General features: G+C 40.7%; 100 protein-coding genes, 2 tRNA genes, 1 rRNA gene and 2 pseudogenes (1 of these 105 only partly in view). 64 read left to right on the forward strand and 41 right to left on the reverse strand.

Features of this window, described 5'->3' with window-relative positions; genetic code table 11:
* The first annotated feature begins 203 nt into the window (after positions 1–203).
* Genes QT327_RS08225 through QT327_RS08235 form a run of 3 tightly spaced genes read left to right on the forward strand, consistent with a single transcriptional unit; the run spans position 204 to position 1,913 of the window.
* Positions 204–800, forward strand: a complete 597-nt coding sequence (locus QT327_RS08225) for a short chain dehydrogenase (RefSeq protein ID WP_013663835.1) — start codon at positions 204–206, stop codon at positions 798–800.
* An 18-nt stretch (positions 801–818) separates the two neighbouring features.
* Entirely contained in the window at positions 819–1,352 is a 534-nt protein-coding gene (locus QT327_RS08230) for a YceI family protein (protein ID WP_013663836.1), read from the forward strand.
* 3 nt (positions 1,353–1,355) lie between these two features.
* Complete coding sequence (locus tag QT327_RS08235) at positions 1,356–1,913, forward strand: acyl-CoA thioesterase (RefSeq protein WP_013663837.1); 558 nt, start codon at positions 1,356–1,358, stop codon at positions 1,911–1,913.
* On the opposite strand, the gene QT327_RS08240 is transcribed toward QT327_RS08235, so the two are convergent.
* A complete protein-coding gene (locus QT327_RS08240; protein WP_130858212.1) occupies positions 1,910–2,953 on the reverse strand; it encodes an isoaspartyl peptidase/L-asparaginase family protein in 1,044 nt (347 codons plus the stop codon). The two genes, QT327_RS08235 and QT327_RS08240, sit on opposite strands and share 4 nt — an antisense overlap.
* A 199-nt stretch (positions 2,954–3,152) precedes the next feature.
* Between QT327_RS08240 and QT327_RS08245 the strand changes: the two genes are divergently transcribed.
* Both QT327_RS08245 and QT327_RS08250 read left to right on the forward strand, forming a co-directional pair.
* Complete coding sequence (locus QT327_RS08245) at positions 3,153–3,641, forward strand: Lrp/AsnC family transcriptional regulator (protein ID WP_013663839.1); 489 nt, start codon at positions 3,153–3,155, stop codon at positions 3,639–3,641.
* Entirely contained in the window at positions 3,628–4,584 is a 957-nt protein-coding gene (locus tag QT327_RS08250) for an EamA family transporter (RefSeq protein ID WP_149106282.1), read from the forward strand. The genes QT327_RS08245 and QT327_RS08250 overlap by 14 nt, the downstream gene beginning before the upstream one ends.
* Positions 4,585–4,592: 8 nt before the next feature.
* On the opposite strand, the gene QT327_RS08255 is transcribed toward QT327_RS08250, so the two are convergent.
* Positions 4,593–5,120 (reverse strand): DinB family protein, encoded by a 528-nt coding sequence (locus tag QT327_RS08255; protein WP_130858214.1) that lies wholly within the window; start codon positions 5,118–5,120, stop codon positions 4,593–4,595.
* Positions 5,121–5,445: 325 nt separating this feature from the next.
* Here QT327_RS08255 and QT327_RS08260 point away from each other — a divergent pair, with 325 nt between their 5' ends.
* The 5 genes from QT327_RS08260 to QT327_RS08280 all read left to right on the forward strand — a co-directional run bounded on the left by QT327_RS08260 (position 5,446) and on the right by QT327_RS08280 (position 15,617).
* Complete coding sequence (locus QT327_RS08260) at positions 5,446–6,627, forward strand: Pycsar system effector family protein (protein WP_130858215.1); 1,182 nt, start codon at positions 5,446–5,448, stop codon at positions 6,625–6,627.
* Positions 6,628–6,634: 7 nt separating this feature from the next.
* Entirely contained in the window at positions 6,635–8,680 is a 2,046-nt protein-coding gene (gene ppk1 / locus QT327_RS08265; protein ID WP_130858216.1) for a polyphosphate kinase 1, read from the forward strand.
* Between the two features lie 28 nt (positions 8,681–8,708).
* Positions 8,709–9,557, forward strand: coding sequence for an SdiA-regulated domain-containing protein (locus QT327_RS08270; RefSeq protein WP_130858217.1), 849 nt, complete (start codon positions 8,709–8,711; stop codon positions 9,555–9,557).
* A gap of 77 nt (positions 9,558–9,634) precedes the next feature.
* Positions 9,635–13,255 carry a metallophosphoesterase gene (locus QT327_RS08275; RefSeq protein ID WP_130858218.1) on the forward strand — a complete coding sequence of 1,207 codons (3,621 nt, stop codon included), beginning with the start codon at positions 9,635–9,637 and terminating at the stop codon, positions 13,253–13,255.
* 22 nt (positions 13,256–13,277) lie between these two features.
* The gene (locus QT327_RS08280) at positions 13,278–15,617 is read left to right on the forward strand and encodes a GAF domain-containing protein (protein ID WP_149106284.1); all 2,340 of its coding nucleotides are present in this window, start codon (positions 13,278–13,280) and stop codon (positions 15,615–15,617) included.
* Between the two features lie 3 nt (positions 15,618–15,620).
* Here QT327_RS08280 and QT327_RS08285 read toward each other — a convergent pair whose 3' ends face one another.
* Complete coding sequence (locus QT327_RS08285) at positions 15,621–16,466, reverse strand: phosphatase PAP2 family protein (RefSeq protein WP_013663847.1); 846 nt, start codon at positions 16,464–16,466, stop codon at positions 15,621–15,623.
* A gap of 223 nt (positions 16,467–16,689) precedes the next feature.
* Here QT327_RS08285 and QT327_RS08290 point away from each other — a divergent pair, with 223 nt between their 5' ends.
* Positions 16,690–18,471, forward strand: a complete 1,782-nt coding sequence (locus QT327_RS08290) for an ABC transporter ATP-binding protein (protein ID WP_130858221.1) — start codon at positions 16,690–16,692, stop codon at positions 18,469–18,471.
* Here QT327_RS08290 and QT327_RS08295 read toward each other — a convergent pair.
* Positions 18,468–19,901, reverse strand: coding sequence for an aminotransferase-like domain-containing protein (locus tag QT327_RS08295; protein WP_165447073.1), 1,434 nt, complete (start codon positions 19,899–19,901; stop codon positions 18,468–18,470). The genes QT327_RS08290 and QT327_RS08295 overlap by 4 nt on opposite strands.
* 148 nt (positions 19,902–20,049) lie before the next feature.
* Between QT327_RS08295 and QT327_RS08300 the strand changes: the two genes are divergently transcribed.
* The 6 genes from QT327_RS08300 (at position 20,050) to QT327_RS08325 (ending at position 24,259) form a co-directional block, all read left to right on the forward strand.
* Positions 20,050–20,490, forward strand: a complete 441-nt coding sequence (locus QT327_RS08300; protein ID WP_013663851.1) for a carboxymuconolactone decarboxylase family protein — start codon at positions 20,050–20,052, stop codon at positions 20,488–20,490.
* A 133-nt stretch (positions 20,491–20,623) separates the two neighbouring features.
* Complete coding sequence (locus QT327_RS08305; protein ID WP_130858223.1) at positions 20,624–21,757, forward strand: redoxin family protein; 1,134 nt, start codon at positions 20,624–20,626, stop codon at positions 21,755–21,757.
* Between the two features lie 69 nt (positions 21,758–21,826).
* A complete protein-coding gene (locus tag QT327_RS08310; RefSeq protein WP_130858224.1) occupies positions 21,827–22,336 on the forward strand; it encodes a GNAT family N-acetyltransferase in 510 nt (169 codons plus the stop codon).
* Positions 22,320–22,808, forward strand: coding sequence for a MarR family winged helix-turn-helix transcriptional regulator (locus QT327_RS08315; protein WP_130858225.1), 489 nt, complete (start codon positions 22,320–22,322; stop codon positions 22,806–22,808). The genes QT327_RS08310 and QT327_RS08315 overlap by 17 nt, the downstream gene beginning before the upstream one ends.
* A gap of 3 nt (positions 22,809–22,811) precedes the next feature.
* Positions 22,812–23,309 carry a GNAT family N-acetyltransferase gene (locus QT327_RS08320; RefSeq protein WP_013663855.1) on the forward strand — a complete coding sequence of 166 codons (498 nt, stop codon included), beginning with the start codon at positions 22,812–22,814 and terminating at the stop codon, positions 23,307–23,309.
* 47 nt (positions 23,310–23,356) lie between these two features.
* Positions 23,357–24,259, forward strand: coding sequence for a DUF1338 domain-containing protein (locus QT327_RS08325; RefSeq protein WP_013663856.1), 903 nt, complete (start codon positions 23,357–23,359; stop codon positions 24,257–24,259).
* Between the two features lie 74 nt (positions 24,260–24,333).
* On the opposite strand, the gene leuS is transcribed toward QT327_RS08325, so the two are convergent.
* Positions 24,334–27,117 (reverse strand): leucine--tRNA ligase, encoded by a 2,784-nt coding sequence (leuS, locus tag QT327_RS08330; protein ID WP_149106285.1) that lies wholly within the window; start codon positions 27,115–27,117, stop codon positions 24,334–24,336.
* A gap of 102 nt (positions 27,118–27,219) precedes the next feature.
* On the opposite strand from leuS, the gene QT327_RS08335 reads away from it, so the two are divergent.
* The 5 genes from QT327_RS08335 to QT327_RS08355 all read left to right on the forward strand — a co-directional run bounded on the left by QT327_RS08335 (position 27,220) and on the right by QT327_RS08355 (position 31,128).
* A complete protein-coding gene (locus QT327_RS08335) occupies positions 27,220–28,098 on the forward strand; it encodes a cell division protein FtsX (protein WP_013663858.1) in 879 nt (292 codons plus the stop codon).
* Positions 28,099–28,127: 29 nt separating this feature from the next.
* A complete protein-coding gene (locus QT327_RS08340) occupies positions 28,128–28,361 on the forward strand; it encodes a DUF3098 domain-containing protein (RefSeq protein WP_013663859.1) in 234 nt (77 codons plus the stop codon).
* Between the two features lie 9 nt (positions 28,362–28,370).
* A complete protein-coding gene (locus tag QT327_RS08345; protein ID WP_013663860.1) occupies positions 28,371–29,165 on the forward strand; it encodes an undecaprenyl-diphosphate phosphatase in 795 nt (264 codons plus the stop codon).
* Positions 29,165–29,914: a tRNA pseudouridine(55) synthase TruB gene (gene truB / locus QT327_RS08350; RefSeq protein ID WP_130858227.1), complete on the forward strand. Its 750-nt coding sequence runs from the start codon at positions 29,165–29,167 to the stop codon at positions 29,912–29,914. Before QT327_RS08345 ends, truB begins: the two co-directional genes overlap by 1 nt.
* Before the next feature lie 242 nt (positions 29,915–30,156).
* The gene (locus QT327_RS08355) at positions 30,157–31,128 is read left to right on the forward strand and encodes a bifunctional riboflavin kinase/FAD synthetase (protein ID WP_013663862.1); all 972 of its coding nucleotides are present in this window, start codon (positions 30,157–30,159) and stop codon (positions 31,126–31,128) included.
* A gap of 1,084 nt (positions 31,129–32,212) precedes the next feature.
* Here QT327_RS08355 and QT327_RS08360 read toward each other — a convergent pair.
* The 6 genes from QT327_RS08360 to uvrA all read right to left on the reverse strand — a co-directional run bounded on the left by QT327_RS08360 (position 32,213) and on the right by uvrA (position 39,105).
* On the reverse strand, positions 32,213–32,743 hold the full coding sequence (locus QT327_RS08360) for a YceI family protein (protein ID WP_130858229.1): 531 nt from the start codon (positions 32,741–32,743) through the stop codon (positions 32,213–32,215).
* 60 nt (positions 32,744–32,803) lie between these two features.
* A complete protein-coding gene (locus QT327_RS08365; RefSeq protein ID WP_130858230.1) occupies positions 32,804–33,226 on the reverse strand; it encodes an OsmC family protein in 423 nt (140 codons plus the stop codon).
* Positions 33,227–33,398: 172 nt separating this feature from the next.
* On the reverse strand, positions 33,399–34,568 hold the full coding sequence (locus QT327_RS08370; protein ID WP_013663866.1) for a trans-sulfuration enzyme family protein: 1,170 nt from the start codon (positions 34,566–34,568) through the stop codon (positions 33,399–33,401).
* Positions 34,569–34,736: 168 nt separating this feature from the next.
* Positions 34,737–35,546, reverse strand: coding sequence for a uroporphyrinogen-III C-methyltransferase (gene cobA / locus QT327_RS08375; RefSeq protein WP_130858231.1), 810 nt, complete (start codon positions 35,544–35,546; stop codon positions 34,737–34,739).
* A gap of 255 nt (positions 35,547–35,801) precedes the next feature.
* The gene (locus QT327_RS08380) at positions 35,802–36,239 is read right to left on the reverse strand and encodes an RrF2 family transcriptional regulator (protein WP_013663868.1); all 438 of its coding nucleotides are present in this window, start codon (positions 36,237–36,239) and stop codon (positions 35,802–35,804) included.
* Positions 36,240–36,309: 70 nt separating this feature from the next.
* Positions 36,310–39,105, reverse strand: a complete 2,796-nt coding sequence (gene uvrA, locus QT327_RS08385) for an excinuclease ABC subunit UvrA (RefSeq protein ID WP_130858232.1) — start codon at positions 39,103–39,105, stop codon at positions 36,310–36,312.
* Between the two features lie 269 nt (positions 39,106–39,374).
* Here uvrA and QT327_RS08390 point away from each other — a divergent pair, with 269 nt between their 5' ends.
* Entirely contained in the window at positions 39,375–39,962 is a 588-nt protein-coding gene (locus QT327_RS08390; protein ID WP_013663870.1) for an RNA polymerase sigma factor, read from the forward strand.
* Positions 39,963–39,985: 23 nt separating this feature from the next.
* Here QT327_RS08390 and QT327_RS08395 read toward each other — a convergent pair whose 3' ends face one another.
* Complete coding sequence (locus QT327_RS08395) at positions 39,986–40,951, reverse strand: App1 family protein phosphatidate phosphatase (protein ID WP_289552590.1); 966 nt, start codon at positions 40,949–40,951, stop codon at positions 39,986–39,988.
* 53 nt (positions 40,952–41,004) lie between these two features.
* Here QT327_RS08395 and QT327_RS08400 point away from each other — a divergent pair, with 53 nt between their 5' ends.
* The gene (locus tag QT327_RS08400; protein WP_130858233.1) at positions 41,005–41,907 is read left to right on the forward strand and encodes a diacylglycerol/lipid kinase family protein; all 903 of its coding nucleotides are present in this window, start codon (positions 41,005–41,007) and stop codon (positions 41,905–41,907) included.
* 168 nt (positions 41,908–42,075) lie between these two features.
* The gene (locus QT327_RS08405) at positions 42,076–43,434 is read left to right on the forward strand and encodes a Gfo/Idh/MocA family protein (RefSeq protein ID WP_013663873.1); all 1,359 of its coding nucleotides are present in this window, start codon (positions 42,076–42,078) and stop codon (positions 43,432–43,434) included.
* A 106-nt stretch (positions 43,435–43,540) separates the two neighbouring features.
* Here QT327_RS08405 and QT327_RS08410 read toward each other — a convergent pair.
* Positions 43,541–43,614 (reverse strand) — tRNA-Met (locus tag QT327_RS08410).
* Positions 43,615–43,720: 106 nt separating this feature from the next.
* Between QT327_RS08410 and QT327_RS08415 the strand changes: the two genes are divergently transcribed.
* From QT327_RS08415 to QT327_RS08425, 3 genes and pseudogenes are all read left to right on the forward strand, one after another.
* Positions 43,721–44,098, forward strand: a complete 378-nt coding sequence (locus QT327_RS08415) for an START-like domain-containing protein (RefSeq protein WP_013663874.1) — start codon at positions 43,721–43,723, stop codon at positions 44,096–44,098.
* A 150-nt stretch (positions 44,099–44,248) separates the two neighbouring features.
* Positions 44,249–45,724 carry an LptF/LptG family permease gene (locus tag QT327_RS08420; RefSeq protein WP_041387880.1) on the forward strand — a complete coding sequence of 492 codons (1,476 nt, stop codon included), beginning with the start codon at positions 44,249–44,251 and terminating at the stop codon, positions 45,722–45,724.
* Positions 45,725–45,799: 75 nt separating this feature from the next.
* A pseudogene (locus QT327_RS08425) lies at positions 45,800–47,013 on the forward strand (bifunctional 3,4-dihydroxy-2-butanone-4-phosphate synthase/GTP cyclohydrolase II).
* A gap of 53 nt (positions 47,014–47,066) precedes the next feature.
* Here QT327_RS08425 and QT327_RS08430 read toward each other — a convergent pair.
* Positions 47,067–49,898, reverse strand: coding sequence for a translocation/assembly module TamB domain-containing protein (locus QT327_RS08430; RefSeq protein WP_289552591.1), 2,832 nt, complete (start codon positions 49,896–49,898; stop codon positions 47,067–47,069).
* Positions 49,899–49,918: 20 nt separating this feature from the next.
* Positions 49,919–51,475 (reverse strand): DUF748 domain-containing protein, encoded by a 1,557-nt coding sequence (locus QT327_RS08435; protein ID WP_502910546.1) that lies wholly within the window; start codon positions 51,473–51,475, stop codon positions 49,919–49,921.
* 34 nt (positions 51,476–51,509) lie between these two features.
* Between QT327_RS08435 and tsaD the strand changes: the two genes are divergently transcribed.
* Together tsaD and QT327_RS08445 are read left to right on the forward strand one after the other, a co-directional pair.
* Positions 51,510–52,514 (forward strand): tRNA (adenosine(37)-N6)-threonylcarbamoyltransferase complex transferase subunit TsaD, encoded by a 1,005-nt coding sequence (tsaD, locus tag QT327_RS08440; RefSeq protein ID WP_130858235.1) that lies wholly within the window; start codon positions 51,510–51,512, stop codon positions 52,512–52,514.
* Between the two features lie 25 nt (positions 52,515–52,539).
* Positions 52,540–52,743 carry an archaellin/type IV pilin N-terminal domain-containing protein gene (locus tag QT327_RS08445; protein ID WP_130858236.1) on the forward strand — a complete coding sequence of 68 codons (204 nt, stop codon included), beginning with the start codon at positions 52,540–52,542 and terminating at the stop codon, positions 52,741–52,743.
* Between the two features lie 85 nt (positions 52,744–52,828).
* Here QT327_RS08445 and recA read toward each other — a convergent pair whose 3' ends face one another.
* The 4 genes from recA to QT327_RS08465 form a co-directional block, all read right to left on the reverse strand.
* The gene (gene recA, locus QT327_RS08450; protein ID WP_130858237.1) at positions 52,829–53,845 is read right to left on the reverse strand and encodes a recombinase RecA; all 1,017 of its coding nucleotides are present in this window, start codon (positions 53,843–53,845) and stop codon (positions 52,829–52,831) included.
* A gap of 71 nt (positions 53,846–53,916) precedes the next feature.
* Entirely contained in the window at positions 53,917–54,582 is a 666-nt protein-coding gene (nth, locus tag QT327_RS08455; protein ID WP_013663881.1) for an endonuclease III, read from the reverse strand.
* Between the two features lie 140 nt (positions 54,583–54,722).
* Positions 54,723–54,923, reverse strand: a complete 201-nt coding sequence (locus QT327_RS08460) for a hypothetical protein (protein ID WP_013663882.1) — start codon at positions 54,921–54,923, stop codon at positions 54,723–54,725.
* A 76-nt stretch (positions 54,924–54,999) separates the two neighbouring features.
* Positions 55,000–56,619: a S8 family peptidase gene (locus tag QT327_RS08465; RefSeq protein ID WP_149106287.1), complete on the reverse strand. Its 1,620-nt coding sequence runs from the start codon at positions 56,617–56,619 to the stop codon at positions 55,000–55,002.
* 167 nt (positions 56,620–56,786) lie between these two features.
* On the opposite strand from QT327_RS08465, the gene QT327_RS08470 reads away from it, so the two are divergent.
* The 3 genes from QT327_RS08470 to QT327_RS08480 all read left to right on the forward strand — a co-directional run bounded on the left by QT327_RS08470 (position 56,787) and on the right by QT327_RS08480 (position 58,822).
* Complete coding sequence (locus QT327_RS08470; protein ID WP_157622172.1) at positions 56,787–56,948, forward strand: hypothetical protein; 162 nt, start codon at positions 56,787–56,789, stop codon at positions 56,946–56,948.
* Positions 56,949–57,110: 162 nt separating this feature from the next.
* A 16S ribosomal RNA gene (locus tag QT327_RS08475) occupies positions 57,111–58,632 on the forward strand.
* A gap of 116 nt (positions 58,633–58,748) precedes the next feature.
* Positions 58,749–58,822, forward strand: a tRNA-Ile gene (locus tag QT327_RS08480).
* 27 nt (positions 58,823–58,849) lie between these two features.
* Here the strand turns inward: QT327_RS08480 and QT327_RS08485 are convergent.
* From QT327_RS08485 to QT327_RS08505, 5 genes are all read right to left on the reverse strand, one after another.
* A complete protein-coding gene (locus QT327_RS08485) occupies positions 58,850–59,479 on the reverse strand; it encodes an NAD(P)H-dependent oxidoreductase (protein WP_289552597.1) in 630 nt (209 codons plus the stop codon).
* A 156-nt stretch (positions 59,480–59,635) separates the two neighbouring features.
* Positions 59,636–61,078: a TolC family protein gene (locus tag QT327_RS08490; RefSeq protein ID WP_149105527.1), complete on the reverse strand. Its 1,443-nt coding sequence runs from the start codon at positions 61,076–61,078 to the stop codon at positions 59,636–59,638.
* A gap of 6 nt (positions 61,079–61,084) precedes the next feature.
* On the reverse strand, positions 61,085–62,440 hold the full coding sequence (locus tag QT327_RS08495; RefSeq protein ID WP_130857179.1) for an HlyD family secretion protein: 1,356 nt from the start codon (positions 62,438–62,440) through the stop codon (positions 61,085–61,087).
* Complete coding sequence (locus tag QT327_RS08500; RefSeq protein ID WP_130857180.1) at positions 62,430–63,437, reverse strand: ABC transporter transmembrane domain-containing protein; 1,008 nt, start codon at positions 63,435–63,437, stop codon at positions 62,430–62,432. Before QT327_RS08500 ends, QT327_RS08495 begins: the two co-directional genes overlap by 11 nt.
* Positions 63,438–63,487: 50 nt before the next feature.
* Entirely contained in the window at positions 63,488–63,754 is a 267-nt protein-coding gene (locus QT327_RS08505) for a hypothetical protein (RefSeq protein ID WP_130857181.1), read from the reverse strand.
* A 417-nt stretch (positions 63,755–64,171) separates the two neighbouring features.
* Here QT327_RS08505 and QT327_RS08510 point away from each other — a divergent pair, with 417 nt between their 5' ends.
* From QT327_RS08510 to QT327_RS08535, 6 genes are all read left to right on the forward strand, one after another.
* On the forward strand, positions 64,172–64,579 hold the full coding sequence (locus QT327_RS08510; protein WP_289552598.1) for a TlpA family protein disulfide reductase: 408 nt from the start codon (positions 64,172–64,174) through the stop codon (positions 64,577–64,579).
* A 24-nt stretch (positions 64,580–64,603) separates the two neighbouring features.
* Positions 64,604–66,805, forward strand: a complete 2,202-nt coding sequence (locus tag QT327_RS08515) for a transferrin receptor-like dimerization domain-containing protein (protein WP_130857182.1) — start codon at positions 64,604–64,606, stop codon at positions 66,803–66,805.
* Positions 66,806–67,198: 393 nt separating this feature from the next.
* A complete protein-coding gene (locus QT327_RS08520) occupies positions 67,199–68,116 on the forward strand; it encodes a helix-turn-helix domain-containing protein (protein WP_013665941.1) in 918 nt (305 codons plus the stop codon).
* Between the two features lie 81 nt (positions 68,117–68,197).
* Entirely contained in the window at positions 68,198–69,394 is a 1,197-nt protein-coding gene (locus QT327_RS08525) for an MFS transporter (RefSeq protein ID WP_130857183.1), read from the forward strand.
* Positions 69,395–69,505: 111 nt separating this feature from the next.
* Positions 69,506–70,636: an MBL fold metallo-hydrolase gene (locus QT327_RS08530; protein WP_130857184.1), complete on the forward strand. Its 1,131-nt coding sequence runs from the start codon at positions 69,506–69,508 to the stop codon at positions 70,634–70,636.
* 76 nt (positions 70,637–70,712) lie between these two features.
* A complete protein-coding gene (locus tag QT327_RS08535) occupies positions 70,713–70,910 on the forward strand; it encodes a hypothetical protein (RefSeq protein WP_013665944.1) in 198 nt (65 codons plus the stop codon).
* Positions 70,911–70,958: 48 nt separating this feature from the next.
* Here the strand turns inward: QT327_RS08535 and QT327_RS08540 are convergent, their stop codons facing one another.
* The 4 genes from QT327_RS08540 to QT327_RS08555 form a co-directional block, all read right to left on the reverse strand.
* Entirely contained in the window at positions 70,959–73,304 is a 2,346-nt protein-coding gene (locus QT327_RS08540) for a TonB-dependent receptor (protein ID WP_130857185.1), read from the reverse strand.
* A gap of 107 nt (positions 73,305–73,411) precedes the next feature.
* The gene (locus tag QT327_RS08545; RefSeq protein WP_289552600.1) at positions 73,412–75,859 is read right to left on the reverse strand and encodes a TonB-dependent receptor; all 2,448 of its coding nucleotides are present in this window, start codon (positions 75,857–75,859) and stop codon (positions 73,412–73,414) included.
* A gap of 64 nt (positions 75,860–75,923) precedes the next feature.
* Positions 75,924–76,742, reverse strand: a complete 819-nt coding sequence (locus QT327_RS08550) for a helix-turn-helix domain-containing protein (RefSeq protein WP_130857187.1) — start codon at positions 76,740–76,742, stop codon at positions 75,924–75,926.
* 428 nt (positions 76,743–77,170) lie between these two features.
* Positions 77,171–77,812, reverse strand: coding sequence for an FKBP-type peptidyl-prolyl cis-trans isomerase (locus QT327_RS08555; protein ID WP_130857188.1), 642 nt, complete (start codon positions 77,810–77,812; stop codon positions 77,171–77,173).
* Between the two features lie 243 nt (positions 77,813–78,055).
* On the opposite strand from QT327_RS08555, the gene QT327_RS08560 reads away from it, so the two are divergent.
* Both QT327_RS08560 and QT327_RS08565 read left to right on the forward strand, forming a co-directional pair.
* The gene (locus tag QT327_RS08560; RefSeq protein WP_130857189.1) at positions 78,056–78,487 is read left to right on the forward strand and encodes a hypothetical protein; all 432 of its coding nucleotides are present in this window, start codon (positions 78,056–78,058) and stop codon (positions 78,485–78,487) included.
* Between the two features lie 114 nt (positions 78,488–78,601).
* Entirely contained in the window at positions 78,602–81,055 is a 2,454-nt protein-coding gene (locus QT327_RS08565) for a TonB-dependent receptor (RefSeq protein ID WP_289552601.1), read from the forward strand.
* Between the two features lie 384 nt (positions 81,056–81,439).
* On the opposite strand, the gene QT327_RS08570 is transcribed toward QT327_RS08565, so the two are convergent.
* A complete protein-coding gene (locus QT327_RS08570) occupies positions 81,440–82,666 on the reverse strand; it encodes an MFS transporter (RefSeq protein WP_013665954.1) in 1,227 nt (408 codons plus the stop codon).
* Positions 82,667–82,778: 112 nt separating this feature from the next.
* Between QT327_RS08570 and mobA the strand changes: the two genes are divergently transcribed.
* The 13 genes from mobA (at position 82,779) to QT327_RS08635 (ending at position 94,061) form a co-directional block, all read left to right on the forward strand.
* Positions 82,779–83,399 carry a molybdenum cofactor guanylyltransferase gene (gene mobA / locus QT327_RS08575; RefSeq protein ID WP_130857191.1) on the forward strand — a complete coding sequence of 207 codons (621 nt, stop codon included), beginning with the start codon at positions 82,779–82,781 and terminating at the stop codon, positions 83,397–83,399.
* A 295-nt stretch (positions 83,400–83,694) separates the two neighbouring features.
* Positions 83,695–84,399, forward strand: coding sequence for a nucleotidyltransferase family protein (locus QT327_RS08580; protein ID WP_130857192.1), 705 nt, complete (start codon positions 83,695–83,697; stop codon positions 84,397–84,399).
* Between the two features lie 21 nt (positions 84,400–84,420).
* Positions 84,421–85,317 carry an RNA methyltransferase gene (locus tag QT327_RS08585; RefSeq protein WP_013665957.1) on the forward strand — a complete coding sequence of 299 codons (897 nt, stop codon included), beginning with the start codon at positions 84,421–84,423 and terminating at the stop codon, positions 85,315–85,317.
* Positions 85,292–86,236: a CDP-alcohol phosphatidyltransferase family protein gene (locus QT327_RS08590; protein WP_130857193.1), complete on the forward strand. Its 945-nt coding sequence runs from the start codon at positions 85,292–85,294 to the stop codon at positions 86,234–86,236. Before QT327_RS08585 ends, QT327_RS08590 begins: the two co-directional genes overlap by 26 nt.
* On the forward strand, positions 86,237–87,277 hold the full coding sequence (locus tag QT327_RS08595) for a lysylphosphatidylglycerol synthase transmembrane domain-containing protein (RefSeq protein ID WP_013665959.1): 1,041 nt from the start codon (positions 86,237–86,239) through the stop codon (positions 87,275–87,277). It begins immediately after the preceding gene.
* Between the two features lie 2 nt (positions 87,278–87,279).
* Positions 87,280–87,999, forward strand: coding sequence for an HAD family hydrolase (locus QT327_RS08600; RefSeq protein WP_130857194.1), 720 nt, complete (start codon positions 87,280–87,282; stop codon positions 87,997–87,999).
* A gap of 197 nt (positions 88,000–88,196) precedes the next feature.
* Positions 88,197–89,258 carry a tellurite resistance/C4-dicarboxylate transporter family protein gene (locus QT327_RS08605; RefSeq protein ID WP_130857195.1) on the forward strand — a complete coding sequence of 354 codons (1,062 nt, stop codon included), beginning with the start codon at positions 88,197–88,199 and terminating at the stop codon, positions 89,256–89,258.
* A 100-nt stretch (positions 89,259–89,358) separates the two neighbouring features.
* Positions 89,359–90,414, forward strand: a complete 1,056-nt coding sequence (locus tag QT327_RS08610; RefSeq protein WP_130857196.1) for an MFS transporter — start codon at positions 89,359–89,361, stop codon at positions 90,412–90,414.
* Between the two features lie 16 nt (positions 90,415–90,430).
* On the forward strand, positions 90,431–91,282 hold the full coding sequence (locus tag QT327_RS08615) for a molybdopterin oxidoreductase family protein (RefSeq protein WP_289552604.1): 852 nt from the start codon (positions 90,431–90,433) through the stop codon (positions 91,280–91,282).
* The gene (locus QT327_RS08620; protein ID WP_289552605.1) at positions 91,201–92,649 is read left to right on the forward strand and encodes a molybdopterin oxidoreductase family protein; all 1,449 of its coding nucleotides are present in this window, start codon (positions 91,201–91,203) and stop codon (positions 92,647–92,649) included. The genes QT327_RS08615 and QT327_RS08620 overlap by 82 nt, the downstream gene beginning before the upstream one ends.
* Positions 92,650–92,760: 111 nt before the next feature.
* Positions 92,761–93,252 carry a 4Fe-4S dicluster domain-containing protein gene (locus QT327_RS08625; RefSeq protein WP_242627302.1) on the forward strand — a complete coding sequence of 164 codons (492 nt, stop codon included), beginning with the start codon at positions 92,761–92,763 and terminating at the stop codon, positions 93,250–93,252.
* A gap of 10 nt (positions 93,253–93,262) precedes the next feature.
* Positions 93,263–93,781: a QcrA and Rieske domain-containing protein gene (locus QT327_RS08630; protein WP_130857199.1), complete on the forward strand. Its 519-nt coding sequence runs from the start codon at positions 93,263–93,265 to the stop codon at positions 93,779–93,781.
* A 10-nt stretch (positions 93,782–93,791) separates the two neighbouring features.
* On the forward strand, positions 93,792–94,061 hold the full coding sequence (locus QT327_RS08635; RefSeq protein WP_130857200.1) for a hypothetical protein: 270 nt from the start codon (positions 93,792–93,794) through the stop codon (positions 94,059–94,061).
* A gap of 7 nt (positions 94,062–94,068) precedes the next feature.
* Here QT327_RS08635 and QT327_RS08640 read toward each other — a convergent pair whose 3' ends face one another.
* Complete coding sequence (locus QT327_RS08640; RefSeq protein ID WP_013665967.1) at positions 94,069–94,380, reverse strand: GNAT family N-acetyltransferase; 312 nt, start codon at positions 94,378–94,380, stop codon at positions 94,069–94,071.
* A gap of 300 nt (positions 94,381–94,680) precedes the next feature.
* Here QT327_RS08640 and QT327_RS08645 point away from each other — a divergent pair, with 300 nt between their 5' ends.
* The 4 genes and pseudogenes from QT327_RS08645 to QT327_RS08660 all read left to right on the forward strand — a co-directional run bounded on the left by QT327_RS08645 (position 94,681) and on the right by QT327_RS08660 (position 98,637).
* Positions 94,681–95,769 carry a glycoside hydrolase family 18 protein gene (locus tag QT327_RS08645; protein WP_130857201.1) on the forward strand — a complete coding sequence of 363 codons (1,089 nt, stop codon included), beginning with the start codon at positions 94,681–94,683 and terminating at the stop codon, positions 95,767–95,769.
* Entirely contained in the window at positions 95,766–96,557 is a 792-nt protein-coding gene (locus QT327_RS08650) for a HipA family kinase (RefSeq protein WP_013665969.1), read from the forward strand. The genes QT327_RS08645 and QT327_RS08650 overlap by 4 nt, the downstream gene beginning before the upstream one ends.
* Positions 96,532–96,917, forward strand: a pseudogene (locus QT327_RS08655) (DUF3037 domain-containing protein). Before QT327_RS08650 ends, QT327_RS08655 begins: the two are co-directional and overlap by 26 nt.
* A gap of 187 nt (positions 96,918–97,104) precedes the next feature.
* Positions 97,105–98,637 (forward strand): SulP family inorganic anion transporter, encoded by a 1,533-nt coding sequence (locus tag QT327_RS08660; RefSeq protein ID WP_130857203.1) that lies wholly within the window; start codon positions 97,105–97,107, stop codon positions 98,635–98,637.
* A 104-nt stretch (positions 98,638–98,741) separates the two neighbouring features.
* Here the strand turns inward: QT327_RS08660 and QT327_RS08665 are convergent, their stop codons facing one another.
* A complete protein-coding gene (locus QT327_RS08665; RefSeq protein WP_149105530.1) occupies positions 98,742–99,527 on the reverse strand; it encodes an SDR family oxidoreductase in 786 nt (261 codons plus the stop codon).
* A gap of 11 nt (positions 99,528–99,538) precedes the next feature.
* Positions 99,539–100,354, reverse strand: coding sequence for a universal stress protein (locus QT327_RS08670; protein ID WP_130857205.1), 816 nt, complete (start codon positions 100,352–100,354; stop codon positions 99,539–99,541).
* A gap of 217 nt (positions 100,355–100,571) precedes the next feature.
* On the opposite strand from QT327_RS08670, the gene QT327_RS08675 reads away from it, so the two are divergent.
* The 3 genes from QT327_RS08675 to QT327_RS08685 all read left to right on the forward strand — a co-directional run bounded on the left by QT327_RS08675 (position 100,572) and on the right by QT327_RS08685 (position 106,225).
* The gene (locus tag QT327_RS08675; protein ID WP_130857206.1) at positions 100,572–101,450 is read left to right on the forward strand and encodes an AraC family transcriptional regulator; all 879 of its coding nucleotides are present in this window, start codon (positions 100,572–100,574) and stop codon (positions 101,448–101,450) included.
* Positions 101,451–101,605: 155 nt separating this feature from the next.
* Positions 101,606–104,746, forward strand: coding sequence for a SusC/RagA family TonB-linked outer membrane protein (locus QT327_RS08680; protein ID WP_289552606.1), 3,141 nt, complete (start codon positions 101,606–101,608; stop codon positions 104,744–104,746).
* A gap of 12 nt (positions 104,747–104,758) precedes the next feature.
* A complete protein-coding gene (locus QT327_RS08685; RefSeq protein WP_289552608.1) occupies positions 104,759–106,225 on the forward strand; it encodes a RagB/SusD family nutrient uptake outer membrane protein in 1,467 nt (488 codons plus the stop codon).
* A 67-nt stretch (positions 106,226–106,292) separates the two neighbouring features.
* Here QT327_RS08685 and QT327_RS08690 read toward each other — a convergent pair whose 3' ends face one another.
* Together QT327_RS08690 and QT327_RS08695 are read right to left on the reverse strand one after the other, a co-directional pair.
* Entirely contained in the window at positions 106,293–106,937 is a 645-nt protein-coding gene (locus QT327_RS08690; RefSeq protein WP_289552609.1) for a glycoside hydrolase family 88/105 protein, read from the reverse strand.
* Positions 106,928–107,413: a glycoside hydrolase family 88 protein gene (locus tag QT327_RS08695; RefSeq protein WP_289552610.1), complete on the reverse strand. Its 486-nt coding sequence runs from the start codon at positions 107,411–107,413 to the stop codon at positions 106,928–106,930. Before QT327_RS08695 ends, QT327_RS08690 begins: the two co-directional genes overlap by 10 nt.
* Positions 107,414–107,642: 229 nt before the next feature.
* Here QT327_RS08695 and QT327_RS08700 point away from each other — a divergent pair, with 229 nt between their 5' ends.
* Entirely contained in the window at positions 107,643–108,182 is a 540-nt protein-coding gene (locus QT327_RS08700) for an SRPBCC family protein (protein ID WP_130857210.1), read from the forward strand.
* 2 nt (positions 108,183–108,184) lie between these two features.
* Here QT327_RS08700 and QT327_RS08705 read toward each other — a convergent pair whose 3' ends face one another.
* From QT327_RS08705 to pxpB, 7 genes are all read right to left on the reverse strand, one after another.
* A complete protein-coding gene (locus tag QT327_RS08705; protein WP_130857211.1) occupies positions 108,185–108,601 on the reverse strand; it encodes a putative signal transducing protein in 417 nt (138 codons plus the stop codon).
* 154 nt (positions 108,602–108,755) lie between these two features.
* A complete protein-coding gene (locus QT327_RS08710; RefSeq protein WP_130857212.1) occupies positions 108,756–109,238 on the reverse strand; it encodes a DUF551 domain-containing protein in 483 nt (160 codons plus the stop codon).
* A gap of 17 nt (positions 109,239–109,255) precedes the next feature.
* Entirely contained in the window at positions 109,256–109,750 is a 495-nt protein-coding gene (locus QT327_RS08715) for a hypothetical protein (RefSeq protein WP_130857213.1), read from the reverse strand.
* A 392-nt stretch (positions 109,751–110,142) separates the two neighbouring features.
* Entirely contained in the window at positions 110,143–110,631 is a 489-nt protein-coding gene (locus QT327_RS08720; RefSeq protein ID WP_130857214.1) for a hypothetical protein, read from the reverse strand.
* A 200-nt stretch (positions 110,632–110,831) separates the two neighbouring features.
* On the reverse strand, positions 110,832–111,587 hold the full coding sequence (locus QT327_RS08725; RefSeq protein WP_130857215.1) for a LamB/YcsF family protein: 756 nt from the start codon (positions 111,585–111,587) through the stop codon (positions 110,832–110,834).
* A gap of 78 nt (positions 111,588–111,665) precedes the next feature.
* Positions 111,666–112,655, reverse strand: coding sequence for a 5-oxoprolinase subunit C family protein (locus tag QT327_RS08730; protein WP_130857216.1), 990 nt, complete (start codon positions 112,653–112,655; stop codon positions 111,666–111,668).
* Positions 112,645–113,295, reverse strand: a complete 651-nt coding sequence (pxpB, locus tag QT327_RS08735; RefSeq protein WP_502910528.1) for a 5-oxoprolinase subunit PxpB — start codon at positions 113,293–113,295, stop codon at positions 112,645–112,647. Before pxpB ends, QT327_RS08730 begins: the two co-directional genes overlap by 11 nt.
* A 249-nt stretch (positions 113,296–113,544) precedes the next feature.
* On the opposite strand from pxpB, the gene ppk2 reads away from it, so the two are divergent.
* Both ppk2 and QT327_RS08745 read left to right on the forward strand, forming a co-directional pair.
* Positions 113,545–114,366: a polyphosphate kinase 2 gene (gene ppk2 / locus QT327_RS08740; protein WP_130857218.1), complete on the forward strand. Its 822-nt coding sequence runs from the start codon at positions 113,545–113,547 to the stop codon at positions 114,364–114,366.
* A 39-nt stretch (positions 114,367–114,405) separates the two neighbouring features.
* A protein-coding gene (locus tag QT327_RS08745; protein ID WP_130857219.1) for an FAD-dependent monooxygenase crosses the window boundary here: on the forward strand, positions 114,406–115,343 show its 5' portion. It continues 208 nt past the right edge of the window; the window shows 938 of its 1,146 coding nt (coding positions 1–938); it begins with the start codon at positions 114,406–114,408; its stop codon lies beyond the right edge, outside the window.

Below are 115,343 nucleotides of genomic sequence, written 5' to 3' on the forward strand. Positions count from 1 at the left end.
ATATACTTCCCGCAAATATTGTCTATCTTCAACAAAGCTATTCATAAGCAAATTAAGATTTGCAATAAAGAATGAATAATATCAAGAAATGTTCAGGAGCGCTTTTTATTGGAAAATATAGAGAGGGGTTAAGGCGATGAATAAATCGCTTGCAAACTCATTAGTGCTTTTAGGAATCTATAGTAACAAATAATTACATACAGATGAAAATTATTATTATCGGTGCGACAGGGACGATTGGCAGACATGTGGCAACACTTTTTGAAGGCAAACATGAACTCATTAAAGTGGGGACTACGAAAGGAGATTACCAAATAGATATTTGTTCCGAGCAATCAATAAAGATTTTTTTTGAAACTATTGGCCCCTTTGATGCGCTCATTAGCACGACCGGCAAAGCTGCTTTTAAGTCATTGAAAGACTTAAGCAACGCCGATTTCCGACTTGGTTTGGACAATAAGCTCTTAGGCCAAATCAGTTTGGTACTCATTGGACAACACTACATTAACCCGGCCGGCTCGTTTACACTGACATCAGGTATTCTATCTGAAGACCCCGTTCCAGGAGGATCTGCACTTAGTACAGTGAATGGTGCTATCAATGCTTTTGTAAAAGGAGCAGCAATCGAGCTAAAAAATGATGTGCGCATAAATGCTGTGAGTCCCGGCGTTGTGGAAGATTCGCCTTCTTTTTTTGAAGTTTTTCCGGGCCACATCCCCGTAAAAATGGAACGAGTAGCAAATGCTTACTATAAAAGCGTAATGGGTGCGTTGACAGGAGAAACAATCCGAGTATTCTAATTTCTTTTCAATTGATATATGACTAAATGGGAAATTGACCCAAAGCATTCAGAAATCCACTTTCGGGCAAAACACATGCTTATATCTACCGTAACTGGCTTATTCACCAAATTTGAAGGAACCGTAGACACCCTGGAACCTAATGATTTCGTTCAAGCATCGATCCATTTGTCTATCGACGTCGATAGTGTGTACACGAATGAATCTTACCGCGATGAACACCTTAAATCATCCGCGTTTTTTGACGTTGATAAGCATCCGTACATTACTTTTCGATCCACGGAGCTAAGCAAGGATGACGACAACGCAAGCACATTTGTGTTAAGAGGCATGCTCGACATAAAAGACATGGTTAAAGAAGTACAATTCCATGTTTCATTTGGCGGGACGGCAGAAGAGAACGGTCGATTAAAAGCAGGCTTTCAGGTATCAGGAATTATCAACAGGAAACACTTTGGTCTAACTTATAACCCATTAATGGAAGCAGGAGGAATGGTTGTGTCAGAAGAAATCGAACTGGCCGCCAACATTGAACTAATTAAAATATCTTGATGTATGAATAACTTTAAAACGGTGGCCGATTCTCAAACGGTAATGACCGAGCTCATGATTCCCTCCTATTCTAACTTTGGGGGCAAAATACACGGCGGGGTCATCTTATCGTTAATGGATAAAGTTGCATATGTATGTGCCGCAAAACACGCCGAAACTTATTGCGTCACCGCGTCGATCGACACAGTTGACTTTAGAGCTTCGGTGGAAGTGGGTGAGATTATTTCATTACTTGCTTCTGTAAATTATGTTGGTAACTCTTCACTTGTAGTGGGTATAAAAGTGTTGGCCGAAAATGTGAAGACGCATGCCGTTAAGCATACAAACTCGAGCTATTTTTCAATGGTTGCTTTAGATGAGGAAACCCACAAACCGGTCCAAGTTCCGGGCTTGATTCTGGAAAACGAAACGGAGATACAGCGCTTTATTACGGCGATGCACAGAAAGGAATTAAACCGCTATTATAAGCAAGAAGGCGAGCGTATCAAAGCTGATTTTAGGAATCAAGATTTTATTGAAGTACTAAAAAAAGAGCGATGCATTTTAAAACAATCGTATTAGTTTAAAGGTACATGCCCTCCATCTTTAAAGATTGCTACTTCCAGCTCTCCCTCCGCCGAAATAGCGCCACGGTACATCCCTGAAGTATTGAAGGGCATAGCAAGATTGCCCTCTTTATCCAGGGCGATCAGACCGCCGTTCCCCCCGCTTTTTGCTACTTTTGCGAGCGCGGTTTCCGCAGCTTCCTCTACTGTCAAACCCCTATAATCCATCAGGGCTGCCACATCATAAGCTACTACATTCCGAATATAAAATTCGCCCCAACCTGTGCAGGATACGGCAACCGACGCGTTATTAGCGTAGGTACCTGCACCTATAATGGGGGAATCACCTATTCGTCCAAACTTTTTATTAGTCATTCCACCCGTTGAGGTTCCTGCCGCTAAGTTGCCTTGATTATCAAGGGCAACACAACCCACTGTCCCGAACTTATCATCATGATGACCACCACCCAGCTTTACAGCGGTCTCATTCGCCTTTTTTTGGACAGCTTCTTGCTGAAGAGCCTTTTGAAGCCCATCCCATCGCTCCTTCGTATAGAAATACGACGGATCTACCATTGTTAGGCCTACTTGTCGAGCGAAGTCCTCTGCACCATCTCTCGCCAACAACACATGTTCTGATTTTTCCATAACTGCACGTGCGGCACTTATTGGATTCCGAACAATCTTTACGCCTGCAACTGCTCCTGCACGTAAGCTCTCTCCATCCATAATAGCTGCGTCCAATTCATTTTTGCCTTCGTGGGTAAAGACGGCGCCCTTTCCGGCATTGAATAAGGGAGAATCTTCCAACACTTGTATGGTTTTCTCGACCGCATCTAAAGCGCTTCCATCTTTCTGAATAATTTCATAGCCGACTGTTAATGCTTCCTTCAATTTTGCCTTATACGCTTGTTCCAATTCAGGCGTCATACGGCTAGGCTCGATGGTTCCCGCACCACCATGTATGACAAGTACATACTTTTTTATCTGCTGTTGTGCATGTACAAGGACCGGTAGTAAGGAGAATATTAGAATGAGTCTTAAAGGTAATGCCATCTTTTTGTTGGATTTATTTATGTAAAAGTACAGATTTTCATTAGAATCATCGGACCTATAACCAGCTCACGGACATACATCGTTTCCAACAGAAGCGAATCATCGAATATTATTCAAATTTTACATTTTATTAATGAACATTATTCGATAAAAACTATAATATTCTGTATTTTTGTCAGCTTTTTCAACAAATGTAACTATGCATGATATACAACTAGATCGCATCGATCTGGAAATATTAGATTATTTACAGAAAAACTCAAGGATGACAAATGCCGATTTAGCTCGGGAATTAGGCATGGCGCCATCTGGTATCTTAGAACGTGTTCGCAAACTTGAACAAAAGGGAGCATTAGTACAATATACCGCACGGGTCAATCCCGAGGCCGTTAATCAGAACCTGTTAGCCTTTATCTTTATTAAAGTGGCAGATGGTTTAGGCTGCGATGAAGCTGACAAACTGCTTAGCGAAATCGAAGCGATCCAAGAGGTTCATCATATCACGGGCGAAGATTGCTATTTGGTAAAAATCAGAGTCTCCAGCTCGGGGGAATTGATGCAATTCATGAAAACTTCGCTGAGGAATATTCCAAATATTGTATCAACAAGAACTACCATCGTGCTGGAAACAGTTAAAGAAAATCAGCACATCGTTATCAAAAGAGACACAGAAAATGACGAAAGCTAAGAATACATCTACAGCGGCCATTATTATCGCTTATTTGTTAATTTACATTGTCTGGGGTTCCACCTATTTTTTCATTCACATTGCTCTTCAGGGCTTTACTCCCTTTCTTTTGGGAGCCATACGATTTACGATCGCAGGTACGTTGTTGTTGATCTGGTGCAACAAAATGAAAGAGCCCATTTGGAATAAACAACTGCTAAAGACGGCAGCTGTTACGGGTATACTCCTTTTGTTCATCGATATGGGTTTAGTCATGAAGGCTCAACAATATTTACCAAGCAGCCTAATTGCTATTGTAGCAGCTTCTACCGCCATCTGGATTTTGCTGCTCGATAAAAAAATGTGGAAAGTTAATTTCCGGAACTGGAATACCGTTGTGGGTGTCATAGTAGGATTTGTAGGCGTCATTCTACTCTTTAGTGAACAATTAGCTGCCTCCTTTACTGAAACCGGCTTATCCAATAAAGCAATCGGTATGTGCTTACTCATACTAGGAACACTTTCGTGGGCATCAGGCTCGGTATATTCGAAATACAGCGTATTACCTAGCGGTGTTACCTTTGCTAATGCCGCTTGGCAGATGCTAATAGCAGGCATATTATTTTGGGGTGCCGCCTTTGCACATGGCGATGTACAGCAATTTCATATGCAGGCCACACCTGTCTCTTCTTGGCTAGCCATCGGATACCTGATTATCTTTGGTTCCATTCTGGCCTTCACAAGTTATATTTGGTTATTGAAAGTACGTCCGGCAACAGAGGTTAGTACCCATGCCTATGTCAATCCATTGGTGGCTGTCTTTCTGGGCAGCACCTTCGCCAACGAACAGGTAACTTTGATTCAAATTATAGGCCTTGCTATTATTTTGTGCGGCGTTGCCATGATAAATTTCGTCAAGGCAAAGAAGGGCAAGCAAATGAAGCCCCTGTGCCCCGATCAATAGGAAGATTTTCACTTAGCCATTATGTTGTAAAAATTATAATCCGTCATTGGAGCATCCGTGAATCCGAGCTGCCGACCAATGCTTACCACTTGTCCCCGATGATACGTGTTGTGATTTACAAACTGCATGATGTACTCTAAAGCCGAAAATTCGCAGTTAAACCACGGACTTTCGACTAAAACCGGCTCTTGTAATTCTTTAACCGTCAAGGCACTTACATAATCTGCGATTTGAGCCGACTGCTCCACCAAGCAGCTCATTACTTCGTCAATCGTAAAAAGATCTTTTTCCGGATCGAAGTCATATTTCTCATTAATGATAGCAAACCAATAACCCTGTGTTTTATACATATGTTTCAGTGTTAATAGAACACTTGGGAAACTGGAAATAACCTCTTTTTCAAGAAGTTTCTTCGGCTTTGTTTTTAACCAGTTAACTAATGTAATGTTAGTCCACAAATCGTAGTCTACATAATTTCTTATCAGACTAGTGAGTCCTACTGTTTCGAGTTCGAAGATCAAGTTTTCTTTTACCATAATCGCCTAGTTTTATAGAACAAAGAAAGAATGCGCCAGTGACAACAGTATGTCATCCTCTTTTATTTTTGCGAGCCCGCAAACAATCTTTTATAACTTGGCAACTTAAAAATCTTATAACGGCAATCAGGCTTTACAGCATGATAAAAAACAGACGTTAGTAGTGCTTTAAGGGGCTATGTGAGCAATCGCTGAGACTTAGCTAACCAGTCTTATCCTATCGTTTGAATTACCGGCGCAAATAGTACATTAAAATGGCTGTTTTATGCATTGTATTATACTATCAATTTAATTAAGTTTGTTTAGAAATGCCAAAGAAGATTAAATGGATTATCAGGCTATTATTCAAGAATCTGCCAGCTGGATAAAGGATTATATCAAAGCGAGAAATAACACCAATTTATGTTTTCACGACATAGAACATATACATCAGGTAGTTGATGCCAGTAGGAAAATCGGCGAATATTATCAGCTATCAGCGGAAGACAATTTCATTGTTCAGGTAGCTGCTTATTTTCACGACGTGGGATATTATACAGGACCTCCCCAAAATCACGAATTACGCAGCGCCGAAATTGCTGAAAATTTTTTGCAGGAAAGGCAGGTAGAAGCATCTGTTATTGAATCCATAAAAAAATGCATTGTTGCTACCCGCATGCCGCAAAATCCACAAAACTTGCTAGAAAAAATTGTTTGTGACGCGGACCTATTCCATTTGGGAAGCGATGGCTTCAATGAAAGGAACAAACTCATGCGTAAAGAAGCAGAAGGTTGCCAAGGCAAATCAATTGACAAAGAAACTTGGCGTAACGGAACGATCGCCTTGATGGAAAGGCACCACTACCATACCGAATATGCGAATCTTTTTCTAAAAGATAAGAAACTTGAAAATTTAGCGTCACTTAAATCAAAAGCCAACCATACGTCCATGGAAGAAGAAAAAAAACAAAAGAAAGATAAAGATAAAGACAAAGATAAACGTCCCGACAGAGGGATCGAGACCATGTTTAGGGTCACATCTACCAATAATCAACGTTTAAGTGACATGGCAGATAACAAAAGTAACATCCTTATAACCGTCAACTCCATTATTCTTTCGGTTATTATAGCCTTACTTTTGAGAAAACTCGACAGTAATGAGCATCTTGTTTTACCTACTTTTGTCTTGCTTGCCGTTAGTTTATCAACCATGGTAGTTGCGATCTTAGCTACTCGCCCTTATATACCCAACGGCATTTTTTCTGCCGAAGATATGAAAGAGAAGAAAGTAAACCTTCTCTTTTTCGGTAATTTTTACAGAATGGGGTTGCAAGAATACAACGAAGGTATGCGTACGGTAATGGAAGACCGTGATTTTCTATACGGGACCTTAATTAAAGACGTTTACTCACAGGGTGTGGTGCTGGGCAGGAAATATCGATTACTGCGAATCGCGTACAACATATTTATGTATGGCTTAATTGCGTCTGTTCTATCATTTATTGCGGTCATTGTCACCATTCAATAATACTACCATGCTCAAAAAACGAGAGAAGCTTTTAAATAGTCGAGACATAAGTTGGCTTTCTTTCAATGGTCGAGTGCTTGAGGAAGCGGCAAAAGATGAAGTTCCTCTGCTGGAGCGTTTAAAATTCTTAGCGATCTATTCTTCTAATCTAGACGAATTTTATCGTGTAAGAATTCCCGTCTTAATGGCATTGAAAGAATTAAAGAAACGAGCCATCGCCTCGCAAAAGCTCATAAAGAAGGGTATACTAAAGAAAACCAAAAAAATTATTGAGACACAACAGGCTTATTTCGGAAGTATTTTAAAGCAGCATATTATTCCCGATCTAAAAAATAAAAATATCCACTTAGTATATAATGAGGACATCCCCGATTGTATTAAGAAAAAAACGGATCGCTTCTTTTTTGATACCATTGCTGCTTTCCTCGAAATCATTCACCCTGAACAAAAAGCGTTTTCTCCAAAGAACAACCAGCTTTATTTGGCAGCTGATTTCGGCGATGCGAACAAAGGACTGGCGCTTGTAAGCATTCCCTCTGATGAGATACCTAGATTTTTTCACACACAGATTGAGAATACGCACTACGTTGTATTAATTGACGACATTATAAGAGCCAATCTAAAATATATTTTTACGCAAATCCCTCAGTGTGTTTTTTCTTTCAAAGTAACACGTGATGCCGAGCTTGACCTACAGGACGAATTTAATGGTGACCTAGCTAATGAAATCGAAAAATTGTTGGTTTTAAGAGATTATGGAATGGCCACTCGATTCCTATATGCACCAGGCGTTCCACAGCCAACGCTAAATCATTTGATTAGGTGTTTGCAACTCGAGCATGCCAATCATATTGAAGGGGGAGTTTACCATAACTTAAAGGATTTTTTTGCTTTCCCGGTAAGAGACCAACAGCTTCAATACGCGAAATTGCCTGTTGCGGAAATCACCTACCAACATGCAAGCTTATTTGAGGAAATAAAACACCGTGACCTGTTGCTTCACACACCATACCACTCTTATGACCCCATTTTGCGCTTTTTTAACGAGGCAGTTCTCAACCCGGAAGTAGAAGAAATTTTCATTACACTTTATCGGGTAGCCACCAATTCTCAAATTGTACATGCCTTGATAAGCGCAGCAAAAAACGGCAAAAGGGTAACCGTATTTGTGGAATTGAAAGCTCGTTTTGATGAAGCTAATAATATCAAATGGGCAAAAAGGATGGAAAATGCAGGAATCCGAATTATATATAGCGATCAGAAGCTAAAAGTCCATGCCAAAATTTCGTTAGTCAAACTTCGCGCTAATGCACCTCTAAACGCAATAGCGCTACTCTCAACCGGTAATTTTAACGAAAATACCGCGAAGACCTATACGGATCATTCGTTGTTCACTTCCTCATCTTTTATAACCGGCGAATTAGATCTACTCTTTACTTATTTGAGCAGCACAAGCTTTGGAAAGGAATATCCGGCTTTGCCTTTTCAACACTTACTTGTAGCCAAATTTAACTTACTTCCGACCTTTTTACATCACATAAATAATGAAATCAATCGGGCTTTGAACGGTGAAGAAGCCGCGATTATTATTAAACTAAACAACTTGGAAGAAGAAAAGTTAATTCATAAGTTGTACGAAGCTAGTCAGGCAGGCGTTAAAATTCATCTAATCGTACGAAGTATTTGTAGAATTCGGCCCGGAATACCCGGATTAAGCGAAAACATACGTATTGTCCGTATCGTTGATCGCTATCTTGAACACGGACGGATATTTGTTTTCCACAATGGTGGAAATGAACGCGTATTTCTCGGCTCATCGGATTGGATGGATCGAAATATTTACCGTCGTATCGAAGTGTGTTTCCCGATTTATAACGAAGAACTAAAACAGCAGATTAAGCAAATGCTGACTCTGCAACTACAGGATGATATAGCGGCTGTCCAGTTAGATAAAAACGCCCAAAACGTGGAGTTGGCCGAAGGGACCACTCGCTCGCAGGAGGAGATACATAAATTAATTCATGCATCATTTCGTGACCTTATGTATCAATAATTAATATGTAACCATTAATAATACATCAATGAAATCGTTATTTACGTTATACATAGCACTAATTGCATGTGCGGCTTGTGCACAAAAAAAAGATCCCTCATTTACCTCACCAAGTCATTATAACTTAAATGAGCCTCAGCAAATGGAGTTTCCACCTGAACTAGAAGAAGTATCAGGCATAACCTTTGTTAATGGGGATTCGAACCGACTGCTTGCGCAGCAAGATGAACAGGGGCATGTATATTATTTAAAAGCAGGTGACAAGTCTACTAAATATGTTAAGTTTGCCGGTAAAGGAGATTATGAAGATATTGCTGTCAGTAACGATCGTATTGTTCTCCTTCGGAGCGACGGTTCTTTTTTTTCCTTTCCGCTTCAAGAACTATATGAAGCAGAGATCGATGCGATGGTTTCCGAAAAAATTTTACCTAAAGGCGAATATGAAAGCTTAGCTGCTTCTATCACGAACAATCGTCTATATGTTTTATGTAAACAATGTAGTGTCGACAAAAAAACATCACAGACCACCGGTTACATTCTTAAACTTGAGTCAGGGAGTCAGATTATAAAAGAGGGAAGCTTTTCTATTGATAATGAAGAGATCAGTAAATATGTAAAACTAAAAGGTAAAGCTTTTAGACCATCGGCATTGACGCGAAACGAAAAAACAAATGAATGGTATATTGTTTCGTCCATTAATAAGCTTTTATTGATTGCAGATCATGATTGGAAAGTAAAAGAAGCGCATCTGTTGAATCCAAAGCTATTCAATCAACCGGAAGGTATTGCTTTCGACAAGGATAACAATCTTTATATAAGCAACGAAGCAGGTGATTCGGGAAGAGCCACCTTGCTTAAATTTAATTATAAGCATTAGAAAAAACAGGGACTACCTTTTGGCCTAAATAAGACAGAAGATATCCATATTTTCCTTTCAAAAACAGACGGAGGCATATGAACAATAAATTTTTACTTGTTTCTTTTACGCTTCTTTGTATTGTCTTTATAGCAGCCAATGCACAGGAACCTTTTATCAAAAGTCGGACAATATTCATAGGCGATGCCGGAGAATCGAATACTGCTCAGCATGCCGTTATTGAAGCTGCCACCCGGCAAGTGCTTACTGGTAAAACCACGGTCTTTTTTCTTGGCGACAATATTTATCCTAAAGGAATGCCGGTGAATCCGTCTGAAAAACAAATAGGCGAAGAAATTTTAAAATCACAATTTAGTCCTTTTCGAGCGAAGCAAATACCTGTGTACTTTTTACCTGGAAATCACGATTGGGATCGTTCAGGTAAGCAAGGTCTCAGAAAGCTTAAAGCCCAATCAAATTATCTTAAAACTGTTGGGGATTCTTTATTACGGATGGTCCCCGAGAACGGTTGCCCTGACCCGGTAGAAATTAGTATTTCAGAGAACCTGACGGTCATTGCATACGATAGCGAATGGTGGTTGTTTCCTTTCGACAAAATAAATCGCGATACAACTTGCAACTGTAGCAGTAAAGAAGAAGTATTGGAGCGTCTAGAAAGTTTGCTTTATAAAAATAGAAATAAAACGGTATTACTTGCGTCGCATCATCCGTTTTCTTCTTACGGAGTACATGGGGGATATTTTTCTTGGAAAGATCATCTTTTCCCACTGACTAATTTGAGCAAAAAACTCTATCTTCCCCTGCCTTTGGTAGGGTCGTTGTATCCCATTTTAAGATCAACCGTATTCTTACATCCCGAAGATATCCCCCACCCACTCTATCAACAAATGATACAAGATATCAAACATACAGTAGATGAATTTCCTAATCTATTGTATGTAGCAGGCCATGAACATGGCCTCCAACTTTTGTCGGATGGCAACACGTTACAACTTGTTAGCGGCGGCGGATCAAAGGGAAGTTTCATTAAAAATGGCAAAAAGGCTTTATTCACAAATAAAGAAACTGGATTTGTTATTGTCGACGAATGGATGGATAAAAGCAAGCAGATTCGGTTTTTTACTTCGAATAGCGGCATGTTTAAAGAAACATACAACTACAAAAAGTCTTTTGTTGATCCCATTCCCTTGGGAGATTCTCTTTTTCTAAGTCACTCCGATATAGACAGTACCGTGACGCAGGCGAACCCTTTGTACAATCGAGTGGGAAAATTTCACCGAAAACTTTTTGGTGAAAATTACAGGCAAGAATGGGCCGTCGACTCAAAAGTGCCCGTTATCCGAATTTCCTCCTTTCAGGGCGGTTTAACGCCCTTGAAACGAGGAGGGGGTATGCAGACAGTATCACTACGACTGGCGGACAAGTCGGGGAAGGAATGGGTTATTCGAAGCGTTAATAAGAACACCGATGCCTTGCTCCCTCCGGAACTGCAACAGACGTTTGCGCGTGATTTTCTCGATGACGCCAACAGTGCACAGCATCCTTATTCAGCACTGATGATACCACCATTAGCTGATGCCGTTGGCGTTGCTCATAGTAATCCCATCATTGGTATTATTGCACCCGACACAGCCTTGGGCGCTTATAACAACATTTTTGCCAACACGCTATGTTTAATAGAAGAGCGCGAACCTTTGGGTGACTCCGACAATACGCTCAAAATGCTCAGTAAAATCAATCACGATAATGATGACATCTACAAAGCAAAGACTTTCCTGCGAGCCCGCATGTTAGATCTTTTGGTAGGCGATTGGGATCGCCATGAAGATCAATGGCGATGGTATGACGATAGCAAAGGTAAAGACAAAGATTACCTACCGATACCGAGGGACAGAGATCAGGCTTTTAGAAAAGTGGAGGGTCTTTTCCCAAATATTATGTCTCGTAGTTGGGCACTACCTACATTACAGGGCTTTCGTGCGACTATCAATCGACCTAACTATTCTTTATTTAAATCACGCTTCTTAAATGCACATTCAAAAAATCAGTTCACTTTTGAGGAATGGATGAAATTGGCTCATGAATTTGTCGCAAACATCACCGATAGCGTACTGGAAGAAGGTTTGAAGAGACTACCAGCGTCTTCTTATGCCATTCGTCACGATTCCCTTTTTGCCGAGCTCAAGAATAGAAGGGATGCTATCCCTGCAGCCATGGAAACTTATTACCGCTTTATCAACAATATTGTAGATATAAAACTAAGTGATAAACACGAATGGGTGGAGGTGGAAGACGACAACGATAAAGGCCTAAAGGTGACGGTTAGAAAGATAAATAAGGAGGGGGAACGGAAAGACAAGCTAATGGAGAAGGAATATTTACCGACTTTGACCAAAGAAATCCGAATTTATTTAGCAGATGGGGATGATAGTGTTTATATAGAAAACAAGCATGCTCCCATTAAACTTCGTGTTATCGGTGGACAAGGAAAAAAGGTCTATCATATAAACACCGCTGTCCGACCGGTTAAGATTTATGATCCGGGTCAGCAGTCCCTTTTTTCCGGACAGGTATCGAAATTGAGAAAGCACCTTTCCAAAGACAGTGCCAACACGGCATTTGTTCCGGTAAATTTATATAATGTTTGGATGCCACTGATAACCGCAGGTTACAATGCGGATGATGGAATCCTGATTGGAGGCGGATTTAGGTACACCCACCAGCGCGGCTTTAGAAAAAGTCCCTTTGCCCATCAACAACAATTACTTGTGTCGGGCGCCTTCGCTACAGGAGCCGTTAAAGTAAAATATAAAGGAACCTGGAAGGAAGTAGTGGGTAAGGCGGATCTTTTAACAGACGTCAATATACATGCACCAAACAATACACAAAACTTTTTTGGCTTAGGGAACAATTCCATCTATGATAAAGATAGTCATTCAGTAAGGTATTACCGAACTCGATTTAATCTATATGAGATGCATGGAGCATTGCGATGGACGCCGACTGAAACTGCTTCGATTTCAATAGGGCCCTCCTTCCAATTGTATTATTATGATTCAGATGATAATGAGGGTCGATTTATAAACAACACCGATCAGCTTCATACCTATGACAGTTTAACGATCGCCAAAGACAAGCTTTTTGCGGGATTTAATGCTTCCTTTCTCAAGGATAATAGAAATAGCAAAATAATGACAACTGAAGGGGGATACCTAAAATTAGATATACAAGGCTTAACGGGTTTGAATGATTACTCGAAATCTTTCTTTCAGGCAAAAGCTGAAGTTGCAGTCTATAAAAGCATTTGGCAAAATGCTGTAACCTTGGCTAATCGATTGGGTGGCGGGACAACCTTGGGAAAGACGACCTTTTATCAGGCACTATTTTTAGGTGGACAAAATAATCTCTGGGGATATCGCCAATATCGATTTGCCGGAGATCATTTATTTTTTAATAATTTTGAAGCCAGGATTAAGCTGGCACAGATCGGCAGCTATATTTTACCGGGACAACTTGGGCTACTAGGCTTTTATGATATCGGTAAAGTTTGGGTTGACGGATTGGATAACAGTTCCATACATCAGGGTACGGGAGCCGGTGTATATTATGCCCCCGCAAGAATTGCACTTTTGCAATTGGTAGCAGGTCATTCAAAAGAAGGTTGGTACCCTTATTTTACCATGGGATTCCGTTTTTAACTACTAATTCCTCAGATCAACAATGTTTGCGCAGGTAATCGATTTATCGGAAAATAAAAAAGATTTATTAGGCGAGCTCGATATACAGCTGTCCCTCGATAGCTTTATAACACATTTAAGAAAGCTCGCAAGTACTCAGGATAACGTGAAGCATGAAATGCTAGAATTTATACTTCACAAATTCTTAGAAACGAGAGAGACTTATGGACCGTTGACGGAAGAAAATTTAGCAAGTTACAAGCAAATCTTATTCTATACCTATAATTTGCTGGTACCTCCACTCGAAGACGAACACGATACGCTCTGGGCGCTGGCAACACCATTAGGAAAAAATGTGTTTTACGGCACACAAGGCTTCTACAATCTGTTGCGTCAGGAATTTTGTGAAGAAACTTTTAAAGACATCGAAGAAAAGACTAAGAAAAAGGACCTGCTCGAGCAGTCCATATATAGCCTACTTCTAGAACGTTTTTACGAAATTCCCGCCGTGGAAGACGAAGTGATCGAATTTTCTTCGAAAGATGAAGTAACGGGCTTACCTCGCTACTATGCCATCCAAATTGATAAACGCTTTGTGGACATCACTCCCAAAATGAAGCTACCGGAACTGGATTATAAAAAAATTAGACAGAATAACGTTCAGCAGTTTGAATGGAGGTTTTTACGTGAATTACTTCCGCTCAACCAGTTCTCTTTTACAGGCTTTTCGATTATTACGGTGAAGGAAATCACACCCGATCGCGTTATCCAGAATATTCGGGATATCGTAAGTCGAAACTCAGACGAAGAACTTGAGCACGCTTATGACGTATTGCAAGAATCCTTGCAAACGCTTACCGGTAATCAACATATTAAGTTTGGTTTATCTCCCATCTTGAAACTGAACAACAAACCAATATTGGATCAGGTATATATGCATGCCAGTATATTACCTGCTCTGTTGAAGAAGAAAACAAGAAACTGCCAGGAAGCTAACATTACGGAATCTTACTTGCTCAACCCTCAAATCATAGTATATAATGTCGGGATAGATTTCGGAGATAACAACTTCAAATTCCTGAACGACCTTTCCGATCTCGGTGTTACTTCTTATGTATGTATCCCCTTATATTATAACAATAAGGTAACGGGACTTTTAGAAGTTTATACCAACGAAGGTCATACCTTTGACAAGATTGTCCTGGCAAAGTTGCGCCGAGCCGCCCCTTTACTTGCGCAGTTACTGAATGATCAAGCACATAGATTCAACGCTCGCATCGACGCGGTAATAAAAGAAAAGTTTACATCCTTACAACCAGCCGTCCAATGGAAATTTAATCAAGCTGCATATGAATACTTGAAAAAGATAGCGCCGGAAAAACCGAAACCCATTATTGAAAACGTTCAATTCAAGAATGTTTATCCCTTATATGGGGCTATTGATATTAGAAATTCTACAATTGAGCGCAATAAAGCCTTAGTTGCCGACTATAAAATACAATTAGGTTTATTAAAACAGGTATTACAAGACATCAAAAACGTTTATAGTATTGCACTACTCGATGAAATGGAATTTAATTGTGATAAGTGGTTGACCCAATTAGACACGAGTCCAATCGACGTTGTACAAATGAAGGTTAAAGACTTCATGGAGAAAGAAGTGTACATGTTATTGATGCACTTCAAAAACAGTAATTCAACTTTAGCAGCGATCATCGAAAAATATGAACAAGAAGTACTAGCGGAAACAGGGAAAGCCCATCAGCATCGACGCGCGCTCGAATCATCCATCGCCACCATTAATACCGCTATTAACGGTTATTTAGAATTATTAAATGATGAAATACAGCGCTCTTATCCTTGCTATTTTGAGAAGTTCAGAACCGACGGCGTTGAATATGATATTTATATAGGACAATCTATTGCTCCTGAAAGGCCATTTGACATGCTCTATCTCAAAAACGTAAGGCTTTGGCAGCTTACGTCAATGGCTTCCATTGCAAAAATAACGCACACCTTACTTCAACAGATGGAAACTCCGCTTGAAACGACCCAGCTTATTTTTATCAATGGAAACGATATAGATATTAGCTTCCGCGTGGACGAAAGGCGTTTTGATGTAGAAGGAGCCTATAACATTCGATACCACATCATAAAAAAGAGAATCGATAAAGTTCACTTAAAAGATTCTTTTGAACGGCTCACCCAGCCTGGAAAGATTGCTTTGGTATATTACGATGCGAGAGAGATTAAAGAGTATATGAGCTATATTAATTATCTCCAAAATAAAGACATTTTATTAGACGATATGGAAGAGCTTGAACTAGAGGAATTACAAGGCGTAAGTGGCTTAAAAGCGATACGAATCGGTGTAAAACTTTAATTGCTAAAAAACGCCTACTAAGCCAATTCCACGCCGTGCAGGCGTAACGGTCCAAGTAATCTGGTTCTGCTTTTTAAAAGGGTTTCTATACTTACTCTCCTCCATACGGCGGACTATTGCCTTCGTACAGAACCAAGATATAGCACCGCCAAAAGCCATATCGGATAGCCAATGGGAATCGCTGTACATACGACTTACCAGTGTAACGCCCGCAGTACTGTAAAATAGCGCTTTTAACAGCGGGCTTTTTACTCGATGCCCCAGTACCAGCGCGCTCACGGTTGCGATCTGCATATGTCCGGATGGAAAGGAATGATAACCTGCTTCCGGAGAGAAAGGATCGAAGGCCCAGGGGCCCACGTCCGTTGCCGGTCTCGCTCGCCCTACGGCGGTTTTCATCAAGGTCTGTAAGGCGCCACTTGTCAGGTATGCAGCACCCAACATGAGCCCCGTTTCCCTAGCCCATTCATTTTTAATAACTAACCCCGTTAAATAAAAGCCGCCGGTCATGATAAAGGCCGCATAAGGTTTACCATAATGAAAACCGGCGCGCTCAATGCCATCCCACACTTTAGAATTCCGATCCTGCCAAAAGTTCCTGTTTGGTTTGTCTAAGGTTGTTAATAACGCGGTTCCGCCAAGAACCGCCCCTACCTTTAACCAATCAGATCCTTTCCATCGAATAGGGCTCGAAACGGTATATGCTACACCGTCCACAAAACGGATTGCATCAGACGTAATTTTTTGTTTGTTTATACTATCTACGGAGATGCTATCATTCATCGCATAAGCAGCAAATCCCATGGTACTAAAGATCAGTATAAATACTGCCTTGCTTAGGTAATTCATATGTTGTAAAAGGATATTCTTCTGCAAAATATGGAATTTCAGCAAAAAACAGAAATATAGTCGTCTCTTCAAAATGAAGTGTGCTTTGCATTTAACCTTACCCATTAGTTTTCGCTTCTAGGATATTCCGCTAATACAACCGTCGCCGATCGCTTTTTACTGTTTCATAACAATTTTATAATAAAAGATAGCCTATATTTACGTCCTAATATATTTTCCTACCATGAGATTACTCCTTAAGTACTTAAGTAGACATAAATGGCTCATACTTTTAGCGTTGATATTAGCGGCGATCAATCAGGTTTTTTCCTTATTGAATCCTTATATTCTTGGGAATCTGATCATTGACCCTTATGCAAATAAAGCACAGCAGTTCCGATCCGATGGAGCAGATAGTGCTTTTTTTAAGGGTATTACCATTGGCTTATTGATGATTATTGGTGTAGCGATGGTTTCACGTATTGCGAAGGCGTTCCAAGATTATGTTGTTAATGTTATAATACAGAAGTTTGGTGCACGGCTTTATACCGACGGACTTCGACATGCACTCAGGCTTCCCTTTCAGGATTTTGAGGATCAACGAAGTGGTGAAACGCTTTCCGTGCTGCAGAAGGTGCGAGCCGATTGTGAAAAATTTATTACCAGCTTTGTCAACGTGCTATTTGCGACGCTTGTGGGTATTGTTTTCGTTGTTATCGTTGCTTTTAAATTAAGTCCTCTTCTTCCTTTGATTTACCTGGTAGGAGCAATTGTTCTTGCTATTCTAACCAGCGTTCTAAGTCGAAAAGTTAAGTTCATTCAAAAAAATATCGTAAGCGAAACGACTGCACTTGCCGGCTCTACTACGGAATCCCTCCGAAATATAGAACTGGTCAAGAGTCTAGGCCTCACCCAACAGGAGATAAGTAGGCTGAACGATACAACGATGAAAATACTAAAACTTGAACTAAAAAAAGTAAAGAGTATTCGGTCTGTAAGCTTTGTACAGGGGACCTTCGTTAATTTCCTTCAACAATGCATTATGTTTGCATTGCTATTCTTCGTTTTTCGCGATAAGATTACGGTCGGGCAGATGATGATGATGCAATTTTATTCATTCTTCATTTTTGGCCCTTTACAGGAGTTAGGAAATATAATCATGTCCTATCGGGAGGCGGAGGCATCCTTGAACAACCTGCAACGCTTATTGAATCGAAAGGTAGAATACCAGCCCCTTGCACCAAAGAAGATCGATGCTATTCAGCAGTTGCGCTTTAACGAAGTGCGTTTTCAACATCAGTCGGCTACACGCCCTGCCCTTGACGGAATTTCCTTCGATGTTTCACAAGGTGAAACCATTGCTTTTGTAGGACCATCCGGTTCGGGGAAAACAACACTGGTAAAATTACTCGTAGGTTTATACCATCCGACTTCAGGCCACGTATATTACAACGACTTTAACGATAATGAGATCGATTTTGAAGAATTACGACATCAAATAGGTTTTGTAACACAAGATACGCAGCTCTTTTCAGGTACTATCCGTGAAAACTTACTCTTCGTCAATCCATCGGCAACTGACGACATGATTTTGGATGTAATAAAGAAAGCGTCGGGACAGAATATTTTAGCAAGAGCGGAAAAGGGTCTCGAAACCGTGATCGGTGAAGGAGGCCTAAAGCTATCCGGTGGTGAAAGGCAGCGTTTATCAATCGCTCGCGCGCTATTACGGCAACCACGCCTTCTTATTTTTGACGAAGCCACGTCAGCGCTCGACTCCATTACAGAGGAAGCGATATCTAATACTGTCCGGGAAATTACAGCGCAAAGAACGCATTTGACCATTATGATTGCCCATCGCTTGTCAACCATCATGCATGCCGACAAAATTTATGTATTGGAAAAGGGTAAAATCGTGGAAACAGGAAGCCATTTTGATTTACTATCGCTTAAAGGTCTTTATTATGCAATGTGGCGACAGCAGATCGGAGAGCGTAAAGAAGAAAGCACGATGGAAGCAAACTAAGCGTTCGATCGACCATTTACTTCTTTCGACAACACTGCGGTAAGGAGTTCTATTACCCGCGAAAGTTCACGGGTATTCAAAGAGGCGAATCCGAAACGAATCGCGTTATAGTTAAACGGACCGGTGTTATATTTCCTGCCATCACTTATCAGTATGCGGTGCTTGGCAAGCTCCGCAGCCACATGGATCAATGGATAAGCTTCACTAAAACGTAGCCAAACTGCCATGCCTCCTGTTGGAATTTCAAACGAGGAAAACGCAAATAGCCGCTCTTTCATTAATGCACATACGTAATCGCGTCGTTCCCGGTAGATATTCACGGATTTTTTTATGTGTCTTGCAACATCACCTTCCCGTATCAAAGAGGCTAAAGCATCTTCCATTATAAAATCGCCTCTCAAATTTATCATCCTTCGGACATAAGCAGCCTCATTGATCATCTCTTGGGGAGCTACCATGAAGCCTATGCGGACAGACGAGGCTAAGCATTTCGTAAAAGAGCCAATGTAAATGACGCGCTCCGGACAGTAACTTACCAGAGGCAAAAAGGGCGAGGATTGATAGTGAAAATCATAATCGTAGTCGTCCTCTACGATCATAAAATTGAAACGTTGGGCAAGCGCAATAAGCTGCATTCTCCTCTGGGGGCTTAAGGTTACGGTAGTTGGGTGATGGTGGTGCGGAATAACATATAACATGTTAATACGCTCTCTTAGACAAATCTCCTCTACTTTATTCATATCCAAGCCGTGCTCGTCTACAGGCACACGAAAAATTCGTGCGTTTTGATAAGAAAAGGCATTGTTAGCCATAAAGTAATTCGGCTCGCCAACAATAACTGCGTCGCCCGCTCTCAGTAATAACTGTGCGGCTATGTAAACTCCCATTTGCGCACCCTGGGTGGTAAGAAGATTGTGTACACTCGCCCGTATACCACGTGTTTCAAATAAATAATCGGTTAATGCTTCCCTCAGTAAGATGGAGCCGACAGACAATGAATCCGTTCTTCCTTTCAATTGCAAATTCCTTCTTAATCGCGCTCTATATTCGCGAGCCAATAAATCTAAAGGGGCTATACGGGAATCAGGCAAACCGTCATCAATAACAATATCATATCCGGCAACGTCAGATCCGAGATCAGTGATCACACTAAACGAGTTACGATAAAAAAAAGGAGTAGTATTGGAGTCCGGCACTTTCTTTAAATTTTGCTCCCAAATTTTCGGATTTAATTCCGGTAAAACCGGGGATACAAAAACACCTTTTTTAGGCACTGTGGTTGCCCATCCTTGCAAAAGCATATCATTATACGCAGCCACAACTGTCTTACGATGAAGCATCAACGATTGGGCAAGTTCGCGCGTACTAGGTAGTCGCATTCCCGGCTTCAATATTCCCTTGCGAATCAATGCAATAATTTGCTTAGACACCTGCAAATATAACGCGGTTGAAGAGGTTCTATCTATGATTAGAAGGCTGGGAAACGGAAGCATGTGGACTACCTATTTTATGCAAACTGGACGACTTACAGAGTCCAAATATACAATATCTTTGAGAAGAAAATTTATTTATAAGACAATGGCAAAAAGAAAAACACTTCAAGAAGCTGATCCTAAAGCGTTCCAAACGATGCTTGCTTTCGAAAAATACCTATCCGAAAGTTCCCTAAGTAAAACACATGCAGAGCTTATAAAAATTCGCGTATCACAAATAAACGGCTGTAGCTATTGTATTAATAAACACACAAAAGAGGCGCGTGAAGCAGGTGAAAGCGAACAACGCATCTATTTGCTAAGCGCCTGGCGCGAAGTTCCCTTCTATTCACCTGAGGAACGGGCTATACTGGCTTTAGCAGAGGAAATGACCAATATTGCTGCACATGGCGTATCTGATGCGGTTTATAACCAAGCCGTTGAGCTTTTGGGACAGCAATATACAACGGAGGTTATGATGGGCATTATTGCTATGAATGCATGGAACCGTGTAGGAATAACAACGCAACGAGAAATAGAATCCTAATCTTAATAAAATATCTTTTCTGTTTCATGCATTTTGCCTAAGTTTGATAAACACTATGAAAGCAAAAATGAATTGATTAACAATCAACTCAAATTAATTGCTGAACAGTCCCGATTATCTAAATTATGGCAAAATGCAACAGTCGAAGTATTCCTACTCGCTATTTAGTATTTTGATAATAATACTACTCAGCAGCTTTATTTCTCCCTTATCCCAAGATAAGCAAAATGGCCTTAAGATCAATGACCAGGCCCCGGATTTTACATTGCCCGCGACAGATGGCAAACAATATTCACTCCGGGATTTTGAGAGGTTTCCAATTTTAGTGGTGGCATTTACTTGTAATCATTGCCCAACTGCACAGGCCTACGAAGATCGCCTCATTAATTTAAAGGCAACATATGGTGAGCGAGGAGTAGCTCTAATTGCCATATCACCAAACAATCCCTACGCTGTACGTTTGGACGAACTTGGCTATACAGAATATAACGACTCTCCTGAAGAAATGAAATTACGGGCTTCCGATAAAAATTTTAATTTCCCTTACTTATATGATGGTGAGACGCAGTTGACATCAAAACGATATGGCGCAGTTGCGACACCTCATATTTTTATTTTCGATAACAATAGAAAGCTTCGTTATAAAGGACGATTCGATGACAACGAAAATCCTAAAGAAACGAAAGAGCACAATGCTATTCAAGCAATTGAAGCACTTCTAGCAAAAAAAGACATCCCTGTAAAAGAGACAAAAACTTTTGGATGTAGTGTAAAATGGTCAACCAAAGAAGATGCGGTAAAAAAGTCTGACGAACAATGGGCAAAAGAACCTGTTACTATTAACCCCATTCAAATCACACAAATCGACTCCCTACTACAAAATAATTCTGATAAACTTCGCTTAATCAATGTCTGGGCTACCTGGTGCGGACCGTGCGTTGCAGAATTTCCTGATTTCGTTATAATCAACCGAATGTATCGAAATAGGCCTTTTGAATTTATCAGTATTAGTGCCGACAACCCGGAGAAACCACAGCCGGTTTTAGATTTCCTTAAAAGCAAAGGAGCCGCGAACCAGAATTTTTTGTTCGAAAGTAAAAATAAATACGACCTGATTGAGGCTATTGACAAAGCGTGGCAAGGCGCGCTTCCTTATACCCTATTAGTAGCTCCGGGCGGAAAAATTCTTTATAGTAAACAAGGGGAAATAGATCCTCTTGAAATGAAAAAGATGATTTTAAAACATTTAGGCCGATATTACTTCTAAATATTCTATCTGATAAATTTTAGCATTTGCAAATATGTAGCTAACTACGTAGTTTTGCTAAAAAAAGAAATGGCTTTTGAAATTGAACTTTTAAACAATGCCGATGTCCCGGAAATCATCGGGCTTATCTTGCCGATACAACAGCAAGAACATCAAGTTCCTGTAACCATTGAAGATCAGCCAGACTTATTGAATGTAGAAAAACATTACCAACAAAAGGGTGGCGCTTTTTGGGGAATTAAACACCAAGGAACGCTCTTGGGAACTATCGCTTTAATAAAGATGGAAGCAGAACAGGGCGGAGTGATACGAAAAATGTTTGTCCGCAAGGAGTATAGAGGAAGAGAATTAGGGTTAGCGCAGAAATTACTGGAACATTTGATATGCTATGCCAAAAAGGCCGGTATGAGCCATTTATACTTAGGTACCTTTCATACATTAAAAGCCGCCTTACGTTTTTATGAACGGAACGGTTTCATGCAAATTGAAAAAGTGCAACTCCCTTCCCATTTTCCAATTATGGAAGTAGACGATGTATTTTTTCACCTAATTCTGAATAACGATGACAAATGTGATTGACGAGTCGGGCCTCTTAGCGATATCAACACGCCTACAACGCTTAAGTGATCAGCTGCGAAAAGACGGACTAAAAATTTACGAATCCTATGGTATCCAATTCGAACCGAAATGGTTTCCGGTGATTTACACACTCCATAAAAAGCCCATATTGAGCGTAGTGGAAATAGCCAACGAAATTGGGTATACTCATCCCTCTACTATCAGCCTTCTCAAAGAATTAGAGAAAAAAAACCTGATAAAATCAAAGAAAGATAAAGATGATGAAAGGAAGAGGCTTTTATACCTAACCAGAGAAGGAGAAACGTTAGTCGAAAAGATGCAGCCCATTTGGGATGTAATGGTTAAAGCCCTAGAACAACTTACTAATACGTCTAACAACCTAATGAAAGCTATTGACGAAGTTGAGTACCAACTAAAACTACAAGGTTTCTATCAAAGAGCCGAATTAATCAAAGAAAACAAGAGCAAATAATTTATGAGTATTGTAATTAGAACAATCCGTCAGAACGATAATCAGATTTTAGCGCAGATTCTGAGAACTTCCTTAGAAGAACACCATATCCCAAAAGAAGGAACCGTATATACAGATCCGACAACCGACAATCTGTATACACTTTTCCAGCAACCAAGAAGTATTTATTATGTAGTAGAAGAGGATGGGGAGGTTTTAGGTGGTTGTGGTATTTATCCGACAGCCAATTTACCAACAGGCTACGCAGAGCTTGTCAAACTGTATCTGTCTAATAAAAGTAGAGGTAAAGGTTTGGGTAAAACACTCATTAATCGGTGCTTGGAGAAAGCTGTCGACTTAGGTTATACCCATCTCTACTTGGAGTCTTTCCCTCAATTTGAAACAGCAATAAGCATGTACAAAAAAATGGGTTTCTCTTCATTGCCTCACGCACTTGGCAATTCCGGGCATTATGCCTGTAATGTATGGATGGTAAAAGAGCTGGTGCTTGCCGCCAACTAACAAATTCCGGTGTTTTTTGTATCTTTACTGTAGATAAAGCTACTATTATGAGCCGCATAGAAACATTAAACAACGTTTTGGACGGTTTAATGACCCGTTATAAACAACGTGTTCCGGATGTCGGTGCCATTATCCAAGCGATGCTGCAAGATGGCATTATTCAACATCCAGATGAGATCGAAAATGACCATATCGCTTTTAGGACCATGGGAGTATCCCAATTAGGTATAAAATCTTTTGAGAAAATCTTTCTGCATTATGGTTATGAAAAGCGCGATTATTATAATTTCCCCGGAAAGAAGTTAGATGCTTATTGGTATGCACCTCCTGCCGACCGATATCCCCGAATTTTTGTGAGTGAGCTTCGCGTGAGCGATCTTTCTCAAAAAGCCCAAGATATTATCAAAAGCTATACCGATGAAGTAACATCCGATCCGGTGGACAAACTGGATCTTGATAATGCGATGGAAGTCGACCGTTTTCTTCACAGCCCCTTATGGAGAATACCATCGCTGGAAGATTACAATATTTTGGCCGAAGAAAGTGAATATGCTTCATGGGTTATTTACAACCGCTATTATTTAAATCACTTTACAATCAGTATTCACAATCTGAAAGAAGGATTTAATGATATCGCGCTTTTCAATAACTTTCTCGAAAAACATGGTTTCAAGTTAAATACCTCCGGTGGTAAAATTAAGGTAAGTCCTGATGGAGGCTTACTTCAAAGTGCTACCGTGGCCGAAATGATTGAGGCCACTTTTGCCGATGGAGAAAAACAACATATATCGGGTTCTTATGTCGAATTTGCGGAAAGAAAGGTATTGCCTGCTTACGTTCACCTAGCAAAAGAACAAATAAAAAGGCAGCATCGTCGAGACGGTTTTGAAGCCAATAACGCAGATAAAATATTTGAAAGCACCTATAGTTCCCAAACAAAAGGCGATTAAGATCAGCTTTTGAAAATCGGCTTTCAGCGATAATGAATAAAGCAGAAAGCCGATTTCCGACAACCAAAAGCGACTTAAACAACGATATTTACGATCTTCCCCTTGACAACGATCACCTTCTTAGGTGTTTTACCATCAAGGTAACGCTGCACATCTTCGTTCGCTAATACAGCTTGTTCGATCTCGATCCCCTCAAGGCTCAGCGATAGATTGAGTTTTAGTCGCATTTTACCGTTAAACGATATAGGGTATTCAAACTCATCCTCTATTAAATAATCCGGGTTGAAAACAGGGTAAGAAGTGTAAGACAAGGAGCCCGGTTCATTTCCAAGAAGCACCCATAGTTCTTCGCAGATATGGGGTGCGTAGGGTGATAACACAATTACCAAATCCTGCAGAATAGCTCGCTTATTACACCTCAAATCAGTCAACTCATTTACGCAAATCATGAAACTCGAAACCGAAGTATTAAAAGAGAATCGTTCGATATCATCTTCCACCTTACGGATAATCTTATGTAAGGACTTAAGCTCTGCCTTTGTCGGTATTTCATCCGATACGGAAAAATTTGAAGATGCGTCATGGAACAAGCGCCAAAATTTACGAAGAAATTTGTGAACGCCTTCAATACCGTTTGTGTTCCAAGGTTTACTTTGCTCTAAAGGGCCCAAAAACATCTCATACATGCGTAAGGTATCAGCGCCATATTGCTCTATTATATCATCCGGATTAACGACGTTAAACTTGGACTTGGACATCTTTTCTACCTCATGTCCACAGACATATTTGCCGTCCTCTAAAATAAACTTAGCTTCTGCATATTCGGGTCTGGATAGCCTGAACTTTTCTAGATGTAGAATATCGTTGTTCACGATATTAACGTCAACGTGAAGTGCAGTCGTTTTGTATTGATCTTTCAGGCCTAAAGAAACGAAAGTATTAGTGCCCGCTCCATGCTCATCCAATACACGGTACACAAAATTGGAGCGTCCTTGTATCATCCCCTGATTGATCAGTTTTTTGAAGGGTTCTTCTTCCTTTACCTTTCCAATGTCTTTCAAAAACTTATTCCAGAAGCGGCTGTATAGCAAATGTCCGGTAGCATGCTCTGAACCGCCAATATATAGATCAACGGCCTGCCAATAATCAATAGCCTCTTTTGAGGCAAACGCTTCCGAATTGTGCGAATCCATATAACGATACCAGTACCAGCTAGATCCTGCCCATCCGGGCATTGTACTAAGTTCGTACTCATATCCCCCCTGATATTTCCAATTCGTTGCACGTCCCAAAGGCGGTTCGCCGCTTTCTGTAGGCAGATATTTATCCACTTCCGGCAATAACAACGGGAGCTCGTTTTCTTTGATTAGTTTAGGCAATCCATCTTTAAAATAAACAGGCACCGGTTCACCCCAGTAACGTTGTCTACCAAAAATCGCATCGCGCATCCTATAATTGACTTTGGCTTTTCCGATACCACGTTCTTCGAGTACAGATACTAGCTTCGAAACCGCTTCTTGATAAGATAAACCATTAATTAATTCGGAGTTAATATAAACACCCTCCTTCCGACTATCGGCCTCCTCATCTATTTCTTGTATATCAAGAATTTTGATAATAGGTAAATGAAATTGCTTTGCGAACAGGTAATCACGTTGATCCCCCGAAGGCACAGCCATGACGGCACCGGTACCATAACCAGCTAACACATAATCGGCAATCCAAATCGGCACCTGCTTGCCTGTCAAAGGATGCATCGCATAACTACCTGTGAATGCACCGGTAACGGTTTTGGTATCGGCCATTCTGTCACGCTCGGATTTCTTTTTGGTCTGTTCTATATAATTTTCGACCTGTGCCCGCTGTACGTTCGTTGTAATGATCGGAACTAAATCATGCTCGGGCGCTAATACCAGAAAACTTACGCCATATATCGTATCAACTCGTGTGGTAAACACTTCAATGGAATCGCTCCCATCCGCTAAGGCAAATTTTACACTTGCTCCTATACTTTTTCCTATCCAATTGCGCTGCATCTCTACTAACGGCTCGGGCCAATCAACGGTGTCCAGCCCCTGCAGTAATCGTTCTGCATAAGCAGTAATTCGCATACTCCACTGCATCATCTTCTTCTGAATCACCGGATAACCACCACGCTCTGATACCCCATCTTTCACTTCATCGTTTGCCAAGACAGTACCTAAGGCCGGGCACCAATTGACGGTGCTCTCGCGCAAATAAGCTAGACGATATTTTAACAACTCGGTCTCCTTTTGCTCTTCAGAAAAATGGTGCCATTCCTCGGCTGTAAATTCGAGGACATCTTCATCACATACTGCTTCTATCCCCTTGCTCCCTTTGGTTTCAAAAATCCAGATCAATTGGTCAACAGATTCAGCCTTATCGCTATCCGTGTTATAGAATGAGTTGAAGAGCTGCATAAAAATCCATTGTGTCCATTTATAATAAGATGGATCGCTGGTTCGTATCTCCCTGCTCCAATCAAATGAAAAACCAATGTTATCTAACTGCTCCCTATAACGCTTTATGTTGGTTTCAGTGGTTATTGCGGGATGCTGACCGGTTTGAATAGCGTATTGTTCAGCCGGCAACCCAAATGAATCATATCCCATGGGATGTAACACGTTATATCCACGTAATCTCTTATATCGCGAAAAAACATCGGAGGCTATGTATCCGAGTGGATGACCAACATGAAGCCCGGCTCCTGAAGGATAAGGAAACATGTCTAACACATAATATTTTGGCTTATCTGACGTATTATTAACTTTAAATGTTTGATTGGAAGCCCAAAACTGCTGCCACTTTTTCTCTATAGTCTTAAATTGATAGTCCATTATAACACATTACAGTATGACTTGCGAAAGTACGAAAAATCTCACATCTCATGTCCTATATCTCATATCTAATTATTAATTTCGCATTTCAAATAGTAGCATATGGAAGAATTTGAAGTAAGTGCGTCATCCAGAAAAACAAAATCCGTCTACATATCCACGGTTATTAGTATTGCTCTGGTATTACTCATGACCGGACTATTAGGGTTGATCCTCGTTCATGCTAAAAATCTTTCCAATTATGTTAAGGAAAATATCGTACTTAACATCATTGTTAATGACGGGGTAACAGAAGCCGATATTCTTAGTCTACAAAAAGAGCTGGATGGAAATCCTGCGGTGCTTCGCACACAATATGTTAGCAAAGAATTAGCAGCTAGAAATCTTCAAAATGACTTGGGCGAAGATTTTGTTAAGTTTCTGGGTTATAACCCACTGTTATCGTCCATTGACGTCTATCTCAAAGCGGATTATGCAAATAAAGCAGGTGTAGAGACCTTTACAAAGCAGGTATCTAGCAACAGCATGGTCAAAGAGGTTGTTTATCAAGACTCGCTGATCGATATGGTCAACAAAAACATTCGTGTCATTGGTCTTATCATACTTGCCTTCGCAGCTATCTTATTGATTATTGCCGTCGCATTAATCAATAACACCATAAGGCTGGCAATCTATTCACAACGCTTTTTGATAAAAAGTATGCAAATGGTGGGAGCAACAAAGGGCTTCATTCGCCGTCCATTTTTAGGCTATGGTATTCTTCATGGCCTTTTGGGTGCTCTGATTGCAATCATTCTACTATTGCTGACATTGTATTTTGCGCAAGAGCAAATTCCTGAAATTGTTATTTTACGTAACTATTTTGAATTTGCCCTCATTTTCATAGGTGTAATCTGTTTAGGCATTCTGATCTCGGGGGCCAGCACTTATTTTGCAGTAAGCAAGTATTTACGTCTCCGAATAAATGATCTCTATCGGTAATATACATTCACTTAATTAAATTTAGCATTATGCCGCAAGAAAAAAAGAAAGTAGCTCAAGGCGAACAAAAGTCAAACTTTGTTTTCGGTAAATTGAACTACCAATTAATGTTATTAAGTATTGCCATTGTTATCATTGGCTTTATTTTGATGGCCGGTAAAACAGATATTTACAGTTTCACTAAAATAACTTTAGCGCCGATTGTGGTTGTCGCAGGCTTTGCTCTTGGCATTGTAGCAATATTAAAGAACCCTACTAAATAACACCAATAGATGACTTTAATAGAAGCGATTATTTTAGCCATCGTAGAAGGGCTAACCGAATTCTTACCTGTTTCATCCACCGGCCACCTAATCATCGCAACCGCCTTAATGGGCATCGAACCATCTGCCTTCGTTAAACTGTTTACAGTAGCTATTCAACTAGGCACCATCCTCTCGGTTGTGATTCTTTATTTTAAGCGATTTTTTCGTTCGTGGTCTTTTTATTTAAAACTATTTGTTGCTTTTATTCCGGCAGCCATTTTTGGCTTATTATTTAGCGACGAAATAGACAATATGCTAGAGAGCCCAATGACGGTGGCAATCACCTTAGTTTTAGGCGGCATTGTGCTCCTATTCGTCGATAAATGGTTTAATGCACCTCGCATTGATAACTCAGACAACATTTCTTACGCTACCGCCCTGAAAATTGGCTTTTTTCAGTGTCTAGCAATGATACCAGGCACTTCTCGCTCGGGAGCAACCATTGTTGGCGGTATGGCGCAGAAACTTTCAAGGAAAGCCGCAGCTGAATTTTCTTTCTTTTTAGCCGTGCCGACTATGTTTGGCGCGACGGCAAAAAAACTGCTCGACTTCTACAAAGATGGCAACCAGTTTACCGCAGACCAATATAATATCCTTTTTATAGGTAACTTGGTGGGTTTCATCGTAGCCATCATAGCCATTAAAAGCTTCATTGGTTACGTTACGAAATACGGATTCAAAGCTTTTGGATGGTATAGAATTATAGTAGGTGGGATTATTATCGTGATGCTTTTAAGCGGTCACAGCTTATCGGTGCTTTAATGGAAGACGAAAAAGAAAAGCCGATTTTCCCTCGTTTCGATTTCACCGCCGGTGAGGTTTTACTGATCGATAAGCCTTACAAATGGACCAGTTTTGACGTAGTGGGAAAGATCCGTAATGCTTTAAAGCCTTTGAAATTGAAAGTAGGCCATGCAGGCACACTCGATCCGCTGGCTACAGGTTTACTTATTGTTTGTACCGGCAAACGCACTAAAACTATTGATGAGCTTCAAGCGCAGGAAAAAGAATACATAGGAACCTTCACACTCGGGGCAACAACACCGTCTTATGACTTAGAAACAATTCCGGATAGCTTTTTTGATATCACAAATCTTACGGAACAAGATCTACTTCGCGCCTCACTAACATTCGTCGGTGCTATTGAACAATATCCGCCGGTACATTCGGCTGTAAAAATGCAAGGCGAAAGATTATACGAAAAAGCCAGACGAGGCGAGTCCGTTGAACTAAAACCTCGTCGTGTAACGATCTATGAGTTCGAATTAACCCGCATTGCTCTTCCGGAAGTTAACTTCAGAGTCGTTTGCAGCAAAGGAACTTACATTCGATCGTTGGCACATGACTTTGGAAAAGCAGTGGGCGCCGGTGCCTATCTGAGTGAATTGAGAAGAACTCGCAGCGGTAATTTTCATGTCAGAGATGCCTGGAATGTTTTGGAGCTGTCCGATCATATTCGGTCTTTGAAAGAACAAGGTCTATTAATAAATGACGAAGGAGAACATTCATAAAAAACCTTAACCTCAATACATTATCACTTTTAGAATAAATACGTATCTTGGAAGAAAGGTACATAAAATTATCTCATAAGATTTTCTATAGGCAGAAACAGTGGAGAGCACAAAGCGTGATATATTGCAAATAAGGGTTTAGGAATGGCTTTGGAACAAAGATTAGTATGATTATTTGCTGCTAAAGTAGAATGCTTATGAGGTAAACAGCAGATTCATGATAAAAAAACAATTTATTGCGGATGAAAATATATAGAAACATTGAAGATTTTATACCATTGGACAATGCAGTGGTGACGATTGGAACCTTTGATGGCGTTCATATAGGACATCAGAAAATTATAAGCAGTTTAAGAGAATATGCGCAAAAGATAAACGGAGAAACGGTACTTCTTACCTTTTTTCCTCATCCAAGGATGATCTTGCATCCGGATGATGATAGCTTGCGTCTTATAAACACCATTGAGGAAAAAGCCGATCGACTAGCCGAAAGTGGAATCGATCACCTGATTATCACGCCGTTTACACGGGATTTTTCCAATCAATCGGCAGAAGAATATATTCGCGAAATTCTGGTCAGTAAAATCGGCACTAAACGGATCATTATCGGTTATGATCATCATTTTGGGAAGGACCGCAAAGGATCACTGGTCGATTTGCTAAAATATGCAGAACAGTACCATTATTCGGTACAAGAGATACCGGAGCAAGACATCAATGATGTGGCTGTCTCATCGACGAAAATACGCGAAGCACTCATTATTGGCGAAATTGCCACTGCCAACAAGTACTTAGGTTATCCTTTCCACATTACAGGAAAAGTGGTTAAAGGACAGCAGCTAGGCAGAACCATTGGATACCCCACCGCTAATATCGAAGTTCCGGAAAGCTACAAATTAATTCCTGCTTATGGTATTTACGCAGTACAGGCAACCCTTATTGAACATGCGGAGATGACTACGGGAGAATATATACCGGCAAAAAAAGGCCCTACGTTAAAAGGTATGGGATATATCGGAACACGACCCACTGTAAGAGGTGTCAACCGAAGTATAGAGATCAATTTTTTTGATCTTAACGAAGATTTATATGGCAAAACGCTTCAAATACAATTTTTACACTTTGTGCGTCACGATCATAAATTTGATAGTATTGAGGCAATGACGGCGCAATTGGCAGAAGACGAGAAGAAAATAAAAGAGCTGCTTGCTTAATTTCTCCAATATTAAATTTCCGGATGAAACTTCATATCGATAAGAACGAACAAGAAGCTATTGAAAACGCCATTGCACATTGGGAAGAGAACAGCCTGATTGACAAAGAAACGGCGGACAGACTTAGGCACTCGTACGAGGTGAAGGGCTTCGACTGGAGACGTCTAGCACAATATTCATTTTGGATTGCACTCTCTTGTATTGTACTGGCCTTCCTGTCCTTATTTGTCGATCAGGAGATTCTTCAACTTTTGTCAACGCTATACGAAACACCCAATATCATTATTTGCGTGTTTTGCGCTTTGCTTTCATTTTTATTTTATTACCTGGGTTATTTCAACAAAAAACGACATCCAGAGAAATTATTTACCAATGAAAGCTTAATTGTGTTGGGTGTATTTTCTACGGCTACTTTCATTGGCTATCTGGGCAAGGTTATCGACAAAGGTGACGGGATGTATTCATTCTTATTTTTATTGTCTATAGTCATTTATACCGTTCTTGCTATACAGCTTTCTTCAAAAACTATTTGGGCTTTTATGTTGATCGCACTAGGTATATGGTTTGCCACCGAAACTGCTTACCACAGCAATTGGGGATTTAAATTTTGGGGAATGAATTATCCATTGCGCTTTACCATATTTGGAATACTACTAACAGTTTTCACCTTGGTTCTGCATAATAAATGGGCAGCTATTAGAGGCTTTAAACAATTAAGTTACATCATGGGAGTATTATATCTCCTTATTTCCTTATGGTTGCTATCAATTTTCGGAAACTATAGCGATTTAGACAAATGGGCAGCTACCAAGCAATATCATATATTTTATTGGGGAGTACTCTCAACGGTCGTTTGTTTAGCATTTGCTTGGTATGGTCTCAAAAAGAACGATATTATCGCCCGTGAATTCGGCATCATCTTCCTTCTAATTAATCTTTATACGCGATTCTTCGAATATCTATGGGACAATATAAATCGAGCGATTTTCTTCTCTTTGCTCGCCTTATCCTTTTGGCTTATCGGACGAAAAGCCGAAAAAATTTGGAGTGGAAGCTTCCTAAAAAGAAGGACGTCCCACCCAAATTATGATTGTTTAATAAATTGCAGATTCAATACGATTTTCACTTCATCTCCAACCACTACGGATCCAGCCTCCGTCAAATCATTCCATTTCAGCCCAAAAACCTGTCGGCTGATCTTAGCGGTTGCTTCAAAGCCCGCTTTTTGATTACCGTACGAATCTTTAGCAGTACCGCCAAACTCTACTTCAAACTGCACAGCCTGGGTATGTCCTTTGATCGTTAAATCGCCTCTTAACAAGTATTCGTGGCCTCCTTTTTTTTCAAACGAGCTTGACTGAAAGGTCAACTCAGGGTAATTCGCCGTATCAAAAAAATCGGCTGATCTGAGATGTTCATCACGATCCTTCATATTCGTATCAATGCTATCAGCATCAATTATAAATCTAATCGTTGCATCAGAAAAATCCTCGCTCGTTGCCTCAATTTGTCCATCAAACTTATTAAAGTTACCCGCAACCGTGGAAATAACCAGATGCTTTACCTTAAATTGCACTTCTGAATGCGCCGGATCAACTTTCCATATAGAAGTCATAATATGTGTTTTTATCACAGAAAACAATAAACACCGTAAAATGTTTAGGTTCAACTAACACTATACAGCCTCAGTTACAATCTCATATGTAATTTGTACGCCACCTGCTACCAACATATCGTGTACCGAACAATATTTCTTTACTGCTAGCTCTGCTGCTTTCTTGGCCTTCTCGATGTCAATACGCCCTTTTAACTTGAATAGTAGATGAATATCGGTAAAAACGGCCGGGATCGCATCTTTTCGTTTTCCATCAACCTCAATTTTTACATCCTCTATTTCCTGCTTTTGTTTTTTCAGGATATTTATAAGGTCGAGTGCACTACAAGAACCCAAAGCCATTAACACCAGCTCCATAGGGCGTGCACCTAATGCCTCACCACCAATTTCCGGAGAGCCGTCAATATGGACTTTTACATCGGTGGATGCACTTTCACCTTCAAAATGCACCGCCTGGTTTAGCCTGTTTAGTGTTACTTTCATTTTCTTAGCTCTTAGCTTTCAGCCATCAGCTGCCAGCTTTATTTCGTTATTATTCCTGTTAATTAATGATACTTTCAGTATCAAGCAATGCATACAAAATTTTGCTCTAAGCTTTAAACGGTATTCCATTCCTCGTTTAAGGTCGAGCTCCGACCTTTTCGAAAGCCGATAATTATTTGCTGCCGTCCAAAGCCTGCTTCAAATCGACCAAAATATCGTTGACATCTTCCAATCCGACCGAAATACGAACGGTTCCCGGATAGATACCGATTTGTTCACGCTCCGCATCTGTTAATTTTGAATGTGTCGTAGACGCCGGATGCGTTGCAATCGTACGTGAATCGCCCAAGTTAGAAGTGATCAAGATCATCTTCAAATTATCGAGAAAACGTTTAGCACGTTCAAAGCCACCTTTAATGACAAAGGTAACAATGCCACCTCCAGCCTTCATTTGTTTTTTGGCCAACTCATATTGCGGATGTGAGGGCAAGAAAGGATAGCGAACAAGGTCGACCTCATTATGCGACTCTAACATGCCCGCTACTGCCAACGCATTATCACAATGGCGGTCCATACGAAGCGCCAGGGTTTCAAGACTTTTTGATATAATCCAAGCATTGAAGGGTGACATAGACGGCCCGGTGTGCCGAATAAAAAACATCATCTCGTCGATCAACTCCTGTTTACCTACAACAATCCCGCCTAAAACACGTCCTTGTCCGTCCATGTATTTCGTGGCAGAATGGCTTACTAAATCAAAACCATATTGTATCGGCTTTTGCAGATAGGGCGTCGCAAAACAGTTATCTACATTTAATATAATATTTGGATATTTTTTTTTGAAGGTTCCTAACCACTCTAGGTCTACCAATTCCAAGCCTGGATTTGATGGCGTTTCCAAAAAAATCATCTTCGTATTAGGCTGAATGGCTTTCTCCCAATCAGCTGGATTCTTCGCATCTACATAAGAGGTGGTAATGCCCCATCGTGGAAATAAAGTCGTAAACAGTTGATGAGTAGAACCGAAAACCGATCTACAGGCCACAATATGGTCTCCGTTTTTCAGCAGTGCAGCGAAAGAGGCAAAAACCGCCGCCATTCCGGAAGAAAAGGCTAAACCGGCCTCTGCTCCTTCCAGCTCACAAACTTTTTGTATAAATTCGTTCGTATTTGGATTAGAATACCTAGAATATACAATACCTTCTTCCTCGCCGGCAAATACAGCGCGCCCTTGCTCGGCATCATCAAAAATAAAACTTGAGGTTAAATATAAAGGTACAGAATGCTCGCGATTCTGTGAACGTTGAGTTTGACTACGAATTAATTTACTTTGTTCTTCCATTCTATTTCTATTGTCGACTCAAACCTACCATAAAATTCACTTAGTTAGAAACTTTTATTTTAATTGTTTTGTAATAAACAAAGTCGGAACGCATCAAAAAAGCGTTGATCCGTATATGAACCAACGCCTCATAAAAAACAACCAAATCTATAGGGAAATATAAAAAACTTAATACAAATTTAAATCCTGTTCCAGGAAATTTAATATCCGTGAGAAATCTTTATGCAAAGCAACTGCCTGACCAAATACTAATAGGACCGGCCCTGTGTTATCAATGGATACTTCTTCTGCAACTTCCTCTATTGTATTGACGACACCAATGGCCAGTCTTTCATTTTTCATTGAGCCGTTCTGTATAACGGCCGCCGGCAACCGCCCCTTACCAAGTTTTTTATAAATCGATACGATTTCAGGCAATTGCGCAAAGCCCAATAACACGACAACAGTCGCTCTGCTTCGCGCAGCTTCCTCAATCTCCCAATTAAACGAACCATTACTATCGGTGGCGCTTAAAATCCACAAACTATCACTGTTTCCCTTATGGGTAACGGGGATCCCCTGCAAACCGGGCACAGAAATGGCACTGCTTATTCCGGGTATAATTTCCGTTTCCACGCTGTACGATGCCGCATATTCCAACTCTTCATACCCCCTTCCGAAAACGAAAAGGTCGCCTCCTTTCAATCGGACCACATGTCCAAAATTTAGCGCATAATCAACCATTAAGCGATTGACTGTTGTTTGCGAAAAGTTTTCGTCTCCTGATGGATTACCAACATAAACGCGGGTTGCCTCTTTGGGAGCGTAGCTTAATAATGCTTCGTCCACTAACGCATCGTATATTACGACATCCGCTGTTTTAAGTGCTTTAACACCTTTTATGCTAATCAAATCGGGATCTCCCGGGCCTGCGCCTACCAAGGTGATTTTTGGTTCGACATATACCTTCTCAAATTCGGGATGTTGCTGCCTTTCCATATATTGCCTCCTATTTATATCAAATTAAAAAAAAAGCCTCTGCAGGTTACTGAAGAGGCCTCTTGGAAATCTACACGCCCTCTCCTAACTTGTTAATAAATAACACATATTCTTCATATTTTTACAGATGGAGCGTTTCATATTTTCAAAATTAAAAATCAACGAGACAAATATATATAAAATATACCAATTTAGTAGTCTTTTTTTATTAAAATATTTATTTTGACGTTAAACTATTGGTTATCAGTCCATTAATTACAAACCTAAAGCTAGATTCTCTTCACGCTTAATAATATCGGCAATGCTGGTATCATTCAAAATCTGTAACATCGCATTTCTAACATCTACGAAAGTATCTCTGATACCACAAGTTTCTTCGGTTTTGCATTCGTCACATCGCCTATAAAAATTCAAGCTTACGCAGGGTAGCAAGGCTATAGGGCCGTCGGTGAGTCTGATAACTTGCGATAAGCGAATGTCTTCCGGATCTTTGTTTAAACTATATCCTCCGCCCGCTCCCTTTTTGCTATACAATATACCCGCATTTCGCATTTCCAGTAATATTTGCTCAAGAAATTTCTTCGGAATGTTTTCCTCTTCAGCAATTTTTAAAATCTGCATCGGCTCTTTCCCGTAGTTCTTTCCCAGTACAATAAGAGCTTTAATGGCATATTTTGATTTTTTCGACAGCATATTATTCCTTTGCTTTTTGTAAAATTACGAATTTTCCTTTAGTAATAAAGGTCAACAATCCTCTATGCAATCACATATGTGCTTTGAGAAACTGACCGGTATAAGACTGCGAATGTTTGACAAGTTCCTCCGGTGTTCCTTCAAATACAAGCTCTCCACCCTTCTCTCCACCCTCCGGCCCGATATCTATCACCCAGTCGGCACATTTGATGACATCCATGTTATGCTCAATGACTAAGATGGTATTACCCTGAGCAATCAATGCATCAAATGACTTCAATAACTTTCGAATATCGTGAAAATGAAGCCCGGTAGTAGGTTCATCAAAAATAAAAAGTGTATTCTTACTGTTGTTTCCCTTCACCAGAAACGAAGCTAACTTAATACGTTGTGCTTCCCCTCCCGACAAGGTATTCGACGATTGGCCGAGCTTCACATAACCTAACCCTACATCCGCCAGCGGTTGGATTTTATTGAGTATCTTCGCTTGTTTGCCGAAAAAAGTCAAAGCTTCTTCTACCGTTAATTCCAGTACATCATAAACATTCTTATCTTGCCAAGTTATATCCAGCACCTGTTGTTTAAACCGTTTACCTCCACAAGCCTCACAGGTAAGATAAATATCGGCCATAAACTGCATTTCAATTTTCACTTCCCCTTCTCCTTGGCAAACATCACATCGTCCTCCTTCTACGTTAAAAGAGAAAGCCGCTGGCTTTAACCCCGCAGCTTTTGCAGCTGGCTGACTACTATACAGCGCTCGTATATCGTCCCACGCCTTTACGTAGGTTACCGGATTCGATCTCGAAGACCTCCCTATCGGATTCTGATCTACCATCTCGACACGTTCAACAAGCTGAAGGTCTCCATCCAAACCATCAAAAACACCGGTTTGCTCGCCGGAATAATTACCGGTCGCTTTCTGCAAAGCAGGATACAATATACGCTTCACCAAGGAAGTTTTCCCCGAACCAGACACACCGGATACTACCGTAAAGGTATACAACGGAAATTTCACGTCAATCCCTTTCAGATTGTTCTCCCGAGCACCTTTTATCTCTACAAAGTGCTGCCACTTCCTTCTACTACTCGGTATACCAATGGCCTCGATTCCGTTTAGGTATTTTCCGGTCAAACTCTGCTCGTCCTTAAGAATCTCTTGATATGTTCCCGAAAAAACTAGCTGCCCACCATGTACACCCGCTTCCGGACCAATATCAATAAGGTAATCCGCAGCCTGCATCATTTCTTCTTCATGTTCTACCACCAAAACAGTATTGCCAACATCACGTAAAGATTTAAGCACCCCGATTAGACGTTGGGTATCGCGTGGATGTAAACCGATACTCGGTTCGTCTAAGACATATATGGAACCCACCAAAGAACTTCCTAAAGAGGTTGCTAAGTTAATCCGCTGTGATTCGCCGCCCGAAAGTGTGTTTGAAAGGCGATTCAATGTTAAATATCCTAACCCCACTTCCGTTAAAAAACGCACGCGGTTCTTTACTTCTATCAATAACCTTTTTGCAATTGTCTCCTCGTGCTTATCTAATGATAGATTGTTGAAGAAATCTAACAAATCATCAAGAGGCATAAGCACCATATCGGTAATTGATTTCCCTCCTACTTTAACATAGGCTGCATCTTTACGTAGTCGGGTTCCCTTACAATCCGGACAATCCGTCTTCCCCCGATAACGTGATAACATAACTCGGTATTGAATTTTATAGGTCTGCTCTTCCAATTCTTTAAAGAAATCATCCAAACCTCTAAAATATTGATTCCCGCTCCACAAGACTTGCCTTTGTTCGGGCGATAAATCTTTATAGGCTCTATGCACCGGAAAGTCAAATTTTATGGCCACTTTAACAAATCGGTTCAACCATTCTCCCATTTTCTCTCCTCTCCAGGGAGCGATTGCTCCATCGTATACCGATTTGCTCTTATCGGGCACTACTAAGTCGGGATCTATCCCGATCACTTTCCCATACCCTTCACACCTGCTACAAGCTCCATAGGGATTATTAAAGCTGAAAAAGTTAGGAGTCGGTTCTTCAAATGCCATACCGTCTAACTCAAATCGATCACAGAAAAAATGTTCCTTTTCTCCATCATCAATATAACAGTCCCCCTTTCCCTCAAAGAAGGCCGTCTGGACTGAATCAGCAATTCTACTTAAAGTTTCGTCTTCTTGATTCACACGAATACGGTCAATAACGATTCGTAAATCACCTAAGTTGACACTGCTATTAGCAACCTTTTTATCTTCGATTAGGGACTCGATTTTCTCAATTCGGCCTAAGTACTCCACTCGAACAAAACCCTTTTGGAGCAAGACGGCTAATTCTTCTTTTAGTTTCCGCTGATTATGAGGATGAAGGGGGCTTAAAATCGTTATTTGTGTATCACTAGGCAGTGAGGACACAAAATTTACTACATCTGTAACGCTGTCTTTTCGCACTTCTTTTCCTGATATGGGCGAGATGGTCTTTCCTATACGGGCAAACAATAACTTCAAATAGTCATAAATTTCTGTTGATGTTCCCACTGTAGACCTCGGATTACTTGTAATTACTTTTTGCTCAATGGCAATTGCCGGGGCAATTCCTTTGATGTAATCTACCTCCGGTTTATTCATACGCCCCATAAACTGTCTAGCGTAGGAAGATAAGCTTTCTACATACCGGCGTTGTCCCTCTGCATAAAGTGTATCAAAAGCCAGGGATGATTTTCCTGAGCCCGACATACCTGTGATAACTACCAACCTGTTTTTCGGTATGGTTACATCAATGTTTTTTAAATTATGGACGCGTGCGCCTTTGATAAGTATATGAGATTTTGCGTTTGAATCAACCTTTTGTGCCATGTATACCTCGTAATTTGCTTTTTTTAAACGATTTCCGCCTCTTCGTTACCTACGTAAATCGAGCGTACAAAAATACAGAATAAAGAAACAACAAACGATTTTCATATTTTTTCTTTGTTTTTCTAAAAAAAATGTTTTGCTTTGAAAAAATTTATTAATGTATCGATTGGGTTAAACCGATGGCTTACTTAAATTTAGGAGGACTGCTATAGAGGAAAAAACTACTTAACATACTTTTTTATAACAAAAAAAAGACGAAGTAGCATAGCATGACACTGCAAAAGAAAACTGACCGACAACTAATTCATTTGTATTTAGCCGGAAATGAGGCTGCAATTGAAGAGTTAGTACATCGATATAAATCAAAAATTTACACTTCCATTTACTTATTGGTAAAAGATCCTTATTTAGCGGAGGACCTTTTTCAGGATACTTTCATCAAAGTTATCAGTACGCTGCAAGCTGGGAGATATAATGATGAAGGCAAATTTCTCCCCTGGGCCATGCGAATCGCGCATAACTTGGTGATTGACTATTATCGTAAAGAGAAGCGTACGCCCCTTATCGCCAATAGTGATGGATTTGATATATTCGACGTATTGCCGTTCTACGATGAAAGTACTGAAGAGCGTATTATCAGACAGCAAACACATAAGGATCTTAGGAAGATGATCCAATTATTGCCTGATGATCAAAAAGAGGTGCTGATTATGCGCCATTACGGAGATATGAGTTTTAAAGAGATTGCAGAAGTAACGGATGTTAGTATAAACACGGCATTAGGGCGCATGCGTTATGCGTTAAACAACCTCCGCAAGATGATATCAACATCTGAGGTCGCGTTAAAAACCGGTTAATTCTTCCATATCGGTTTGGCATATTAAACCGATGGAAACAGCATGTTTATAGCCTCTCGATTGGTATTAAATAGACAGGTTTGAATTTCTGTTTCTTGAAGATTTTTAAAAAGCTGCAATGTTATTGCGGCTTTTTTAGGTTTTATGTTCCTTATATAAATAGCGGCTATTCGATCAGGATGATCTTTAGCGAGTGCGGCATATATGATTGGATCTCTTTGTGAATTGTCGCCGATTAATACAAATTTCTGCTTAGGAAAAACGCGAAGCAGCCTACTGATTCTTCTGTATTTATCATCATGCCCTGTTTTTCCTGTTTTAAAAAAATCGAACCAACGCTTAAAATGGCTTAGCAAAAAGGAGCCATGTGGCAGTTTATTGTGAGCAAAAATACTTTGGAGATAATCATATAAATTCCATTCACTGCTTGATACATAAAAAAAAGGATTTAAGTGACGCATTTCAGTTCCTGATCGAGACAATAAATTGTACCAAAGGACATGATCTGAAAAGAGTTTTCTTCGATGGGCATTCTTAATCAGTAGTTCACGAAGACGCCTTAACACAGTCGCCGAATGCGATATGAGTACGGTATCATCGATATCCGAAACAAATACGTACTGTGTCGAATGCGGCACATAAACCTTGCCCTGTGTAAAGCCATGCAATTCCTCCTTACCGACTAATCCAATTTTCAGGTCATGTAGTCCGGGATCTAAATGGATGTCTGAGGCCCATTTAAACTTAAAAAAGCCATCCGGTTCCGCTATCGTTTCGATTACCTGATCATAAAAATGCAATCTTAAACGAACACTACCTACCGGGCGTACGAAAAACAGCTTCAATAAACTAAGGGTATGCTTCCAACCATCCTTTGAAAAATCACTCGCCTTTTTTGGTTTACGCTTAAGGACATGTCCATAAACCACTAAGTTTTTACTATGGCCATATCCATTGTATATTTTTATTTCAACTGATGTACCCATCATCCATCAAACATATAAAACAGTTATTGGTTTTATAGTTGTCAACACAAATATGAATGAACATAACTGCTTCCTTAAAACTATATGTCCTTATCAATAGAGGATCCGGTAATCAGCAAAACGACTTCGAGGAAGTTATTCGGGATTTCTACCGCGGTACGCATGTACTACATTTCTTCACGCTTTCAAAAACATCTTCCGTGGAAGAGATTCGTCAAGATATAATTGCGTTTGGCCCTCATCGGGTTCTTGCAGTAGGTGGTGATGGAACGGTTAAGTTGGCAGCCGAATGTCTGCTCGAAACAGATATTCCGCTCGCCATTATACCAACCGGCTCCGCGAATGGCATGGCTAAAGAGATCAACCTCAAAAACAACCTCAAAGCAGCACTCGAATTAGCCGTAAACGGTACTCCAAAACTTATTCATGCTTTAAGGGTCAATGGGGAATTTAGCATTCACTTGGCGGATATAGGCATTAATGCACGCATTGTCAAAAAATTCCAATCCTTGGATGAACGAGGCATGATAGGCTATGCCAAGGCTGCATGGCAGGCTATCAAAAGACACAAAAAAATGCATGTTACCGTTAACGCTCAAGGGAAAAGTAAATCGCGAAAAGCCGAAATGGTGGTAATAGCAAACGGCACGAGCTATGGAACAGGTGTAAAAATAAACAAAACCGGTTCCCTATTTGACGACCAATTCGAGATTGTTATTGTCAAGTGGTTTTCCGTTTTGGAACTACTAAAAATGTGCTTTAGCTTCAAGACTCAATTTAATCCTTTTAAAACCGAAATTATACCTACCAACTATGCGAATTTAACTATAAGAGAAAATACGTCTCTACAGGTAGACGGCGAATATATTGGGAAGGTTAAACAGGTAGAGGTTCAACTTATAACTGATGCTGTACTTCTCGTCTGCAATAACGAAAAATTCAAATCAGAATACGCCTAAACAAACAAATATCGGGCGCATTGATGTTTCTTTCCGGAACAGTTGTCTGAAGCTCCTGATGATAAACGTCCTATTACGATACACACATTTTACCAATTCTTTGATGAGAACTAGTTAAAAAACATTAACTTCACTCCTTTCCTCATTAGAAACAATAAACCGAAGATTATGGCTAATTCGAATCTGAATCGTAGAGAATTCATTCAAGGCGCTGGCGCTGTTTTAACATTGTCTGCATTACAAGCTAAAGGGCTAACTTTTGCGGGTACTGCCAATAAGATGCAGGTTGGTTTAATTGGAGCAGGTTGGTATGGAAAAAGTGATCTCTTCAGACTCATTCAAGTAAGCGACATTAACGTTGTTGCAATATGCGATGTGGACAGCAATCATTTAAAAGAAGCCGGTAAATTGATCAGTTTAAGGCAGACTTCTAAGAAGGTTCCCGCATTGTACCGCGATTATAGGAAGATGTTAGCAGATCATAAATTGGATTTAGTTCTTATTGGTTCACCTGATCACTGGCATGCCCGACAAGCTATTGATGCGATGATGTCAGGCGCGCATCTCTATTTACAAAAGCCTGTTAGCGTTGATGTACTTGAAGGGGAGGCAATACTGAGTGCCGCAAGAAAATATAACAGAAAAGTACAAATAGGCACACAGCGAAGAAGCACTCCTCATTTGATTGATGCGAAAGAGAATGTAATCAATAAGGGCTTGCTTGGCAAGATATCTCACGTAGAGATGTGTTGCTATTATCATATGCGAAAGAACGGGAATCCACCGTTAGAGCCCGTTCCCGATTTCCTCGATTACGAAATGTGGACGGGCCCGGCTCCTTTACGTCCATATGACGGTTTGCCGCATGGAAGCTGGTGGAGAACCTTTATGGAGTATGGAAATGGAATTACAGGAGATATGTGCGTTCATATGTTTGATACGGTTCGTTGGCTATTACAACTTAGGTGGCCGAAACGCATCAGTGCAACAGGGGGAATTTACGTTCAAAAAGAGGGAAAGTCAAACATCGCAGATACGCAAACGGCTATTTTTGAATACGATGAATTGAACTGTATATGGCAACATCGCACCTGGGGAAATCCAGCTGATCCCGAATATCCTTGGGCATTTGTTATTTATGGTGACAAAGGCACCCTCAAGGGAAGCGTTATGAAGTATGAGTTTATTCCAACCGGTACGGGCGATCGCATTGTAAAAGACGTGGTTTACGAAAAGGAAGAGTTTCCGGCAGACTTAAATGAGCCTCGCATTGAATTGCACACAGCGCCAGCTACCAGGCGGCACATGCTGAATCTCCTATCGGCTATTGAAAACGACCATCTGCCGGTTGCAGATATTGAAGAAGGGCACATATCAACCGCCAGTTGCATATTAGCTAATCTTTCCATGCATTTGAATCGGCCATTGACATACGATCCACAAAAGAGGATATGTGTTAACGATCCGGAAGCGACAAAATTGCTGAGAAGACCGTACCGAAGCCCCTGGCAACACCCTTACATTTAAACGATCCTGCAAATTGTATTTACCAAATAAAGGGCAACCATCTATCGGTATGCAGGCGTAAATGACATAAAAAAAGGAAACGACCACATTACGGTGTTTCCTTCAGTAGCGGGGAGCAGGATCGAACTGCCGACCTCAGGGTTATGAATCCTGCGCTCTAACCATCTGAGCTACCCCGCCATTTTTACCCTTTCTCGTTTGGGTTTGCAAATATAGTTTATTTTCCTTTTCTTTAGAAAAAAAGTTAAAAAAGTATTTTGGAACACAATTATTATCCTAAACCATTATGGCAGAAAAAAGGAAAATGCAGTTAGAGTATGAAATAAAGTCTTCTCCTAAAATATTATACTCATTTATAAGTGAGCCAAATGGATTAGCGCAATGGTTTGCCGACGACGTTATATATCGAGATAACAAATATCATTTTGTATGGGATGACGAAACGCACCCGGCCAAGCTGTTGGCAGCTCGCGAAAACAAAAGCGTAAAATTCGCTTGGTTGGATGACTCCCCCTATTACCTTGAATTAGAGATTTTACAGGATGAATTAACAAACGATGTGGCGCTCGCCATTACCGACTTCGCTGCCGAGGAGAATGAAGCTGAAAGAAAACTAATCTGGAACAATCAGATTAAATATCTTTTAAGTGTGCTTGGCGCATAAATTTCGTACCTTTGTGAAAGGTTTCGCTTCAATCTAACGAGAGCGAGAATAGATGGAGAAAGATTATTGGCTTTTAACTCATTCAACAAACGCTTTAATTGAAAGGAATGTTGTTTGGAGATGGTAAAGCCGGAAAAACTATTTTGTTCAATGAAAAAAGTTCATGTACTGGTATTAAAGGCTTTTTTTAAACCTTTTATAGTTACATTTTTCATTGTAATGTTTGTGTTGTTAATGTTATTTCTATTTAAGTACATTGACGACCTGATTGGTAAAGGCTTTGAGTGGTATGTAATATTAGAGCTTTTATGGTATGCTTCAGCCGCTCAAATTTCAATGGCCATGCCCTTGGCTATGCTTTTATCCTCCATTATGACCTTTGGAAATCTCGGTGAAAGCTACGAATTAGTGGCCATAAAGGCGGCAGGTATCTCCTTACGTAAAGCAATGATGCCCCTCATTATTCTGGTCAGTCTTATCAGCATCGGATCCTTCTTCTTTAGTGATTATATCCTCCCTGTAACGAACCTGAAAATGGGTTCGCTTTTGTATGACGTAAGAAATAAAAAAGCTGACTTTCTAATTAAGGATGGAATTTTTAACAACAGCATACCGGGCTATTCCATACGTGCAAAAAATAAAAGCAAGGACGGTACCGTATTATATAATTTAATTATATACCAGCACGGTAATATTTCCCGAGGAACGAACGTATTGTTAGCGAAGGAAGGTGTCATGTACAATTCCCGCGATAATAACTATATGATTCTGAAATTAAAAGATGGCGTTCGGTATGAAGAAACAACTGCAGGTGATCGCTCTTATAATCCAAGACAACAGTTTACCCGCTACTATTTTGATCAAACAGAACAAAAGTTTGATATGTCCACCTTTCAGATGAAAAGGACCGATGAAGATCTCTTCAAAAGCCACTCGATGATGCTTAATCTAAAGCAGCTTCGTTATTATACCGATTCAACGACGAAGATCCTCGACAGCATACGAGGCAAGATTTTCAATGAGATCAAGTCGAATTATAAAATATTCAATAGTTATCAAGCAGCTCAAAACAAACCGGTTGAGGCCGCTGGAGCTTTAAAAAATTATAACAAATCGTTTGAAGAGATAATTCCTGTTGATAAACGTGTTGTAGCGGTTAATAATTCCCTCAATGATATTCGGTATATCAAAGAGGTACTGGATATGAAGGCAAAGTCTGACAAGGATTTTGACCTTTCCATCGTTCGATACATCCTGGAATATCATAAAAAATTTACCTTAGCGGTTTCTTGTCTACTTTTGTTTTCGATCGGCGCCCCACTTGGAGCAATTATCAGAAAAGGCGGATTAGGCCTCCCTGTAGTAATGGCTATAATATTTTTTCTTATCTATCACATTATTTCAACCGTTGCAGAAAAATCAGCCAAAGAAGGAAATATCGATCCGGTTTTAGGAACTTGGACCGCAATTATTGCTTTAACACCGCTTGGCATATTTTTAACCTACAAAGCGGCAACCGACTCATCTATTTTTGACATAGAAAGCTATAAATTAGCGATCAACAGATTTTTCGGAAAAATGGGCGAGCTATTCAAAAAAAGATTTGGCCGAAAACAGCATTCTTAAAAGACATGACGCTATAATTATAGAGGTGTACATGAACACACTTATCTTTGCATTACGTAACATTACAATACACGAATGGATTTTCATCTAAACACAATCGAAGAAGCGATTGAAGATATTAAAGCCGGTAAGGTCATCATTGTTGTAGACGACGAAGACCGCGAGAATGAAGGCGATTTTATAGCCGCGGCAAGTAAAGCAACACCCGAAGTTATCAACTTTATGATTACACACGGAAGAGGCTTGGTCTGCGTCCCCTTAACTGAGCAGCGGTGTCAAGAGCTTGAATTAAAACCAATGGTAGGGCAAAACACGGCGGTATACGAAACTAATTTTACCGTATCAGTCGACCTTCAGGGATATGGATGTACAACAGGAATTTCAGCGTCTGATCGTTCGAAAACAATTCAAGCTTTAATCAATCCTGACATTAAACCGGAAGAATTAGGGCGTCCTGGACACATCTTTCCATTGATAGCAAAAGACGGTGGCGTTTTGCGAAGAACAGGCCACACGGAAGCAGCTGTTGATCTGGCCCGATTGGCTGGCCTTGAGCCTGCCGGTGTCTTGGTTGAAATCCTAAAAGAAGATGGCGAGATGGCTAGACTTCCGGATCTGATAGAAGTTGCCAAAAAATTTGATTTAAAGATCATTTCCATAGAAGATTTGATCGAGTATCGCTTAACAAAAGACTCTTTAATTAACAAGAGGTATCTGTTAAGCTTCCCACTGAGTGGGGGGATTTTAACTTAGTAGCCTACAAACAAAAAAATACAGGTGAACAACATTTAGCCCTTGTTAAAGGTTCTTGGGAACCTGACGAACCCATTCTTGTTAGAGTACATAGCTCTTGTCTAACAGGTGATATTTTCGGATCGTGTCGTTGTGATTGCGGGCCCCAGTTACATAAAGCCATGGAAATGATTGAGCAAGAAGGCAAAGGGGTTATTGTATATATGAACCAAGAGGGACGCGGCATCGGCTTGATCAATAAGCTGCATGCTTACAATCTCCAAGAAAATGGACTAGACACAGTCGATGCAAATATTAAACTTGGTTTCAGCCCAGACTTAAGGGATTATGGCATCGGAGCACAAATCCTTCGCAACTTAGGGGTCACTAAAATGCGCCTTATGTCAAACAATCCCACAAAACGGGCTGGTTTGGTTGGTTACGGCCTCGAGGTTGTTGAAAATGTTGCATTAGAAATACAATCTAATAAGCATAACGAGCTTTATCTCCGTACTAAAAGAGATAAAATGGGCCATACGATTATGAAAAACACCTAATAGAGCGAATTATCGCCAAAGTAAACTGGAATAAATGAGCTGAATCTTTTGTTCTAGTTTACTTTTGAACCTTTGACCGAAGTACTTTCCTCTTTTTCCTGAATTGGTTTCGGATTTTCTTCTTCCTCTTCTTTCTTCTTACGGGTTAGCATGAACATCCGTTTAAAGAACTCACCGAAGGTATCGAAATCCTGCCTATATACCAATCCAAAAGCACTTACATATTCATCTGTTGGATTCAAAAAATTTCGATTGTTCAGTCGATTTGAAGCTCTGAACAATAAATTACCATTTTTTCGGATCAGGTATAATGCTTCAACATCACTAGCAACTTGATTTCCAAATACGTTTAGGTCGTTTAGCTGGCTACGGCGATCGGTTATCCCTCCAGTCAATATAAGTCTATTGTTCAATAATCGAATGGAAGCACTGGCTTCATTCAGCGAACGAATGTTAAAATCGACGAAATTTAAATTCAACGATTGTGAAATAATGTTATTCAACTGATTGAATGCCAGTTCAGTACCCGCACTCAGGAATGTACTATTCAACTCTGTAGTCAAATCCGTTCCTGTTCCGGGAGCAAAGCTTCTTCTAACAATCAAGCTCAAGGCTTGTTGATTTACGTTGTTCGCATCGCTAAGGTAGCTCTGCAGTTCATCTTTTACATACGAATCAACCGGAAAATCAATAGCAAAGCTTATGTCAGGACGAAGAAGGTTCCCTGCTAAAATCATTTCGGCCTGCGCTACAACCCGTTGATCTGTCCCTTGCCTTCCCGCTGCCGTATAGAGCGGTCTGACACTTGTCCTTACTTCATACATGGCGGTTAAATTGATAAGCGCTTCTGCGGGATTCCCGGTCCAACGAATAGTTCCACCGCGATTGATCTCAAAGATCTTATTAATAAAATCCTGTGCAGTGAAAGTAAACTTCCCTTGCAGAATCACATACTCGCCAAACATCTCGAAATCGCCCAAACTGGTTATATTCATGGTTATATTACCGTTTCCTACACCCGACAATTTGCCAAGGTCTGTAATGATGGTTGCTTGTGCATTCCTACTGATATCCAGATCAATGTGTAGCGTTAAACCATCAAAATATGAGCCCCTGGTTTCGCTGAAGGTAGAATCTTTGGACACAAAAGTGATAAAATCATTCTCGCTCACCGTTCCGGACGCGTTTAGGGGTATATTAAAGCTGGTCCCCTCTTCTGTCGCTGCTTTAATGTCAATATCCATATTGCTGGTCGGTCCCTTAAACACAAAATCGCCGGTACCTATGCCGATGCCATAATAAAGCGGATTGTCTTTTGCCGTTGTATTCAACACCATGAATTTTTTGGCATTAATCTGAACATCAATAACCGGATCTAATGGGTTACTCATATCCACTGAGCCATTTGCTACGGCCTTATTGTTATTTTTATCGAGGATATCCAAATCTTTCAGCTCAATGGAACTATTGTTTACACCAACTCGATCATTGATGGTATAGCGCGTTTTAAGATAGTTTACGGTGAAGCTAGCATTTCTAAATTCACAATCTCCACTTATAATTGGGCTCCAAGGGGTTCCCTTGATGCTAATGGCTGCAGACACTGTCCCTGTTAAATCAGAGACTAGCTTCTTCAGAAATGGTTCAAAAAGCACGATTTCACTATCCTCCAAATTGGCTATTAAATCCAAGCTGTTTTCAGATGCCTTTGCATCGTATGATCCCGTTATCCGTAAGGTTTTAGTTCCTTGCCGATTCACCTCCATATTCATTCCGACTAAATCACTCGCCGGGTCCATTTTTGCGGTAAGGGTCATATCACCAATTTCCCTTCCATTATAATAAATATCCGAAGAATTGATGTCGGCTGAAATATAGGGATTCTTCAATAAGGAGAAGAGTTGGAAATTCCCATTTAATTTACCCTCCAATTCGATTCCAAGTGGATTCATTATTCCTGCAAGCGTCACCAAATTAAATTTATCAAAGGACACGTTTAACACATCTTCTTCATCTTTAGAAATCAACCCGTCAATTTTAACATGCTGTTCGCCATTTGCGAGTTCAAAGTCATTAACATGTATATTACCGCCGTGAAAGTCAAAATTCACCTTTTCTTCAAGTTTCCAATCTTCACGGTTTATGATCACATTTGAAGGCAACAAGCTTAGAATTGCTGCCTCCTTTTCATTAAATTCAACTAACCCGTTCAAATCCAATTGATTTTTCGCGTCCACATCCGATAATTTCATATTAAAACGCAAACTATCATCACTCAGGATATTAGCTATGTTGATATTTTTTACATAAAGGCTATCGGTTATGTTTAATTGATCGGCTGTGACTGTCAAGTTAAGTGATTCGTCCATGGCTACTCCATCAACAATAATATCTGTGACTTTGATTTTTCCAACCTCTACCATCGGAATATAGGCGTTTAAATTGGCCGTGCTATCCACTGTAGAGAATTTTCCATTCACAAACATGGTGTCTGGAATCGTAATAAAAGGTGCGAAAAGCAACAACAGCGGTTCAGATCGTTTTAACTTAAGAGCAAAGTCAAACACTTGTTTACTGGATTTTTGCTCAATTTCCCACGATGGCAAATATCGTTTGGCAACCGATTTAAAGTAGGATGGAAAAGAAGCTAGATCAATCTCTCCATTCATCGTCGCATCAAGCATATCGGATTGCACGGCGATCTTTCGATTCGACCGTTCTCCTTCCGCTAAAAACACAATAGAATCAATGGAGATCGAGGAAGATGGCTTCCGCAAAACAATATGATGCAAACGCGCATTACCTACTATGTTATTAATAGTATTCCCCTGGAATTTGCCTGTCACCTGGCCTTCCAGCTGGAGGGAGTCCTTAATTAGCCCCATCTCCAGGAGATTAGCTTTTTCTACGATAGTCGAAAAATCATAGGAAGTTTCCGAGCTACGAAAGTCGACAGCAGCTTCTCCTGCAGTTTTAAATTCCGATCGTTCACATCGACTTGAGCATGTAAGACCCGAGCATCGACAGTTCCATCTAACCGAATGTTTCTGTAGTTTTTACCCTTGTAAATAACCGAAGCGATCTGGCTCTTTATGTTAGCATTCAATTCATTCAAAGAAAAGCCGGTACCCTGTATGTCCGCCTGCAAAGAAACCGACCCGACTTGTCGGTTGTCAAGCAGGCCGCTAATATTAAAACGCTCGGCCTTTAGGCTTCCTTCATATGAATTTTCATCCTTCAAGTTAATGGCTACTCTGGCATCGACCTGTCCCAGTACTGTCTTTAAACTCCCGTCGAGCTGAAAATCATTATAAAATCCCCTCGCTTTACCCGTATAGTTAACATGACCCAGGGATGTTAATATTGCAGGTAATTTAAAATCCTTTTGACCGCTAAAGCCGGCAATAGAGGGTTCCAAATCCGTTTTAATTGTGGCAAACTGCTCCAGATCCAGATCAAATATTGTTTTCTCAATATCAGGGAGCCCCGCAACGCTTATATTGCCTCGCAAGTAGGTTGCTTTTCCCGTTTTCAGCAATAAGCGCTCACCTTTGAAGTGTCTCACCGTACCTTTTAGTTTTCCACTTAAACCAACATTAAAGGCAACTTGATTCATACCGGGTGCAAAGAACGCAATATCTCTAGAATCTACTCGAGTATCCTCTGTTTCGGCATAAATTTCTACCTTCTCGATAAAGTTGGCAAAATCTGCCAAAGTAGCATATTTAAACCGGAGTTGTTTTCCCAATTTGCTTCTATTTGTTTGCACGGAAAGGTTTTCGAAATTCATAGACGTGCTATCCATTTTAAAAGAAGCATCAAGTCGTTTAAGTTCAAAACCACTTTTTTCTTTAAACTTCAATCCTTTTATATCGGCTTTTAACAAAAAGTTTTTGAAATCGATCGTTGAAAAATCTCCATGTAACCCTAAAATGTCTATATCATTAAAGTTAACACCCGCCGTATGACGCTTCACTAATTCATTCTTGTACCTGAAATGAATGTTATTAAGTTTTAGACTGTTCAGGTTTACTATAAAAGAGCTTTTTCTTTTTGGCTGCTTAGGTGCACTGAAGTAGTCTAAAATAAAAGTGAGGTTATTAACCGAATCGGCCTTTTTTTTCAAATAAAAGCGGCTATTCGACAGTGTTAAATCTTTTATTGTAATCTCCTTTGATCGTATACTCTCCAAATCTATACCGGCCCTAAGCTCTTGTGCAAACAGCAAAGTGTCGTGTGACAAATCTTCTATATAAAGGTTTCGAAGGGATAGAGAAGAAAAGGGTTTTAGGTATACTTCTTCAATCTCGATCTTTGTATGAAGTTCATTGGACAAATAAGAAGCGACTTGCCGTGCAACATAAGTTTGAACTGACCTAAATTGCAAGGCAAACAATATACCTACCAGCAATGCAAATATACCGGTGCAAATATAAAGTACTATTTTTGCTACTTTTTTAATAAATTTGCATTTAAAACATTAAACAATCTGTGCTTTGGCAACCATTCTCGGCATCGAATCCTCCTGTGATGAAACTTCGGCCTCTATTTGTATAGACGGAGAAATACGATCAAATATTATTTCGAATCAAACCGTACATGAAAAATTCGGTGGTGTTATTCCGGAATTAGCCTCGAGGGCTCATCAACAAAATATCATACCAACCGTTAGCGAAGCTATACGTGTGGCAAAAATACATAAAAATGAGATAGATGCCATAGCTTTTACAAGAGGTCCTGGCCTGCTTGGATCATTACTTGTGGGGACGTCCTTCGCAAAGGCCTTTGCGCTTGCTCGGAATATTCCGCTTATCGAAGTTAACCATATGCAAGGGCATATACTGGCGCACTTTATTGAAGATCCCAAACCGAAGTTTCCGTTTTTGTGTTTAACGGTGTCAGGAGGTCATACGCAAATTGTTCTTGTCAAAAATTATTTTGATATGGAATTGGTTGGTCAAACAATTGACGATGCAGCAGGAGAAGCTTTTGACAAAACTGCCAAGATTTTAAATCTTCCCTATCCGGGGGGACCGCTAATAGATAAGCTTGCAAAGGAAGGCAATCCGCGTTTCAAATTTCCTGAACCTCAAATTAAGGACTTTGACTTTAGCTTCAGTGGTTTAAAAACAGCCATCTTATATTTCGTTCAGCAAAACACAAAAGAGAACCCAAATTTTTTACAAGAAAACATAAATGATATTTGCGCTTCTGTGCAAGATCGCATCATCAGCATCTTATTAAAGAAACTAAAATTAGCCGCTAATCAGCTTGAGATCGTTGATGTAGCTATCGCCGGCGGTGTATCAGCTAACTCGGGACTCAGAAGCGCATTAGTATCGCTTGCTGAGCAAGAACATTGGAATGTATATATTCCGAAATTTGAATATTGCACAGATAATGCAGCTATGATTGCAATCGCCGGATATTATAAATACCTTAATAACGATTTTGTTTCACAAGAAATTGCCCCACTTGCTCGCTGGAGTGTAAGTAATTAGGCCATTTCTCATTTTACTGTTCACAATGGGAGCACCAAGTTTATTTTTTTTCGGCATTTTCGCCATTCCTCTTATCGTTTTTCTAATATGGCTGATGCGAAAGGATAAAAGGAAAGGCATTTTTGGTATTATTGTTTTGATCATACTCGTTGTTTTCGCTATTGCAGCCTCGTTAAAAGCGAGTAAGAGTGAGTTGGATAGGCAAAAATATGAAGAAATAGATCGCTAAAAGTTCAAGCCGCCATTTTATAAGAGCACAAAAAAGGTGATGAGGAAAGTCTCCACATCACCTTTAATATTCTATAGATTAAACATTAATTAGCATTGTGCTCTTCCAGTTTTTCCGGAGACACCATGTCTTTAATTTTAGCTTCAAGTTCCTCCATCAAGTCGGGGTTATCTAATAGCAGGTTCTTTACAGCGTCGCGCCCTTGTCCTAGTTTGGTATCACCATAACTAAACCAAGATCCTGATTTCTTGATCACATTAAAGTCTACACCTAAGTCGATAATTTCACCAACCTTGGAGATACCTTCTCCAAACATAATATCAAACTCTGCCACCCTGAAAGGAGGTGCCACTTTATTTTTAACAATTTTAACTTTCACTCTATTTCCCGACACTTCATCAGCATCTTTAATCTGAGAGGTTCTACGAATATCTAGGCGCACGGATGCATAAAATTTTAATGCATTACCTCCGGTTGTCGTTTCCGGATTTCCGAACATAACACCGATTTTCTCACGCAATTGGTTAATAAATATACAGCAACAATTCGTTTTAGAAATAGTTCCTGTTAATTTTCGAAGCGCTTGAGACATAAGTCGAGCTTGTAATCCCATCTTGGAATCGCCCATTTCGCCTTCAATCTCACCCTTTGGAACTAAAGCAGCTACCGAGTCGATAACAATTACATCAATTGCTCCTGAACGAATAAGGTTATCAGCGATTTCCAATGCCTGCTCGCCATTGTCCGGCTGCGATATCAACAAATTTTCAATATCCACACCCAGCTTCCGTGCATAATATTTATCAAATGCGTGCTCAGCGTCAATAATAGCGGCAATTCCTCCTTTTTTTTGCGCCTCAGCTATGATATGCGTCGCTAAAGTTGTTTTACCCGAAGATTCCGGCCCATAAATTTCAATGACCCTGCCTTTAGGTACACCACCAATTCCTAAAGCTATATCCAAACCTAAGGAACCTGTTGAAATTGAGTCAATCGGTTCCACTGCGGAATCACCCAATTTCATGATCGTTCCTTTACCGTATGATTTTTCTAATTTATCCAGCGTTAGCTGTAAAGCTTTTAGTTTATCTTGATTACTCATCTCCAAAATTTTAATCAAATATAGATATATTATTTCTAAAATACTAAATATGTTAGCATATCTTGCAACTTTTATTCACTTATTGCCTTCAAGCCCTTCAGATATACTTTTTCGTAATATTTGCAGAGGTAGGTAATGGGACATTCGTCGCATTTAGGTCTTCTTGCTACGCAAATATAACGCCCATGTAATATCAACCAATGATGTGCAACAGCAAGTGTGTTTTTGGGCAAATAATGAACCAACTGCTTTTCCACAGCCAAGGGAGTTTTAGCGTTATTCGTTAGGCCAATGCGATTGGATACCCTGAAAACATGTGTATCCACGGCAATTGCAGGAGCATCATATACTACCGAAGCAATGACGTTAGCTGTTTTTCTTCCCACGCCCGGTAATTTTTGTAAATCGTTAATATCCGATGGAATAGTGCCTTCAAATTTCTCGAGAAGCATCTTTGCCATTCCAACGAGGTGCTTTGCCTTGTTGTTTGGGTAACTTACACTTCGAATATAAGTGAATACTTCTTCTACAGAAGCAGCAGCCAATGTTTCGGCATCAGGAAAGCGTTCAAATAATTTGGGTGTAATCTGATTAATCCGTTTATCCGTACATTGAGCGGATAGAATAACCGCGACCAACAATTCAAAGGCATTGCTATAGTGAAGTTCAGTTTGCGCGTCAGGATTGTGTGACGAAAAATAGGCAACGAATTCTCGAAAACGATCTTTTTTAAGCATAAGCAAACCTATAACAAAATCCTCATTTAACCAATTCCCAAAATGGTTTTTGATCAAATCCGAATATAGAGCTATCCATTGATTCGAATTTTGTCACTCGAATCAAATTTAACTATAGCAAGAGATACTCCCTATAATTATTAACTACGGGAAGTCTTGTGCTGCTTTGAAAAGGTCAAAATAGTGTCAATGCTCCGTTGGGACGGCTCTATTAAGAGGTTATCCAACGGCTGCTGAAGCATAGCGTAGAAAAGCCTATCCTCTGCATTTGATACTTCATCGTATGAAGAGGTATCGCTAGCGAGGTTTTCTAGAATTTTGGATGTAAAAGTTTCTACCATAGATTATATTTTAAAGTCTGAAGATATAATTTAATAACGTCGATTTTGTACACATATTGTGTAGCTTTTCATACAGTTAGTGTTTTTCTGCAAAGTCGTTGGCAAGCTTCAACGCATTGTATGCGTTTACGATACCACCTGTTACACTAATATCGGAAAGCCATACCTTTTTCTTAGTTTTATCCTGTGTAATTTTCACACGATATGTAGGCTTTACAACAGAATCAAATATAATTTTCTTAACCTCAGAAGCTGTCAAATCAGGGTAATAAGATCGTATAAGAGCAGCTAAGCCACTTACAACAGGAGCTGCCATACTCGTTCCCTGTTCCTCCTTGTATTTTGACCCTGGCACCGTTGAATAAATATCTACACCGGGAGCGAAAACATCGACGGTACGCTTACCATAATTTGAAAAGTCTGCCACCAGCGTTTCATCATATTTCCAGCCTGTAGCACCCACCTCAATCCAATTCTCCGCAACTCCTTTATTTATTCCTAAACTATCCACATAATTTTTATTGGGATAGTTTGGTTCTGAATCATTGTCCTGCCCTTCATTCCCTGCAGCATGGATAATAAGGACGTCATGTTTCATGGCATATCCTACAGCACTATCAACTATCTGTTTATCTTTCACATATGCCTTACCAAAACTCATGTTAATTATTTTTGCTCCATTGTCGACAGCGTAGAAAATAGCATTGGCCACATCCTTATCCCGTTCATCGCCATTAGGCACCACACGTAATACCATAATAACAGCTTGATCAGCCACTCCTTTAATTCCCTTTTGGTTGCTTCGATCAGCGGCAATAATGCCGGCAACATGGGTTCCATGTAAAGCATCAGGGCCCTTGACATCGTTATTTCCGTAATAGCGTTCCTTACTATCATTATAATTATCTCCCACAATATGCCGAGAATTATAATCCATGTTCAGATGATAATTAACCTCAGCCTCATAATGCTTCACTCCTTCGACCAGATCATCATAAAATTTCTCATAGCTGCCCTCTTCATGGATGCCCTTTTCGATCATAGATAACGTCTTCCGTGCCATTTTATTTTTAGGCTCATAGCGTTTAAAGTCGGCAATTGTTGGATTATCTTTTCCTATATCGCTCACAATAGAATCAACCTGTTGTTTAAACGCCTTTATAACTCGCTCGGTTATCTGAGCAATCTGCAATTTACTCATATAGTCGGTCGTCATCTTTTGATATGCTAAAAACTTGCGGCGCTCTTCCTCGCTCAAGGGGGTTGTTGGTAGTACAGAAACATATTTTGGATGTAGGTCCCTAACTAGTCTTACAACTTCAAGGTTATCATAGTGAACGTTTTCTCCCTCGCTATTACCTATAAAATTCCAGCCATGAAGATCGTCTATATAGCCATTAGAATCATTATCTATGCTATCGCCTTCTACCTCTCCTTTATTCAGCCAGATTTTCTCTTTTAAGTCTTCATGTTCGATATCCACTCCACCATCAATTACCGCCACTTTTACAGGTCTCGCTTCCTTTCCTTTTAAAAGTTCGTTATAAGCTCTCTCTGTACTTATCCCAGGCACACCGTCCATTTGCAAATCGAGATTATGCCAATTATCTTTCGCCTTTTTTGTTTGCGCATATGTATTGAATGAAAAGAGGGTAATGAAAACTAATAAGAAAAATGGCGTTCTAGCGATACTCATGAATGAAAACTTATGTATTCAATAAAAATAGTATAATTTATTTAGACCCATAGTTATTGAAATAAAAATCTTATTACAAAGGAAAAAAGAAGGAAGGAATTGGTTTCTGAAGGAATGGAAAGCGGCCTATATTTCGGGTTTGCGGAAAAATATTTTAAAAAAATATTTTGGAGAAAAGAAAAAAGCTGTTACCTTTGCACTCCCAATCGGGAGAGAGGGGACGACGGAACGGGCGCGATGCCCGGGAAGGTGAAAGAAAAAAGCAGGAAGTACCGGAGGGGAGACCCGATGGATACGGCGGAGGCCGAAGCGTGAGCGGAGGCGTTTAAAGTTCTTTAAGAAATCAGATTCATGTAGCGTAACGGACGGCCTGTTTTTTGGCGGAAGTCAAAAGGACAGGCCTGAACGGTCCGTCGGCCGGAAGATACAAAAAAGATCGGAAGGCTGCACTGAAAGAAGTGCGAATGCCGAGATCGGAAACTTAACATTATACAATGGAGAGTTTGATCCTGGCTCAGGATGAACGCTAGCGGCAGGCCTAATACATGCAAGTCGAACGGGATCGGGGGCTTCGGTCCCCGTGAGAGTGGCGCACGGGTGCGTAACGCGTGAGCAACCTGCCCGTCCCAGGGGGATAGCCCGGAGAAATCCGGATTAATACCGCATGAGAATGCAGGTCCGCATGGGCCTTCATTTAAATATTCATAGGGGACGGATGGGCTCGCGTGACATTAGCTGGTTGGCGGGGTAACGGCCCACCAAGGCGACGATGTCTAGGGGCTCTGAGAGGAGAAACCCCCACACTGGTACTGAGACACGGACCAGACTCCTACGGGAGGCAGCAGTAAGGAATATTGGTCAATGGGGGGAACCCTGAACCAGCCATGCCGCGTGCAGGAAGACGGCCCTACGGGTTGTAAACTGCTTTTGCACGGGAATAACCCCCGGTATGTATACCGGGCTGAATGTACCGTGAGAATAAGGATCGGCTAACTCCGTGCCAGCAGCCGCGGTAATACGGAGGATCCGAGCGTTATCCGGAATTATTGGGTTTAAAGGGTGCGTAGGCGGCGCGCTAAGTCAGGGGTGAAAGACGGTGGCTCAACCATCGCAGTGCCTTTGATACTGGCGCGCTTGAATGTACCTGAGGTAGGCGGAATGTGGCAAGTAGCGGTGAAATGCATAGATATGCCACAGAACACCGATTGCGAAGGCAGCTTACCAAAGTACGATTGACGCTGAGGCACGAAAGCGTGGGGATCGAACAGGATTAGATACCCTGGTAGTCCACGCCCTAAACGATGAACACTCGATGTCGGCGATAGACGGTCGGCGTCCAAGCGAAAGCGTTAAGTGTTCCACCTGGGGAGTACGCCCGCAAGGGTGAAACTCAAAGGAATTGACGGGGGCCCGCACAAGCGGAGGAGCATGTGGTTTAATTCGATGATACGCGAGGAACCTTACCCGGGCTTGAAAGTTACTGAATTGTCCAGAGATGGACAGGTCCTTCGGGACAGGAAACTAGGTGCTGCATGGCTGTCGTCAGCTCGTGCCGTGAGGTGTTGGGTTAAGTCCCGCAACGAGCGCAACCCCTATGTTTAGTTGCCAGCACGTCAAGGTGGGGACTCTAAACAGACTGCCTGTGCAAACAGAGAGGAAGGCGGGGACGACGTCAAGTCATCATGGCCCTTACGTCCGGGGCTACACACGTGCTACAATGGGGGGTACAGAGGGCAGCGACACCGCGAGGTGAAGCCAATCTCAGAAAGCCCCTCACAGTTCGGATCGGGGTCTGCAACTCGACCCCGTGAAGTTGGATTCGCTAGTAATCGCGTATCAGCAATGACGCGGTGAATACGTTCCCGGGCCTTGTACACACCGCCCGTCAAGCCATGAAAGCCGGGGGTACCTAAAGCATGTAACCGCAAGGAGCGTGTCAGGGTAAAACCGGTAATTGGGGCTAAGTCGTAACAAGGTAGCCGTACCGGAAGGTGCGGCTGGAATACCTCCTTTCTAGAGGGCCCTCGGGCCGTTCTGTTACGCCATGAAGATTTCTTGAAAAAAGAGAGAGAGAAAAAAGAGGAAAGTGCCACAGTGCCCCTTCGGGGTCACCGGTGCGGAAGCGAAGCAGTCCCGTAGCTCAGTTGGTCAGAGCACTACACTGATAATGTAGGGGTCAGCAGTTCAAATCTGCTCGGGACTACCTGAAAAATAGTTTTTTAATGATCTGTCAAATTAATAAAATTAGGAAGCCTTTTAACTCGCACGTAGCTGATCCAAACACGTCCTGAAGATGAGAGCGATAGCGCGCCATGTCGCGATCAATTTGTGCATTCTTTTCCACGTCATGAAAATGAAAACTTTTTAGAGGCTCCATACCGGTGAAAGCATTCATACGATGAAAACCAAAGAGTGGGCCATCGTCGACACTATGTTGTTTAAAGAATTCGTTAGGAAGTGTAAACGCCGTTTCCGGTGCATTCCAGCTGGTAGTTAGCATGTACTTTCTGCCATGAAGCGTTCCACCTGTACCATAATTGATTTGGGGATTGTCTGCCTTACGACCATCACTGCGGTAGATTCCACGCTGATGCCCTTGAGTGAAGACTTCATCTATATATCTCTTAAATCCGAAAGGTACCTGGAACCACCAAATCGGCGTGTGATAAACAACAAGATCTGCCCATACATATTTATCCACTTCTTCTTGAAGATTATAGCCATCTGCGATGGTGGTAAGTTGTACCTCTGCGCCACGATTACGGAAAAATTCGACGGTTTCTGACGCAAGGGTGTTATTAAAACGTCCACCGGAGTGGCCAAAATGTTGTGCTGCATTAATGATGAATATTTTTTTCATGTTCGCTTTCTTTATTAACAGCACAAAAGTAGGGTTCAATTATTCATTATAAAAATAATATAAGTTTTGTTTACCTATAATAAAAATGATGATATTCGATGGTTTTATTGTAAGCGATCTTTATTAGCGATCACGTTTAAGTAGTAACGAATAAACTTAATTGGCTAAAAGCCTCGCACCTGCTTTATAATACAATTCAGCCAATGCCTTATTATAGGTTGTAATCAGATCCTCTTTTTTTATTTTCATGTCAATCAATTTACTCTCCCGACTATTAATAATGAACAGCGTGCTTTCGCCCAGATCGAATTTTTGTAATTCCCCGGATAAGAGCACTTCCTGATTGTCAATACTCGCTACTTGTAACTTAAGTTGAGCGCTATAGGCAGTAAGATCGTTGTACTTAGTAGTAATGTCGTTTTTAATATTACGACCGGTTATGAGCAAATCATATTGTAGCTGTTCTTGTTTCAACTTCACTTCCTTCAGTTTCCCTCGTTCCGCGCGAAGGAAGAGGGGAAAGGCAAATTCAAGTCCGAACTTGTAGTTGCTCCAATTGAAGTCATAATAGTGCGGGATATATTCATTGAAGTTTCTGCGACTGGATATCAACGTACCTGAAATGTTTAATTTCGGTTTCAACATTTCTTTTCGATAGCGTTCCTCGATGCGTAGTTGCTGCTCTTTGCTCCAAAGTTTCGATAGTTCAGGATGTATATCACTCGCTTGCTCTAATAGATTTCCGAGCATCGTTGGGGATGGTGACAGCTTTACGCTGTCTATAGTCGTAGGTACTGCATTATCGGGTAATTCCATTGGCTGCTCATATTCATTCCATAAGTGGTTAGACAAAATCAACCGACTGTTTTTTAAGGCGATTTCATATTTGGCCAATTGCATTTTTCTTTCCTGGACAGTGATGGCCGCTTCCACAGAATCAATGGGCGGCTTGTCGCCCAGACGCGTTTGCATACTAATCGCTTTAAATCGCTCTTCAGCAAGTTGGACACCCTCTTTCAGTAGTGTATACTGCCGAAAGGCATAATACCAATCCCAATAATCTTTTACGGCCGTGAACCAGATAGCATTTATTTGTTTCAACTGTTCAGCTTCCGCGTAGGCAACCATTACCTTGGCTTGTTGTAGTGTACTGCGTCTGTTATCAATGATGAGGCCTTGACCAAGGGGAATGCTGATGCCTAGCCCCGACAAACCCGCTGTAGACGTGGTAGTTTCCGGATTCGTATAGGTTCCGACGTTCCGATCATAAGCTAGTTTTAAATCAGCTCCTGCTAACCATAAGGGTATTTTCAGCTCGCTGTTCCAGTGATTATAATAATCGGTATTACCGAAATATTTGTTATTGAAAGCCGCTTTCAAGGCCGGGTCAAATTTTCCGCGCGCCTGTGCAACCTGGGCTTTTGCTGTTTCACTTAAGAGTTTGGCTTGTTTCACTACCGGATGATGAGCCATTAAAAGGTCTTCTAAGTCCTCCAATGTAAATTCCTTCAGTTCAGAACCACTCCTGTTCTCCTGTGCTCGGCTTATTGACAATCCGAAGCAGATGGCCAGTAAAACGAATATCTTTTTACTTGTCATAAATCACTACTTTCCTTCGGTTTTTGGTTCTTTTTCTAAACTCGGCGGGAAACCGTTAAGTTGGCGCCATATTTCATACCAGAGTGGTACCGCATTTAAAATAACACGTCCGAATGCTCCTGAGCCTAAACGCAATTGTTCCGGCCATGGTTCGTCCTTATCAGGAACGGGTGTAGTGGGTTTTATGAGTAAGCGGTATTTGCCATCGGCACTGCTAACCTTGTCGATGACCGCTACCTTACCGGCAAAGGTACCAACAGCTACCGAAGGCCATCCCGAGAACTGTACAGACGGCCAGCCTTCAAATTGCAGACGTGTATCGCTTTCACTAAGAATCAAAGGTACATCCATGGCATCTACATACAATTCAACAGCCATCACCGTTACCTTGGGCTGTAACGTAGCGATCGATTCGCCCTCTTTAATATTCTCACCTATGCCGGCCTTCAGTGTCTTTACGATATATCCACTTTGGGGAGCCCTGACAACGTAGTGATCTCGACGTACCTCAATATTGGCAATTTCATTTCTTAACTTGGCGATGTCCCCCTGTGCCGAGGCTTTGCTGGAAAGCGCTGAACCTAGATCGGACTGTGCTTTGGCTAACGATTCATTGTACTTAGCTTGGATATTGTCGAGATCAATAGTTGCATTGATCAATGTTTGCCGTGCGTTAGTCAATTTATTTTGAGCACTTACTACCTTTGCCTCGTCATTTTGCAGATTTAAGCGGCGAGTTTCAATATCAGTAAGCGAAAAAAGTCCGTTTTTGTATCCCTGCTCGTAACGCAGCAATCGTGCCTTGCTGGTTTCGTAGAAGCTTTGCATCGCAACCAGATCGGCACTGTCTATTTTTACTACGTTTCTAGCTTGTACAACCTTATTGCGTGCGGCCTCCAGCTGATAACGTAAACCGGCAGTCAGCGCGTCAATTTGGGCTTTTGTTGCAAGCATTTTCTGATCGGCAGCCTGCTCGCTACTCTTTTTTGCAGTTAATTGCTCGTTTAACCGTTGGGGCAATTCGGGATCAAAGTAGGAGGGGGCTGTTTCGGAAATCACCAAAATAGTGTCGCCTGCCTGAACTTCATCGCCATCTTGTACTGCCCAGTGTTCAATACGGCCACCTATTTGATTTTGAATGGTTTGTGGGCGTTCTTCCGGTTTTAAGGCAGTGACGGTTCCGCGGCCGGGGATAGTTTGCCGCCAAGGTAAAAATAAAATTACAATAAATAGGATGGCAGCAAAAAGCAATATCCTACCTAGGGCCATCACACCTCGCTTTTTTAACAATTGATCACGACCTGCGACGGAAAGGTCTTCCCATTTGATCGTTGACAACAAACTATGTGCTTTATTTCCCATAATCAATGGCCTCCTCCTCCAATTCAAGGTCTGTTACACTGGCTAACTTAACACTACCCGTTAACATATCGAAAATGGTATCCAGATTTGTCAGTAACTTTTCTACAGCATAGCCAATCTGGACAATTACAACCTCTGCTGCTACGAACTGACCGAAAGTCATCTCCCGTTCAACTACAAAATAAGAGCCGAGTAATAGCATGGCACCGAAAAGAATTGTTCGGATTAATACAGAGCCTGCAAAAAAGCGTTTTAACACTTTGAAATGCTCATTCCGGGAAGCAAGGTATTTGCTTGTAATGTAATCTGTGTCAGCAATTACTTTTTTCATCATTTCCCGATTGCCTCGGTATTCATCGATATGATTCGCCACATCTTCCAAATAGGCGACGGTTTCATATTTGTGAGCAGATTCTTCAATACTCGTGTTAAGTCCACGTTTGTAGTAGATAGCGAGAACAACCGCTACCGCCACTATTACCACGAGACCGAAACTTAAGAAGACCGGATGGTAGAACGATAAAAGTATAACACTAAAGAAAATGGTAACAACAGCTGCCATAATATCGATCAGTAATTTTATAATACCTTTTTGAATAATGATGACATCAAAAAAGCGATTTACAAGTTCAGGCAGATTCTCGCCATCCAGTTCCGAGCGCTTGATTCGTGGAAGACGGTATGCAAACTCGAGTGACGACTTTAGAAAGATTTTCTGTTCAAGGTATTCTACCAAGCTCAATTGGCCTATGAGTAAAGTGCCTCCAAGTACAACGCCTGCAATAACTGCGGTAATAAGAATATAGGTAGAGCTGTACATGGCTCCATTACTGAGCAAATTGAAAATGGCTGTAATGCCTATCGGAATACTAAGACTAAAGATTCCGATGATAATAGCGTATAAAAATATGTAGTTTATGGTTTTACGTTCCGGATGCAGCATGCCGACAAGCCGCTGCAAGGGCGTTGGCGCCGAACCTGCGTGTTTTTTTTTCATAAGAAGTAATTAAAATAAAATGTTAGGGTGATTTTCTCTGTGAAATGGCATTAATAGATGCGGTCCGGAGGGGGGGATGGAACCGTACCGAAATGCGGAATACAGTAAGCAAAGCGGTGAGCACCTTCTGCATTTCCGTCTCTCTTTTTTAAGATTCGGGAATCGCACTCATCGTTCTTCGCAAAGAATTCAACGTTTTTTTTCTGCTGTTTTTCAGGATCTTTCTTTTCTTCTTTTTCCGACTTCTCTGAATCGTTGCAAATCTTAAAGTTTGAAAGATGTTTATCTTTTACAATCGCAGTGACGGTCCCAGCCATTTTTAGCGTAAATAAGCTAATTAAGAAGAATCCGATAGTATAACGTAAAAAGGCACTTCTAAGGTGTTGCAACATGTTACAAAATTAGCGGCACTATTATACGAAGATGTCAGCAAATTGTTAACCTTTCGCAACTAACGTGATGTAATTTTAATGGTATTCTAATGAATAAAGCGATTTTCTTTAGGTTTTGTGTGTAATCTATAAAAATGGTAGATTTTATATATATTTGCCTATGATTGATTTAGTAAAAGAAAATAACTGGATGAAAACAATACGATTGACGTTAATTGGGTTTTTAATAGGCTTCACATTTAACGTGGCTGCCAGGAGCGAACAAGATACTCTCAAACTAAAGATGCTGATCGCGGCTATATTGTTCAGGTAGGAGATCAGGCACCGGATAATTTTGAGTTGGTGTTGCATGACGGCAGTAAGACTTCTTTAAAAGAATTACGGGGAAAAATTGTTCTTTTGCAATTTACGGCCTCCTGGTGTGTTGTTTGCCGAAAAGAAATGCCTTATCTCGAACGCGATATTTGGCAAGCTTATAAGGATAAAGATGTGGTATTGATTGGCGTGGATCGCGACGAGCCCTTAGAAACGGTGCTAAAGTTTCATCGGGATATGAACATTACCTATCCTTTAGCACTAGATCCTGGAGCTGGTATTTTTCAACAATTTGCTGATAAAAAGGCAGGCGTGACCCGTAACGTTCTTATTGATCGTACCGGAAAAATACGGTTTTTAACACGTTTATACGATGAGGCCGAGTTTGCTCAACTGGTTCAGGCAGTGGATAATTTAACAAAAGAACAACATTAATCAGAAACCGTTACCGAGTCAGCTATGCAAGTACACTTCAACAAAGTATTGCCTATTCTCATCCTTTCTCTTACTTTCGGATTTACCATACTTAAAGCGCAACAGGAAGAACTACTGGAAAATCGCTTTGACGCTCTTTTGCAGAAAGAGAGTATTGGACGGAATATCAAGAATTTGTCGGCGTATCCCCATCATCTTGGTTCCCCAAGAGGGAAAGAGGTTGCCAACGAAATTTTAAATTGGTTTAAACAATATGGATGGGATGCTCAACTGGAAGTTTATCACGTATTATTTCCTACGCCGATTGAGCGACAGCTTGAACTATTGGCGCCAAGCCATTATCAAGCCATATTAAAAGAAATGCCGGTAGAAGGTGATCCAGTAGCGCATCAAGAGGGGCAGCTGCCAACCTATAATGCGTGGGGTGCGGATGGAGATGTGACCGCACCGCTGGTTTTTGTCAACTATGGCTTACCAGCCGATTATGAACAACTGGAACGATTAGGGGTGGATGTAAAAGGAAAAATCGTGATAGCAAAATATGGTAATAGCTGGCGTGGAATAAAACCCAAGATTGCTTATGAGCACGGTGCTGTTGGTTGCATTATTTACTCCGACCCGAAAGAGGACGGCTATTTTCAAGGCGCGGTTTATCCTGAAGGGCCTTTCAAGAACGAGTATATGGTGCAACGGGGTTCGGTAATGGATATGGTGGTTTATCCAGGGGATCCTTTAACTCCCTGGATTGGTGCAACGAAGGATGCAAAGCGCTTGACGAAAGAAGAAGCTGCTACCATTTTAAAGATACCGGTGTTACCGATCAGTTATCACGATGCGAAGCCTTTATTGGAAGTCCTCGACGGTCCGGTAGCTCCAAACGCTTGGCGAGGTGCACTTCCTATAACTTATCGGATCGGCGGTGGGAATCAGAGCAAAGTGCATTTAAAAATTAAGCAAAACTGGGATATTGTGCCTGCTTATAATGTAATCGCCAAGATCAAAGGCAATGAATTTCCTGACGAGTGGATTATTCGAGGAAATCATCATGATGCTTGGGTCAATGGAGCCGATGATCCGGTAGCGGGACTATCCGTTTTATTAGAGGAGGCAAAAGCAATTGGAACCATGGTTAAAAACGGCTTCAAACCGAAACGAACCTTGGTTTACTGTGCTTGGGATGGAGAAGAACAGTCGCTGCTCGGCTCAACCGAATGGGTAGAACATCATGCAAAAGAATTGAAACAAAAGGCGGTAACCTATATTAATACGGATGGAAACGGGCGGGGTTTTTTGAGTGCCGGCGGATCACACGCATTAAAGGATTTGGTAACCGACATAGCAGGTGATGTACAGGATCCATTAACAGGTAAGTCGATACTCGATCGAAAATTGGCCAACACCGTTATATCGGCGACCTCTCCGCAGCAGAAGCAAAAGTTGCTCGCAAAAAAAGAGTTTGCTTTACAAGCGTTGGGAACAGGTTCTGATTATTCGGCCTTCTTACAGCATTTAGGAATACCTAGTCTTAATTTTTCTTTTGGAGGAGAAAGTGAAGGGGGGGATTATCATAGTATTTATGATTCGTATAATCATTATGTCCGATTCAAAGACCCCGATTTCAGTTATGGGCTTGCGCTGGCACAAGTTGCCGGTAGAGCTGTTTTACGATTATCCGAGGCTGAGATTTTACCTTTTAGCTTTGATGGCCTGCAAGAAGCAATCAATACGTACGCAAATGAGGTGCAAAAGCTTGGTGAGGATCTTCGTCTGTTCCATGCTGTTGAAAACCAACTGATAAAAGATTCTTTATATGCCTTGGCAGCCGATCCGAAAGAGCCCTATGTACAACCGATACCAAAAAAATCAGTACCCAATTTTTCATTTGCGGGATTGCAAGAAGGTGTTGATAGCTTAAGCAAATCCATTCAAGCGCTTAAAGAGCGGCGGCAAACATTTAAGGGAAACAAAAAAGCTTTAGCATTGGTAAACAAGCAGCTTTTTCAAGCGGAGAAATCGTTGTTACTGGAAAAGGGATTACCTAGGCGTCCATGGTATAAGCATAGTATTTATGCACCGGGATTTTATACCGGTTATGGAGTCAAAACATTGCCCGGCATCCGAGAAGCCCTGGAAGAAGGGCATTATCAAGAGTTTGAAGAGCAGCTACAATTACTGATCGGTACGATCCGAAAACTTAAAACCGCGCTTGATCGTATTTTCATATAATGAAACTATTGATATTAAAGAGGGATGTCTAGTCAATTTTTATTACACTTGTAAACTACTTTTGTAAGACTTCATTGTTTTTTAATTTTACCATTACCCGCATAACATCATCTTTGGACCAGATTCGTAGCATCTTTGCTGTGTAAGCATTCAACAAGTAGGTTGTCTCCAGGGTGAGTCCAGGTTTTTCCTTAAAAACCTGGACTCACCCTGGAGACAACGTGGACTCACCCTGGACTCACCTCGAAGAAAGACCCTGTCAAAACGCTACTTTGTCTTATCCACCTATCCAGTCGTACCTTCCTTTTTCGAATACGTTTGTTCCATTGTCGAGCAAAATGATTAAATCGAAATTCATAATTTTGTATCTTTGAATTAATTAACTTATATGCAATGGAGAAAGCGGAGACTTTACAGGAATACTATAGAAGAACGTGTAGAAAAATGCCGCCGGATTTGATAGAAGGTGGTGGTAATAATGCCCACTTCAATGTCTTAAAACGAAACAATTGTTATGCAAGCTTACATTTTTCCCGCAAGGATTATTACAAAATCTGTTTAACGCTGGGAAGCGCCATATTGCATACTGATAAAGGCACAATTTCCATTGATAAACCGGCGATTTTCTTTTCTAATACCAATGTGAGATTTGGTTGGGAAAACACATCCCCGGCTCAGAAAGGCTATGTTTGCTTGTTTAACGATTTGTTTATTGGTAATGAATTGCGGAAGGCCCTGTCTAATCTATTTAACCTGTTTCGAAATGACGTATACTCCTTTATCTTTCTGAGTGAAGAGCAATACGATTTACTATCTCAATATTTTGAATGGATGCTTAAGGAGTATAATAGTGAATTTGTTTACAAAAAGCAGATCATTGAAGACTTTTTACGATTGATTACTTATACGACAGTTAAATTACGGATGGAACGGGGTGCGTCAGAGAAGCGAATTCCGGATAGCGACCTAGTAAATCGATTTTGTGATCTACTGGAAAAGCAATTCCCTATCGAGTCTCCCGATAATGCGCTGGTTCTTAAAAGCCCGGCTGATTATGCACTACAGCTGCAGGTTCACGTGAATCACTTAAACTACAGTTTGCGTTCCTATTTTGGTAAAACTACCAGCGATCTTATTCAAGAACGAATCTTACAAGAAGCGCTCGATTTGTTACAATACAGTCATTGGCGTATTACCGAAATCGCATTCAGCCTAGGTTTTGAGTATCCTCAGCATTTTAATAATTTCTTTAAACGGAAAACCGGTAAAAGTCCAAGAGAATATCGGAGTCTGCTGTTAAGTGATATTTGATTTCATTAACTAATATTTGATTTGCTTATTTTTCGATAGCGAATAGTCCGCTAGTTTTGTAATGCTAAAAAACAGGGTATTATGAAGCTATACAATAGCAAATTTGAGAAGATCAGTACGATTTCTACCTTTATTTTAATTCCTCTATCAGGACTTGTAACCGATGTTTATATTCCATCTTTCCCAGAGATGCAATCGGTTTTTCAAACAAGCGCGGCAGGTATTCAGTTGACGCTTTCTTGCTTTTTGATCAGTTACGGGATTACCATGTTTGTGGCCGGGAGTGTAGTTGATAGTTTTGGAAGATATCGAATTATATTAGGCGCCTTATTGTTATTTGCATTGAGTAATTTTTCGATTGCTTATGTGCATAATCTTTACTTCCTTTATGCTATACGCGTTTTACAGGGAATATTGACCGCGCTGATCGTGGTGGCCAAGCGTGCCTTTTTAGTTGATATCTATACCGGCGAAAAGCTCAAACATTATATGGGGTTGCTGTCGGTGGTCTGGTCGCTCGGCCCCATTACAGCTCCCTTCTTGGGTGGGTACCTGCAATCTTATTGGGGTTGGACATCTAATTTTATTTTCCTAGGTGTTTATGCTTTGTTTTCTTTTACCTTGGAATATATATTCTGTGGGGAAGCAATGCGTCAGGCCCAGGCCTTCCGTATGCCTACTATTATTGCAAGTTATCGCAAGGTGTTGGGAACGAAGGAGTTTTCACTAGGGCTCTTCGTGTTGGCAGCAAGTTATTCGATGGTCCTGATTTTTGGTATGACGGCTCCTTTTATTATCGAAGAACAATTCCATTTATCATCGGTGGTAACCGGTTATTGTGCGCTCATTTCCGGTTTAGGCCTTTTTGTAGGAGGTATGTTGGCTAAGCAATTAACCAGTCGTCCGCTGCTAATGAAGTTACGAATCGCTAATTTTTCTGAATGCATGATTGCGCTATTGATGTTTTTCGTTGGTACGTTGTTTACGAACCTATACGTATTAATGTTATTTGTATTCAGTATGCATGTTTGTGCGGGCTTTATGTACAACGTCTATTTCACTTTTTGTTTAACACGTTTTCCGCAAAACGCGGGTATATCCAGTGGTATTACCAGCGGAGGTTCTTATCTCATAACCTCGGTGCTAAGCTATAGCACGATTAGTCTGGTAAAAGTGAGTAGCCAAAGTACGCTTGCCATCTGTTATTTTGCAATGGCCGTTGTGACATTTTCACTATTGCAAGTATTGAAAAAGATTCGGATGAGTGGGGTAGACTAAGCATTCAAAGAGATTAATTGCTATCTTGCCATGCTTTTTATCCGCCCATCTAGATGAAGTAGTGTCGGAAAAATGCAGCGTACTCTCCGGTTGCAAGTAGAAAATCATGCAATGAAGAAGCTATTAAGGATATTAAAATATATGATGGTCGTTATTCTCAGTGTAGCCGTTTTGTTAGCGATTACGGTTTTTTTTTATATTCGACAAGATAAATTTGGTCAAGCACCTTCGGGTAAGCGACTAGAGCGGATAAAGCAATCACCCAACTACCGAGATGGACAGTTTCAGAATCTACATTTTACACCAACGATCACCGAAGGATACTCTTTTATCGGTGTACTTTATAAGTTCTTTTTCGGTAAGGATCCGAGAAACCGACCGACTGATCCACTTCCTACTGTTAAAACAAACTTACAGCAACTGGACCCGAATGCTAATCTTCTGGTTTGGTTTGGGCATTCTTCCTATTTATTACAGCTAGACGGCGTACGCTATTTGGTGGATCCGGTATTTTGTGGGAATGCATCACCCGTTCCGGGATCGAATAGAAGTTTTAAAGGAACCGATATCTATACCGCAGCGGATATGCCATCGGTTGACTATCTCTTGATTACACACGATCACTATGATCATCTTGACTATGAAACGATTGTGGCGTTGAAGGATAAGGTGACTCGGATAATTTGTGGTTTAGGGGTAGGTGCCCATTTTGAACATTGGGGATATGAAGCCGATAACATTATTGAAAAAGATTGGAATGAAAAGGTTGTCGTTAATACCCAAACAACCTTGCATACCTTGCCTACCCGCCATTTCGCAGGTAGAAGTTTCAGCAGAAACAATACACTTTGGCTCTCATTTTTGTTGGAAACCCCAACCAAAAAAATCTATTTGGGCGGTGATAGCGGTTATGATACCCATTTTGCGACGATAGGCAAGCAATTTGGTCCGATTGATTTGGCGATTCTTGACAATGGACAATACAACCCCGCCTGGCAAGCGATTCATATGCTTCCGGAAGAAGTTATAAACGCTTCGAAAGACTTAGGAACCAAACGTCTTTTTCCGGTACACTCATCAAAATTTGCGCTTTCTCTGCATGCCTGGGACGAACCCTTAAAAAGAATAAGCATACTCGCTGCATCGGAGAAGTTGCCTTTTATTACGCCCATGATAGGGGAGGTAGTCCGCCTCGATGATCCTGCCCAGACCTTTACAGCATGGTGGAAAGGTGTAAAATAACCATATTTTATTTTCGCTGAAACATTTCAGTAGGCGGTTTGTTAAAAGGTAGTTACATTAGTAAAATCACTGAAAAATGGGATTATTTAGAACAATACTACTAGGCGCAGCCGCTTATGGTGCCTATAAATATGCGACGAAGAAAGATGCAAATGGCCGATCGATGGTGGATGATATTAAAGAGAAGGCACCGGCATGGAAAGAGAAAATAATGCGTTTCAAAGACGATATGGAACGGGAACTTAAACATCGAACATCCGGTGAGTATAAGTAACCTTCGTTTAAAAACCGAAGATTACTTATACTGAAAGACAAGCTGCTTTTAAAAGTTGTAAGAGAGATTCATCGTTAGGGTGGCCCCGTTTCCACGAACGTATTCGGCATCAATTGCGCGATATTGGCTAACCACTGGATAGTAGGAGCTGTTTAACAGATTCTCTACGCCCATCCCTAGGGAAAACTTGTTGTTGATTCGGTATAAAGCAGAGAGATTAAGCAAGCTGACAGCGTCTACCGGTCCTTCACTGTTAGCATATAACCCGTTTGAGCGTGGCTCAAAGCGATTTCTATCGCCCGTATATACCCAATTTAGCTTAAGATCGAACTCAGAGGAAGGACAGAAAGCAATATAAGCCGTCGCTTTAGGCGGGGCGATGCGAATACCATTCATATATACTTTTGTACCGTCTTCCTGCTCTGATTTGCCTTCTACAAAGGAGTAACTTGCTCCAACCGTCCATTGCGGACTAAGAAAAGCGTCAGCTGTTACTTCATAACCATATACGCGTTCCGGCTCACGCTGCGGTACCAGGTATCCGCCAACATCAACTAAGTTCGCGCCAAACTTGGAAGTGCTAATATAGTAAGCAGCCGTAAGGTGAAAAATATCGAAACGACTGCTGATACCCAGCTCATAATTGTTCGTAATAATCGGATCCGTCTCGATACTTTCAAGCGTACTTTGCGTAGCCCTACGTAGAATACGTCCCAACTCATTGATGGCGAAGCCCTGCGAAAAGCTAATGAATGGATTTAAGAAATCGTATTTGTTATAGCGCAAACCAACATTGAACATGGTGGCGTGATACGGGATTTTACCCCCCGATACGGCTATGCTTCCCTCACCATTAGGACCTGTCGCGATGGTATTGAAATCCTTTACTTTTACATTGGCATTCTCGTAACGCACACCTCCTTTCAGCACCAAATGATTCCATAGGTCTAACTTAAGCTGTGCATAAGGTGCCAGATTAACCATGTCCATATCCGGGATGTAAACACGGCCATCGGTTAGAATTTGATTTGTTCGGTCGTTTAGCAGATCGAGCCCATAGGTAAGCTCTGCTTGGAGGTCGTCATGTATAGCCCAAGGTGTATTGAGGTTTAAACGCAAACCCTTTTTAAAAGATTGAATTTTTGTTTGTCCGGGCCCGTACCACGCGGTTCCTTGTTCAACATAACGATTCATGGAAACGAAGCGATTATAATAAGCCGTTATATCGAGTGATGTACGGTATGGCAATGCATCGTGGTGATAAGAAAGGAAAACGTTATGGTTATAAGGTGTACCCGCCGGTTCACCTGGATCATCTCCTTTGACCCCAATGGAAGGCCTCTCACGGTATTTTCCAACAACATTGACATAATCACTGTGCTGAACACTTCTAAACAGATTGTAGGATGCTGTAAGGGCGCTATGCTCATTCGGCTTATAAGCAAGCTTAATAAAGGTGTTGTAGAGATTATTTTCCCCAAGACCGTCAGCCTGTGCGTTCACTTCGCCTTTAGCATCTTTTAATACACCGGTGTAATTGTATGTTCCACTTACAACATAAGAGAATTTATCAATCGAGCCTTCGAAGAGCTGTGAAATCCGATAGCCAATCGTATTGGATGGGTGCACTAGATTTCCGCTCGTTCCGATACTGGTCGTTCCTCCAAAACGTTTTCCCACTGCCGGTGTTTTGGTAATGAAGTTAATGATACCTCCCCCGGAGCCATTGCCGTAAATTGAAGTTGCTCCCTTGATCACTTCCACACGTTCGATGACAGCTGGGTCAAGCGTACGTATATCCCGGGCCCCATTCATCAAGGGTGTCGATTGTGGAATCCCATCGATAAGCACCAATACCTGCCGACCACGTAGGGTTTGTCCGCTATTGGTGGCCTTGTTTGTTCCTGTACCTAGTCCCGGAATCGTATTTCCTAAAATAGTAGCTATAGAGGGGTTGACGTTGGTTTGTTCTTTAACCTCTTGAGCATTGAGAATACTAATAGATGAGGGTACTTCGTCGATACTCTCCGGCTTGCGGCCAGCGGTAATAACCACCTCATTAAGGGCGATATCCTGACTGAGTATAAACTCAATCTGTGTCGCGGTGTTCGTTGTGAGCTGGACTTCTTTGGTTGTTTCTTTATAGCCTATGTAGCTGGCTATCAGCTTGTAATTTCCTTCTGGTAGCGTATTTGTAACAAACTGGCCCCGTTGATCCGTTTTTAAGATGGTTTTTCGAACACCAATGCTGTCAAGGACCTTAATGGTTACATCTTGTAGCGGCGCACCTTTATCATCAATAATTAATCCTTTTAATATGACCTTTTGCGATTGTGCAAAAGAGAGGGATAGAGTAAGTAGGCATAAGCTTGCGAAAAGTAGAAGTTGCTTCATTGACGTCTTTTGTAAGATGGCTGAATTTAATCGGCACAAATGTATAGTTATTTAGACCTATTAAAAATAGCAAATTACGGGATGACAATAATATGACAGAATCGGGGCTAAAATTCTTTGTTCCCAAATTCGCTCTCCGGAAGTTTGAGTTTATTCTTCAATTTATTTAGCTGAAAACTGAGGTTTAAGAGTAGGATATCTTTTTCGTAAATATAGTTTGTAGTGGTATAGAAATCGGAACCAAAGGTTGTAATCCGTTGCTCATTAGCTTGGATGAATCCCAGATCGATATTTTGCCACTGTAGTTGCGCACTGAACCGGCCGTTCATGAAAGTTTTTTTCAGTGCGAGGTTAGGTGATATAAAACGAGAATCTCTTCCTTGAGCTGTTGGACGAGCCGACAAATAGTTAAGATTTCCTTGAACGTTAAGTGTGGAATTTATTTTATAGTCTGTGTTAAAATTGATGGCATAGACCCAATCGCTATTGGCTACATCGATCTGTTCATCGAATAACGTCCCTTTTATATGGTACTTATATAGATTGGCGCCTAAATAAATTTGCCATTGCTTGGTTATCTGTGTATTGATACCCGTTTCCAGACCATAGCTATAGGCCTTGCCCGCATTCGTATAGATACGATTTAAAATCGTATCCGTATATACGCTATTTACCCGTTGAATGGGGTTTTTAATATCTTGATAGTATAAGGTGGAGAAAAATGACCCCTTTTTGAAAGTTTTGATAAGCCCTAGCTCTGCCAGGTATATAAACTCGGGTAATAAATCAGCATCTCCCTGCTCCAAGGTTTCTGAATGTTCACGCTCAGGTATAGGGTTCAATTCAAAATTATTGGTTCGCTGCACTCTTCTACTGACGCCGGCTTTTGTTTGCCACCCGCTGCTAAGTGTATAAAGTATATTGGCTGAAGGGAATAAATTGTCCAAAGTAAGTACATGAGGTGCCTCTTCCCCTCGCAAGTTTACATTACGATTTGCATGTTCGTAGCGTAAGCCTCCCGTATATTCGAACTTTTTATGCTTACCGGCGTATTGGCTATAAAGCGAATGAATGGAATTCCGAGCGTCTATTAGACCAGAAAATTCCGGATCAACGACGAAAGTATCTCCCTGTTTTGTTGAGTAAATAAAATCTCCGTTTTGCTTGTCTTCCCTGAATTGATAGCCACTTTCCCAGCTTCCTTCGCCAATTTTTACCGAATAATCCAATTTAGCTCGTAATCCTTTGAGCGGGTTTTTATAAGTGTTAAGAGTATGTTGAACGGTCGTATTCCCTTCTATATTTTTATTATCTGTAGAACCGTATAAGTCGGCATATTCGTAGAGTAGCGAAAGAGACAGGTTGGATCGATCATTAAATTGATGGGTATAACCAAAATTTCCGAGTACAAAGTTACCTTGTTTTGTTTGGAGATTAGCATTAAAATAGGAAGTCCTTCCTATAACTTGCTGATTTTCCAAATCTATTTTGGTATTGTTATAGTAAATATCAGCCACACGATCCTGAAATTTGTGTCCTGCAAAAAATCCGATTGAGAACGTGTTCTTCTCATCTGCTTTAAATTCGATATTAAAGCGTCCGCCGTAATTGTACTTATCAAAGCTGCGCTCACCATTCGACGGAAAGGTAGTTTTAATTTGATTGATAATCGTATAAACGTCGCCCTCTCTGAACCCGGCGTTATCATTGCGAAGGTAGTTAGCACTTGCCGTTAAATCCCATCGGTTATTTTTATAGTTGAAGGAAATATCAGTGCCATAACGTTTTTGACTTTCTTTATTATTGTAATCGTTAAAACTGGGAAAGCCAGTTTGTAGGTTTATCGCAAGAAAAGAACCGTTATCCACTCCTGTTTTTGTAGTGATATTGATAATACCACCTTTACCATCCGGATCGTATTTTGCTGATGGGGCGGTAATCAGTTCAATATTTTCCACGACATTAGCGGGAAGTTGACTTAATATCGTCTGCACATCCGTTTGTACTGCTTTACCGTTTATCAATACCAAAAAGCCACTAGACCCTCGTAATGTAATTTCTCCCTGCCCATTGATCGCTATTGATGGCATATTTTTGATAATATCGATAGCAGTTCCACCCTTTGCCGTCTCAAACTGGTTTGCTTTGTACACTTGCTTATCTATCTTATGATAATTTAGATTGGGTTGAGCTGAAACAACCACCTCGTTTAAAAAGGTAGCGGATGGTTTCAATTCTATTGCTTTTATAGCTAAATGTTCGCCTGCATGGAGCGGTGTCAGTTTGATTACCTGCGTTTCATAACCTAAAAATCGTATTTTAAGCAGGTATTGTCCTGCTTTTAATTTTGCGAGTGAGAAAGCGCCGCTTTCATTTGTCATAACGCCATCTACAAAAGCTGAATCATGATTGTTTTGATGTATGCTTACACTTGCGTAGCTTATTGGGCTATGGCTTAACGAATCATATACTTGGCCGGAAATTTGAGCTTCTTGAGCCAAAGCGGAAGATGAAAGAAAAAATAATAAAAAAGAAAGTACGTACAGATTTTTCATACTTGCGCTAAGCTAGGATAGTTATCGCGATAAAAATGGTGAAAATCGATCTATCTTTGGTAATTTATGATAAAGCACGAAACTGATGCGGTGTTATGTTCGTGTGCTTTTTGAAAAACTTTACAAAATAGGACGGATCGTTGAATTGCAGTCGGAAAGCAATTTCGCTAATGGTAAGGTTGCTGAACTGTAAATAACGTTTGGCTTCAGAAAGGGTAAAGGCTTCGACAATCTTCTTTGCTGATGTTCCAGCCACCTTATAACAAATGTCATTAAGCACTTTCGACGGAATGTTTAGCTTTTCAGCATAAAAGCTTAGATTTCTATTGGTTCCCTCGGTTGTCGAAATCAGATCAATAAATAATGCATATAGGTCTAGGTATCTATTGTCAATATCCTGCTTGAGCCCCTCTTGTAGTAGGGTGCCTAAAATACTCTTCAATAATCCCTCGATAATTAAATCCTGAAAATGCTGCTCTTGCGAATATACATGGTAGAGGCTTTCGAAAAGGTTTCGAATCGGTTGAATATCGTGCTGGAGGGGCAGATGTTCAATTCTCCAGAACAAATGAAACAGGGCTTTTAGTTCGGTGTCTTTACTATGGTTTATAAATTCATCCTTTATAATCAGAACAAAGCCTTCGGGTTCGCTGACGATATCCCAAGCGTGGATTTGGTTCTTTTTTAGGATGAAGATAGCGGGTGCAGCGATAGGATAGGCGGTACTATCTATCAGATGCACACCGTCACCCTTCCATAGAAAGATGACTTCGAAATAGTTTTTATGCTTGTGGGGTTCGGTATTCCGTATATGCTTTCGAAAAGGTGCTATTTTAAATGTTTTGTCTAAACCTATTTTCTCTTTTATCTTAAATGCCTGCATTCTTCATCGCTATATGATTCGTCTATAAAAATAAGAAGGGTCCACTTAATTTCTGCAATTATTCTCTATAAAAATAGTAGATTATTTAGTGCCAATTTTAAGTGACAGACGAGAAATGATGAGATATAGTTTTGCACGACAGATAAAAGATAGATAAAGCACCTATGTTCGTACAAGCTTCGTACGTTGTTCGCGTAGATAAGGATCTATTGGGAATCAACAGCGAATCACCTAGGAGTTTAAAGGGTTCGCGGTCGGATAGAAGTCCCATCTGATTCGCTGTTGATACGGTTTGAGCCCCAGATGGATGGGGCTAAACACCTACAAATTAAAATACGATTGCGAGGCAGAAAGGCTTAGTAATGACAGGGCCTGAAATTTATGTTCTAAATTCCAGGCCCTGCGAATTGTTGTTGTGTGACGAAATGCTATAGATTGTCGTTAATGTCAACAACTTCTATTTCAAATACTAGTGGAGAGTTGGCGGGTATTTTTTCATTAGCTTTATCATCGTAGCCCCAAGGTGATGGGGTTACAAAACGGATCTTAGATCCTTTTTTCAATCCTGAGCTTGTCAATCCAAAGGTCGGCATGTTCTGACCATTATAAGTAAATGAGCTTGGTATGAAAGCATATACCCAGGCAGGGATAATGTTAGAACCTAAATTGGTTTTAAACGTTTTTTTGTTGGCTAAAGAATCACTTGTTTGATCAAATACAGTTCCATTCAGTAACTGCCCTTTGTACTTTACTTCAATAGTAGGCGCTACAATTTGACCTATTGAATTCAATTTGTAGGTATAAGAATCAGATTGACCTGGCTCCAATACCTCGTACCAAATACCCGTACTATCACTACGCCTTGGATTGGTCCATCCATTGTCAGGGTCTTGAACATAGGCTCTCAAGATCGGTTCTTGTTCGGCAAGTACTTTCCGTATGCGTGCTTGTCGGATGGAATCCTGTCTTTCCTGTTCCCTTCTTATTTCATCGAAATCAGTTTTATTACAGGCTGAAAAAGCAATTAGCACCCCAAAAAGTAGAAATAGAATTTTGTTTGTGTGTTTCATTTGTATATACGTTAATTTTTTCCTTGGTATTGTTCAGGTTGATTGATAACATCTGAATAATCCTTGTCGACCTTTTAACGTTTATATACTGACTTTCGCTACAATAAATTGTTTTAGCGGAAAATTGATATTGATAGCGTCGGATAAATCTAACCTGCCTGATTAAAAATTAATGGTTTTCTGCGATTGAAAAACAACGGATAAGATTTTAGCTTAGCGAAAACTCTATCAATAATAAAACATATGAAATTAATATTAAGCAGTTTGTGTTTTCTGCTCATTGCGGGATTCTTATTTGCACAAGGAAATGAAGTGCAGGAACAAAAAGAAAACATGTTCATTGAAGTAAATTCCAAAAATGAGCAAGTGCTAAAAACAGCCGACGAATTGTCGGAGCGATTGAAAGAATGGAATTACTGGCATCTGGTCTCTGCACCGGAACAGTCGGATTTGCAGATGCGCGTTCATATAGAAGCTTCTAAGGGAATCACAGCAACTTCATGGGGAGGTACATCATACGCATTGAGTGCAAAAATAATTGACCAAAAAGGAGAGGTACTTTGGGAATCCACTACCTATAAAGCCAGTCCTAATGGAATGAATGGCTTCAATGCAGGAAAGGCTGTGGTGAAGAAACTGATGCGTGATTTGAAAAAGAAATATCCGCAAAAATGACCCGACTGTTCTGACCTTCGGCGGAAATCCCAAAGATTTATTTTTATTGATTCTAAATAAGAGGAAGATATTTTTATATTTGCCTCTCTTTAGAATTAGTTTAAATAATATCAAATGAAATATCAACTTTTCCTTTTATTCAGTTTCCTTTCTTTGTCCCTTAGCACTAGGGCCCAATCCAATCATACGCAAAACAAACTTCAAGGTGTTGTAAAAGATCCCAATGGTAATTCATTGGCGGGTGTGACCGTTTGGCTAAACGATAAGATGACGTTAACTAAAACGGATAGTGAAGGATACTTTCAATTCATGGCAAGACCTGGCGAATATATATTGCACCTAAGTTTTGTTGGCTACAAACATTATCAAGCAAAAGTGTCTGTTAAAGAGGGGGAAGGCCTTTCATTGGATATAGTACTTGAATCAAGTCAAGAAGCATTGCAATCGGTAGAGGTGATAGGGCGCAAAGAAAGCGGGTACAAAAACACCAATAGTTTTAGCGGAACGAAAACAGCGACTCCCATTAAGGAGACTCCGCAATCCATCAGTTATGTAACCAAAGAAACCTTGGACGATCAGCTGGCCTTTAAAACCAGTGATGCTATCAAGAATGTGAGCGGTGTGAACCAGTATTCGTATAATAATAATGATTTTGTATTGAGGGGCTTCCATGCAAGTAACACCCTAATAAACGGCCTGCGTATTTCAACCCGTGGTTGGGCCCAGAACCTGCTACCTTATGTCGAGCGCATTGAAGTAATTAAAGGACCTGCTTCTGCACTTTTTGCCAATACCGATCCGGGAGGTACTATTAACACGGTCACTAAAAAACCCTTAGATGAGGCGCGTAAATCAATCAATTTTACAACCGGGAGTTATAACACTTATCGAACCACGATGGATTTTACAGGTCCGATGAACGATAGTAAAACGCTATTGTATCGGCTTAACTTGGCTTATCAGAATGCGGAATCCTTTCGTATACTGCAAGATGGTTCAGCACTGGTATTGGCCCCTTCTTTTTCGTTTATACCAAACGATCGAACACGTGTTAACTTCGATTTGGTATATCAATATAATAAAGGTCGACTCGATCGAGGGCAACCGATTTTTGGGGCCTCTTCCGGTACGGATCTGTATTCGACACCGATATCCTTTGCCATTGGACGGAAAAATGATTACCAAAATGAGTTGAATCTATTTTCAACCATTTCGTTACAACATCGGTTTTCTGACCATATCACTTTTAACGCATCTTATCTTAAATCTTTTTATGATGAAGACTTATTGGAACATCGTACATCGAATCAATATGCAGTAGATTCATTGGGAAATCAAATCCCTACATTAATGGGCATGCAAACGATACGACGTCTGCGGAAAAATTATATTGATAATCTGAGCACTTATTTTAATTTTGATTTCAACACCGGGCCTTTTGAACATAAACTCCTGATCGGTTATGATCATATCGAGGAAACCTTTCCAAAAGGTAACTCTACCTATAATGCCAGTGGCTTTTTAAGCAGCGATGGAACGCGAACCTATAGTACTTATGATCCGCAGCATCCGGAACGATATCAGTTTGCAAATGGGATTCCGGTGCCTAATGTGCCTTATTTCGATTTAGCAGATCCGGATTATTCTATTTCAGAGATTTCGCAATATATGAATGTACCGCGAGAGGAAACGCCGACTAAGTATTTCGTAAACGGGGTATATGTACAAGAACAATTGAAATGGAATAGGTTGCAAATTTTATTGGGCTTTAGACAGGAATTCTATACAGATATACTCAATTATACAAAGGCTGATGAAAGGCATGTGCAACAGAAGGCCTTCATTCCAAGGCTTGGCATCGTGTATACACCAATCGAACCTGTGAGCTTTTATGCAACCTATACGGAGGGTTATCAACCCCAAACAGCCAGTACTATAGGCGATCCGGAGACTTACGGTGGTCCGTTTGACCCACTGATCAGTAATATGGTAGAAGCTGGTGCAAAAATGGAATTCTTTCATAAAGGTCTATCAGTTACTACGGCGGTCTATCGCATTGAACAAAACAATATCTTAGTTAATGCAGGAGCGGAGGGAAATCCGGACCTACTTCGGCAAATAGGGCAACAGCAAGCCAAGGGGGTGGAGGTGGAAGCGTATGGAAGCATAACGTCTAACTTTAGTATAACCGGTAATTTCTCCTATAACATAGCAAAGATAACCGAGAGTGATGATGTGAGTGAGATTGGTGAAATGATGCCGAATGCGCCGAAGAGCCAGGGAAATATTTGGATGAAGTATAATTTTATGAGGGGTGCGCTCAATGGAATCGGTGTAGCTCTTGGCGCAAATTATGCGACGCGTAGAAATACAAACAGTGATATCTTGCAGTTACCCTCTTACTGGGTTGTTAACGCTGCGTTGTACTACCGTATTGATAAATTCAAAATACAAGCGAATTTTAATAATCTTCTCGATAAAACGTATTGGGTGGGTGGTTTCGACTTCAATCGACTTTTTCCTGGAGCACCTCGGAATCATTTGGTGTCAATTGGTTATACCTTCTGATTGTAAAAGCAATTAGTGCAATAAATGGTTTTAGAAGAGCGGGTCAACTCGCTCTTCATTGTGTAATAGTGAGCAAATGCGACAAAAGCGTATCATTCGCGTTCCAATGGATTTTTCAGTCCAATAATTTGGTAATTTAGTTTGTCAGATTAAAAAACCTATTATGCACAGTAGAAGGATAAACCATAATCAACGAAACAGTAAACGAAGACCTAGGCATGGAATTACATTCATTGAAAAACAAAGTACACTTGATTTTTCAAGCATTTTACTGTTTTCTTTCATTATTGTACTATTGGTCGCAATTTTTTCAGTTGATGATACGGATATTGTAACCTGGCTGAACGCCTTTACCAAACGATGAGCATCAGTGTTTACCGGTGTTCATCGCTTGTCTTTAATCTTTTGATCTTTAAAAAGGAAAAGAAATAAAACGAATACGAGCGAAGCAATGATTGCGGGAGAAATCCATAATTGCTTCCAAAAATTAACCACTTGTTGTTCTTTCAAATATTCGGTAATATATCCTGCAACCCAAAAACCGATTAGCATACCCACACCGTACATAGCGATGGTAACCAGCCCTTGGGCAGATGATTTAAAGCGATCACCGGCAATGGTATCGGTATAAATTTGTCCAACAACAAATAAAAAATCATAACAGACTCCATGCAATAAAATAGCCGTTATCAACATGAAGGATAAATTATCAGCGTTTCCATAAGCGAAGAGGAGGTAGCGTATAATCCATGCCGCAATACCTATAAGGATTGTTTTTTTATAACCTAATCTGGAAAAAAAGAAAGGGATAAATAATAAGCAAATAGCTTCTGAAAATTGTCCTAAAGCCATTTTGGCGGTTGGATTCGGTAGACCGATAGCGGTTAAAAAGGGATTAGCATTCTGGTAGTAAAAAGCTAGCGGTATACAAATGAGGATGGCTGAAGTAAAGAAAATTAAAAAATCTTTCTGTTTTAGCAACTGTAGCGCATCTAAACCTAAAAGTGATGCCATGCTCTTGTTTTTTTCAGTCTTAACAGGCGGCGTAGCCGGTAAGGTAAAACTAAATAAGCCCAGGAGTAGGGATGAGAAACAGCCTAAAAGAAAGGTGTATTTAAGGGCGCCTGAGGCAATAGCCTCACTTTTATCCCAATGGAAAATATAACTGATGGTTATCCCCGCAATAATCCACCCAATAGTTCCCCATACGCGGATTGAAGGAAATTGTTGGCGTGGATTGGGTAAATGCCTAAAGGAAATGGCATTGCTGAGTGCTAGCGAAGACATATAAGCAATAAAATAAGCCAAAACATAAGGATAAAAATCACTTGCTTGAGTGGCTTGGTACATTAAAAATAACAAAAAGGCCCCAAAAAAGTGCAATATACCGAGCAGTCGCTCCGCTCGAAAATACTTATCGGCAATCAGTCCGATAAAGAAGGGGGCAATAACGGCACCTAACGAGTGTGTGGAAAATATATTGGCCATTTCAAACCCGGTGGCTTTTAAGTTGCTTGTTAGGTAAGTGCCTAATGTGACAAACCAAGCGCCTTTGATGAAATACTCTAAAAACATCATAAAGGACAGTTGGATGCGGAGCGAAAAATTCATGCAAGTTTCAGTGGTTTTTTTCCTAAATTAGTGAAAGTTTTAGAATTTGTTGAAGAATTTTTTAAAGAACTACCATATAGATCCTAATATATTTGACCCTCGAGCATGACAAATGACTTCTAATTTACCTAAACATGTTACCATAGATGCTTTCGTATTAGCGGGCGGGCAGAGCTCCAGAATGGGAGAAGATAAGGGGTTGATACCGCTGAATGGCAAAGCTATGGTGTCCTATATTATCCAAACGCTGCAAAAAGCAAGGCTATCGGTAAAGTTAATCGCTAATCATGCTGCTTATCGAAATTTCAGCCTTCCTGTATATGGTGACGTGGTCATTAATAAGGGGCCGATGGGTGGTTTGCTAACCGCTTTGGAGAATACCTCGGCAGATTTGGTACTTTTAGTAGGGTGCGATATGCCGCTTATATCAGTTGAAGCAATAGCATACTTAATCTCATCCATTGATCGTGAGCATTTAATTGTTTCCATGATTAATAATAAACCCAATCCCTTATTTTCATTATATCCGAGTAGTTTAAAAACTGCGGTCAGAGAACATGTTATGGCGGATCAATTGAAGATGACCGATTTCATCCTAAATAATAAAACAACCCTATGTAAAACTTTTCCTGGACACATGAGTGGGTGTTTTCAAAATATAAACGATAAAGCAGCGCTGCTTGCGTTAGAAACAAATTGGGAGAAAGCAAAACTTGATATCCTGAAATTTTGATAAGCGTAGGCGCTACAGTTCTTTGTTTTTTTTATGTAAAAAAATAAGGAATTTGACTGCTTGACTTTTATTGTGAAAAATAAAAAAGAGTCGACATAAACGTAGTTGAGCTGTTATTATTTAGGTGAATGTGTAGTGCTGAATGCTTTGCGGCAAGTTTTGCGATTCGGTTTATGGTGATGATCATGTTTTTTGTGCTTAATCGGAAAAATAAATCTTAAAACGGATGCGTGGCTAAGTTTTCAATTAAACGAAAGTTTATCTAAGTTTGTGCGCTAAAAAATAATAAGAACATATGGATTTTGCAATAATTGCTGCAGGTGAGGGCTCTCGTTTAGCGAAAAGCGGTTATCCTTATCCAAAGCCTTTGGCTAGGTTAAATGGCATACCCTTGATAGAGCGCTTGATCACTACTTTTGTAGCTCATGGCGCCGATACAATCCATATCATCGTTAACGAAGAATCAACGGAGCTGGCTGAATCGTTGCATTCAAATCGCGAGAATACGCAAATACGGGTTGTGCAGAAAAGCACGCCAAGCTCGCTGCACAGCTTTTACGAATTACTAAAGGAAGTACCGAATATAGAAGAGTTATGCGCAACTACGGTAGATACGATCTTTAAAGAGGAAGAATTTGGCGCTTATTTAGAGGAATTTAGGCGCAATACCTCATTGGATGCTTTAATGGCAGTTACCCCATTTGTAGAGGATGAGAGTCCTTTATATGTGAGAACGAATGCAAGTGGTGATGTAATGGCCTTTACTGACAAAAACGAGGACAGCACGAAGATACTTGTATCTGGCGGGATTTATGCCTTGCGGCGAAAGGCTTTAGCTTGTGTGCCTAAGGCAATTGACAATAATATTGAACGTATGCGCAATTTTCAGCGCCTACTATTAGAAGAGCACTTAAACGTGAAGGCATTTACCTTTGATAAAATAATAGATATTGATCATTTAGCGGATTTACAATTGGCTGAAACATGGTTAAATGATTAAAAATATCTCAATAAATAAGAAGTGAAAAATATTAAAATATTAGGCGTTCGACGAGGAAGGACCTTTTCTCCAAACCACATAGGAAATGACGAAGCTATTTTTTTGTTAAGTGTAGAGGCATTAAAAAAAGAAGGATACGATGTTCATATCTACACCGAGGAAGAGTTTCTTCAGGATGAGACGATTGCTGCTGATACATATATCGTTTCGATGGCTCGTGAGAAAGCTGTTGTAAAGAAGCTACAAGATTTAGAAGAGAAAGGAGCTTGTGTAGTCAATTCAGCTTTTGGAGTGGAGCATTGTTTTCGGACGAATATGACTAACCTACTGTTAGAAAATAAGATTCCCTACCCGAAGAGTATTATTGTGTCGACTGATTGTCGCGATGAGCGCTTATTTAACGAGTTCCCACAACCGGGGGTCTGGATCAAACGTGGCGATTTTCATGCCATCCATAAAGAAGATGTTACTTTTGTTTCCTCAAGGGAAGAAGGTTTGGAAATTTTGAGGGAATATGCATTAAGAGGAATTCCCGATGCTGTTATCTCGAAACATTTGGCCGGTGATTTAGTGAAATTTTATGGCGTTAGAGGAACCGACTTTTTCTTTTGGTTTTACCCCTATGAACATAATCACCATAAATACGCGCATTACGAACAGATAAATAGTAAACTGGTATATAACCCCTTTGATGAGAATAAGTTGAAACAAATAGCGCTGGATGCAGCGGCCGTTCTTAATGTACACATCTTTGGTGGAGATGCAATCATTGATCCACAGGGAAATATCATAGTCATCGATTTAAATGATTGGCCCAGTTTTGCTCCTTGCCGGGAACAGGCTGCGTCTGCTATAGCCCAACTTTTAACAAATATCTTCCAGAAACAGTTAGATGGAATCATTGCAAGTGAAAAATAAAAAGCAAGAGAATAAAGACATTTTTGAGAGTTCATTAAAATCTAATGATACCGAAGAAAAAATAGATATCTATTTTTATCGGCCTATAGGACTTCAAATCGCTTTTTTCTGCCAAAAAGTAGGTTTAACACCAAATGCTGTAACTATTATCAGTATCTTTTTTGGGGTAGCGGCGGGTATCCTTTTCTATTATCCTTCGCTAACTATTAATGTGGTTGGCATGTTACTTTTAATGTTCGCAAACTCACTGGATAGCGCCGACGGACAGTTGGCGCGTCTCACGAACAATAAGAGTAGATTTGGCAGGATTCTTGACGGTTTCGCAGGCGATTTCTGGTTTGCTTCTATCCATATCGCGATATGCCTCCGGGCTATGAATGAAGGTTGGTCTGCTGCTGTTTGGATTTTCGGTATCCTCGCGGGTGTATCTCACTTGGTTCAATCGGCCATGGCAGATTATTATAGAAATGTGCATCTTTTTTTTATAAAAGGGACTAACGGAAGTGAATTAGATAACAGCAAAGATTTGCAGGAAGAGTATGATCAGATGAGCTGGTCTAAACAGGCATGGACTAAGTTTGTTTCCAGAGGGTATTTGAACTATACCAAAATGCAGGAACGTTTCTCTCCCAACTTACAAAAGCTGTTAGGTATTATCCGTAGCGACTTTAAAGAGGGCTTACCTGCAAAACTAATTCATGATTTTCGGCAAATGAATAAGCCACTGATGAAGTACACGAACATTGTACAATTCAATACCCGTGTTATTTTTCTTTTCTTGTGGCTCTTTATTGATTATGCTTGGATTTACTTCTTTTTCGATTTGTTTGTCCTGAATCCTATTTTGATCTATATGTGCAACCGGCAGGAAAAAGTAAGTGCACATTTTTATGAGCGCATTAATGAATATAAAGCGTAAATGGCTAGCAAAGTTTACAAGATACTTTTCTTTGTTATAGGTATTGCAACCCTATGCTACATGGTATACGCACTGGGGGTGGATGTCATTTGGGATAATATAAAAAAGACAGGCTGGTGGTTTTTACCCGTCATCGGTAGTTGGCTTCTTATATACATATTGAATGCCATCGCTTTTAAAGCGATTATTCAAGAACCCCGAATCCCGGCAAGTAATCTTTCCTTTGCATCAGTACTAAAGCTGACAATTAGTGGCTATGCCATTAACTATATTACACCTTTTGTTGCGTTGGGTGGTGAACCTTATCGTATTATGGAATTGAAACCGCGACTGGGAATTCAAAAAGCGAGCTCGTCTGTTTTGTTATATAGTTTAATGCACATGTTCTCTCATGTGTTGTTCTGGCTGGCGTCCATTATATTAATCCTGATTTATGTTCCTATCAATGCCATTATGGTAATCGGATGTTCCGTCATGTTCATCACGGGCGTTGTTTTGTGTTATTGGTTCGGACGGGTTTATAAAAAAGGATTTACCTTAAGTACTTTTAAGGTATTAGCCAAAGTCCCTGGCTTGAAGCGTAAGGTGGGCGACTTTGTTGCCGAAAAACACGATAGCCTTAAAGAAATTGATAACCAGATTACAGAATTATACGCACAGAGAAGAGAACGTTTTTTCAAATCATTAGCCTTTGAATTTATCGCCAGAGTAGTCGGTTGTCTCGAGATTTTTTGTACAGCGAAAGCGATAGGCTTGAATATGAGTATAGTGCAGTCCCTTATTATTAGTTCAGGTTCATCTTTATTTGCCAACCTTATCTTCTTCTTTCCGATGCAATTGGGTACTAGAGAGGGAGGGCTGGCCTTAGCACTGAAAAGTGTGGGGATGCCTGCATCGGCCGGGATTTTCATTGGTATTATTATGCGTATCCGCGAAGTCGTTTGGATTATTATCGGATTGGCACTCATGCGTATATCTAAAACCAACACCGAAGCGAACGAAACATTGGAAGAGATTAACAATAACATCAATATTCAGTAAATATGATTAAAGGCTTATTATTTGATTACGGTGGAACAATCGATACGAACGGTCGGCATTGGGCAAATGTGATTTGGGGGGCGTATCAGGCCGCGGGTGTTGAAACAAGCTTTGAACAATTTATGGAGGCTTATACCTTTGGCGAAAAATCGTTGGCTATTCATCCGATTATTAAGCCGCACCATATTTTCAGTGAGGTGTTACATTTAAAAACTCAGCAACAATTTTCTTACCTTAAATTGGCAGAGGGTGAGTACTCAAAAATAGAAAAAATCGTTAGCCACTGCATGAAGTTAGTTCTTACGACGGTAACAGAGGCTAAGAGAACACTCGACTTATTAGCTGAAACATATCCGATGGTGTTGGTGTCTAACTTTTATGGAAACATCCAGTCGGTATTGGCCGATTTTGGGTTAGCTGACTATTTTAGTGACATTGTGGAATCAGCTATAGTTGGGGTACGCAAACCTAATCCGGCGATTTATCAGCTCGGAGTGGACCGAATCGGTTTAAATTCAGCAGAATGTGTTGTTATAGGCGATTCTTTCAAAAAGGATATTATTCCTGCTAAGGAAGTTGGCTGTAAAACCATTTGGCTTAATGTCGACGGCATTCAAGAGGACCTCTCGGTTGTTGGAAATGAGTTTGCTGATGTGCAAATTACCGATTTTGCTCAGCTTCCCGAGGCTCTTCAAAACATAAATACACAATTTGTTATATAAATAGCTTAACCTCTGTGTTCTCCCACGGAGAGAGCCGTAACATTGCCTTTATCATATATACGGTAAAGTAACTAAAACATTTATTTATTAAATTTGATAGCTGGAATAGGTTTGCCGCATAAAAATGGTAAATTGCTATCTAATTATGAATAAATAGATTGTGATATATAAGTTACGATCTAAACCACATACCGATTATGATAGAAAGCTTGATTAAGCAAAAGATTAGAAATTTATTGCCAGGCTATTTTGCAATGGTTATGGCGACGGGTATCATTTCAATTGCTTCGCTTTTAGTTGGTTTCGGCGTCTTAGCTTGGTTACTATTCTATTTCAACATTTGTTTTTTTTTCGCTTTATTTTGGTTATTCATTTATCGGATTCTATATTATCGTGCTGAAGTGTGGCAAGACTTTAAGAGCTATCAAAGAGGCCCCGGCTTTTTTACTATCATAGCAGCCTTGTGTATTATGGGAAATCAGCTTATCTTGTTTTATCAAGCTTTTACGCTCGCTGGCATAGTACTTTTATTGGCCTTACTCATTTGGCTATTGATAGGTTATGGGTTCTTTTTCCATATAACAGTAACGGAAGAGAAAAAGCCGCTAAAAGAAGGAATTAATGGTACATGGCTCGTATTCATTGTGGCTATACAAGCCTTATCCGTACTTATTTCTTTTATTGCCAAGGAATTAGGAGAACTAAGCTATGTTGGTTTGTTTATAGCTTTATGTTTCTTTTTGTTGGGATGTGTCTTTTATCTCTACATCATGTCTCTCATTATATATCGTCTGTCTTTCTTTTCTTTACATGCCACTGAATTTGGTGCTCCATACTGGATCAACATGGGGGCAACAGCCATTTCGACGCTGGCAGGATCCATGCTTATTCTGCACGCAGGTGATTTTGCCTTTCTGTCTCAGATTCTTCCCTTTTTAAAAGGCTTTACGTTATTCTATTGGGCTGCAGGTACTTGGTGGATACCCTTATTATTGTTATTGGGTTTTTGGCGACATGCGATCAAGCGCGTGCCCGTTCCGACCAGTGCAAAGGGTTATGATCCTACCTATTGGGCTATGGTTTTTCCATTGGGTATGTATACGGTTTGTACGTATCGATTAAGTGAGGCCTTATCTATTACATTTCTTAAATTCATTCCAGCTGCCTTTATATATGTAGCATTATTTGCTTGGGTTGCCGTCGCATTAGGATTTATCAGGTATCTATTGTCTCTTGTTCAAAAAGAAACACAAACATAAAGTGGTTTAAATCAGTCACAAAGCAAACAATTACCGGAAAGGATTGTTAAACGGGAGGTGACGTTTGAGTGAAGCGAATCATTTCATATTTACTTAAATTATGTATAAACTCTTCCAAACCTTAAATCGTCGTGCTTTTGTTAAAGCGTTATTAATGACGATTTTAGTGATCGTTTTCGTTTGGGTCGGGTCGCGCAAGCTTCAAAATTTTGATCCGGCACTAATAGCTTATTTAACGGGTACCATCTTTGCTGTTTTTGGAACGACCTATCGGTATGCGGTCTGGACTCAGCGGCCACCTACAAAACTTTATTGGCGTAGAAGTGTTGGATTTCTCTTCAGCGTACATTTTTTTCCTTACTTATGGAACTCCATCCGATTGTTTTTTCGAAATATTCTTTTTCAACGATTTATAGCTTATCGGAGTAAAACTAGATGGTTTGGTCATTTTCTACTGTCGAGTGGCTGTTTGATGGCCTTTGCCATTACAATACCACTTACCTTTGGGTGGATACATTTTGAACTAAAGCCAGGCGATGACACGACCTATCATGCGATGCTGTTCGGTTTTGAGGCAGGAACGTTCAGCCTGGGATCTCCTTTAGCTTTTATCGCCTTTCACTGTTTGGTGTGGTGCTCTGTCTTGGTTACTATTGGTGCAGTGATTATGATGAAGCGCCGATTTACAAATGGTGGATTAATTGCTACGCAAACTTTTGATGATGATTTATTGCCGTTGATTTTGTTGATCGCCATTTCGGTTACGGGATTAGGAATTTCTTATGATTATACGTTTTTAGAGGGTAAAACATACCAGTTTATGGCCGTTACACATGCGATAACGGTCATATTATTTTTGCTGTGGCTACCTTTTGGAAAATTCTTTCACATTTATCAGCGTTTCGCGCAATTGGGCGCTAACTTATATAAAATTGAAGGGAGGCGGCGAGGAATGGCTGTATGCCCACATACTAAAAAAGAATTCGCATCGAAAACACATATCGAAGATTTGAAAAAGGTAACACAAGAGCTCGGATTTGACTTCAGCAAGCCCGATGGTTCAAGTCATCTTGATTTGAGTCCTGAAGGTAAACGCGCCGCTTTAGCAAGAGCGCATTTTCAAGTGAGAAAGGAATCAGGAAGCTTCTTTGGTTAATTAAGAGATAAGGTAAATGGCAACACTCCCTACAACAATTGATGAGATAATCGCCCAATTCGGCCCGCACAAAGCATATGCTCCCCAAGCCGGTTTTTACGGCTCTCACGAGCCTGACAGCCTGGTGAAGACCCATTGCTGTTATTGCGGCATGCAATGTGGTATTCAATTAAAAGTGAAAGAAAATAAAGTAGTTGGATTTGAACCTTGGATGGAGTTCCCGTTTAACGAAGGACGTTTGTGTCCAAAAGGGGTAGAGCGTTATCTTCAGAATAACCATCCGGATAGATTACTAGCCCCTTTAAAACGAGTGGAGGGAAAGGGCTTTCAACAGGTGTCTTGGGACTATGCGATGGATAAAACCGTGGGAGAAATCAAACGCATACAGGAAGCCTATGGTAACAACGCATTCGCTATGTTAAGCGGTGTTTCGCTGACAAACGAAAAAAGCTATATGATTGGCAAATTTGCCCGGGTAGCTCTAAAAACTGCTAATTTGGATTATAACGGTAGGCTTTGTATGGTGAGCGCGGGAGCCGGCAATAAGAAAGCGTTCGGATTGGATCGAAGCTCCAATAGCTGGGCTGACCTAGCACATGCGGAAGTTATCATTGTGGCGGGGGCCAATATCAGCGAAACCTTTCCTACATTGACCCATTATATTTGGCGTGCGCGGGATAATGGTGCCAAATTGATCGTTGTAGATCCGCGTATTATACCCTTGGCACGTACGGCCGATTTACATTTAAATGTAATACCAGGAGGAGACTCTGCTCTTTTGGAGCAATGCTTAAGATATTGGTTGACAATGATTGGCTCGATCACGAATTTATTGCCAATTATACAAGCGGTTTTCAGGAAGCAATAAATGCCGTAAGGGATTATGACTTGGACTGGGCGGAAAAGTATACGGGCGTAGCTAAAGAGAAAATCTTTGAAGCGGCACGCCTTTGGGGGAAGGCGAAGACTAGCTTTTTGCTTCATGCTCGCGGAATTGAACATCACACAAAGGGGGTAGATAATGTATTGAGTTGTATTAACCTGGTATTGGCAACGGGACGTATAGGTAAGCCTTATTGCGGTTATGGCACGATTACTGGCCAGGGTAACGGTCAAGGTGGACGGGAACACGGACACAAATGTGATCAGCTGCCAGGCAACCGTGATATTACCAACCCGGAACATCGTCAATACATCGCTGACGTGTGGGGAATCAGCGAACAGGAGTTGCCTGGTAAGGGGTTAACCGCCTATGAGCAAATAGAAGCTATTCATCGTGGCGAAATTAAGGGACTGATTTCTATTTGTTTTAATCCATTGGTGTCGTTGCCTAATAATAATTACGTGCGAGAAGCTTTGGAGAAACTGGAGTTCTATATGTGTATCGATAGTTTTCTGAGTGAAACAGCCCGATATGCCGATATTATTATGGCGGGGTCTCTGCATGAAGAAGAAGAAGGAACCGTTACAACTGCGGAAGGACGGGTGGTAAAGATTAATGCAGCGGTGACTCCTCCAAAAAATGCTAGAAAAGATGGCGAGATTTTAATGGAATTAGCGGGGAGACTGAATGAAGGAGATAAATTTAGTTTTGACTCCAGTGAGGCAATTTTTAATGAATTAAGATTGGCTTCAAAGGGAGGGACTGCTGACTATTTTGGCATTACTTACGAGAAAGTAGTGAATAACATGGGGGTATTTTGGCCATGCCCTTCATTAGACCATCCGGGAACACCAAGATTATGGGAAGATAGGAAATTTAAAACACCGGACGGAAAGGCCCATTTCAATGCAGTTAGTTTTAAACCGCCATCAGAAGTGATCGATACGGATTACCCGGTGGTGTTGACAACCGGTCGGGTGGTGTCGCAATACTTAAGCGGTACCTCTACTCGACGGATCGGGAAGTTGGTAGATCAATATCCCGAGCCACTTTTGGAAATACATCCCGAACTGGCGCGCCGCTATAATATTAGGAGTGGAGATATTATTCGCGTAAAAACACGAAGGGGTGAGGCCGAATTTCCGGCTCAAGTGGTAGAGACGATTCGGAAAGATACTGTATTTATTCCCTACCATTGGGGAGGCAAGCACGCTGCAAATCAGCTAACGATTGGAAATCTTGACCCCATTTCGAAGATACCGGAGTTTAAGGTTTGTGCCTGTCAGCTTATTCCAACCGGTGAGGTAGCATCTGAAAAAGTAAAAGAAACGGCTTATCAGAGTCATTTATGATGTTAACAATTAAAGGTCAATAAACTGAATATTATGCCGGAAACAAATTACAATATGGATATGGCGTTCTTTGTAGATATGCAACGCTGTATTGGCTGCCATGCTTGCGAAATGGCTTGTGCAGAATGTGAAACCAACGGACAGGAGAGTATGATTCATGTCAATTACGTCGATCGAGCAGTAAGTGTACAGACCACGGTGCAGGTTTGCATGCACTGTGAAAATCCAGCCTGCGCTAATGTTTGTCCAGCGGATGCCATTCATCAAGATGACTTTGGCGTTGTTCATTCGGCAAATACCCCAAGGTGTATCGGATGCTCGAATTGTGTACTGGCCTGTCCCTTCGGTGTTCCCAAAAAGATGGAGGAGGCTGAGTTAATGATGAAATGTAACATGTGTTATGATCGAACCAGTGCAGGTAAAAAGCCGATGTGTGCAACAGTTTGTCCTAGTCAAGCACTTTTCTATGGCACACGAGAAGAGATTGAACGGATGAGACCTAATAGTGTACCGGTGAACTCCTTTAAATTTGGAAATCAAGAAGTAACCACAAAGGTGTTCGTGATGATGCCGAAAGGAACCACTCAATTGGTAGTTAGTTGATCAAATAACTATGACGCAAAAAAACACACTTCATGACTCCGGAAATATGCCCAATTGGAAAAGGGATTTTCCAATTCAACAAAAAAAGGCGACACATGTAAGTCGTCGGGAATTCGCGAAATTTTTAGCCTTATTTTCGGGCACACTTGCTTTGGCTAATGGCATCATTGTTATACGATCTTTGCTTTTTCCGTCCAAACCCCTGGAAGGTGAGCATTTAGTTTGCCGGGAAGAAGATGTACCATTGGGGAAAATGTTTCAGTTTGAAATTGAAGGGAGCCGTGTCGTTCCCTATATACTGATTCACTTGGCAGAGGGTGAGTGGAGAGCTTTTGAGCAGAAATGCACCCATCTTACTTGTGCAGTGCGTTATAGAGACGACTTACAGAAGATCGAATGCCCCTGCCATCATGGCTTTTTCAGTGGTGATACCGGAGAAGTACTGCAAGGGCCGCCACCAAGGCCACTTCCCCAGTTAGAAGTGTTAGTGCGAGACGGAAAGGTGTATGTGAAACAAGATGCTAGTTAATTTAATAAATATGAGTGATTTTAGAACTTCACAGAACGAGGCGCATCCTAATAAAACGAACACCTTAATGCTAGGGATCATCTTACTATTGGTTCTTTTTGTAAGCATACAGATTTGGTTTCTATTCGGTGCGCTTAATAATGCGCTTCAAGATAATATCTACTTTGCCATTACCACCTTCGTTGGTTCGCTTTTGCTGGCCATAGCATCTTTCCTGCTATTGCGTTATTTACCGGATCCGTTGAAGCCGACCGATAGAAAGAAAAATAATAATTCGTAAGGAGCCGTTAAACGATGTCGCTTTGTTCCAGATCAAGTAAACGTTTCCATTCCGGGTGCCTTCTTATGAATGCAACTACTGCGGGGCATAGAGCCACTAATTTATAACCATATTGCTCTATGTAAGTGAGCGTTTTTTCTATAAGCGCTGAAGAAACGCCCTTTCCTTCCAACGCTGAAGGCACTTCAGTATGTATTAAGTAGATTTTTTTATTACGCTCCTTGTAGTCAATGAAAGCTGTTTGATTTTCTACAAGAAGTTCAAAGCGACTATTTGCTGTGTTTTTGGCCAGTTTAAGGGGGCTGAATTCTTCTTTCATTCGTTTGGGTATTACGTCGTGGACTGATTTTTGGCAAAATAACCTTTTTCCTTTCAGCCCTTGTTTTGCCTACAAATGGGCTTAGCTTCACTTAACACCACACCTTTCAACTTCCTAAACAAATCTACAATTTTGGCAATTGTTTTTATAATTATTTTCGCTCTATGGCGATAAATATTACAATCGACTGGCTTACATTCTGTAGTAAGCTATGCTACGTTCTGTCCCGCAGAAAGCGATTGTTTTGGAATGCGGCGCATTTTACCTAAGTTTGTTTGATTGACTCTTAAAACCATTTGCATGTACAAAGGATTACTCATTGCGTTGGTATCTCTTATATCACTTACCAACTTATCTGCTCAACAGCGTAGAGATTTCTCGGTTATCGCTTATTATACGGGGAATGATAAACAAATAGATCAGTTTGAGATCAACAAACTAAGTCATATTATTTTCAGCTTTTGTCATCTTAAAGACGGAGAATTGCATGTGGATAATGCAAAGGACTCTACCACGATTCAGTATCTCGTTTCTTTAAAGAAAAATCACCCTAAACTGAAAATAATGTTGTCTTTAGGGGGGTGGGGCGGCTGTGAACCGTGCTCGGAAGCTTTTTCCACGTCAAATGGGCGAACGAAATTTGCTCGTTCCGTAAAGAAAGTGAATGACTACTTTGATACAGACGGTATTGATCTTGATTGGGAGTATCCAACCATTGAAGGGCATCCCGGCCATTTATATCAAGCACAGGACAAACAAAATTTTACCGCTTTGATTCAAGAACTGCGGCAAGTATTGGGTAGCGCCAACGAATTAAGTTTTGCTGCAGGAGGTTTTCAAAAATACTTAGATGAGTCGGTAGAATGGGAAAAAATTATGCCACTGGTTGATCGGGTGAATATTATGAGCTACGATTTAGTAAATGGTTATGCAACTGTTACAGGACATCATACACCTATCTTTAGCACGCACGACAAGGAAGAATCAACCGATAGGGCCGTACAATTCTTATTGAAGAAAGGTATTCCAGCTAATAAATTGGTAATCGGAGCGGCTTTCTATACGCGTGTTTGGGAGCATGTTAATGATGTAAACAATGGACTATACCAAGCTGGAAAACATAGGAGTGGTTATGATTTTAAATCGTACGCCACGAATTTAACTACTCAGAATGGATGGGCCTATTTTTGGGATGAGAAAGCACAGGCTCCTTATTGGTATAATAAAAAACAAAAGCTATTTGCCACCGGTGATAACCTTACTTCTGTAAAAGCTAAAACCAAATACGCTTTGGACAATAAATTGGGAGGAATCATGTTTTGGGAGCTTACTTTGGATACCTTTAACGACGGCATGTTAAATGCAATCGATCAGGTCGTAAAACAATGAAGAAACTGCAATTGAGAAATGTCGATGTGGTTCGCTATGTAACGCCCTTAAGAGAGGGGGGCTCTATGCCTGCAATTGTAGAAGCGGATGACGATTTTTTATATGTATTGAAATTTAGGGGTGCCGGTCAAGGGACAAGAGCTTTAATAGCAGAACTGATTGGAAGCGAAATAGCCCGCGTACTTGGTTTGAAAGTTCCGGAATTGGTATTTGCCCATTTGGAAGCTGATTTTGGCCGCCTGGAACCAGATGAAGAAATTCAGGATTTGTTGAAATTTAGTGTAGGATTAAACCTCGGTGTGCATTATTTGTCCGGTGCTATTACCTTTGATCCGGTGATTAATACAGTAGATCCCTTGTTAGCTTCAAAAATTGTTTGGCTGGATGCTTTGTTGATGAATGTTGACCGGACTGCTAAAAATACGAATATGCTCATGTGGCATAAAGAACTATGGCTGATTGATCAGGGGGCTTCTTTATATTTCCATCATAGTTGGCATAACTGGAAGGAGCAAGCGCTAAAACCTTTCGTTCAGATTAAAGATCATGTATTGTTAAGACAGGCGACGCAGTTAAATGATGTTGATCGTTTTGCGAAGGAATTGTTGAATGAGGATTTTATACAAGAAATCGTATCGCTGATTCCAGACGACTGGTTAGGAAATGAGCCGAATTTCCAATCAACTGCAGAGCATCGTCAAGCTTATGCTTACTTTTTGAATGCACGGATAGCAAATTCTGAAATTTTTATCAATGAAGCTAATGAAGCAAGAGCGGCACGTGTTTGAGTATGCGGTGATACGCTTGGTGCCACGCGTAGAGCGCGAGGAGTTTCTGAATATTGGTGTAGTTCTCTATTGTGCTAAACATAAATTCTTGGAAATGCGGTATCATGTGGAAATTGAAAAGTGGTACATGATGGATAAACAGGTGGAAGTTGATGAGGTTATTGCTCATCTAAAATCTTTTAAGGAAATATGTATGGGTGGGCAAGCCGGAGGTACGATCGGTCGATTGGATCGACCCGATCGATTCAGATGGTTGACAGCCACTCGAAGTACCATTTACAAACCTCAAAGGTTCACTTAGGTTTATGTGAAGATCCCGAAGCCACGTTGAGCCAGCTATTTGAGCAATTAGTACTTTAAATGCAACTGCATCTTTTTATAAGAGTTGCTAAAAATGTACCTTTGTCATCATGATCAGAATCACAAACAGCCTTATTACACCACCTTGATTCACTTCTTTAGGCTTCTAAAGGTATATGGTGCTTTCTTTTAAGAAAGCATAAGCTTCAATTCATATAATTTGTGATTTTTTCTTTTTAATTTCCTTATGTTCTTACGCTTATTCGATTTTAACCAAAAGGTTAACTATAAAAATGAAATATTGGCAGGTTTAACCGTTGCCATGACGATGATTCCCGAGTCGCTTTCTTTCGCTATTCTAGCTGGTTTTTCGCCATTAACGGGATTGTACGCGGCTTTTATTATGGGGTTTGTGACTGCTATTTTTGGGGGGAGACCCGGAATGGTATCGGGAGGAGCCGGTGCGACCGTGGTTGTATTAATCGCCCTGATGCAATCGCATGGTATGGAATATGTCTTTGCTGCGGTCGCGTTGGCAGGCGTACTGCAATTATTAGTGGGTGTTTTTAGGTTAGGGAAGTTTATACGTCTGGTGCCGCAACCGGTTATGTATGGATTTGTAAATGGCTTGGCCGTTATCATTTTTTTGGCACAGCTGGAGCAATTCAAAATAGGTGCGGGTGAAGAAAGTGCTTGGCTCGGTGGAACCGAGTTATATATTATGCTTGGATTGGTGCTACTTACCATTGCCATTGTTTGGCTCTTGCCTAAATTAACAAAGGCTGTTCCTGCATCCTTGGTTGCGATTATCGTCGTATATCTGTTGGTGTTAGGTCTTCAGATAGATACGAAAACAGTGAAGGATATCGCTTCTATCAGCGGCGGATTCCCTCCATTTCATATCCCTGCCGTGCCCATAAATTTGGAGACATTAAAAATAATCTTTCCCTACTCGTTGGTGATGGCAGGTGTTGGACTTATCGAGACCTTGCTTACTTTGAATGTGGTTGATGAAATTGTCGGAAACAGAGGGAAAGGGAATAAGGAAAGCGTCGCACAAGGTACTGCCAATGTTCTGAATGGGTTCTTCTCGGGTATGGGTGGCTGTGCAATGATTGCCCAAACCTTCGTTAATCTTTCTGCGGGTTCCCGAGCTCGCCTGTCGGGTATTATTGCATCACTTACTATTCTTGTAGTCGTCCTTTTTGGTGCCCCTGTTATCGAACGTGTACCCATGGCTGCTCTTGTGGGCGTGATGATGATGGTAGCCATCGGAACCTTTGAATGGGTAAGCCTGCGAATAGTGAATAAAATGCCGAAATCGGATATCCTGATAGGCGTATTAGTGGCTATAATTACCGTGGTACTTCACAATTTGGCTTTGGCGGTTTTAGTGGGCGTTATTATAGCTGCGTTGGTATTTGCTTGGGAAAGTGCTAAACGTATTCGGGCAAGAAAATATGTAGACGAGCAGGGGGTGAAACACTATGAATTGTATGGTCCCTTATTCTTCGGTTCTACCATGGCCTTTATGGAGAAATTCGATATAAGTAACGACCCTAAAGAAGTGATCATTGATTTTCGGGAAAGTCGCGTAGCAGATATGTCGGGTATTAATGCGCTTAATAAATTGACAGAAAAGTATAAGCTGGCAGGAAAGACGCTGCATCTTAAGCATTTGAGCGAAGATTGCAGAATGCTTTTAAAAAACGCAGCCGATGTAATTGAAGTCAATATTCTGGAAGATCCTACATACCGCGTGCCCTCTGATCAATTTTAGCTATACGAAAGTAAAACAAGAGCCGATAAAGAAACCAAAAGCGAACAGCACTGGTGGTGGTTTGCCAGCCTGTTCGTTAGCTATTTTGTAACCGATAGTTCGTGTTATAATGAAGGTGTTCGGCCTCCATCGACGGGTATATTAATTCCGGTTATATAGGAGGCTGCCGGAGAAGCAAGGAAAGCAATCGCGTGGGCAACCTCTTCGGCCACACCAAACCTCTTCATCGGAATATTTTTTAGCATCTCTTCTTCTACCTCTAAGGCAGTCTTTTGTTCTACCTTCGCACTTTCTTTTATAAGACTTGATAATCTCGCGGTTCTAGTGGCTCCCGGCAGCACGTTGTTTACCGTGATATTAAACATACCCAATTCATTCGACAAAGTTTTTGCCCAAGAAGCAACGGCTGCGCGAATGGTATTGGAAACACCTAAATTAGCAAGCGGTGCTTTAACTGAAGTGGAAATAATATTGATAATACGCCCATATTCTGTGCGCTTCATGCCTGGAACCACAGCTTGTGTTATGAGCTGGTTACAGAGGACATGCCTGTTGAATGCATCGCGAAAGTTCATTGAAGACGCCTTCAGAAGTGGGCCGGGAGGTGGCCCGCCACTATTATTAACTAGGATATGTATGTTAACTTCTTCTGTGAGACGGTCGACGGCAATTTCCACTTCTTCCAATTTGTTGAAGTCAGCCACGGCATAGCGATGTTGTTGACCGGGCTCGATTTGAAGACTCGTTAATGCGGTCTTTAATTTGACTTCATTTCTTGCAAAGAGAATGCAGCTGGCTCCCAAGCGGGCCAGAACCTGCGCTGTAGATAGGCCTATACCGTCACTACTGCCACAAATTAAAGCAGTTTTACCTTTCAACGAAATATCCATAATATCATTAGCTAAATTGGGATTGATAGCAGGGGAACATCCAATCCGGCTGCCATCATCCTTGTTTTACTCCTATGTACAATCGATGACCAAAAACCATACCGATTGGGTACCATAATTAATAAGTCGGGCTGATAATTTACGACCTCATTTCTTATTTCTTTAATGATCGTATTGGAAGCGACGTTTTTATAAAAGTATTGAATCCCGGTCATTTCATCTTTTAAGGGGTCCTTTGTGAAAGACGGATCTTCTTGTAGTTCCTCTATTTTCTCCTGTACATTAAATACTTCTATTTCCGCATTCCAAGACCGAGCGATATCCTTGATACGTTCCAATATTGTTTTATGTATGCCACGAACAACATCGCAAGCATATAAAATTCGTTTTACCGGTTTAAAGGTCACACCCTCAGGTACTGCCAGCACAGGAAATTTAAGCTTTTGAATAACATTAGTTGTCGTATTTCCTAACAGATCCTGCTCAAGCGACCGTTTGGCCATGCCCATGATAACCATTTCGGCATCATATTGCTTCATTAGGCGTTCTACCTCGTCCTCAACATTCAATAAGCTGGAGTCGACCGCTACTTCAATATCGTATCGTTTGATTAAATCGTTAGCCCTCGTTTCTAACTTAAGCTTGTTTTTATCGATCATACTTTGCACATTTTCCACAGAAAGGATGGTATTTGAAGCATGCAACGGTAATTTGAAAGCATTGAATAATACAATCTTGGCATCTATGATACTTGCCCCCGTAGCCGCATATTCAACAGCATTTTCTGCTATGTCTGAAAAGTCAGTAGCAACAATAATTGTTCTCATATATTACATTGTTTGAATGCTAAATTTACAGTTTAAACCGGTTGATTATAAGAATCTGGATGGTATTGTGTATAATATTACTTAGCCATAACAATGTTCTAACATCTAATAGATTTCTTGTGATCAAAAGTCAATTTTTACCCTTAAAATAACCGGTTATTACCCGTTTTGATCTATCCTTTCTGCTGAACTTTATTCCTGACCAATTAAAAAAAACATGAAACCACAACTTCTTAAGCTCATGAAGGGCCCTGCTCAGTCATTTAGCGTAAGACGCGATATGGAGCCTCGTAATACCAAATGGCATTATCATTCGGAGTTAGAGCTGCTACATTTCTGCAGGGGCGAGGGGACGAGCTTCATTGGCGACAGTATCCAGCGGTTTAAGTCGGGCGATATGGTGCTTGTCGGATCCGGGTTGCCGCACTATGTAAAATTCGATAATGCTTTCGAAAGTAAGATAGCTGTAGAAGGTATAGATGTGCGGGTTGCTCATTTTGAAAAGGAAATTTGGGGGAATGGATTTTTAGATCTTCCCGAAAATAAGATGCTAAAATCCATTATGGAAAAAGCAGGACGAGGGGTGACGATTCTCGGTAAACATAAAGACTATGTTGCCGAACTACTGGAAGAGATGTTGGGTGCCGATGGATCAGAAAGGATCATTATCCTGATGCAGATCTTGGTTCAAATCGCAAAATACTGCAAACTCGAACCGCTTTCATCCATTGGTTTCAATGGTATTGCCTACGAAGAGTTTAAGAACGACAGAATAAAGAAAATATACGACTATTCTTGCGCTAATTTTAAAGATAAAATTCAATTGGATGAAATTGCTGAAGTGGCTAAGATAAGCCCACATTCTTTTTGCAGGTACTTTAAAACACAAACAAGAAAAACATATTCTCAATTTTTGACTGAAATAAGAATCGGCCATGCCTGTAAACTATTAATAGAAGACAAGTTAGATATAAAGCAAGTCTGTGACGACAGCGGGTTTAATAATTTTACAAGTTTCTTTAAATGCTTCCGTAAAGTAACAGGGAAAAGTCCCTTAACCTATAAGCGTACATTTATTTCAATGCAGACTAGTTGATGCGTGCCATGTAAATGAGGCTTAATATTAAGCCAATTTCGTTCACAAAAAGGTGCTATTTTCTTCCTTTCTTGCAAAGCCAATTTTATCCTAACCAATGTAAGCCAGGATATAATCGTGTGTAATGTTTTGATTAAAAAACCTAAGGACGAAAAATGAGAATCTTTTATCTAAAAACAACTTGTTTAGTAATGATCATTGGTGCCTTGCTAAGTGCCAATGTATTGGCACGAGAAAGTACGGTTGCCAAAAAAACGGATAGACAGGAGGAGAGTGTGCGAAAAGGGAGGGTATCGGATAGTGATGGACCACTAGGGGGTGTGAGTATTAAAATAGTCGGCACAAAGAGAGGCGTTGTTACAGATGCAAACGGTATGTTTACCATTAAAGCAGCCGCCAATCAAACTTTAATGGTGTCTTATTTGGGTTATGTAACGCAAGAAATCCCGGTTCACAATGAGACCTTGTTTGAGATTACATTGGTACCGGATGCAGCTGCATTGGATGAAGTTGTCGTCGTAGGATATGGGACACAAAAAAAGGTTAATTTAACCGGCGCGGTAGCAGCAATCTCATCGGAAGAACTGACAACCCGGCAGGCACCCAATACCACCTCATTACTTCAAGGTAGGGCACCGGGAGTGCAGATAACACAGAATTCCGGACAACCAGGCGCAGAGAACGCTAATATTCAGATTCGTGGAATGGGCACGTTTAGTGGGGCTGGTAATAATCCGCTGATTCTTATCGATGGCGTAGAAGGGAACCTCAATAATTTAAATCCCAATGTAATCGAAAATATATCGGTTCTAAAAGATGCTGCGTCCGCTTCCATTTACGGATCAAGAGCGGCCAATGGAGTTATACTGGTAACCACTAAAAGTGGCAGGGCAGGCAGGTTAAATATCGATTATAGTTATAACTACAGTCGACAAAAAGCAACTTCCATGTATGATCGCGTTACGAATTCAGTTCAATTTATGGAATTGTTAAACAAGGCCATTAATCATACAGGTACAAGTAGCAATCAGCTCTATTCGGACGAGCAGATAGAGGCCTATCGACAAGGTTCGTCAATCGATCCGGACCGATATCCCAATTATGATTGGATGGATGCGGTTTTCAGAACAGCACCCATGCAACAACATTTTTTAAGTGTCAATGGAGGACAGGATGGGACAACCTATAATTTTGGATTGGGCTATCTCAGTCAGGAAGGAATGTTGATAGCAACGGGTTATAAGCGATATGATGCACAACTGAACTTTAAAACAAATTTGGGTGGTCGAGTTACCTTTGGTACCAATATTTCGCTTTCCAAAGGCGGTCGATATGAAACTGCACTCAATGGTAATTTTGATGGTAATACCACGGAAGACCAAATTTTGAGCGCATTGGCAGCAAACCCGACCTTTAAGCCTAAATTGCCGGATGGGAGTGGGCGCTATGCCTCGAAGGCTTATATCTTTGAATCGGGTAATAAAAATCCGATTGCTATTGCAGAAAACGGTGGAAAGACCACTGACAATTATTATGCTTCAGCCTCCTCTTATATTAATGTGGATATCCTCCCTGGGCTAAAGGGGGAGTTAAAGGGAGCCGTGAGGTATCAAGATGGACAATCAAAAGTGCATGTTGTTGGAATACCCGCCTATTTATATCAACCCGATGAAAATGGGGAGTACATTTATAACACCCAATATAACGGCACAGTAGGGGAGAACAACTTAACCGTTCGGGGCGAAAGAGAATTGCAGCTAACTTACTACTTGAATTTTAATTATACCAAAAGCTTTGATAACGTTCATAATATAAGTGCATTGCTCGGCTATAATCAAGAAACCTTTAAATATGATCGTTTACAGGGATTTAGAAGAAACGCGCCTACTGATAATTTGACGGAGCTGGATGCCTATTCGTCGGCTGGACAGATCGCAGAAGGGCAGGCTTATGAGTGGGCTATCAAGTCGCTGTATGGTCGATTGAATTACAATTATAAAGAGCGATACCTCTTTGAAGCAAATTTCAGATACGACGGTACCTCTAGGTTACCGACTGGACGAAGATGGGGATTTTTTCCGTCTGCATCAATCGGGTGGCGGTTGTCAGAGGAAAGCTTTTTAAAGGGTTCCGAATGGGTCAATAATCTAAAGATACGTTTTTCATGGGGACAACTCGGCAATCAAAATATCGGAAATTATCCCTATCAGGCAATTCTAAGCCCAGTTGAATATAATATAGGTGGCGCACTACAGCAGGGGATGAGCTTGGAGGATCTTAACAATACGAATCTAAAATGGGAGACCACGACGGCAACGAATATTGGGCTGGATTTTGACTTATTTAAATCAAGTGTATTTGGTTCAGTAGACTGGTATACCAAACGTACGACGGATATACTACGTACGCTACAAGTTCCAGATTTTATAGGATTGAATGGGCCAACGGTAAATCGCGGTGAAATGAAGAACAGCGGTTTGGAAGTCTTACTGGGATATCAGAACAGGCTAAATGCACTTAATTACAAAATTCAGGCAAACTTCGAAACGTATAAAAATGAATTGGTAAAATTTGGTGCACGTGAAATAGATAATGGAAGTGGATTAATACGACAAGAGGGATTGCCGTATAATTCTTACTTTATGTATGTTTTTGACGGTATCTATCAGACACAGGAAGAAATAGCGAATGGCCCAACCCCTATCAGCGCCTTGACCAAACCAGGCGATATGCGTTACAAGGATATCAGTGGTCCGGGTGGCGTACCCGACGGTAAAATTGATGCCAACGACCGCACAGTAGTAGATGGAGCTTTTCCTGACTTTAATTATGGTCTTACTTTTAGCGCCGATTATAAGAATTTCGACTTTAGTTTTTTCGTACAGGGGGTGGAAGGACGAAAAATCTATGTGAGGGAATGGGGAATCGCCCCTTTTAGGCAGTCCAGTCCGCCACCAAAATTTTGGTTGAATGCTTGGGATGGACCGGGAACATCAAACACGATCCCTCATATATTTAATGAAAATTACGCACCCAATACGCAAGTTTCTACCTGGTGGTTGCAAGACGCGTCTTACTTAAGAATAAAGAATATACAGGTAGGATACACCTTGCCCAACCAGTTGGTAAACAAAATTGGTTTCCAACGGCTACGCATCTATCTTTCGGGGGATAATCTGTTTACGTTTACGAAATTTTTTGATGGAGGCGATCCCGAACGGTTGGCGGCCAATTCGCGGATGGCTATTTACCCGCAGGCAAAGATTTATACCATGGGAATTAAGGCTATTTTATAAAAAATATCGAAGATGAAAGCTAACAAAACAATATATGGGTTATTGGTACTCACGAATATACTGATATCGTGCTCCAGTGTATTAGACAAAGATCCACTCACCAACCCAAGTACTACTAATTATTGGAATACGGCGATAGAAGCACAAAAAGCATTGATCGCCTGTTATGCAAAGCTTAAGGAACCGCTGTATTCCGGTGGCCCGAATCAGAGCGGAAATAGTTTATACTGGGAAGCCCTTTCAGATAATGCGCTGAATACGTCCGGATGGGAAGGTTTTGACGTTATTATGCGGGGCGACTTTGATCCCAGCACAACAGCAGGTGTAGTAACCAAGACGTGGCAGTTTGCTTTTCAGGGAATTGCGAACTGTAATTACTTTTTGGCGAATGTAGACAGAGTAAGCGCTTTGTCCGAGGCTGAAAATAAGCGCATGAAAGGCGAGGCATCGTTTTTAAGGGCCTACTATTACAATGATCTTGTTCAACTGTTCGGAGACGTGCCGCTAAATCTAAAACCGGAGGCATTAGATGGAGATTTTCAACGCCGGCCACGTACGACGAAGGCAACGGTAGTAGCGCAAATATTGCAGGATCTGGATTTTGCAATTGCTAATCTGCCTCAGATGGCCTATAGTGACGGCCGGGCCGTTAAAGGTTCTGCAATTGGATTGAAGACGCGTGTTTTACTCAATAACAAAAGATATCGGGAAGCAGCGGAGACCGCTTGGAGCTTAATAGGCGATGCAAGCAACCCGTTTAGTTTGCATCCAAACTATGCCGGGATTTTCTTTGGTGAACAAAATAATAATAAAGAGATCATGTTTTCGGTTTTATTTGCGGCACCTACCGATTATCATTCCATGGATCAGGTAATTGGCGGACGGATGTCTGTATTTCCTACAACAGATTTGAAAGACGCTTATGAATCCAATGATCCGCGAAGAAAAATGACCATCTTTGATGAAGGGGACCCTTGGGCGTATAATCCAAAAGGATTTATGCAAGCGGGAAGTACGGCTGAAGGGCAGATTCCATTTAATAGTATGGCTTTTAAAAAATATGTGGATACCGCTGTAAATAATGCTTCCGGAGCAACCTTGAGTGATCAGCATTTTGTTAAAATTCGCTATGCCGACCTCTTGCTGATGTATGCAGAAGCTATGTTTGAAAGTGGACAAGGTACTGACCCACGAGCATTAAAAGCGTTAAATGATGTTAGGACTAGACCCGGTGTTAACATGGCGCCTCAAACAATGTTAACGCAAGCAGTTATCAGAAATGAGAGAAGGGTAGAACTGGCTTTCGAAGGCTTGCGATACAACGATTTAATTAGATGGGGAATAGCGCATGAAGTAATTCCGCAGATTACCTACGATAAACAGGGAAATAAGCGTCGTTTTAAGGCTTACCTCTTTCCAATTCCGCTTGCGGAAATGGATAGAATGAACGGCGTTTGGCAACAAAACGAAGGTTATTAATTTATCTTTATACGAATGGAGTGTAATGGCTTACCATGAAATCGGTACGCCATTACACTATTAGCAGCTAATCCCTCAAAAAAGCAGCTGCACACCATAATATAGGTGCTTGTCCGTGCATATCTCCTGTAATTCGCTTTCTATCTAAGTAGTATTGACGATTATTTTTCTTGTTTGTACCTTCGCAAACGTTCTGAATGTCATCGTTGTCATCGATGTAACTGATAAGTGCTAACCATGCTTTACGCGCCGCAGGGCCATAGATGGTTTTATCCAACCAGCCGTTTTTTACACCCGTTATCATCGCATAAGCAAACATACCTGTTGAAGAAGTTTCCGGCCAGGATGCGTCATCGTTAATTAATTGTCGCCAGGTACCTTCTTCACTTTGATGTTTTAGTAAAGAACTCATCATCAATTGATAACCTTCCATGATTCTCTTATAGTAAGGGTTCTTTTTCGGTAAGGAGCGTAGCAGTTCAGCCATCCCTGCGGCCATCCAACCATTTCCCCGACCCCAAAAAAAGGGCACGTCAGGAGCGTGATAGAAGAGTCCGTTCGGTTTTTGAAGCTCATCTAAATAAAAAACCATTTCTTTCGCCGCTCGATTAATGTACGTTTCGTTTGCTGTAACGCGGTAAGCCTGTGCCTGGAGGGCTGTAATCATGTACATATCATCAATCCACAGCCGGGTTTGCCAGGTTAATCCCATCTCATAAAATTTATGCGATTCCGGTGTAACCCTCGGTCCTTCAGGGGCCCCCATTGCTTATCGGCAATCCGGATACCTAAATCGTAATAACGTTGTTGGTCTGTAAGACGATAAAGCTCTAACGGAACGGAGCCGAATACCGCATAGTCTACATGATCAGGAACAGGAATCATAGACGTTTTAGAAGAGAAAAGCGGTTCGAACCTTTCTGCTAAGGCTTTTATCAGTTTCTCATCACCGCTTTCCCCTGCAAACATTAATGCCCCGTACCAAGTACAGCTTTCCGGGTAGGTAATTACTTTTGGGGGCGTATCTTTTCCAAAGTTTGGATGAGGTGTCTCGATAAAATGCCAAGCAATCTTGCGACCTATTTCTTCCGGTGATTTCTTCAAAGGCCATTGGTCTAAATCTGTCTGGGCATAAGCGACGTTTAAATAGGTCGTAGTTACAAGAATTAGTGCAGTTATTTTCTTCATATGGATTGTTTTTGGTTAACATCTTTTGAATGGACTATAAAGCCCCTCTCATTTTGGATGATAACTGCAAGAAAGTAAATTTAAGCTGATGATTTGTATACAAAATTGGCCAAGCTATCAACTATTTTGGCGCAGCAAAAAGCACGTGGTTTTATGTTTTATTGTAACATAATTGTTGTATTTTTAATCAGAATTTCAAAGATATTATTTACCAATTATAAATATCGTTATGAAAGTTATCAAGGGTTTATTACTTATTGTACTGGTGCTCATAGGTATTGCACTCATTACAGCTTTGTTTGTTAAAAAGGAATATTCAGTAGAAAGGGAAGTAGTCATTAACAAACCGAAACAAGAAGTTTTCGAATATATAAAGTATTTGAAAAATCAGGACAATTATAGTAAATGGAATCAACTGGATCCGGGGATGAAGAAAAGTTATCACGGAACAGACGGTACACCTGGGTTTATCTATAGTTGGGAAAGCGAACAAGACAATGTCGGTAGGGGGGAGCAGGAAATCAAAAACATAGTAAAAGGTGAACGAATTGATTTTGAAGTGCGGTTTAAAGAACCATTCGAATCAACTTCACCTGTTTATATGACTACGGAACAGGTAAGCGATGGACAAACGAAAGTCAAGTGGGGTATGAAAGGAAAGATGCCCTATCCAATGAATCTTATGTGTCTGTTCATGGATATGGAAACAATAATTGGGAATGATTTGGAAACAGGACTAAGCAACTTAAAACAGGTACTTGAGCAGTAGTTTTACATGTCTGCTTTAAATTCGTTTTCGCAAGCCTTGCACTTATAAACATTTCTGTAGTATATTGGAAAGACGCCCATTAGGAAAGATAATATGGCGGACAGAAACCCTTTGGCTCCCTTCATGGATTTATAATTGGCGTATAATTCAACTGAGCCACACTGTGGGCAAACAAGCTGCCTGTTGTTTTCGGTTAATAAAGGCCTGTTGTCAATTTCCTTGATAATTGAAGAAGCTGCCTCTGCGTCGGAAGCATGGATAACGAGCTTTATTCCTCCAACAGCATAGTTATATAAGGGGTTGAGCGAAACAATATGCTCATCCTGAAGGAAACAAGGAATGCCCTCACTTTCAAGCTTTGTTTTGAGTAAATGAGCTTCTACAGGATTGTCGAAAACTTTCACTGTTACAAAATCCATCTTTAAAGATACGAAAAAGCGAATTGATTTTAGGAATTTGTTATGTTGTTTGAGCAATTTATTGTGGGTGATGCATTTAACTGAAGTGGAAGCTCACCGCCTTTATAGAATTCTGTAAAGGAATACGACGAATAGCATGACGTTTATGAAAGCCCTAAAATCCAGGAATTGGCATCCAATGAGTGGGCTTAAAAAGATGGGTGGCTTTAGCATGCAATGGACGAAATAGGCCGTTCTTAACATGTACCCCGTGTAAGATGGGGGAGGACACGGACGTGCGTTCCGTGTTTTCGAATTTGGTGAATAGACATTCCTGCATTTCGTCGGGAATCTGTTTGCTAAGGGATATCCATGGCTTTGCTATTTCTTTAGATGCTGCATCTCGTTTGTCAAGAAAAATGTACCGGGTTCTATACGGTAAAGAAGGGGGGAGGAAGGGGTTGAATGCGTCGACATTTACCCATTCAGTATTTAATTCCGCTTGAAGGACTTTTATAACCTGATCTGAAGCCACTATATCACCCTCATCTAGCGTTAAGTTACCGATATATAGGTGATGTTGATCAACGAGATCGGCCCGACGGAGATAGGTCCCCTCCGTTTTCTTTACAACGATATAAGTAAGATTTTCATTCACAATGTGATATAAATATGCTAATTATTTCTTACATAGGTAACGATTGAAGTGAAATATTTGTTGTGACTAAATTCATCTAAATCCGGTAATGCTAAGGGGCCGGAAATGATGGTTAAGACATCATTTCCCTTAAATTCCAAGGTCATTTCCGCTTCTTTGTCAATATTTTCTATTTTCGTTATAAGTTTGTTGTCTACTATCTGATACTGGCCTTTTTGATCTTCAAGTCTTACCACGGTGATAGAATCAGCGTCTGTTGTTGCATATTTGCCGGACGACTTAAAACTTCCATCGGCATGGAATTCCATCATGCTACCATTATATTCGTCGGAGGCATGTATATATGATTCTTTCATATCTCCATCTTCATACAACTGGGTAATCGTATTGGTACTTCTCCAAGAACCAAGTATTTTCTGTTGCACCGTATTATCCTTCTTTCTACAAGAGGTGATAAGAATGATAATAAGTACTAAAGTATAGAATGTTTTATATGATATTGCTTTATGCATTTCAAATTGCATATTAATAGGTTGTAGGCCAAGAATAAATCGCTTGTTCTGAAGAGAACAGTAAAAATCGGAGAGTCGACTACAATCGTTTATTATAAAACGGTTTTTGAAATGCCTTCGGGCGGAACTGTGTAAATATCTCTTGAAGCATGAAAAAAGTGCAATTAATTGCGATAAAGATACACAAAGTTGTTAATTGAAAATCTAATTTTTTTGCAAATTTTTATAAAAATGTGAAGCGCTCTTTTCCTTTTCACTGACTGGTTTCAGCAAGCTCCCATTTACCCTTGCGTCACTTTACCCCTACATTGAATGGAGTCTTTCAACGAGAAAAGGTACGTTTGCCGGTATTGCTCGAATTGCGTGGCAATTCGGAACATGGTGATGTGTAGCTAACGGCTATGCAACCGTAAGGTTTCTCGCAAAGGATACTCTTTAAGGGTACCTAAATGACCATCTAAAAGGGTTATCGAACGGATAGCGATTATTGTGTCTTTGTCATATATAGTAATACAATCAGCTTCCAATTTGCGATTGATCTCAACATGATGGTATCGGTAAACTTCATTGTTATTTTTGATGTGTGAAAAAAACAAGGGGATCGGTATATTGAAATTACCGGTGTTTACCTTGATCACCAATAAACCATTTAATTGCGGCAAGTGCTCATTGTTCGATTGTCGTATCACCTGTTCTGTACTAAGGTCATACAATAAGACAGACTGTATATCATTTTTGGAAGTGAAAATGAAGCCGGTATGGATTACCATGGAACTTATTTTTTGTTCGAAATGCTTGGCTTCCAGTGAATGGTTTATAATGTGTCGAATCTCGTTACGATTTTTGCTATACAAGGCTTCGGCAACCTCCTGATATTTCATGAGTATAGTTATTAACTATGTTGATTTAGACTTTCCGTCGATTTATTTACACCGTATTTTAAGTGTAGCAAATCTCGATAATAAAAAGGATGTAATCTAAACTTCAGCCATCTTGTAACTAAAAGATGTAATTCGAGAAAGAATGTGTTCGCACCAACTTGCAAAAACTAGTTAAGATAACTGTTACGGGTTGCTTCATGTTAGGGCGCTTTGATCTTAACACCTTGTTGAATCAGTTGATTGTAAATAGTTTTTGCCAGCAGCAGGGCTTTCTCATGATCACCGTGTATACATAAAGTATCTGCTTTGATAGCGATAGATCTTTGATTTGTTGATAATACTTGTTGTTGGGTGATCATAACTAAAGCGCGCTTCACTGCCTGTATTGTATCGGCAATAATGGCATCATCTTGACTTCGGGGTGTGAGTTTACCATCATCTTGATAGCTTCGATCAGCAAAGACTTCAGATGCAACGGGAAGGCCTATTTTGTGCGCTGACAAAATTAGTTTGCTACCAGCCAGTCCATATAAATAGAGTCGCTTATCAAAATCATAAACTGCCTGTACAATCGCTGTTGCCAAATTTTCATCTCGAGCCGCCATATTATACAAAGCGCCATGTGGTTTAACATGATGTAATTTTCCCCCAGCGGTTTTTACAAATCCATAAAGAGCGCCAATCTGATAAAGCACCATATTGTATATTTCCTTCGGACTCATGTGAATTTCTCGTCTTCCAAAGCCCTGTACATCGTTGAAGCCAGGATGTGCCCCTATTGCTACACGTTTTTCGACTGCTCTTGCTACCGTACGCTGCATTACATCTGGATCACCGGCATGAAACCCACAGGCAATGTTCGCCGAGCTGATATAATCGAATAGCATATCCTGTTCCGGGAGTGTATAAGCACCAAAACTCTCTCCAACATCACAATTGATATCAATATAATACATATATAGTTTCCTTCACGTGTTAAATATTGTAGATCTCGGCAATTTACGAAATAGACATATTGATTTTAGTTTGTGTTTCTAAATGATCATATTTAGCGCAACAGCAAGCTTTTTAAGTTCGTTTTCTCTATTCATGTATAGCTTTTCAGCTTCTATACGACTAATGGCCGAAAACTGAATAGAATCTCCGGGCTTTAATTGTCCGCAAAGTGGTAAATCAACTTGTGCTATCTGTGCAATACGCGGGTAGCCACCCGTTGTTTGCCCGTCTGACATTAATAGAACGAGGGAGCCGTCGTGTGTTACCTGTACAGTGCCTGGTGCAACCGCTGTGGAAAGTAGTTCAATTTGGCTGGAACGCTGCAATAAAGGCCCTTCAAAGCGATATCCCATGCGGTTGCAATCACGACTCAAGGTATAACTAGCGGACAAAAAATTTAGCAAAGAATCGGCTCGAAACCAAGTAAACTCTTTGCCCGGAACAATCCTGATCATTCTTTTGTCAAGCGGCATAAAGTGCTCTTTATCAATGCTCCAGTTAGGAAAACTGATTTTCGTACTTTTTAAGTGCGATAATAGGCGCAAAGTCGATGTAGTTAAGTTGTTTGCGTTTTTAAGCGAATCTTGCTTTTTTAAAGCACGTCCCATCAAGCCTCCGAATCTGCCGGTTATATAAGTGCTTTTGCTTCCCAAAACAATCGGAACATCCCAACCTCCCGCGATGGCTAAGTAGGTCCTTGAACCCGAACTGTGATGTCGAAATGCTAAATTTTGTCCGGCTGGGACAAAAAGAGGGCGATTATCAGGTAAAACTTGATCCGAAGCATAAAGAATGGCCCCCCCGCCGGAATATGCGATTAAAAGATCGGTTTCGGCTTCTAACAATACATCCGCGTACGTTATTTCTATCACAGCCGCGTCAATCGCATTAGCTAAGCTAAGATTTGCTAGCCGCATAGAAAGTGAGTCCATCGCTCCGGCAGAGGGAATTCCTTGGGCACGATAAAAGTTTCTCCCCAAATCTTGTACAGTGCTGAGTATGCCGGGTTTTAAAATCTTAACTTTCATTGCTTCTCCTCAGGCGTTTAAATTCGCGTAAATCAATTGTATCGAAAATAACCTCGTCGCCGGCTCGCAATAGGCTCGGGGAAGATCGGTTAATATCGAAGAGACGCAGGGGGGTGCAACCAATGATTTGCCAACCTCCGGAAATTTCCAGAGGATAGATGCCCGTCTGCTTCCCTGCTATGCCGACTGAGCCTGCCGGTACTTGCTTGCGCGGAATCTTCTTTCTTGGTGTTTCCAATAGTGAGGGGGTGCCGCCTAAATAAGCGAAGCCGGGAACAAAGCCGATCATATAAACCTTATAAGTTGTACTACTATGTAACTTGATAAGCTCCTGAGTCGATATATTGTGATACGAAGCTACATATGCTAAGTCCGGTCCAAGTTCTTCCTCATAACATATGGGTAAATGAATAGGTTCCTTTTTTATTTCATTTATCGGAATTGCCTGTTGCTGCAACTCAATTAAGTAATTGGAAATTCGTTCGAAACTATTCAGGCCGTAAAGCTGTTTTGCTTGGACAACCTGTATGGTATCATAGAAAATAGCTAATGAAGTATAGGCGGGGACGGTGGCAATAAAACCTTCGAATGGTAAACGATTTACTAGCTCATCGAATTGGTGAACTCGGTTAAAGGTCATTTCATCAATTTCTTGCCCAAACTCAATGGTAACGGCACTTTCTGATAAAAAATGAATATTGAAAGAAGGTGTAGATGAATGGCCGGGCCTGCCAATGGTACTCTCATGTGTAAGTTTTTAATTCATCGCTCAAGCGAAGGTACTAAACCAAATTTATAAAGAAGAAAATGTATATTAGCAAGAATCGTTTTGTTAAAACTTATTGATAACAGAACGAATAACAGCTAACATAAACTACCGCAATAAATTATGGCCGAATTTGATCTTAGTGATTTAGAAAGAATCAATAAAAGCGAGGAAATACTGGATTTTCTAGTCGCAAACGATATCATCAAGGAGAAGAAGTTCAGGAAGCAACTCGCCTACGAAAAAGAACTTTCTGCTTTACAGTTTGAGTTGCTTCGCTTGCAGCAATATGTTATCGAAAATAAAAAACGATTACTGCTAATTTTTGAAGGACGAGATGCGGCAGGAAAAGGAGGAACAATCAGCAGAATGATCGCTAAACTGAATCCGAAAAAAATACGTGTAGTTGCACTTCCAAAACCGACAGAAGAGGAGAAAGGTCAATGGTATTTCCAACGATACATAAAACAGTTGCCAACCAGCGGAGAAATCGTGTTTTTTGATCGTAGCTGGTATAATCGAGCTGTTGTGGAACCTGTATTTGGTTTTTGCTCTGACTTACAATACACCTCGTTTATGGAACAAGTAAATTCGTTGGAACACCTACTCATCGATGATGGAATCATTATGATGAAAATTTTTCTTACGATTTCAAAGAACGAGCAACTGGAGCGACTGGAAGATAGACAAAAGGATCCGATGAAACAATGGAAGGTTGGGGATCTGGATGAAAAGGCACAAGAAAAGTGGGATGATTATACCCATTATATAAATAAAATGTTGAAACGATCCGGTAGCAAGAAATCCCCTTGGGTCGAAGTAGTTACGGATGATAAAAAGCAGGCCCGATTGGAGGTTATTAAATACGTCCTTTCAAATGTGACAGGTTTTACGAGTAAACAAGACTTAAAGGTAGACGAGAAACTAATAAAGATTCATGGTTAGGCAATTTTTATTCTAGTCATTCAGTACCTTTGGTGTATAATGAGGGTTGCTATTGTAGGAGCAGGAATTGGCGGCTTATGCACAGCCGTGGCACTGCAAAACCTAGGCTTGGATGTTAGTATTTATGAAGCTGCGCCAGTGATTAAGCCTGTTGGAGCTGGTATAGGACTTGCAGCCAATGCCATATTGGGATTGAAAAGATTGGGAATAGAACAGGCTGTTTTTGAGAAAGGACATCAGGTCACTTCCCTTCGTATGCTTGATGCTGACGGGAAAATTATAAGTAATCAGGATACGGAATTATTAGGACCCGATTTTGCAAATGCAAACTTGGTGATTCACCGTTCGGAGTTGCATGAAGTGCTTTTAAGTAGATTGTTGCCCAACTCATTACATTTAAATAGAGAATTGCTTTCGTTCAGGAGGAAAAAGGAAAACCTCATTCTTTGTTTCTCGGACGGTTCTAGCTCGGTTACCAACCTGTTGATCGCAGCAGATGGTATCCGCTCAGTCGTAAGGCAACAGCTTATACCTGATAGTAAGCCGAGATATGCAGGTTATACCTGTTGGCGTGCGGTTATTGAAAATCCGAACATCCCCTTAAATGAAATGGCATCTGTGGAAACCTGGACGGCTGCGGGAAGAGTTGGTATGTCTCCTTTGTCTCACAATCGTATTTATTGGTATTGCTGTATGAATGCGAAAGAAAACGATTCTTGCATGAGAGAAATGAAGCCCAAAGATTTGGCAGACAGTTTTTTAAACGCGCATACTCCAATAGCTGAAATTATTCGCAGTACAGCTCCGGAACAACTTATTTGGAGTGATGTATTTGATATTAAGCCGCTTCAGCATTTCGTCTACGAGGATAATATCGTTCTTGTGGGGGACGCAGCACATGCCACAACGCCTAATATGGGGCAGGGCGCCTGTCAGGCGATTGAGGACGCGGTGGTTTTAGCCCAGTGTCTTGCCAC

The sequence above is a fragment of the Olivibacter sp. 47 genome (genome assembly GCF_030372825.1).
In the GTDB taxonomy this organism is placed as follows: domain Bacteria; phylum Bacteroidota; class Bacteroidia; order Sphingobacteriales; family Sphingobacteriaceae; genus Olivibacter; species Olivibacter oleidegradans.

Coding starts and splice junctions, on each gene's coding strand:
- QT327_RS08675 (WP_130857206.1), top strand. CDS start 100,572: ATGAAACCACAACTTCTTAAGCTCATGAAGGGCCCTGCTCAGTCATTT.
- QT327_RS08700 (WP_130857210.1), top strand. CDS start 107,643: ATGAAAGTTATCAAGGGTTTATTACTTATTGTACTGGTGCTCATAGGT.
- QT327_RS08235 (WP_013663837.1), top strand. CDS start 1,356: ATGAATAACTTTAAAACGGTGGCCGATTCTCAAACGGTAATGACCGAG.
- QT327_RS08580 (WP_130857192.1), top strand. CDS start 83,695: ATGGATTTTGCAATAATTGCTGCAGGTGAGGGCTCTCGTTTAGCGAAA.
- QT327_RS08285 (WP_013663847.1), bottom strand. CDS start 16,466: ATGAATTACCTAAGCAAGGCAGTATTTATACTGATCTTTAGTACCATG.
- QT327_RS08640 (WP_013665967.1), bottom strand. CDS start 94,380: ATGAAAGAAGAATTCAGCCCCCTTAAACTGGCCAAAAACACAGCAAAT.
- QT327_RS08300 (WP_013663851.1), top strand. CDS start 20,050: ATGGCAAAAAGAAAAACACTTCAAGAAGCTGATCCTAAAGCGTTCCAA.
- QT327_RS08245 (WP_013663839.1), top strand. CDS start 3,153: ATGCATGATATACAACTAGATCGCATCGATCTGGAAATATTAGATTAT.
- QT327_RS08365 (WP_130858230.1), bottom strand. CDS start 33,226: ATGAAAGTAACACTAAACAGGCTAAACCAGGCGGTGCATTTTGAAGGT.
- QT327_RS08685 (WP_289552608.1), top strand. CDS start 104,759: ATGAAAGCTAACAAAACAATATATGGGTTATTGGTACTCACGAATATA.
- QT327_RS08310 (WP_130858224.1), top strand. CDS start 21,827: ATGGCTTTTGAAATTGAACTTTTAAACAATGCCGATGTCCCGGAAATC.
- QT327_RS08730 (WP_130857216.1), bottom strand. CDS start 112,655: ATGAAAGTTAAGATTTTAAAACCCGGCATACTCAGCACTGTACAAGAT.
- QT327_RS08490 (WP_149105527.1), bottom strand. CDS start 61,078: ATGACAAGTAAAAAGATATTCGTTTTACTGGCCATCTGCTTCGGATTG.
- QT327_RS08305 (WP_130858223.1), top strand. CDS start 20,624: ATGCAACAGTCGAAGTATTCCTACTCGCTATTTAGTATTTTGATAATA.
- QT327_RS08500 (WP_130857180.1), bottom strand. CDS start 63,437: ATGAAAAAAAAACACGCAGGTTCGGCGCCAACGCCCTTGCAGCGGCTT.
- QT327_RS08355 (WP_013663862.1), top strand. CDS start 30,157: ATGAAAATATATAGAAACATTGAAGATTTTATACCATTGGACAATGCA.
- QT327_RS08635 (WP_130857200.1), top strand. CDS start 93,792: ATGAGTGATTTTAGAACTTCACAGAACGAGGCGCATCCTAATAAAACG.
- QT327_RS08280 (WP_149106284.1), top strand. CDS start 13,278: ATGTTTGCGCAGGTAATCGATTTATCGGAAAATAAAAAAGATTTATTA.
- QT327_RS08380 (WP_013663868.1), bottom strand. CDS start 36,239: ATGCTGTCGAAAAAATCAAAATATGCCATTAAAGCTCTTATTGTACTG.
- QT327_RS08725 (WP_130857215.1), bottom strand. CDS start 111,587: ATGTATTATATTGATATCAATTGTGATGTTGGAGAGAGTTTTGGTGCT.
- QT327_RS08625 (WP_242627302.1), top strand. CDS start 92,761: ATGGCTTGTGCAGAATGTGAAACCAACGGACAGGAGAGTATGATTCAT.
- QT327_RS08495 (WP_130857179.1), bottom strand. CDS start 62,440: ATGGGAAATAAAGCACATAGTTTGTTGTCAACGATCAAATGGGAAGAC.
- QT327_RS08260 (WP_130858215.1), top strand. CDS start 5,446: ATGGATTATCAGGCTATTATTCAAGAATCTGCCAGCTGGATAAAGGAT.
- QT327_RS08465 (WP_149106287.1), bottom strand. CDS start 56,619: ATGAGTATCGCTAGAACGCCATTTTTCTTATTAGTTTTCATTACCCTC.
- QT327_RS08610 (WP_130857196.1), top strand. CDS start 89,359: ATGTATAAACTCTTCCAAACCTTAAATCGTCGTGCTTTTGTTAAAGCG.
- QT327_RS08360 (WP_130858229.1), bottom strand. CDS start 32,743: ATGACTTCTATATGGAAAGTTGATCCGGCGCATTCAGAAGTGCAATTT.
- truB (WP_130858227.1), top strand. CDS start 29,165: ATGGAAGACGAAAAAGAAAAGCCGATTTTCCCTCGTTTCGATTTCACC.
- QT327_RS08255 (WP_130858214.1), bottom strand. CDS start 5,120: ATGGTAAAAGAAAACTTGATCTTCGAACTCGAAACAGTAGGACTCACT.
- QT327_RS08290 (WP_130858221.1), top strand. CDS start 16,690: ATGAGATTACTCCTTAAGTACTTAAGTAGACATAAATGGCTCATACTT.
- QT327_RS08590 (WP_130857193.1), top strand. CDS start 85,292: ATGGAATCATTGCAAGTGAAAAATAAAAAGCAAGAGAATAAAGACATT.
- QT327_RS08665 (WP_149105530.1), bottom strand. CDS start 99,527: ATGGATATTTCGTTGAAAGGTAAAACTGCTTTAATTTGTGGCAGTAGT.
- QT327_RS08695 (WP_289552610.1), bottom strand. CDS start 107,413: ATGAAGAAAATAACTGCACTAATTCTTGTAACTACGACCTATTTAAAC.
- QT327_RS08715 (WP_130857213.1), bottom strand. CDS start 109,750: ATGCATAAAGCAATATCATATAAAACATTCTATACTTTAGTACTTATT.
- leuS (WP_149106285.1), bottom strand. CDS start 27,117: ATGGACTATCAATTTAAGACTATAGAGAAAAAGTGGCAGCAGTTTTGG.
- QT327_RS08565 (WP_289552601.1), top strand. CDS start 78,602: ATGAAATATCAACTTTTCCTTTTATTCAGTTTCCTTTCTTTGTCCCTT.
- QT327_RS08240 (WP_130858212.1), bottom strand. CDS start 2,953: ATGGCATTACCTTTAAGACTCATTCTAATATTCTCCTTACTACCGGTC.
- QT327_RS08720 (WP_130857214.1), bottom strand. CDS start 110,631: ATGAAATATCAGGAGGTTGCCGAAGCCTTGTATAGCAAAAATCGTAAC.
- QT327_RS08630 (WP_130857199.1), top strand. CDS start 93,263: ATGACGCAAAAAAACACACTTCATGACTCCGGAAATATGCCCAATTGG.
- QT327_RS08485 (WP_289552597.1), bottom strand. CDS start 59,479: ATGAAAAAAATATTCATCATTAATGCAGCACAACATTTTGGCCACTCC.
- nth (WP_013663881.1), bottom strand. CDS start 54,582: ATGCTTAAAAAAGATCGTTTTCGAGAATTCGTTGCCTATTTTTCGTCA.
- QT327_RS08680 (WP_289552606.1), top strand. CDS start 101,606: ATGAGAATCTTTTATCTAAAAACAACTTGTTTAGTAATGATCATTGGT.
- ppk2 (WP_130857218.1), top strand. CDS start 113,545: ATGGCCGAATTTGATCTTAGTGATTTAGAAAGAATCAATAAAAGCGAG.
- QT327_RS08535 (WP_013665944.1), top strand. CDS start 70,713: ATGGGATTATTTAGAACAATACTACTAGGCGCAGCCGCTTATGGTGCC.
- QT327_RS08320 (WP_013663855.1), top strand. CDS start 22,812: ATGAGTATTGTAATTAGAACAATCCGTCAGAACGATAATCAGATTTTA.
- QT327_RS08705 (WP_130857211.1), bottom strand. CDS start 108,601: ATGGATTTTGTAACAGTGAAAGTTTTCGACAATCCTGTAGAAGCTCAT.
- QT327_RS08670 (WP_130857205.1), bottom strand. CDS start 100,354: ATGAGAACAATTATTGTTGCTACTGACTTTTCAGACATAGCAGAAAAT.
- QT327_RS08615 (WP_289552604.1), top strand. CDS start 90,431: ATGGCAACACTCCCTACAACAATTGATGAGATAATCGCCCAATTCGGC.
- ppk1 (WP_130858216.1), top strand. CDS start 6,635: ATGCTCAAAAAACGAGAGAAGCTTTTAAATAGTCGAGACATAAGTTGG.
- QT327_RS08225 (WP_013663835.1), top strand. CDS start 204: ATGAAAATTATTATTATCGGTGCGACAGGGACGATTGGCAGACATGTG.
- QT327_RS08250 (WP_149106282.1), top strand. CDS start 3,628: ATGACGAAAGCTAAGAATACATCTACAGCGGCCATTATTATCGCTTAT.
- QT327_RS08270 (WP_130858217.1), top strand. CDS start 8,709: ATGAAATCGTTATTTACGTTATACATAGCACTAATTGCATGTGCGGCT.
- cobA (WP_130858231.1), bottom strand. CDS start 35,546: ATGGAAAGGCAGCAACATCCCGAATTTGAGAAGGTATATGTCGAACCA.
- QT327_RS08415 (WP_013663874.1), top strand. CDS start 43,721: ATGGCAGAAAAAAGGAAAATGCAGTTAGAGTATGAAATAAAGTCTTCT.
- QT327_RS08325 (WP_013663856.1), top strand. CDS start 23,357: ATGAGCCGCATAGAAACATTAAACAACGTTTTGGACGGTTTAATGACC.
- QT327_RS08230 (WP_013663836.1), top strand. CDS start 819: ATGACTAAATGGGAAATTGACCCAAAGCATTCAGAAATCCACTTTCGG.
- QT327_RS08400 (WP_130858233.1), top strand. CDS start 41,005: ATGAACATAACTGCTTCCTTAAAACTATATGTCCTTATCAATAGAGGA.
- QT327_RS08520 (WP_013665941.1), top strand. CDS start 67,199: ATGGAGAAAGCGGAGACTTTACAGGAATACTATAGAAGAACGTGTAGA.
- QT327_RS08505 (WP_130857181.1), bottom strand. CDS start 63,754: ATGGCTGGGACCGTCACTGCGATTGTAAAAGATAAACATCTTTCAAAC.
- QT327_RS08620 (WP_289552605.1), top strand. CDS start 91,201: ATGCTTAAGATATTGGTTGACAATGATTGGCTCGATCACGAATTTATT.
- recA (WP_130858237.1), bottom strand. CDS start 53,845: ATGAGTAATCAAGATAAACTAAAAGCTTTACAGCTAACGCTGGATAAA.
- QT327_RS08420 (WP_041387880.1), top strand. CDS start 44,249: ATGAAAAAAGTTCATGTACTGGTATTAAAGGCTTTTTTTAAACCTTTT.
- QT327_RS08650 (WP_013665969.1), top strand. CDS start 95,766: ATGAAGAAACTGCAATTGAGAAATGTCGATGTGGTTCGCTATGTAACG.
- QT327_RS08515 (WP_130857182.1), top strand. CDS start 64,604: ATGCAAGTACACTTCAACAAAGTATTGCCTATTCTCATCCTTTCTCTT.
- QT327_RS08530 (WP_130857184.1), top strand. CDS start 69,506: ATGAAGAAGCTATTAAGGATATTAAAATATATGATGGTCGTTATTCTC.
- QT327_RS08600 (WP_130857194.1), top strand. CDS start 87,280: ATGATTAAAGGCTTATTATTTGATTACGGTGGAACAATCGATACGAAC.
- QT327_RS08345 (WP_013663860.1), top strand. CDS start 28,371: ATGACTTTAATAGAAGCGATTATTTTAGCCATCGTAGAAGGGCTAACC.
- QT327_RS08395 (WP_289552590.1), bottom strand. CDS start 40,951: ATGATGGGTACATCAGTTGAAATAAAAATATACAATGGATATGGCCAT.
- mobA (WP_130857191.1), top strand. CDS start 82,779: ATGACTTCTAATTTACCTAAACATGTTACCATAGATGCTTTCGTATTA.
- QT327_RS08370 (WP_013663866.1), bottom strand. CDS start 34,568: ATGGAAGAACAAAGTAAATTAATTCGTAGTCAAACTCAACGTTCACAG.
- QT327_RS08390 (WP_013663870.1), top strand. CDS start 39,375: ATGACACTGCAAAAGAAAACTGACCGACAACTAATTCATTTGTATTTA.
- QT327_RS08540 (WP_130857185.1), bottom strand. CDS start 73,304: ATGAAGCAACTTCTACTTTTCGCAAGCTTATGCCTACTTACTCTATCC.
- QT327_RS08660 (WP_130857203.1), top strand. CDS start 97,105: ATGTTCTTACGCTTATTCGATTTTAACCAAAAGGTTAACTATAAAAAT.
- QT327_RS08550 (WP_130857187.1), bottom strand. CDS start 76,742: ATGCAGGCATTTAAGATAAAAGAGAAAATAGGTTTAGACAAAACATTT.
- QT327_RS08315 (WP_130858225.1), top strand. CDS start 22,320: ATGACAAATGTGATTGACGAGTCGGGCCTCTTAGCGATATCAACACGC.
- uvrA (WP_130858232.1), bottom strand. CDS start 39,105: ATGGCACAAAAGGTTGATTCAAACGCAAAATCTCATATACTTATCAAA.
- QT327_RS08555 (WP_130857188.1), bottom strand. CDS start 77,812: ATGAAACACACAAACAAAATTCTATTTCTACTTTTTGGGGTGCTAATT.
- QT327_RS08605 (WP_130857195.1), top strand. CDS start 88,197: ATGATAGAAAGCTTGATTAAGCAAAAGATTAGAAATTTATTGCCAGGC.
- QT327_RS08430 (WP_289552591.1), bottom strand. CDS start 49,898: ATGGGGCTAATTAAGGACTCCCTCCAGCTGGAAGGCCAGGTGACAGGC.
- QT327_RS08545 (WP_289552600.1), bottom strand. CDS start 75,859: ATGAAAAATCTGTACGTACTTTCTTTTTTATTATTTTTTCTTTCATCT.
- QT327_RS08560 (WP_130857189.1), top strand. CDS start 78,056: ATGAAATTAATATTAAGCAGTTTGTGTTTTCTGCTCATTGCGGGATTC.
- pxpB (WP_502910528.1), bottom strand. CDS start 113,295: ATGACCTTTAACCGAGTTCACCAATTCGATGAGCTAGTAAATCGTTTA.
- QT327_RS08275 (WP_130858218.1), top strand. CDS start 9,635: ATGAACAATAAATTTTTACTTGTTTCTTTTACGCTTCTTTGTATTGTC.
- QT327_RS08460 (WP_013663882.1), bottom strand. CDS start 54,923: ATGGTAGAAACTTTTACATCCAAAATTCTAGAAAACCTCGCTAGCGAT.
- QT327_RS08570 (WP_013665954.1), bottom strand. CDS start 82,666: ATGAATTTTTCGCTCCGCATCCAACTGTCCTTTATGATGTTTTTAGAG.
- QT327_RS08595 (WP_013665959.1), top strand. CDS start 86,237: ATGGCTAGCAAAGTTTACAAGATACTTTTCTTTGTTATAGGTATTGCA.
- QT327_RS08405 (WP_013663873.1), top strand. CDS start 42,076: ATGGCTAATTCGAATCTGAATCGTAGAGAATTCATTCAAGGCGCTGGC.
- QT327_RS08690 (WP_289552609.1), bottom strand. CDS start 106,937: ATGGGATTAACCTGGCAAACCCGGCTGTGGATTGATGATATGTACATG.
- QT327_RS08335 (WP_013663858.1), top strand. CDS start 27,220: ATGGAAGAATTTGAAGTAAGTGCGTCATCCAGAAAAACAAAATCCGTC.
- QT327_RS08645 (WP_130857201.1), top strand. CDS start 94,681: ATGTACAAAGGATTACTCATTGCGTTGGTATCTCTTATATCACTTACC.
- QT327_RS08525 (WP_130857183.1), top strand. CDS start 68,198: ATGAAGCTATACAATAGCAAATTTGAGAAGATCAGTACGATTTCTACC.
- QT327_RS08445 (WP_130858236.1), top strand. CDS start 52,540: ATGGGAGCACCAAGTTTATTTTTTTTCGGCATTTTCGCCATTCCTCTT.
- QT327_RS08340 (WP_013663859.1), top strand. CDS start 28,128: ATGCCGCAAGAAAAAAAGAAAGTAGCTCAAGGCGAACAAAAGTCAAAC.